Source organism: Streptomyces sp. NPDC102462, assembly GCF_044765425.1.
Classification (GTDB): domain Bacteria; phylum Actinomycetota; class Actinomycetes; order Streptomycetales; family Streptomycetaceae; genus Streptomyces.
Genome location: NZ_JBIWKB010000014.1, coordinates 30,076 through 144,541, shown reverse-complemented (window position 1 = coordinate 144,541; position 114,466 = coordinate 30,076). Strand labels below are relative to the sequence as shown.

Below are 114,466 nucleotides of genomic sequence, written 5' to 3'. Positions count from 1 at the left end.
AGGTCACCAGGGCCACCGCGACGATCGACAGCGAACCGCCGAGGGCTTCCTGGGCCTCGAACGTCAGCTCCTGGGAGCCGAATTCGAGCGCGCACCCGAAGCCCATGGCGATGGCGACCGCGATGCCGATGCCGATCCAGATCGGTTTCAGCGCGTCCCGGCGCCCGGTCTTGACCAGATAGGCGATCAGGATGCACACGACGAGGCTGGCCTCCAGCCCCTCGCGCAGACCGATCAGATAGTTGGAGAACACGGGCTACGCCTCCTCGGTCAGCAGCGTCCGGCCCCACCAGTCGTCCGCGTCGCGGACGCCGGGCGGGATCGCGAAGACAGCAGAACCCACATGCTGGATGTACTCGTTGAGCGCGTCCGACGCCGCCAGCCGGCGCTGGAGCGGAATGAACCCCTTGCGGGGGTCGCGCTGGTAGGCCAGGAAGAACAGGCCGGCGTCCAGCCGGCCGAGTCCGTCGGTGCCGTCGGTGAAGGAGTAGCCCCGGCGCAGGATCGTGATGCCGCCGTTGGCGTCGGGGTGGGCGAGCCGGACGTGCGCGGTCGGTTTCATCGCCTTCAGGAACGGCTCGTCGTGCTCGTTGGGCTTGCCGACCGGGGCGCCCTCGCCCTTGTCCCGGCCGAAGACGTCCTCCTGCTCCTGGAGCGAGGTCCGGTCCCAGGTCTCGATGTTCATGCGGATGCGCCGTGCGACCAGATACGACCCGCCGGTCATCCACGCCGGCCCGTCCTGGCCGCCGACCCAGACGTGCTGGTCCAGCCGGTCCTTCTCGGTGCCCGCGATGTTGCGGGTGCCGTCCTTGAAGCCGAACAGGTTGCGCGGGGTCTGGGCGTGCGGGGTCGTGGACGACGTCTTGCCGAAGCCGAGCTGTGACCAGCGGACGGCGACCTTGCCGAAGCCGATGCGGGCCAGGTTGCGGATGGCGTGCACGGCGACCTGCGGATCGTCGGCGCAGGCCTGGATGCACAGGTCGCCGCCGGTGCGTGTGGCGTCGAGGTTGTCGCCGGGGAACTTGGGCAGGTCGACGAGGGCGGCGGGCCGCCGGTCCGCGAGCCCGAACCGGTCGAACAGGGACGGCCCGAACCCGAGGGTGAGGGTGAGCCGGGAGGGCTTCAGCCCCAGCGCCTCGCCGGTGTCGTCGGGCGGCGCCTCGGCCAGTCCGCCGTAGGCGCCCTCGCCGACGGTGCGGCCCGCGGTCATCCGGCGGGCGGCGGCCGTCCAGTCCTTGAGGAGCTGGACGAACGCGGCGCGGTCGTCGGTCTTCACGTCGAACGCGGCGAAGTGCAGCCGGTCCTGCACGGGCGTGGCGATGCCCGCCTGGTGGTCGCCGTGGAAGCCGACCGCGGTGCCCGCATCGGCGGCGGCCGGGTCGGCGTCCTGGCCGGTGCGGGTCATCGCGACGGCGCCGCCGGCCGTGGCGGCGCCGAGCGCGAGCCCGGCGCCGCCCCAGCCGATCAGCGCGCGCCGTGAGGGGCTGCCGCCCCGCTGGTTCTGCGTCATCTCCGCCTCCGCCTACTTCACGACCGCGGCGGCGAGCTTGGACAGCGGCTCGGCGAGCGCGTTCACCGCGTCCGACAGCTCCTTGCGCTGCTTCTCGGTGACCTTGTCGTAGGAGACGAACTCGTAGGAGGTCTTGTCAGCGCTGTTGGAGCGATACTTGTCGAGCAGCGTGTCGAGCGCCGCGAACTGCTTGTCCAGCTCACCGGTCAGCGCCGCGTCGTTGGCCGAGGCGACCGGCTTGAGCAGGTCGTACGCCTTCTGCGCACCCTCGACGTTGCCCTTGAAGTCGACGAGGTCGGTGTGCGCGTAGCGGTCCTCCTCGCCGGTGACCTTGCCGGTCGCGACCTCGTCGAGCAGTTCCTTGGCGCCGTTGGCCATGGAGGTCGGGGTGATCTCCGCGGTGCCGACCCGCTTCTGCCAGTCCTTCAGATCGGTGACGAGCTGGTCGGCGAGGGTCTTCTCCTCGGCGCCGATCTTCTTGTCGTGCCAGAGGGACTTCTCCAGGCGGTGCCAGCCGGTCCACTTCTGACCCTCTTCGAGCCCGTCCTCGCGGACGTCGACCTTGGGGTCGATGTCGCCGAAGGACTCGGCGACCGGTTCGGTGCGTTCCCAGCCGAGCCGGGAGGGTGCGTAGGCCTTCTTCGCGCCCTCCAGGTCGCCGTCCTTGATCGCCTGGACGAAGGTCTCGACCCTCGGCAGCGTCTCGTCGGCCTGGTCCTGCGCGTACTGGCGGTAGTCGGCGACCGCCTTGTCCAGCTTGGGGTCCCGCTTGGCGGTGCTGCCGCCGGTGACCGTCAGCTTCTGGCGTACGCCGTGGCCCTTCATGCCCGGGCGGCAGGCGATCTCGTACGAGCCGGCCTTCACCTCTGCGGTCAGCGTGTACTTGGTGCCCGGGCCGATGTTCTCCTTCTCGGAGACGATCCGGTCGTCCGGGAAGAGGATTTCGACCTCGGTGGCCCGGGAGCCCTTGTTCTCTATCTGGAGGGTGACCTGGCCGGCCGGGACCGAGGTGGCCGAGGTGTCGCACGTGGTGTCGGCGGCGGTCACCTGGATCGCGTTGCCGTCCTTGGCGTCGCTCTTCGCGGTGCAGGCCGTGAGGGCGGTCAGGGCGGCCACGGCGGTGGCCGCGGTGACGGTGAGGCGGGCGGCACGCATGCGGGCTCCAAGCGGGAAGCAGTCTGGTGAGGCTGGCCTAACTTATCTGAGGCTTCCCTCACCCATACCCCTCCTTGCGGTGATTCAGCTCTCACTGGAAGATCACAGACACGGCTTGATCTCGGCGGCTCAAAATCGCCGCCAAGGGCGGGTAATGGGGAGGTCAAGCGCTGCGTCGCGGGGTGATCAGGACGGCCCCGGTGCGAGGGTGCGGGAACACCTCGACCGGCTGCTCATAGACGTCCGACAGCAGCCGCTCGTCGAACACCTGCGCCGGCGGGCCCTCGGCCGCGACGCGCCCCGCGCACAGGATCGCGACCCGGTGCGCGTAGGCCGCCGCCAGGGCCAGGTCGTGCAGCACCACGACCACCGCGTCACCGGCGCGCGCCCGCTCCCGGCACAGCCGCAGCACCGACTCCTGATGCTTCAGGTCGAGCGCGGCGGTCGGCTCGTCCAGCAGGAGCAGCGGCGCGTGCTGGGCGAGCACCCGGGCGAGCGCGACCCGGGCCCGTTCCCCGCCGCTGAGCGCGGAGAACGGCCGCAGCGCGAAGCCGGTGACCTCCGTCGCCGCCATCGCCCGGGCCACCGCGCGGTCGTCGTCCGCTGGGGAGGAGGCGTGCGGCGCGCGGCCCATCCGGACCACCTCCTCCACCGTGAAGGGGAAGGACAGCGCCCTCGACTGGGGGAGCACGGCCCGGCGCAGGGCGAGTTCGGCCGCGGACCACTGCGGGGCGGGGCGGCCGTGGATGCGTACGACGCCTGCGGCCGGGGTGAGGTCGGCCGCGAGGGCGCTCAACAGGGTCGACTTACCGGCGCCGTTGGGGCCGACGAGGGCGAGCAGTTCACCGGCGCGTGCGGACAGGTCGACGCCGTCCAGCACGGTACGGCCACCCCGGCGGACACACACCCCCTCCGCCTCGGCGAGCACGGTCCCGGGCCCGACCGGCACGGGGGCGACGGGCCTGCCACGCAACAGCCTCACAAGCGAACCCTTTCGATCGGACCCCAGGGGGCCGTGACTGCGATGCGGACGGGCGGCGTCATGCCCAGCCCCCTCCGGGCGGCATGGCGGCGGCACCCGGTCGCCGCGGTCGCCGCGGCGGCGCCGGTCGGCCCGGCCGCGGTGGGGGTGCGGGCCCGGGTGCCGTCCGGTGTGGTCGTGGCAGGGGCTCCGGCGGGCGTGGTCGCGGCGGGGCCCCGGCGGGTGCGCACGCGACAGGGGGGCGGGTCGGTGTGCCGATCGGCGGGTGTCATGCCCAACCGCCTTGTCTGCGGCGGGTTCTGCGCAGGAGCCAGAAGAAGAACGGGCTGCCGAGCAGCGCGGTCAGCACGCCGAGCGGGAGTTCGGCGGGCGCGGCCACCGTACGGGCCGTCAGATCCGCGCCGAGCAGCACCAGCGCGCCGAGCAGCGCGCTCGCCGGGATGAGGAACCGGTGCCCCGGCCCGGCCGCCATCCGCAGCAGATGCGGTACGACGAGGCCGACGAAGGAGATGATCCCGGCGACGCTCACCGCCGCCGCGGTCAGCAGGGCGATGACCAGCACCAGCACAAGCCGCAGCCGCTCCACGTCCACGCCCAGGTGCCGCGCGGGCCGCTCGCCCAGCGCCAGCAGGTCGAGCCGGCGGGCATGGCCCGGGGCCAGCGCGAGCCCCAGCACCGCACAGGGCAGCACGGCCAGCACCTTGGGCCAGGTCGCCTGGGACAGCGAACCGAGCTGCCAGAAGGTGATCTGGTTGACGGCGGCGGTGTCCGCGAAGAACAGGAACAGCCCGATCAGCGCGCCCGCGAAGGCGTTCACCGCGATCCCGGTGAGGATCAGCGTCACCACCTCGGTGCGCCCGCCGGAGCGCGACATCCCGTACACCAGCAGGACCGTGCCGAGGCCCGCCGCGAACGCGAACGCCGACACCGTCCAGTCGCCGAGGAAGTCGAGGCCGAACGCGATCGCCGCGACCGCGCCGACCGCGGCGCCCGAGGAGACGCCGATGACGCCGGGCTCGGCGAGCGGATTGCCGAAGACGCCCTGCATCAGCGCCCCGGCGCAGCCCAGCGAGGCGCCGACGAGCAGCGCCAGTACGATCCGCGGGAAGCGGACGTTCCACAGCACCGACTCGGCCACCCGGTCCAGCGCGGAGCCGCCGAGGCCCGCCCGGTGCAGCACGGAGCCGAGCACGTCGCCGGTCGGGATCGGATAGGCGCCGAGGCCCGCGGCCACCGGGACAAGCACCAGCAGGGCGGCGAGCAGCCCGGCGGTGAGCAGCCAGGCCGTGGAGTGCCCGCGGCGCGCGGGGGTCTCGGCGGTCTCGGCGGTCTCGGCGGTCCGCCCGGCCGGTTCGTCGAGCACGGTCACTCGGCACCGTCCCGGTACAGCTGCGCCACCACCGTGGCGAGCACCTGGTCGGTGCGCGGCCCGTAGTTCAGCAGCACCCCGTCCTCGACGGACACGATCCGCCGGTTCATCCCGGCCGGCGTCTGCGCGACACCGGGGATCTTCACCAGTCCTTCCGTCCCACCCACCGACTCGAGTCCCTTGGCCATCACGAGGATCGCGTCGGGCGCGGCCTCGGCCAGCGCCTCGGTGGTGATCGCGGTGAAGTCCTTCGTCAGGCCCGACTCGACCCCGGCGTCGACCGCCCCGGCGGCCTCCAGCAGGGAGGTCGCGCCCGAGCCCCGGCCGCCGATGAGATAGACGGAGGCGGAGCCGCGCAGATAGAGGAAGGCGACCCGGGGCCGCTCGGCGTGCTCCGGAACCTTCTTGCGTACGGCGGCGATCCGCCGCTCCGTGCGCCGGGTCAGCTCCGTGCCGGCGGCCGGGACGCCGAGCGCGCCGGCCACCGCCCGGGTGCGCGGGCCCACGTCGTCCAGGTCCCGGGCCGCGGCGACCACGAGGACCGGCACTCCGGCGGCGCGGATCTGGTCCATGGCCTCCTTGGGGCCGGTGGTCTGCTCGGCGAGGACCAGATCGGGCCGCAGGGAGAGCACGCTCTCCGCGGACACGTCGTGGTTGCGGGTCACCACCGGGAGCCGTGCCGCCTGCGCGAAGGTGGCGGTGACATCGCGGGCGACGACCCGGTCGCCGAGCCCGAGGGTGAACACGATCTCGCTGAGGCTGCCGGAGAGCGGCACGATGCGCCGCGCCTGGCGCACCGTCACCGTGCCGCCGTCGGCCGAGGCGACGGTGACGGGCAGCTTCGGTGCGGGGGTGGCGGTCAGCGGCTCGACGCGGTCGGCCGTGCCGGTTGTCGGGGTGCCGTCGGTTCTGCCCGGTTTCCCGGTCGGTTCCGCGGCTTCGGGGGAGCCGCCGCAGCCGGTCGCGGCCATGGTGAGGGCGAGCACGGAGACCAGTGCTCCCGCCAGTCGGGTGCGCAAGCGTCGCACGGTCCTGTCCCGTTCCCTTCGATTGCTTCCAGAGACTGCCAGGTTGAGCTTAGGTTAGCCTTACCTTCGTTCGCTACCGGTCGTCGTATCCGGAGGACCACCCATGCCCACGCCCCCGCGGCATCCGATCGCCGTGCTGTGCGCGGCCCTTCTGGGCGCCCTGCTGCTCCCGGTCACCGCCGCGCACGCCGAGAGCCGCACCGTCCAGGGCGGCCGCCTCGACTGGGGCGTCAAGTCGTCGTTCCAGAGCTATGTCACCGGGCCGGTCGCCCAGGGCGGTTACTCGCTCACCGGCGGCGCGGCCACCGTGGGCAGCAGCCAGTTCCGCTTCCCCTCGGCGACCGGCACCTACGACGGGGACACCGGGGCGTTCGCCGCGTCCTTCGCGGGCGGTGTGCACTTCGTCGGACACCGCGAGAGCGACGGCACGTACCAGCTCGACCTCACGCTCAGCCGCCCCACCGTCCGGATCTCCGGCGCCACCGGCACCCTCTACCTGGACGTCAGAGGCAAGGCGAAGGACACCGGGAAGGTCACGACCTCCGCGCAGGTGCCCTTCGCCACGCTCGCCCTGGGCGGCATCGACATGCGCGGCGGCGGCACGGCCGTCGTCCTGAACAACGTGCCCGCCACGCTGACCGCCCAGGGCGCCACGTCCTTCGCCGGCTACTACCCGGCCGGCACCCCCCTGGACCCGGTCAGCCTGGCCGCCGACGTCAAGGCGGCCGCACGGCCCACGCCCACGCCGACGCCCACCGTGAGCGAACCGGCCCGTACCAAGGCGCCGTCGAAGGGCGGCGCGATCGCGGACGGCGCCGTCGACTGGGGCGTGCGCCGCACCTTCCGGGAGTACGTCACCGGCGACATCGCCCGCGGCGAGTGGACCCTGAGCGACGGCGCCCGGGACGGCGGGGCCCTCTTCCGCTTCCCGGCGGGCAGCGGCAGCTACCGCGGCGGCGAGCTGACCGCGAGCTTCGACGGCGCGGTCGCCTTCACCGGCGACCACGGCCTCGACCTGCGGCTGAGCGGCGTCCGGGTCACCGTCGCGGACGGCCGGGGCACCCTGTACGCCGACGTGGGCGGCGCCGACTTCACCGGGAGGAAGGTCCCCCTGGTGGCCTTCGCCGCACCGGACTTCACCGCCCGCGACGGACTGGCCTTGCTCACCGAGGCCCCGGCGAAGCTCACCGCGGAGGGCGCGCGGGCCTTCGGCGGACGGTACCCGAAGGGCACCGAGATGGACCCGGTCTCGCTGGCCGTCGCCCTCACCGACGACGCCGCGCTGCCCGCGCTGCCCGACCTGGGCAGCGCGGCCGGCCCGACGCCGTCGGCCACGCCGTCCCCCACCCGCAAGACCGCGGCGGAGCCGGTCGCGGCCGGTTCCGCGGACGACGGCGCCCCCGTCCTGCCCCTCACCCTCGCGGCGGCCGGCCTGCTGCTGGCCGGCGCGGGCACGGCGGTCGCCGTCCGCAGACGCCGCACCCGCCCGGCGGCCGACGAGAACTGAACCCGCCCCAACCGATCCCAACCCAACAAACCCCAGCCGATCCGACCCGATCCGCACCCCGACCAAGGAGACGGAACCACCCATGCCTGCCACCACCCCGAGACGCCTCGCCCTCGCCGCCGCCGTCGCGGTCGCCCTGGGCGTCGGCGCCTTCCCCGCGACCAGCGCCTCCGCCGCCGAAGTCCCGCTCAGCGGCTACGAGTTGACCTGGGGCATCAAGCAGTCGTACCGCACGTACGTGACCGGATTCGCGGCCGGCACCTTCACACCCGCGGACGGCGCCTCCCAGGCGGCCGGCAACGGCGCCTTCACCTTCGTCCGGGGCACGGGCGGCTACGACTCCGACGCGCACACCGTGTCCCTCGGCTTCGAGGGCAGCCTGAAGATCAAGTCCGAGCTGCACGGCTTCGAACTGACCCTCAGCGACGTCAGGTTCGACAGCAAGGACGCCGAGATCACCGCGGACGTCACCCGCGCGGGCAGCACCACGCAGGACGTACCGCTCGCGACGGTCGCGGTCACCCGACAGATGACGGACATGGGGACCACGCTCACCAAGGAGGCCGCGGACGTCTTCGGCAGCGCGGGCTACGAGGGCGCGGCCGGCGACCCGCTGACCGTGGTCCAGACGACGTCCCCGTCCCCGTCCCCGTCGGCGCCGGAGACGACCTCACCGACACCCACGCCCACTCCGCCCCCCACCGCGAGCGAGAGCCCCGCGCCGTCCTCCCCGTCGGCGACCGCGAGCACCACGCCCTCCCCGACGGCCACGCCCGGCGCGTCCGCCTCCGAACCGGCCCCCGCCCAGGGCGAGATAGCCGACGGCACGCTCACCTGGGGCGTGAAGGAGTCCTTCCGCGGCTACGTCGTCGACGGGGCGGCCCAGGGCGCCATCACGGTGTCCGACGGCGCCACCCAGGCCACCGGCAACGGGGCGTTCACCTTCCCCGACGCGACCGGCGACTACGACACCGACACCCTCGACGCCGCCTTCGAGGGCGCGGTCACCTTCAAGGGCCACGAGAACAACGGGAGTTACGGCCTCGACCTGACCCTCAGCGGCATCCGGGCGCGGCTCGACGGCGGCTCGGGCGAACTGACCGCCGACGTCACAAGCCTCGGCGAGCGGACCGCTGACGTGGTCCTGGCCGACCTGACGGCGCCCTCGGCGGACCTCACCGTGAAGGACGACGTCATCACCGTGAAGGGCGTCACCGCGACGCTCACCGAGGCCGGCGCGAAGGCGTTCGGCGGCTTCTACCGGGCGGGCACCGCACTCGACCCGGTCGACCTGACCGTGGCCCTGAGCGACGGCGCCCAACTCCCCTCCGGGGATGGCGGTTCGGGCACCGCAGGCGGCACGGGCACCTCAGGCGGTACCGGCACCTCAGGCGGGACCGGCACGGCGAGCGGCGGTGTGACCGGCGCCACGACCGGCGGCGTGACCGGCAGCCTCGCCACGACCGGCTCGGACGTGCCGGCGGGCGCGCTGGGCGCCGCTGCAGCGCTGGCGGTGGCCGCAGGAGCCGGAACGGTCCTCGCGATCCGCAGGCGCCAGGCGGCGGCACCCGGCGACGCCCGCCCCTGACGATGCTTGAATGCCCGGGTGACTGACTACGACGTGCTGCGCGTCTTCTGCGCGCCGAACGGCGGCTACGGCAACGAACTCGGCGTGGTCCGCGACGGCTCGGTACTGCCGGAACGGAGCGACCGGCAGGCGTTCGCCGCCAAACTCGGCTTCAGCGAGACCGTGTTCGTGGACGACCCGGAGCGCGGCGTCGTCGACATCTACACCCCCACCCTGCGCCTGCCCTTCGCGGGCCACCCCTGCGTCGGCACGGCCTGGCTGCTGGACGTGCCCGAACTGGTCACGCCCGCGGGGGTGATGGGCGCCCGGCTGGACGGCGAGTTCAGCTGGATCGAGGCACGCCCGGAGTGGGCGCCGCCGCGCACCCTGCGCCAGTACGCCACGGCCGCCGAGGTCGACGCCCTGCCGGTGCCCGAGCCGGGCACCTGGATCTACGCCTGGGCCTGGGAGGACGAGGCGGCGGGCCGCATACGCGCCCGCGGGTTCCCTGGCCGGATCGATGAGCGCGGCGTCAGCCGCTCCAGTGGAGCCGGGGCTTGCACCGGGGGCATAGAGGAGGACGAGGCGACCGGCGCGGCGGCCCTCCTCCTCACAGCCCACCTCAACCGAGCCCTGAACATAACCCAGGGCAAAGGCTCCCAACTCCTGACAGCCCCCCAACCCCAAGGCTGGATAGAACTAGGAGGCCGAGTAACCCTAGAAAACTGACCCAGACATCCGCGCCCCCAAAGGGGCGCGAGGAACTGCGCGAAAAGCCCCCACGCACCCGCACCCAACAACGCACAGGTCACCCCCCCAGGGGCGCGGGGAACTGCGCGAAAGGCCCCCACGCACCCGCACCCAACAACAAACCCCCCGTGGCAGACGCAGTTTTCACCGCGCCCCAGTGGACCTAAGCACTGAGGGAGAACTCCACCCCCAACGCCCCGAACACCGCGCTATTCAAAGCGAAAGCGCCCCGGCATTCGGCCACAATCCGCTGCTTCTCCAGCTCATCCACACGCACCGCGTCCAGCAACTTCCGGTACCCCCGCTTGAACGCGGCCGGATTGTTGATGCCGTCGAAGACATAGAACCGCACCCCGTCGCCCTTCTTGGCGAACCCCCACGTCCGCTCCGCCTTGTCGCGGATGATCTGCCCGCCGGAGAGGTCACCGAGATACCGGGTGTAGTGGTGGGCGATGTACCCGCCGGGCCACTGCTCGGCGCACTCCCGCACCCGCTCCGCGTACTCCCGTGTCGCGGGCAGCGCGGAGAGCCCCGCGCGCCAGGCGGGCCCGCGCAGATGGGCCAGGTCCCGCTCCAGCGCGGGCAGCCTGAACAGCTCCGGGCGGATGAAGGGGCCGGCCAGGGCGTCGGACGCCAGCCGCTCAGCCCCGGACTCCAGCGCGTCGTACACGAACCACAGTTGCTCGGTGTAGCGGGCGTACGCGTCGACGCCGAGCCTGCCGCCGAGCAGGGCGCTCATGAACGTCGAGGTCTCCGCCTCCTGGTGCTGGGCACGGGACGCGGTGCGGATGACTGTCGAGAAGGACTCCATGGCACGAATCATCTAAGGTTAGCCTTACCTAAGTCAATGCTTTCCCGACATCCTGTCGGTAAAAGCGTACAAGAAAAAGCCCGCCCCAGCAGGGCGGGCCTCTCGGGACTCGCGGGTGCCCCCGGCGGCTACGGCAGGGTCAGGATCTCCGCCCCCGAGTCCGTGACCACCAGCGTGTGCTCGAACTGCGCGGTCCGCTTGCGGTCCTTGGTGACCACCGTCCAGCCGTCGTCCCACATGTCGTACTCGTACGTGCCCAGCGTCAGCATCGGCTCGATGGTGAACGTCATCCCCGGCCGCATGACCGTCGTCGCGTGCGGACTGTCGTAGTGCGGGACGATCAGCCCGGAGTGGAAGGACGAGTTGATGCCGTGGCCGGTGAAGTCCCGCACCACCCCGTACCCGAAGCGCTTGGCGTACGACTCGATGACCCGGCCGATGACATTGAGCTGCCGGCCCGGCCGTACCGCCCTGATGGCGCGGTCGAGGGCTTCCCGGGTCCGCTCCACCAGCAGCCGCGACTCCTCGTCGACGTCCCCGACCAGGTACGTCGCGTTGTTGTCGCCGTGCACCCCGCCGATGTACGCCGTCACGTCCAGGTTGACGATGTCGCCGTCGCGCAGCACCGTCGAGTCCGGAATGCCGTGGCAGATGACCTCGTTGACGCTGGTGCACAGCGACTTGGGGAAGCCGCGGTAGCCGAGCGTCGACGGGTAGGCGCCGTGGTCGCACATGTAGGCGTGCGCCACCGCGTCCAGCTCGTCCGTGGTCACCCCGGGCGCGATGATCTTCGCGGCCTCCGCCATCGCCCGGGCGGCGATCCGGCCCGCGACGCGCATCGCCTCGATCGTCTCGGGGGTCTGCACCTCCGACCCGGTGTACGGGGTCGGCGCGGGCTTGCCGACGTACTCGGGGCGGCGGATGTTTCCGGGTACCGAACGGGTGGGAGACAGCTCCCCTGGTACGAGCAGCGACTGGCCAGACATGCCAGCGAGTCTAACCAGCGGGCATGGGGGACCATGTCCCTGGCGAAAGGAGCCGGTCATGGCCCTGTTCAAGAAGCGGACGGTCGGAAAGCCGGGGGAGTGGTACTACTGCCTCGAACACAAGAAGGTCGAGGAGGGGCCGGAGTGCCCGGCCAAGGACCGCTTCGGCCCGTATCCCAACCGCACGGAGGCCGAGCACGCCATGGCGACCGCCCGCGAGCGCAACCTGGAGTGGGAAACCGACCCCCGCTGGCACGACAGCGCTGGCCGCTCCACAGACGACGACTGACCCTGGCCGGGGCTTGGGCGCCTTTGGGGGTGCCTTGGTATGTCGTGTGGCGGGTGCGGGGGCGTTGTGGTTTGGCGCGCAGTTCCCCGCGCCCCTTTGGGGCGTTGGCCGAGCTGCGCCAGGGAGCGAGATCGGGAAGAAGGCCACGCGTCACGAGGGGCCATGCTCGAACCCCCGCGCCCACCAGGGCAACCGCTTTTCCTCCCGCCCCGAGCGCCCCGGAGGCCGGTCACGGCGGAGGCGGGCGGGTGGTCACCAGGAGGCGGGGGGCGGGGCCGTCAGGGTTTCGGTCAGCCTTGTCAGGCGGTCGCGCAGGGTGCGGCGGCCCCGTGGGGAGGGGACCGCGTTCTCGCCGGCCGCCGCGCTCACCAGATGCTGCACCGTGTCCAGGTCCAGCTCGCCGTCCTCGGGCACCGTCAGCGTCTCGTGCGCCATCGCGGCCAGCTCGCCCGCGCCCGAGCCCAGGGCCAGCACCGTCACCCCGGCCCGCCGCGCGTCGTGCACCCGCTCCAGCAGCGGCGCGGGCTCACCGGGCGCCACGACGAGCAGCGTCTCGCCCCGCCGCGCCGCCGCGATCCGCCCGGGACCGACGGCCAGCTGCGCGGGATCCGTGGGCCGCGCGTCGTGCCGTACCAGCGTCGGGGCCAGCTCCGGCGTGCCCGACCAGGCGGCCTCGTCCACCAGATGCGCCGCCAGATGCCACGGCTCGTACTCCGGCGTGCCCACCAGCAGCAGTCCGCCGCCGTGCGCCACCACCGAGCCGCGCAGCGCCCCCGCGAACCGCCGCGTGGCCCCCAACCACTCGGTCCCGGCGAGCACTTCGCGCAACAGCGCCACCCGTACGGCATCCATGTCACCGCATCCTGCCGCAACCGGTCACTCGTGACGTGGAGTTCACCGCGGATTCGCCCGACCCGGGGAGGGTGCCCAGTCCCCGAGACCGATGAGGAGCCGGCCCATGACCGATGTCAGTGTCCCCTTCCGCGCGGGCCACGAAGGCTACGCCAGCTACCGGATCCCGGCCCTGGTCGTCACCGGCCCCGGCACCGTGCTGGCCTTCTGCGAGGGCCGCCGCGACTTCGCGCACGACCACGGCCGGATCGACATCGTGCTGAAACGCTCCACGGACGGCGGCCGCACCTGGGGCCCGCTCCAGGTCGCCGCGCCGGGCGGCGGCGACCTGGCCGGCAACCCCGCCCCCGTCGTCCTCGGCACCGGCCGGATCCTGCTCGTCCACGTCCGTGCCGCCGCCCACGCCACCGAGGACGCCGTGCGGCGCGGCGAGGTCACGGCCGCCGACGGCCGCCGGGTCTGGCTGCGGCACAGCGACGACGACGGCGCGACCTGGTCCGGGCCCACGGAGATCACCGCGTCGGTGAAGCTGCCCGGCTGGCGCTGGTACGCCACCACCCCAGGCCACGCCCTCCGGCTGAGCACCGGCCGGATCGTCGTGCCCGCCAACCACTCCCTGCCGCCCGCGGACGGCGACACCGGCACGGAGCCCCACTACTACGGCGGCCACTGCCTGCTCAGCGACGACGACGGCGCGAGCTGGTACCTCGGCTACGTCGACGACGACACCGACGGCTACATCAACGCCAACGAGACCAGCGCCGCCGAACTCCCCGACGGACGCGTCTACTTCAACACCCGTACCGCCTCCCGCTCGCCCGGCACCCGCGCCGACGCCCACTCCGCCGACGGCGGCCGCACGCTGGTCAAGCCGTTCCGTCCGCAGCCGGGCCTGACCGGACCCGTCTGCCAGGCCGCGGTCCTCCAGTTGCGCGACCCCGATCTGCTGCTCTGCTCCGGTCCCGCCGCCCCCGGCGCCCGCGCCCTGATGACCCTGCGCGTCTCGACCGACGGCGGCACCACCTGGCGCCCGGCGCACACGGTCGACGGGCTGCCCGCCGCCTACTCCGACCTGGCCCGGATCGACACCGCGGCCGTCGGACTCCTCTACGAGACCGGCGACCGCGGCGCCTACGAGACGATCACTTTCCGCCGGGTCCCCGTCACGGCGCTCGCCTGACCGGGTGGGCGGACGGCCGTGGACGTAGAGTCGGCCGCATGACCTCTACCGACAGCGCACAGCAGCCCACCGGAACCCCCGCAGGAAAGCCCGCCAAGGACCCCTGGGACCTGCCCGACGTCTCCGGTCTCGTGGTCGGCGTGCTCGGCGGCACCGGACCGCAGGGCAAGGGCCTCGCCTACCGGCTCGCCCGGGCCGGCCAGAAGGTGATCATCGGTTCCCGGGCCGCCGAACGCGCCCGGGCCGCCGCCGACGAACTCGGGCACGGCGTCGAGGGCTTCGACAATGCCGAGGCCGCCCGCCGCAGCGATGTGGTGATCGTCGCCGTGCCCTGGGAAGGCCACGGCAAGACGCTGGAGTCACTGCGCGCGGAACTGGCCGGCAAGCTGGTCGTGGACTGCGTCAACCCGCTCGGCTTCGACAAGAAGGGCGCCTACGCGATCAGGCCCGAGGAGGGCAGCGCCGCCGAGCAGGCCGCCGCCCTGCTGCCGGACTCCAGGGTCGCCGCCGCCTTCCACCATCTGTCCGCCGTGCTGCTCCAGGACCCGGAGATCGCCGAGATCGACACCGATGTGATGGTCCTCGGCGAGGAGCGGGCCGACGTGGAGATCGTGCAGGCGCTGGCCGGGCGGATCCCAGGCATGCGCGGCATCTTCGCCGGCCGGCTGCGCAACGCCCACCAGGTGGAGTCCCTGGTCGCGAACCTGATCTCCGTCAACCGCCGGTACAAGGCGCACGCGGGGCTGCGGGTCACCGACGTGTGAGACGCGCCGGCCCATGGTGGACACTGGTGGTGTCCGACAGATCCACCGGGTCCGACGGTCCGAGAGGTCCCACCCGGTCCAGCAGTGTCCCCGACAGGAGCCGATCCGATGCCCGCCCTGCTCCCGCCCGGCCCGACCCGGCGCCTGGCCCTCTACACCCTCGTCGTCTGCGTCCTCGCCGTGGCCGCGGCCGTCGTCTCGTTCGTCCAGGGCAGCTGGCTGGGCATCGTCTGGGTGCTGCTGGCCGGGCTGTCCAGCAACATGTGCTGGTACTACATGAAGCGGGGCAGGGCCGGCCGCCGGCCGCCCGTCACGGGCTGACGGCGCAGTACGGGTTGCCGTCCCGCCAGAACCGGTACAGCTCGTGGCCGCAGTACTGACCGACGGCGTCGATCCCGAGGCCGCGCAGGATCGCGTCGACCAGGTCGAAGAACGCGCCGTTGAGCGACGGGATCCACAGCAGCGCGAACACGAACAGCAGCCCGAACGGAGCGAACGGCTCCACCTGGCGCTTGACGCCGTACGACAGCCACGGCTCGATCACGCCGTAGCCGTCCAGTCCCGGCACCGGCAGGAAGTTCAGGATCGCGGCCGTGACCTGGAGCAGCGCCAGGAAGGCCAGCGCGTACCGGAAGTCCCGGGGCACCCCGTCCAGGGCGTCCAGCCAGAACGGCGCCGTGCACACCGCCGCGAACAGCACGTTCGTCAGCGGGCCCGCCGCCGAGACCAGGCTGTGCCGCCAGCGGCCCCGGATCCGGCCGCGTTCGATGAACACGGCACCGCCCGGCAGCCCGATCCCGCCCATGATCAGGAAGACCACCGGCAGCACGATGCTCAGCAGCGCATGCGTGTACTTCAGCGGGTTCAGCGTCAGATAGCCCTTGGCGCCCACCGTGATGTCGCCGCTGTGCAGCGCGGTGCGCGCGTGCGCGTACTCGTGCAGGCACAGGGAGACGATCCAGGCCGCCGTCACGAACAGGAACACGGCGACACCCGGCTGGTGGGCGAACCCGGTCCAGGTGGCCCAGCCGGTGACCGCGGTGACGGCCAGCAGCCCGAGGAAGACCGGACTGATCCTCCGTTCGCTGCGGCGGGTGGTGGCGGTGGTCATACGGCGGGCTCCTGCCAGATGGGTCGGACGAACCGGGGTCGACCGTACCGGTGACGGGGGGAGAACGTCCTGCGCCCCGGCACGGGTTCCTGGCAGTCGATGTCCTCGCGGCCTCGTGGACGCTGCTGACCCAGCCGGCGGACGGCGGCTGCCAGTGCTCGCAGTCCGGACCGTTCGGCAAGGAGATCGAGATCCCCGTGGCGGACCGGACGCTCGTCCTGGACTTCTCGCAGTTCACGCGGGTCTGAAACCCGCAGGCGGGGCATCGGCGTCTGTGCGGACAATGGACCCCGTGCGCTATCGCATTCTCGGCACCACCCAGGCGCTCCGCACCGACGGCACCCCCGTCCCGGTCGGCGGGGCGCGGCTGCGTGCCCTGCTGACGGTGCTGGCGCTGCGGCCGGGCCGCACCGCGCCGGTGGGCCTGCTGGTCGACGAGGTGTGGGGCACGGAGCCGCCCGCCGACGCCACCGGGGCGTTGCAGGCGCTGGTGGGCCGGCTGCGGCGGGCGCTGGGCGCCGAGGCCGTCGCCTCGGCCGAGGGCGGTTACCGGCTGGCCGCCACGGCCGACGACATCGACCTGTACCGCTTCGAACGGCTGACCGGCGACGGCCTGCGCGCCCTCGCCGACGGCGACCCGCACAAGGCGGCCGGTGTCCTCGACGACGCCCTCGTCCTGTGGCAGGGGCCGCCCCTCGCCGACCTGCCCGACCGCACCGCCGAGGCGGCCCGCCTTGACGCCCGGCGCCTGGACGCGCTGCGCGCCCGGCACACCGCGGCCCTCGCGCTCGGCCACGCCGAACAGGCGCTGCCCGAGCTGACCGCGCTGTGCGACGGCCACCCCCTGGACGAGCCCCTGCAGGCGCTGCGGCTGCGCGCGCTGCGCGACGCGGGCCGCGGCGCCGAGGCACTGGCCGCCTACGAGGACGTACGACGGCTGCTCGCGGACCGCCTCGGCTCGGACCCAGGACCCGAACTGCGCGCCCTGCACGCGGAACTGCTGCGGCCCCCGGAACACACCGGCCGCACGACCGGACCCGCCCCGCAGGGCACCGCGGGCGACGGGGCCGCGCCCGGCGCACGGCACCCGGACGGCGGGGGGCCGCGGGCCGCGGAGCCCGACGGGGGCGGCGGCCCGCCGGCCCCCGGGAACCTGCCCGCCCGGCTCACCTCCTTCGTCGGGCGGGAGGTCGACATCGAGGCGATCCGCGGCGACCTCGCGACGGCCCGGCTCGTGACCCTGCTCGGGCCCGGCGGGGCCGGCAAGACCCGGCTGTCGCTGGAGGCCGCCGAGAGCATGCGGCACACCGCCCCGGACGGGGTGTGGCTGGCCGAACTGGCGCCCGTCGACGACCCGGCCGCCGTACCGGAGGCCGTGCTCACCGCGATCGGCGCCCGCGAGACCGTGCTGCACGGCGCCGGCGCCGAGGGCATGCGGGCCGTCGGCGACCGACATGACGACCCGATCGGCCGGCTGGTCGAACACTGCGGCAGGCGCCGCATGCTGATCGTCCTCGACAACTGCGAGCACGTCGTGGACGCGGCGGCCCGGCTGGCGGCCCGGCTCCTGGAGCGCTGCCCCCAGCTGACCGTGCTGGCCACCAGCCGCGAACCCCTCGGCGTGCCCGGCGAGTTGGTGCGCCCCGTGCAGCCGCTGTCCGAGCCGGCCGCGCTGCGGCTGCTCGCCGACCGGGGCGCCGCGGCCCGGCCCGGCTTCCGCGTCGAGGCCGACGAGGAGACCGCGGCGGCCTGCGCCGAGATATGCCGGCGCCTGGACGGGCTGCCCCTCGCCATCGAGCTGGCCGCCGCCCGGCTGCGCCTGATGACACCGCGGCAGATCGCGGACCGGCTCGACGACCGCTTCCGGCTGCTGACCTCCGGCAGCCGCACCGTGCGGCCCCGCCAGCAGACCCTGCGGGCCGTGGTCGACTGGTCCTGGGACCTGCTGGACGAGGACGAACGGGACGTGCTGCGTCGCCTTTCGGTGTTCGCGGGCGGCTGCGACCTCGCCGCCGCCGAGGCCGTCTGCGGCCCCACCGCCCTCGACGCGCTCGGCTCGCTCGTCGACAAGTCCCTGGTGGTGGCGGCCCCGGCGCCCGACGGCGCGATGCGCTACCGGCTCCTGGAGACCGTCGCCGACTACGCCGGCGAACGCCTGGAGCAGGCCGGACAGGGTGCGCGTGCCGAACGCGACCATCTGACGTACTACCGCGAACTCGCCCGCACCACCGACCCGTTGCTGCGCGGCCCGGGCCAGCGCGAGGCCATCGAACGGCTGGAGCTGGAGTACGAGAACCTGCGCACGGCCCTGCGCCACGCGGTCGCCGCCCGCGACGAGCAGGAGGGCCTGAGCCTGGTCCTTTCCCTGCTCTGGTACTGGCAGATGCGCGACCTGCGCGGCGAGACCCGGCACTGGTGCGGCGAGGTCATGGCCCTCGGCCCCGACCCGTTCGCCGAACCCGTCCGCCCGGCCCTGCCGGTGTGGCAGCGCTGCACCGACACCCCGCCCCCGCTGACCGGGGAACTGCTCGCCGAGGCCCGGCGCGGTGTCCATCTCGCCCATCTGGCCTGCCTGGACAGCGAGATGGACGCCCTGCAGACCCCCGAGGCCATGGCGAAGCTGCGCGTCATCACCCGCACCTACGAGCCCGGCCTGCCGCAGACCTGCCAGGCCCCCGGGATGATCTGGTTCTACGCCGTGGTCCTGACCGGCGACATCGAGCGGCTGTACACGATCCTGGACGCCTGTGTGCGCACCTGCCGGGAGACCCCGGGCTACGACTGGAACCTCGCCAGCACCCTCCAGTTGCGCGCCGGCATGCTCGCCAACCGCACCGCCTGGGCGGGCGACGCGGTGCGCGACGCCGACGAGGCCCTGGAGATCTACCGGCGGCTCGGGGACGCCTGGGGCGCCGCCGAGGCGCTGTCCGCGCGCGGCGAGGCCCATGAACGCAAGGGCGAGTTCGGCGCCGCCGCGGCCGACTTCGAGGCCGCCATCGAGCACGCCGAACTCCTCGGCGCCCGCGCCCAGAGGGCGATCCTCACCGCCCGGCTCGGCGGCGTGCTCCTCGAAGCGGGCGAGACGGAACGCGGCGAGCGGCTGCTGCGCGAGGTGCTGGCCCGCAAGGACGGCGTCGGCGACGAGGCGATGCCCGCCGCCCGGCTCTTCCTCGCCGGATGGTTCGCCGCGGACGGCCGCACCGCCGAGGCGCGCGAACAACTCCGGCTGGTGCGCGAGGAGTTCAAGGTGGCGCACTTCCTGGTCTTCGACACCCTGCTGCTGGGCCAGGAAGCCTGGGTGGACGCCGCCGACGGCCGGCACGAGGAGGCCCTTGGCAAGATCCGCACATCGCTGGGGCGGTGCACCGATCCGCTGGCCCAGGCGATCGTCCCGCAGCTGCCGTCCATCAATCTGAGCGTCGCCGCGGTGTCCCTGGCCCGTATCGACGGCGGCAGCCGTGCCGCGGACGCCGCCCGCTGCCTAGGTGCCGCCGACGCGCTGCTGCCGGCCGGTCACTTCCCGGCCGGCATGGAGCGCGCGGTGCGCGGGCGGGCCCTGGACGGCATCCGTGCGGTGCTGGACGAGGCGGCCTACGAGGCCGCGTACCGGCAGGGCGGTGGCCTCTCCCTCGCGGAGGCCACCGCCCTGATCTGAACCGCGCCCCACCGGAGCCGGCAACGTCAGCTCTTCGTACGGAACTTGTGGATCGCGACCGGCGCCATCACCGCCGTGATGGCCACCGACCAGGCCAGCGTGACCCACAGATCGTGGGCGACGGGACCGCCCACCATCAGCCCGCGGGCCGCGTCCGCCAGCGTGGACAGCGGGTTGTAGTCGGTGAAGGCCTGGAGCCAGCCCGGCATCGACTTGGTCGGCGCGAAGATGGACGAGCCGAACTGCAGCGGGAACAGCACCAGGAAGCCCATCGCCTGCACGGACTGCGCGTTCTTCAGGACCACGCCCAGGGTGAGGAACACCCACATGATCGACGAGGCGAACGCCGCGGACAGCCCCACGGCCGCGAACAGCCCGGCCCAGTGCTCGATGTCAAAACCGACCAGGACGGCCACGACCATCAGCACGGCGGTCGCGAACAGCATCCGTGCCAGCTCCACCGAGATCTTCGCGAACAGCACCGAGCCGCGCCCGATGGGCAGCGACCGGAAGCGGTCCATGACACCGGAGTTGAAGTCCTGGCTGAAGCCGGTGCCGACGCCCTGGGACAGCGTCATGCTCATCATCGCGATCATGCCGGGGATCACGTACTGCACATACCCGTCCTGGCCGCCGCCCAGGGCCTGCCCGATCGAGCCGCCGAAGACGTACACGAACAGCAGCGTGAAGACGATCGGCATCAGCAGGGCGTCGAACATCGACTCCGGGTCCTGCCGGATCCACAGCAGATTGCGGCGGATCAGGGCGCCGGTGTGCCGCAGGTGGCCGCGCAGCGGGATACGGGCGTCGGAAGCGGTGGCGGTGGCGGTGGTCATACGGCGACCTCCTGGCGGGTGTCGGCGGGCGCGGGGTCCTGCGGGGCACTGGCACGGTGGCCGGTCAGCGACAGGAACACCTCGTCCAGGCTGGGCAGTTCGGTGGTGATCGAGGAGACGGTGATGCCGCGCGCGGCGACCGTGCCGACCACCGCGGTCAGCTGCTCGTCGCTGAGGATCGGCACCAGCAGGCTGCCGGCCTCGCTGTCCACGGTCGTCGCGGCGAGCCCGGTGATGCCCAGTTCGTCCAGCATCCCGGCGAGCGGGCGCAGCTCCAGCGGGTCGGTGGGCCGGATCCGCAGCGTGCGGCCGCCGACCTTCGCCTTCAGCTCCTCGATGCCGCCGTTCGCGATGACCTTCCCGCGGTCCACGACGGTCAGCTCGGAGGCGAGCTGTTCGGCCTCCTCCATGTACTGGGTGGTCAGCAGGACGGTGACCCCGTCTCCGACCATGGCCTTGACCTCGTCCCACACCTCGTTGCGGGTCCGGGGGTCGAGACCGGTCGTCGGCTCGTCCAGGTACAGCACCTCGGGCCTGCCGATCATGGAGGCGGCCAGGTCGAGCCGGCGCCGCATGCCGCCGGAGTAGGTGGCCGCGGGCCGCTTCGCGGCATCCGTCAGCGAGAACCGCTCCAGCAGTTCGTCGGCGCGGGCGCGGGCCTCCTTGCGGGGCAGGTCGAGCAGCCGCCCGATCATGTACAGGTTCTCCCAGCCCGGCAGCTTCTCGTCCACGGAGGCGTACTGCCCGGTCAGGCCGATCACCCGGCGCAGCTGGCGGGGCTGGCGTACGACGTCGTAGCCGGCGACGGTCGCCTGGCCGGCGTCCGGTGCCAGCAGGGTGGACAGGATCCGTACGAGGGTGGTCTTGCCGGCCCCGTTCGGACCGAGCACCCCCATCACGGTGCCCTCGCGCACGTCCAGGTCCACGCCGTCCAGCGCCTTGGTCTCGCCGTAGTGCTTGACCAGCCCCCGCACGGTCACGGCGTCCCCACGCCCGCTGGGCTTGTTGTCGGTTCGTGTCATGCCGAACACGCTCCCACCCCCCACCGACAATCCACCGACAGCCCACCGACAGCCCCGCGCACAGCTTCTGACGAAACCGCAACCACCGACCCGCCCCCCGAATGAGCAACCACTCATTGAGCGACCCCGACGGCGAGCAACCACATCCGCGAGAGCGGCGCCGGTTCAGGCGGAAAGAGGGGACGGCCCGCCGACGGGGGAAGATCGGCGGGCCGTCCTTGGTGTTTCCGAATTGGCCTTGAGGTCAGCGCCCCGAAGGGGGCCGAAGCGGACCCACGCCTAATGAACCGAGTGTTCCTCCTGAGGGAACGTGCCGCCGATGACATCCTCGGCGAAAGCCTTCGCCGCGTCACCCATCACCGCACGCAGATCCGCGTACTTCTTCACGAACTTCGGGACCCGCCCACCGGTCAGCCCCAGCATGTCGGTCCACACCAGCACCTGCGCGTCCGTCTCGGGCCCCGCGCCGATCCCGACGGTCGGGATGTGCAGCACCCGGGTCACCTCGGCCGCCAGCTCCGCCGGCACCAGCTCCAGCACCACCGCGAACGCGCCCGCGTCCTGCACGGCCTTCGCGTCGCGCAGCAACTGCTGGGCCGCCTCCTCGCCGCGCCCCTGCACCCGGTAGCCCATGGAGTGCACGGACTGCGGGGTCAGACCGATGTGCGCCATGACCGGGATGCCGGAGTCCACCAGCAGCCGGATCTGCTCGTGCGAGCGTTCGCCGCCCTCCAGCTTGACGGCGCCGACGCCGGCCTCCTTCACCAGCCGGGTCGCCGAGCGCAGCGCCTGCACCGGGCCCTCCTGGTAGGAGCCGAAGGGCAGGTCGCCGACGATCAGGGCGCGCTGGGTGCCGCGTACGACGGCGGCCGACAGCATGGTCATCTCGTCGAGGGTGACGGGCACGGTCGTCTCGTACCCGAGGTGGCAGTTGCCCGCCGAGTCGCCGACCAGCATCACCGGGATGCCGGCCTCGTCGAAGACGGACGCGGTCATGGCGTCGTAGGCCGTGAGCATGGGCCACTTCTCGCCCCGCTCCTTGGCGAGGGCGATGTCGCGGACGGTGATGCGGCGCGTGCCCTTGCCCCCGTACAGCGCCTTGCTGCCGTCGGAGGGCTTGGTCTGGGCAGCCGAAAGCTGCGTCATTGCAACGGCTCCTTCAGGTCATCTCGAAGCGCCCTGACGGCGTCTCCGGATCCCCTCCATGGTGGCACCTCGTGCCAGTGACGGCCAGGGGACCTCCGTGTGATCCGCTCGGCATCGGGCTGCCCGGCGTCCGGTGACCGGCTCTCCCGGTAAGGTCTGAGCAAAGAAATAAGATACGAGACGGTTCCGTATCGGAATGGTCCTAGGCTCGTTGCCATGACAACTCCCGCTGCAGCCGCCTCCCGGATACCCGAAGAGGTGCACCGGCGCCGTTGGGCCATCCTCGGCGTCCTCATGCTGAGCCTGCTGATCGTGGTGCTGGACAACTCGATCCTGAACGTCGCGGTCAAGACGATCTCCATGCCCGCGCCCACCGGGCTCGGTGCCACCCAGAGCGAGATCGAGTGGGCCATCAACTCCTACACCCTCGTCTTCGCCGGCCTGCTGTTCACCGCGGGCCTCGTCGGTGACCGGCTCGGCCGCAAGAAGGTCCTGCTCGGCGGGCTCGTCGTGTTCGGCATCGGCTCGGCCCTGGCCGCCGAGTCCGGCTCCCCGGGCCAACTCATCGCCTACCGCGCCCTCATGGCGCTCGGTGCCGCCTTCGTCATGCCCGCCACCCTGGCCGTGCTCATGAACGTCTTCGAGCGCGAGGAACAGCCCAAGGCCATCGGCATCTGGGCGGGCGGCGTCGGACTCGCCATCGCCATCGGCCCGATCACCGGCGGCGCGCTCCTCGACCACTTCTGGTGGGGCTCCGTCTTCCTCGTCAACGTGCCGATCGTGATCCTCGCGGTGGCCCTGATGATCTGGCTCGTGCCCGACTCGCGCGACCCCAGGCCCGGCCGCGTCGACCCCGTCGGCGTCGTCCTCTCCGTCGTCGGCCTGGTCCTGCTCGTCTACGGCATCATCAAGGGCGGCGAACTCGCCGACTTCACCGACCCGGCCGTGCTCGCCACCATCGCCGCCGGACTCGTCGTGCTCGTCGCCTTCGTGCTCTTCGAGAAGCGCAGCGACCATCCGTCCCTCGACGTCACCTACTTCAAGAACAAGGTCTTCTCGGCCGCCATGAGCGCCATCGCGCTGGTCTTCTTCGCGCTGATGGGCGTGACGTTCTTCGGCGTCTTCTACACCCAGAGCGTGCGCGGCTACTCGCCGCTGGAGTCCGGGGTGCTGATGCTGCCGCTTGCCGCCGCGCAGATGATCTTCGCGCCGCGCGCCCGGCTGGTCGTCGACCGGTTCGGCAACCGGGCCACCACCACGGCCGGACTGCTGCTGATCGCCGCGACCCTGGCCGTCTTCGCCACCTTCGAGGCGGACACCCCCATCTGGCTGCTGGAACTGGTCTTCTTCCTGATGGGCACCGGCATGGCGCACATCATGACGCCGACCTCCGTGGTCATCATGCAGGCCCTGCCGCGCGAGAAGGCCGGCTCCGCGTCCGCGCTGAGCAACACCTTCCGCCAGGTCGGCGGCGCTCTCGGCATCGCCGTGCTGGGCTCGGTCCTGTCCGCCGCGTACCGCAACGGCATCGAGGGCAAGCTCGGGGCGGTGCCGGCCGGACTGCGGGACACCGCGGCCGAGTCCATCGAAGCCACCCTCGGCGTCGCCGCCAAGCTCGGCCCGCAGGGCAAGGCACTGGTCGACCCGGCCAACGACGCGTTCCTGCACGCCATGCATGTGACCGCGCTGTGCGGGACCGGTGTCGCGCTGCTCGGCGCGCTGGTGGTGGCGCTGTTCCTGCCGGGCCGGCCGCCGGCCGCCCAGGAGGGCGAACGGGAAACGGAACTGGTCGCCGCCGCGGACTGAGCGGTCCGCGCACGCGTCCGGAGAGTCAGTACGGGGGAAGGAGGGCCCTGCGGGACAATTCCCGCAGCACCGCGAAAGGACGGAGTGACGTGAGCCTTGCCGACAGTCGCCCGCAGCCGTACGGTCCCGTCCGGGGCCGTCCGCGCAGCGAAGCCGTGGAACGCGCCATCCTGGAAGGCGTGATGAAGCTCCTGGAGGAGGGCGTGCCCCTCGCCGAGCTGTCCATCGAGCGGATCGCCCGCACGGCCGGCGTCGGCAAGGCCACCATCTACCGCCGCTGGAGCGGCAAGGAGGAACTGTTCGTCGACGTGATGCGCGCCGCCGAGCCCCCCGACCCCGAACTCCCCGGCACCTCCATGCGCGACGACCTGGTCGTGCTGCTCGAAGCACTGCGCCTGCGCGGCCTGGCCAGCCGCACCTCGGCCATCCTGCACAACGTGCACGTGCAGATGAAGAGCAGCCCCAAGATCTGGGCCGCCTACCACACCAGCGTGATAGCGCCCCGGCGCAGGCAGGGCCTGGAGATCCTGCGCCGCGGGCAGCGCAACGGCGAACTCCGGCCGGACGTCGACCTCGAACTGGCCAACGACATGTTCGTCGGCCCCATGCTCGTACGCTCCGTGATGCGCCCCGACATGGAACTCCCCGACGGTCTCGCGGAACAGATCGTCGACACCGCGCTGGCCGGGCTACGGCCCGTCAGCACGCCTGGCGCATAGCCCGAATGTGCGCGTTTCGTCACAGTCCACCCCACCCCCTCCGTCTCAGGAACTCCGCGCACCCGCCTGTTCGTCCTCGACTTCCGTACGGCCGTCATGGGACGGCGGGCAGGGAGCCGATCATCCCCTAGGGTCGTGACCCAGGGGGACGACGGTGTGCACGGCAGGTTGTGAGGCGACGGTATGGCGCAGCAGGCGTACATCACGGAGACGGACGACGGCGGCCCGGGACCCGGGCCGCGGGGCTCCCGGTTCCGGCGCCTGGCGCTCCGCCTGCGCGACGTCTGGCGCGACCCGGGCATCTGGCGCCGCGGCATCGTGCTCGCCGCGCTCGCCCTGCTCCTCGCCCTGGTGATGCTGCTGCACTCGCACATCCCCAACACCGTGGGCAACCTCGGCAGTCTCACCGAGACCTTCCTGCCCTGGCTGGGCCTGCTCATTCCGGTCCTGCTGGTCCTCGGCGCCGTCCGCCGGTCCGCGACCGCGCTGATCCTGGTGGTGCTGCCGTCCGTGGTGTGGCTGAACCTCTTCGGCGGACTGCTCACCGACCGCACGGCCGGCGGGGGCGACCTGGTGGTCGCGACGCACAACGTCAACGCCGACAACCCGGACCCGTCCGGCACCGCCCGCGAGGTGGCCGCCTCCGGCGCCGACGTGCTGGCGCTCGAGGAACTGAAGGCGTCGGCCGTCCCGGTGTACGAGAAGGCGTTGGCGTCGACGTACAAGCACCACGCGGTCGTCGGCACCGTCGGGCTGTGGAGCAAGTACCCGATGACCGCGGTCCGCTCCGTCGACATCCGGCTGGGCTGGCAGCGCGCCATGCGGGCCACGGTCGCCGCGCCCGACGGCCGGGTCGCGGTGTACGTCGCCCATCTGCCCTCGGTACGGGTGAAGGTGGCGTCCGGGTTCACCGCACGCCAGCGCGACAAGAGCGCCGACGCGCTGGGCGAGGCGATCGCCGACGAGACGCTGCAACGGGTCGTGCTCCTCGGCGACCTGAACGGCACGATGAACGACCGCTCGCTCAACGCCGTCACCTCCCAGATGCGCTCCACGCAGGGCGCGGCGGGCAGCGGGTTCGGGTTCAGCTGGCCGGCGTCGTTCCCGATGGCCCGGATCGACCAGATCATGGTGAAGGGGGTCGAGCCGGAGAGTTCGTGGACGCTGCCGAGGACGGGCAGCGACCACCTTCCGGTGGCGGCCCGTGTGAAGGTGGACACGTCTGCGTAACCCGCAGGAATACTGAGCCTGAGATGCTTTGTTCCGAGGCTGAACATAAGCTGCTCCGTCCCCTTCTCCGAAAGGCACAGGCTCCTTCATGCCCCTGGCCCTGCTCGCCCTCGCCGTGGGCGCCTTCGGCATCGGCACCACCGAGTTCGTGATGATGGGCCTGCTGCCCGACGTCGCGGACGATCTGCACGTCTCCCTGCCGACCGCCGGGCATCTGGTCTCCGCGTACGCGCTGGGCGTCGTCATCGGCGCGCCGCTGCTCGCCGCGGTCACCGCGCGGATGTCCCGCCGCACCGTCCTCATCGGCCTCATGGTCCTGTTCGTGGTGGGCAACGCGCTGTCCGCCCTCGCCCCCGGCCATGAATCCCTGCTGGCCGCCCGGTTCCTCAGCGGCCTGCCGCACGGCGCGTTCTTCGGCGTCGGCGCCGTCGTCGCGACGACCATGGCCGCCCCCGAGCGCCGGGCCCGCTCGGTCTCCCTGATGTTCCTCGGCCTGACCGTCGCCAACGTCGCGGGCGTCCCCGCGGCGACCCTGGCCGGCCAGCACTTCGGCTGGCGGGCCACCTTCCTCGGGGTGAGCGTGATCGGTCTCGCGGCGATCGCCTCCCTCGCCCTGCTGATCCCGCGCGACCACACCCACGGCCCCGCCACCGGGCTGCGCGGCGAACTGGCCGCCCTGCGCTCGGTGCCGGTGTGGCTGGCCCTCGGTACGACCGTGGCGGGCTTCGGCGCGCTGTTCGCCGCCTACAGCTACGTCACGCCGATGCTCACGGACTCCGCCGGGTTCGCCGAGTCCGGGGTGACGCTGCTGCTCGCCCTGTTCGGCGTGGGCGCGACGGTGGGCAACCTGCTCGGCGGCCGGCTGGCCGACCACGCCACGCGCGGCACCCTGTTCGGCGGACTCGCCTCGCTGGCGCTGGTCCTGGCCCTGTTCCCGGTGCTGATGCGGGCCGAGTGGAGCGCGGCGCTCGCGGTGACCCTGCTCGGCACGGCCGCGTTCGTCACGGGCTCGCCGCTGCAGCTCATGGTCATGGAGAAGGCCGCGTCAGCGCCCTCCCTGGCGTCCTCCGCCAACCAGGCCGCCTTCAATCTGGCGAACGCCGGGGGAGCGTGGGTCGGTGGCCTCGCCCTGGCCGCGGGGTTCGGCGTGACGTCACCTGCGGTGGCCGGGGCGGTGCTTGCGGTGCTGGGGCTTGGGGTGGCGGGGGTGGCTTACGCGGTGGACCGTCGTGCCGTGCCGGCGGGTCGGCAGCGGCTGGTTGTGGCGCATGTGCCTGAGCACCAGGAGACGGTACGGTCCTGATTCGGCCGTGGGGTTCCCTTTTCGGCGCGGGGGGTTGCAGCGGGGGTGTTGCAGCGGGGGTGTTGTGGCTGGGCGGCGGTGGGTGGCTGCGGGCGCGTCGTGGCTGGTCGCGCAGTTCCTCGCGCCCCTTTGGGGTGGTGCCGGTTGTGGGTTGGCTGCGGGTGCGTTGTGGCTGGTCGCGCAGTTCCCCGCGTGTGCCTGCGGCGCGGGGGCGGTAGTGGGTGCGTTGTGGTTGGGCGGCGGTGGGTGGCTGCGGGTGCGTTGTGGCTGGTCGCGCAGTTCCTCGCGCCCCTTTCGGGGCGCCAGTGGTCGTGGGTTGGCTGCGGGTTCGTTGTGGTTGAGCGCGCAGTTCCCCGCGCCCCTTTCGGGGGCGGGGAACTGCGCACCCGACCACAACGTCGCCGCATCCGAAGGACGGGGCGAAACTCCGGCGCAACCGTTCCAGCTGCTTGGCCGGCGCAGCGCTACTCTCGCCAGGCGTTGGTGATGGGGAGGCGGCGGTCCTTGCCGAAGCCCTTTGGGGAGATCTTTGTGCCCGGAGGGTACTGGCGGCGCTTGTACTCCGCCGTGTCCACCATCCGCAGCGTCCTGGTGACCAGGGCCGGGTCGAAACCGGCGGCGACGATCGTGTCCGCGCCCTTGTCGTGGTCGACGTACAGGTCGAGGATCGCGTCCAGGACCGGGTAGTCCGGCAGCGAGTCGGTGTCGACCTGGCCGGGGCGCAGCTCGGCGCTCGGCGGCTTGGTGAGGGAGTTCTCCGGGATCGGCGGGGTCAGGCCGCGCTCGGCCGCCGCACGGTTGCGCCACTCGGCCAGCCGGAAGACCGACGTCTTGTACACGTCCTTGATGGGCCCGTACGCGCCCACCGAGTCGCCGTACAGCGTCGAATAGCCCACCGCCAGCTCCGACTTGTTGCCGGGGGCGAGGACGATGTGACCCTCCTGGTTGGAGATCGCCATCAGCAGCGTGCCGCGCAGCCGCGACTGGAGGTTCTCCTCGGCCAGCCCGGTCAGCTCCGTCGACGCCATGTACGCGTCGAACATGGGGGCGATCGGGACGGTCCGGAAGTTGAGGCCGGTGCGCCGGGCCAGCTCGGCCGCGTCGTCCTTGGAGTGCTCCGAGGAGTACTTCGACGGCATGGACACGCCGTACACATGCTCCGCGCCCACCGCGTCGCAGGCGATCGCCGCGACCAGCGCCGAGTCGATGCCGCCGGACAGCCCGATCAGCACGGACCGGAAGCCGTTCTTGCGCACATAGGCGCGCAGGCCGGTCACCAGCGCCGAGTAGACCTCCTCGTCGTCGTCGAGCCGGTCCGCGTAGCCGCCGGTCAGCTCCGGCGGGTAGGCGGGCAGCGGGTCCTCGGAGAGGATCACCCGGTCGATGCGCAGCCCGTCGTCCACCACTCCGGTGGGCGGCTGCGCCGAGGCCGCGGGCAGGTCCAGGTCCAGCACCACACAGTCCTCGGCGAACTGCGGCGCCCGCGCGATCACCTCGCCGTCGGCGTCGACGACGATCGAGTCGCCGTCGAAGACCAGCTCGTCCTGGCCGCCCATCATGGCGAGGTAGGCGGTCGTGCAGCCCGCCTCCTGGGCGCGCTTGCGCACCAGGTCGAGCCGGGTGTCGTCCTTGTTGCGCTCGTACGGGGAGGCGTTGACGGACAGCAGCAGGCCCGCGCCCGCCGAGCGCGCGGCGGGCACCCGGCCGCCGTCCTGCCACAGGTCCTCGCAGATGGCCAGGGCGATGTCGACGCCGTGCACCCGCACCACCGGCATGGTGTCGCCGGGCACGAAGTAGCGGAACTCGTCGAAGACGCCGTAGTTCGGCAGGTGGTGCTTGGCGAAGGCCAGGGCGATCGTGCCGCGGTGCAGCACCGCCGCCGCGTTCTGCGGGGCGCCGGCCGGCTGGCCGTACCGCGGCTGGGCGGTCTCGCTGCGGTCCAGATAGCCGACGATCACCGGCAGCTCCCCGAAGCCCTCCTCGGCGAGCCGGGCGGCGAGCGAGCGCAGCGCGGCGCGGGACGCCTCCACGAAGGACGATCTGAGGGCCAGGTCCTCGACGGGATACCCGGTCAGCGCCATCTCCGGGAACGCGACGAGATGCGCTCCCCGCTCGGCGGAGTGCCGGGTCCAGCGGAGGATCGTCTCGGTGTTTCCGGCGAGGTCGCCGACGCGCGAGTCGATCTGGTTGAGGGCGAGACGAAGTTGAGGCACGCGCCCAGTGTAATCGTCACTGCGACGCGATGGGGGTGGCGCGGAGTGTGGTGCACCCCACGCCACCCCCGTCCCGCGCCGCGGGATCAGCGACGGCGGTACGACTGGACGTAGCCGCCGGCGGGCGTGCCCACGCCGGTCACGTCGTCGTAGCCCTTCACGGCCTTGAGCGAGCTGTCCTTGCCGAGGCTGCGGACCGAAGTGAGCAGGCCGTCGGCGGCGTCGTAGCCGTTGGCGAAGTCGACGCGGGCGACCGCGAGGCCGGAGCCCGTCGGGTCGTCCGTGACGTCGTGGTACGCCTTGGAGCCGTACTTGGCGTAGATCACCGGGTTGGCGAAGCCGATGGCCTTGCCGCCGCGCGCCTCCTGGGCGAGCGCCTGCACGGCCGCGATCACCGGCGCGGCCAGCGAGGTGCCGCCGATGCGGTACTCGCTGTAGCGCGCGGACCCGTCCGGGAAGGTCTGGGTCTGGCCGACGAGGAAGCCGGTGTTCGGGTCGGCGACCGCCGCGATGTCGGGGACGACCCGGTTGCCGGCCGCGCTGTTCGCCCTGGCGAGCGAGTGCGGGACGACACCCCGCTGGTAGAACGGCTCGGGCACGGTCCGGCTGGTGCCGCCGCCCGCGCCGGAGGTGAACGCGCCGGGGAAGTCGGTCCAGCTGCCGCCGTCCGCGGACAGGTTCGCCTTCTCGGTGCCCCAGCCGGTCTCCCACAGATACGTCTCGCCCTTGCCGACGGCCAGCGAGGTGCCGCCGACCGCGGTCACCCACGCCGAGTTGGCGGGGGTGTCGACCTGCTTGGTGCCGGTGTTCGCGACCTCGTCGCCGTTGTCGCCGGAGGAGAAGTAGAAGCCGATGCCCTGGACCGCGCCGAGCTGGAAGACCTGGTCGTAGGCGGCCTGCACGTCCGGCGTCTCGTTGGCCTCGATGTCGCCCCAGGAGTTGGAGACGATGTCGGCCAGATGGCTGTCGACGATCTTGCCGAGCGAGTCGAGCAGATCGTCGTCGTAGCAGGACGAGGCGCCCACGTAGGTGACGGAGGCGTCCGGCGCGACCGCGTGCACGGCCTCCACGTCCAGGGTCTCCTCGCCGTACCAGCCGGCCGCCCCGCACTCCTCGGTCTTCGTGTAGTTCTTGGGCAGCACCTGGCGCAGCCCGCCGGACTTCCAGGCCGGGTCGCCGTTCTTGCGCGCGTAGGCGGCGGCGTCGGAGGCGATGGTCGGCGAGGCGTAGGCGTCGGTGATGGCGACGCGGACGCCCTTGCCGGTGTACCGGCCGGCGCCGTAGGCGGCCCGCAGTTGCTTGCCGGTGTAGCCCTTGACGGCGTACGGGATCTTCTGGCCGTACGCGCTCGGCAGGGTCGTCGCGGTGTTCGAGCCGTAGTACGAGGAGAACGGCCCGGCGTTCTTGAACACGGCGTCCGGCGGCGGCAGTTGGTCTTGGTGGTGGGCCTTGTGCGGCGCGTTGTCCAGGCCCGTCACGGTCAGCACGGCGCCGCCGAGGCCGCGTGGCACGGAGGCGGTGCGGGCGGGCGCCCGGTAGGTCTTCGAGCCCTTGGCGAAGTCGTGCAGCCGGGTGCCGAAGGCCCGCTCGGCGGCCGCCGCGTCACCGGAGACGGCGATGTAGCGCCGGGTGACCCCGGTGACCTTCAGGCCGGCCGAGGACAGCCAGGACGTCACGGCCTTCACCTGGGCCCTGGTCGCGCCGAAGCGCGCCTGCGCCTGCGCGGCGCTCAGATACCTGCCGTACAGCGGCGAGGACGGGTCGGAGACCGCCCTCGCGTACGCCGCGAGGCCGGACGCGTCCCGGCCGGCCAGATACACCCGGGCCGTGACCCGGGCGCCGTCCGGGGTGGCGCCCCGGTCCGCCTCGGCCGTGGCCCACGCGGGTCTGGTACCCGCGAGCGTGTCCCGGCCCGGGCCGTCCGCGGCGTGCGCCGCGGGTATGCCGAGCACCAGTGCGCCGGCGAGCATCGGCAGTGTCGCCGCCATGCTCACACCGGCGCGCGCCGTGGCGCGGTTGGATCTCATAGAACCCCCTGCGATGCGGTTCGCATCCACGTAGTGGTCGCGGTCGTCGCCGATCGCACCGGGGCCCGCGGCGGTCAGGGGCCCGCGAGTGGATCACACGATGGGGGTCACTCTTACGGATGAACCGTTCATGCCAGGGGAACGCGGGGGTCAAGAGAAGCTCAAGGAACCTTCAGCCGGGGCGAATTGGGGTATTTGCCCGCCCGGAGGTCAGGAACGGGGCGCCGCTCCCCGCTTCTTGAGCATGTCGGCCATCAGCGCGATCTCGGACTGCTGCGCCTCGACCATGCCCTGCGCGAGCCGCTTCTCCACCCCGACCGTGCACCGCGCGACGCACCCCTCGGCCATGTGCACACCGCCCTGGTGATGGGCCGTCATCAGCTGGAGGTAGAAGACCTCCGCGCGCTCGCCCGACAGCGTGCCCAGCTTCTTCAGCTCGGCGTTGGTCGCCATGCCCGGCATCAGCGCGCCGTCCTTGCCCGCGGGCATGCCGCCCATGCCCATCCAGGTCATCGGCGGCTCGGCCGACACCTTCGGCAGCCCCCACAGGTCCAGCCAGCCGAGCAGCATGCCCCGCTGGTTGGCCTGCGTCTGCGCGATGTCGTAGGCGAGCCGCCTGACCTCCTCGTCGTCCGTGCGGTCGCGCACGATGTACGACATCTCGACGGCCTGCTGATGGTGGACCGCCATGTCCCGGGCGAACCCGGCGTCCGCCGACTCGGCGCCCGGCGCCGCCGCGCCGGAGCCCCCGTCCTCGGCGACCGCGTAGGTGATCGCGCCGGCCGCGACCAGCGCGGCGGCCGCGGTCCCGGCGACCCAGCCGATGTGCCGCTTCACCGCGCCGCCCTCACTTCATCGTCCCGCCGGTGCACGAGGCACCCGGTTCGGGCGTCTGCTTGCCCTGCACATACGTCGAGAAGAACGTGTTCACCGCCGGGTCGTCCGCGCTCTTCACGGTCACCTGGTGGCCCCAGGCCGACAGCATCAGCGGGGCCGCCTGGTCCTCGTACGGGCTCATCAGCGAGTACGGGGTCTGCTTCACCTTGGCCGCGAGCGCGTCCACGTCCGCCTTCTTCGCCGCCGCGGTGTACGTCACCCAGACCGCGCCGTGCTCCAGCGAGTGCACCGCGTTCTCGTTCTTCACCGCCGAGGTGTAGACGTCGCCGTTGCAGTTCAGCCACACCGGGTTGTGGTTGCCGCCCACCGGCGGCTGCATCGGGTACGACACACTCGTCTGGACGTGGTTGCGTGCCAGGTCGCCCTTCCAGGTGCGCACGCCGTCCTCGCCCGTCACGAAGCGCCCCGAGTCGCCGGCGCCCTTGGAGTCGTCCGACGCGCTGTCCGTGGAATCGGACCGCGTGTTCACGAGGACGACACCGCCGACGACCAGACCGGCGACGACCACCACGCTCGCGGCGATGGTGAGCAGCCGGTTGCGGCGCTCGCGGGCCCGCTCGGCCCGCTGCATCTCCGCTATGCGGGCCTTGCGTGCCGCGCTGCTGTTGTTCTTCGCGGAAGCCATGAGGCGTGTCCTTCTGGGGGGAATGAGGCGAAAGGGCCGGAGGCGTGGTGCGGGGGCGTGGTACGGGGTGGCGCTCGCTGATCGTAATGGGCGGGGGACCGCGTTTCGTAGGGAGGGCGCAGGAATCGGGGTGACGGGAGTGAAGTGAAGCGCGGGGACGTGCCGCCTCGGCGACGCGCATCAAAACGGGCGGGAACGATCGGGATCGGCCATTACGGATGGCGGTCCGGGCAGGCAAGATGGGCGGCAGAGCAGTACACCTGCCGGACCCTGCGCGTTCCGTGCGAGGTCGGCCGGGCGATCAAGGTCCGCAACGCGCATGAAATGGTGTTGTGGTGGGATGCTCAGGTGCCCGACCGCCTCCGGTGGCACCGGGGAAAGGCGGCCTGACCAGCAAGGATGGGGAAGCGGAAGATGGACAAGCAGCAGGAGTTCGTGCTCCGGACCTTGGAGGAGCGCGACATCCGGTTCGTACGCCTGTGGTTCACGGACGTGCTGGGCTTCCTCAAGTCCGTCGCCGTGGCCCCCGCGGAGCTGGAACAGGCCTTCGACGAGGGCATCGGCTTCGACGGCTCCGCCATCGAGGGCTTCGCCCGGGTCTACGAGTCCGACATGATCGCCAAGCCCGATCCGGCCACCTTCCAGGTCCTGCCCTGGCGCGCCGAGACCCCCGGCACGGCCCGCATGTTCTGCGACATCCTCATGCCGGACGGCTCCCCGTCCTTCGCCGACCCCCGCTATGTGCTCAAGCGCGCCCTGGCCCGCACCTCCGACCTGGGCTTCACCTTCTACACCCACCCGGAGATCGAGTTCTTCCTGCTGAAGGACCGCCCGCTCGACGGCTCCCGCCCCACCCCCGCCGACAACTCCGGCTACTTCGACCACACCCCGACCAACATCGGCATGGACTTCCGCCGCCAGGCGATCACCATGCTGGAGTCGATGGGCATCTCCGTCGAGTTCTCCCACCACGAGGGCGCCCCCGGCCAGCAGGAGATCGACCTGCGCTACGCCGACGCGCTCTCCACGGCCGACAACGTCATGACGTTCCGGCTGGTCATGAAGCAGGTCGCGCTGGAACAGGGGGTGCAGGCGACCTTCATGCCGAAGCCGTTCAGCGAGCACCCCGGCTCCGGCATGCACACCCACCTCTCGCTGTTCGAGGGCGACCGGAACGCGTTCTACGAGTCCGGCGCCGAGTACCAGCTCTCCAAGGTCGGCCGCTCCTTCATCGCCGGACTGCTCCGGCACGCGGCGGAGATCTCGGCCGTCACCAACCAGTGGGTCAACTCCTACAAGCGCATCTGGGGCGGCTCCGAGCGCACCGCGGGCGCCGGCGGCGAGGCGCCCTCGTACATCTGCTGGGGCCACAACAACCGCTCCGCCCTGGTCCGGGTGCCGATGTACAAGCCGGGCAAGACGGGCTCCGCGCGTGTGGAGGTCCGCTCCCTCGACTCGGGCGCGAACCCCTACCTGTCCTACGCCGTCCTGCTCGCCGCCGGCCTCAAGGGCATCGAGGAGGGCTACGAGCTGCCGCCCGGCGCCGAGGACGACGTCTGGGCCCTGTCCGACGCGGAGCGCCGGGCCATGGGCATCGAGCCGCTGCCGCAGAACCTCGGCGAGGCCCTGACCCTGATGGAGCGCAGCGACCTGGTCGCCGAAACCCTCGGCGAACACGTCTTCGACTTCTTCCTGCGCAACAAGCGTGCCGAGTGGCACGAGTACCGCTCGGAGGTCACGGCCTTCGAACTCCGCAAGAACCTCCCGGTGCTTTAGCGCAGGTCAGAGCGGCTTTCCCGCTGATGCGCCGGGCAGGGTGCGCTTCGCGGCGGAGGCGATGTGGTGGCGGGTCACCTTGGCGATCTCGTCCCAGAACGGTTTGGCGGTGAGGTAGGTGCCGAGCGCGGCGAGGACGCCGAGGGAGACATCGACGCTGAGGCGCCCTTGCTTGGCCCAGTAGACGTCCTGAAGGTCGAGCAGCAAGGCGAACTCGTCGGTGATCAGGGCGGTGCCGGCGCCGTAGGCGGCGGCGACCGCGGGGTGACCGACGGCCCGTTCGTCACCGCGTACGGCGATCAGCCCGATGCCGGCCAGCGTGGCGATGCCGAGGTTGTAGTGGTGCAGGTGCTCGCCGCCGGCGGAGATGTTGCCCCAGGGCAGCCAGCCGCCCCGGATGCCGTGCGTGATCAGCCGCACCGTGCCCCATGTCGTACCGAAGGACGCCCACGTGACGATGAGCGACCGTTTGGTCGGGGTGAGATTCCGTTCCGCGGCCTCCCGCCACCGCTCGACCAGCCGCGGCCGGCCGCCCGCCCGTCGTTCGGCGCGTATGTCGTCCATCGGCCACCTCGCACGCATGCGGTTGTGGGTCACCAACCATGAGACAACCCCTTCGCGCGAACCGGCGAGCCCAACCCGCCGAACGGGTGAATCGCCGGTCCGCGGCGCCCCGCACCCATACACAGGGTGCGGGGGCGCGGCGCCTTCCCTTCGGGGCGGCCTGCCTTTGCGGTGCCTTGGGGTTTCCTTACTGGCGTGGGGCGGGGTTGCGCCACATGGGCAGCATCTCGGGGCCGCCATCGGGCAACTGGATCCCGGGCCCCATCAGCTCGAAGCCGTGCCGCCCGTAGAGTCGCGCGCTGCGCCGGCTGCTGGCTTCGAGGTAGGCGCCCAGCCCTTCCCTGTCGCATGTGTCCAGGACGTGGCGGAGCAGCGCGCTGCCGACGCCGTGCGAGCGGTGTGCGGGTTGGACGCCGATGTAGCCGAGGTACCAGTGCGGCTGGTCGACGGGGTGCCGGTGGGCCGTGGCGTGGTCATAGGTGACGGCCCGCGCCGCATGCGGCCCACAGGCCGCGCGCAGCGCGGCTTCGTGCGCGGCATCGGCCTCCAGCCGTTGCCACTGATCCGAGGGGAGCCAGGCGGCCGCGCCCACGTGGTCGAGGTCGGCGAGCAGTTGCCCGTGCTTGGCCGCGGCGGTGGCCTGATGGGTGAAGTAGCGGACGCTGTAGTCGAGATGGGTGGCCGGGTCGGGGAAGATCCACTGCAGCAGCGGATCGTCTGCGAAGCCTTCGGCGAGGGTCCGCGCGGCGCTGCTGATGTCGGCCGTGCCGACTTCCTGCGTGTGCTGGGTCATGCCTGTGGTCCCTTCTTACGGCAGGAGCTCGCGGTGGGCCGCTGTCAGCGCGGCGGCGGCGCGTTGGACGTCTTCTTCGGTGGTGGCCCAGTTGGCCACGGAGATCCGCAGCACGACCCGGTCCTGCCAGCGGCTCACCGCGGCCCAGGCTTCGCCCTGCTGCTGGAGCACCGCGGCGACCTGGCGGGTGTGGGTGTCGGGGTGCTCGTGCGGGTGCTCGAAGACGGCCAGGACCTGGTTGTAGGCGACATCGTTGACGATCTTGATGCCCGGCTCCTGAGCGAGCAGGTCGGCGAAGCGGCGGGCGTGGCCGCAGAGCCGGTCGATGAGCTCGCCGACGCCGTCCTTGCCCAGGGTGCGCAAGGCCGCCCAGAGGGGGAAGACCCGGGCGCGACGGGAGACTTCGATGCCCCATTGCACGGGGTGGCGCTGGCTGGGGTCGAGGTGGAGGTAGTCGGCGGAGAGCGGGAAGGCGGCCTGGTGGGCCTGCTTGTCGGCGATGAAGGCGATGCCGCAGTCGTACGGGACGTTGAGGGCCTTGTGGGCGTCGGTGCCGATGGAGTCGGCCAGCTCGATGCCGTCGGCGAGGGTGTGCCGCAGCCTGGGTGAGGCCGCAGCCCACATGCCGAAGGCGGCGTCCAGGTGCAGCCAGCCGCCGGCGGCATGTGTCTTGTCGGCAAGGACACGCAGCCGGTCCGCGCCGCCGGTGTTGATTTCGCCGATATGGCCGCAGACGATCAGTGGCCCGCCGGCGGCCGCCGCGATGGCCTCGTCCAGGGCGTCCTCACGGATCCGCCCCTCACTGTCCACCGGCAGCGTACGGATGCTGCCGCCCAGGCCCAGCAGTTGCAGGGGGCGGACCACGGCGGCGTGGATGGACTCGTTGATCAGGACGGTGACCGGGGGAGCCCCGGCGAGGCCGCGTTCGGCGACGTCCCAGCCGGCCCGGGCCAGCACGGAGTGCCGCGCGACGGTCAGGCCGAGCAGGTCGGCGTGGGTGCACGCGGGGGTGAACGCGACGGAGGTGCCGGGCCGCAACTGGCACAGGTCCACCAGCCACTCGCCGCAGATCTCCTCGACCACGGCAGTGGCCGGGGAGCCGTCGTGCACGATGCAGTTCTGGTCCCACGCGGCCGTCAGCCAGTCCGCGGCCATCGCCACGGGCAGCGTGCCGCCGACGACGTAACCGAAGTAACGGCCGTTGCCGGAGGGCACCAGACCGGCATCGACACCGGCGACGAGGTCGCCGAGGACGAGCTTGCCGTCGCTCGGCCGTTGCGGCAGCGGCCCGCCCAGCAGCTTACGGAGTTCGGCGTCGGTGGCACGGATCGAGACCGGGCGTTCCGGCAGGCCTTCGAGATAGCGAAACGCCTCCGCAGCGGCCAGTTCGAGCAGGCCGACGTCGACGCGTAAAGACGAAACAGACGTTCCCATATGAATCGTTGTCCCTTTCCGGACCGGTCCCATGGCGAAGAAGCAGGTAGCAGAGGGTGAGGGGGGTGCAGTCGTGAGCTGCGGCCTACACAGTGCATCACCGGCGGGCGGGCCGCGTAGGTGCGGAAGACCGGGGACCACGGGCACTGGCTGCACTTTCGTGCACTTGTGAATCTTGCGGCCCGGCAGCAAACCCGACGACATGTGACCGAGGTCGTGTGGCTTGACTTGGCCTTGATCTTCACGGACGGCACGGATGAGGATCGGCTCACCGACCGTTCGATCACGGAGGCGCACACCATGAGACCGACGCGTGCCGTTCTGCTCGTCGCGGCCACCGCCCTGACCCCGGCCCTGCTGTTCACCGCCCCGGCCTTCGCCACCGGCTCACCGGCCCCGACCGCCACCGTCGAAGCGACCGGCTCCCGGCTCGACCAGCCCGACGACGACCGGGTCGCCATCGCCCACATCCTGTTCCTGGCGACGCAGAACGGCGACAAGCGGGTCATCCGTGAGGCCAACGAACTCCTTGACGACGGCACCCCGGACGAGATGCGCGCCTGGCTGGAAACCGGCTACCGGCTCGCCCAGGCCGAGGACGACGCCGTCTACACGGCCCGCCTGCTGGCGGACCCGACCATCAGCCCCGCACTCCGCGCCGCCGCCAACGCAGCCCTGGACGACGGCACCCCAGAGGCCCTGCGTCACTTCCGAGAAACGACCCAGTACGAAGCAGCCAACTAACAAAGCAGACCGCGCCCCGAAGGGGCGCGGGGCTGTATCAATGTGCGGCTCCGCCGCGCGGGCGCGATCAGCCACGACGGACCCGCAGCCGCTCCACAGCCATGACGCGTTCCTGCGTGGCGCCCCCGTGGGGGCGCGGGGAACTGCGCGACCAGCCACGATGGACCCGCAGCCGCTCCACAGCCGTGACGCGTTCCTGCGTGGCGCCCGTAGGGGCGCGGGGCTGTGTCCATGTGCGGCTCCGCCGCGCGGGCGCGACCAGCCACGACGGAGCCGCAGTTGATCGACGGCGTATCGCGGCCCCCGCGGAGTGGTCAGGGGAGGTATGCCGGGGACACCGCTGCAGGGCTGACCCGCCGGGAGGCACCCGTGCCGTCGGCCCGGACCTGGTACAGGTCGGCCCCGTAGTCGCCGGGCAGCGCGTACACGAGGGTGTGCGCGTCCCGCCACACCACCTGGTCGTCCACGCTGCGCCGCTCCGCGAGCGGGGTCTCGCGCAGGGTGCGCAGATCGAGGACGTACAGCCGCCAGGGGGCGTCCGCGGGCAGGCCCGCCACGCGCTTCTTGTAGGCGACACGGGTGCCGTCGGGCGACAGGGAGGGGCACTCCACGTTCTGGTGCAGCGTCGTCACCGTCTCGGCCCTCAGATCGCCGCGGACCAGATATGTGGTCCCCTTCGTCGCCAGGGTCGCGTAGAAGGTGCGGTCGTCCGCGGCGAACGTCACCCCCCAGAAGTTGACGTCCGGCGAGGTGTACACGCGGCCGTCGTGGACGATGCGGAACCGCTCAAGCGAGGGGATCAGCCGGCCGGTGCGGGTGTCCACGACGGCGGTACGGGTGGAGAAGTCCGTGCCCGCGTACGAGTCGCCGCCCACGAACGCCGTCCAGGCGGCGAGGCGGCCACTGGGCGAGACCCGGGCCCGGGAGGGGATGCCGGGCACGTCGTAGCGGGCCGTGGTGCGCAGCCGGGCGTCCAGGATCAGGGCGCGGTAGCTGTCGGAGACCGGGCCGTGCTCCGCCCGGAGGCACACACCGGTGCCCGCGGCGGCGTGGAAGCGCAGGCACGTGACGCCGGAGGCGGTGCGCGGTCCGGCCGGGTCCGCCGCCGGGACCGCGGTCAGCTCGTCGCGGTGCGGACCCCAGGCCATGTTGCGGAACACCAGCCGGCCGGGGTCCGTGAGCGTGACCCGGCCCGGCGCGACCGGTGGGCCGCCCGCCTGGGTGTGGTCGGGGCGCTCGGCCCGCGCCGACGCGTGCAGGACGGCCGCCAGCGCGACCGCCGTCAAGGCGACGACGGCCGCCACCAGGACAAGCAGCCGGGACCGCAGGGTCATGAGACGGGCTCCAGGGTCGTCGGGCGGAGGGAGTACGAGACGGCGGCGCAGAGCGCGAGCGCCACGGTGGCCGCCGCCAGCGCGGTGCGGTCGCCCCAGACCGTCCATGCGGCGCCGAACAGCAGCGAGCAGGCGAACCGGGCCATGGCCTGCCCGGTCTGCACGACGGCCAGCCCGGACGAGCGCAGCGCCTCGGGCACACCGTCCGAGGCCGCCGCCATCAGCACGCCGTCGGTGGCCGCGTAGAAGCCGCCGTGCAGCGCGAGGACCGCGTACGGCAGGGCGGTGCCGTGCCAGGAGGTGAGCAGCAGGCCGTACGCCAGCAGCAGGGCTCCGTGTCCGGCCAGGAAGATCCGCCAGCGGCCCACCCGGTCGGCCAGCCGGCCCAGCGGCACCGCGAGCACCAGGAAGGCGGCGGCCGTGCCGAGCGGCAGCAGCGCGAACCAGCGGTCGGGGACGCCGAGGCGGCGTTGCAGCAGCAGGTAGACGAAGGAGTCGCTGACCGTGGCCAGGCCCAGCAGCAGGGCGCAGACCGTGATCCGGCGCAGCGCGCGGCGGCGCAGCAGGCCGAGGGCGGCGCGCAGCGTGGGCCGCGGCTCACCGCCGGCCGGTGCCCGGTGTGGTGGGTCCGTGGCGTCCGGTGCGGCCGGGCGGCCCGTGGTGCCCGACGGTACGAACAGGACCAGGACCAGCACCCCGGTCACGGCCACGCAGAAACTCACCGTGAACACGGCGTCGTAGCCGTCGACCGTGGCCCGCAGGATCAGGAACGCGAGGAGCGGGCCGAGCAGGGCGCCCGCCGTGTCCATCGCGCGGTGTACGCCGAAGGCCCGGCCGCGCGTCTCGGACGTACTGGAGAGCGAGATCAGGGCGTCGCGCGGGGCGGTGCGCAGGCCCTTGCCGGTGCGGTCGGCGGCCAGGATCAGACCGATCGGGGTCAGGGTGTGCGCGAGCAGCAGCAGCGGCTTGCACAGCGCCGAGACGCCGTAGCCGAGCCCGGCCACCCACTTGTGCCGGCCGCCGCCGCGGTCGGCGAGGTGGCCTCCGGCGAGCCGGACGAGCGCGGAGAAACCGTTGTAGATGCCGTCGAGCAGCCCGAAGCCCAGCGGTGACAGGCCGAGCCCGGCCACCAGGTACAGCGGCAGTACGGCCGTGACCATCTCCGAGGAGACGTCGGTGACCAGGCTGACCGTGCCGAGCGCGAGGACGGTGGGCGCGACCGCGTGGCGGCGCCGTCCGGCAGGGGCCTGCCGGACGGCGCCTTGCGCGGACGGCGTGCTCGCGCGGCTGTCCGCGACGTACACGTCAGGACGCCCAGATGCCGGTGATGTCCTTCGCGGAGGCCGCGTTGCCCGCGTGCTTCGTCAGGCTCTGCGAGTCCTCCAGGGTGCGCAGCAGGTCGTAGTGGTTGTACGTGGTCGAGGAGCTGGAGCCCGCGGTGACCGGCTGGCCGTACAGGACCGTCGGGATCCGGTTGCCGGCGAGCCGGTTGTCCTCGTCGAAGGTGACGACGAGGAGGCTGTTGTGCGTCTTGGCCCAGGTGGCGTAGGCGCCCAGGTTGTTCTTCAGCCAGGTGTCACCGGTGGACACCGAGCAGTCGTGCATGTCGCTGCACAGGTTCGGGACCACGAAGGACAGCTGGGGCAGCGTCGTGTAGTCGGTCGGGAACTGTGCGAACGTCTTCGCGGTCGAGGTCGGTACGTTGCTGAAGCCGAACCACGGGTTGTGCTTGCGGGCGTAGCTGCCGCTGCTGCACGTGGTCGAGCCCTGGCTGGGCAGGGTCTCGTTGTAGCTGGCCCAGGTGCGGCCCGCGGCCAGTTGCTCGGAGGCCAGGTTGGCGGCCGAGGAGAAGCCGGGGGTGTAGCAGCTGTCGTCGGTGATGCCCTGGGTGGAGCCGGAGAACAGGGCGAAGTAGTTGGGCTGGCTCGGGTGGGTCTCGGCGTAGAACTGGCTGAGGTTGGCGCCGCCGGAGACCAGCGAGTTGATGTACGGGGCGCTGGAGGAGCCGATGACCTGGCTGTACGCGTGGTTCTCGAAGACCACGACGACCACGTGGTCCGGGGTCGGTACGGCGCCCGCGGCGTGCGCGGACTCGCCGCCGAGACCGGTCCACAGCCCGAGGCCGGCCGCGGCGAGGGCCGCTGCGGACGCCACGACGGTACGGGCACGGCGGAGCACGGAACTGCCGGACACATCAACCTCCGGTGGGGGGAAGGAAGCCAACGGTGCACGCGAGATCATGCACACGCCAACGTGCCCTGGCCTCACATCAGGCGGCCCACGGGATGAAAACCACATGAACACGGGGCCCTCCGGGGGCCGGCGGGGCGCTCGGTCGTGTGGGCCGGAGTCACGTGCCACGATGCGCTGTCGGTTGTCTGCGGCACCATTGCGGCTGGTCGCGCCCGCGCGGCGGAGCCGCATATCGATACAGCCCCGCGCCCCTTCGGGGCGCTGCCTTAGGGGAAGGGCCATTTCGTCTGGCTGAAGAGGGTTCCCTTGGCGAAGCCGAAGACCGTGCGTGGGGGTACCGCGAAGACCCGCGCCCGCCCCGGGCCGTGTTCGAAGTGGCCGTCCCGCACCTCGAAGTGCCAGAACGCCCCGTACTTCGCCTCCCAGACCGCGGCCAGCTCCCGCAGCCGCCCGTCGTCGGTGACCCGCACCGCCGTGCCCTCCACCACCAGGTCGAAGCCCTTGTCCCAGGTGTTGGTGCCGGTGGTCAGCACCACCTCGGGGTTGCGGTCGAGGTTGCGCGCCTTGCGCTCCTCCGGGCCGGTGCAGAAGTGCAGCGCCCCCTCCGCCCACACGGCGGGCAGCGGCGTCACGTGCGGGCGCCCGTCCGGCCGTACGGTCGAGATCCAGAACAACTCGGCCGCGCGCAGCAACGCCTCGGCCTCGGACCAGGCGGGCGCGCTCGCGCCCGCGCTGGAGTAGCGGCGGTCCAGTTCGCCCTCGGGCTCCCGCATGACGCCTCCCTCTGATCGGCTGATTGACGGTCCCCGCCCAGTACAGACCTGGCGGGCGCCCGGAACTCATCGCCGTCCGCCCCGGCGCTTCACCGCGCCTCTCCGGTTAGGCTCTCGCCAGGACGACCTTGATCCGACCCGACCCGAGGGGAGGCCGCGGATGACGCCGGGGCGCAGGAGCAGTACCTTCACGCGACTGCTGCGGCACGGCTTCACCGACCCCTCCGGCGCCGAGCGGCTGCTCGACGGCGCCGAGCTGGCCCCCGTGCGCAGCGACCCGGTCCTGCTGGAGGCGCTGGGCGCCACCGCCGACCCGGACCTCGCGCTGGCCGGCCTGGTACGCCTGCTTGAGGCCCAGCCCGACCCCACCGCCCACCGCGAACTGCTCGACACGCTGATAGCGGCCAAGCCGCTGCGCGACCGCCTGCTCGGCGTGCTCGGCGCCTCCGCGGCCCTGGCCGACCACCTGGCCCGGCACCCCCGGGACTGGGCGGAGCTGGTCACCTACGAGCCGCACGACCTGCACCCCGGCGTGGCGGAGTTCGAGCGTGGCCTGTCCGAGGCCATCGACCCGGTCTCGCTGCGCGTCGCCTACCGCCGCTGTCTGCTGTCCATCGCCGCCCGCGACGTGTGCGGCACCACCGACGTCGCCCAGACCGCCGCGGAACTCGCCGACCTCGCCACCGCCACCCTGCGCGCGGCCCTCGCCATCGCCCGCGCCGCCGCCCCCGACGACGCCGCGCTGTGCCGGCTCGCGGTGATCGCGATGGGCAAGTGCGGCGGCCACGAGCTGAACTACGTCTCCGACGTGGACGTGATCTTCGTCGGGGAGGCCGCGAACGGCGCCGACGAGGCCAAGGCGCTCAGGGCCGCCGCGAAGCTCGCCGCGCACATGATGCGGATCTGCTCCGAGACCACCGTCGAGGGCTCCATCTGGCCGGTGGACGCCAATCTGCGCCCCGAGGGCCGCAACGGCCCGCTGGTGCGCACCCTCAGCAGCCATCTCGCCTACTACCAGCGCTGGGCGAAGACCTGGGAGTTCCAGGCGCTGCTCAAGGCCCGCCCGGTGGCCGGGGACATCGAACTGGGGGAGGAGTACATCAGCGCCGTCGAACCCCTGGTCTGGACGGCCGCCGAGCGCGAGAACTTCGTACCCGACGTGCAGAAGATGCGCAGGCGCGTCGTCGAGAACATCCCCGCCGCCGAGGTCGAACGCGAGCTGAAGCTCGGCCCCGGCGGCCTGCGCGACGTCGAATTCGCCGTACAGCTCCTGCAGTTGGTGCACGGCCGGTCCGACCCCGCGCTGCGCAGCGGCACCACCCTGGACGCGCTTGCCGCCCTGGCCGCCGGCGGCTACGTCGGCCGCGCCGACGCCGCCCGGCTCGACGAGGCGTACCGGTTCCTGCGCTGCCTGGAACACCGCATCCAGCTCTACCGGCTGCGCCGCACCCATCTCGTCCCGGACGACGAGGCCGACCTGCGCCGCCTCGGCCGCTCCCTCGGTCTGCGCACCGACCCGGTGGACGGGCTGCTGCGCGAGTGGCGGCGGCACACCGGCGTGGTCCGCCGCCTGCACGAGAAACTGTTCTACCGTCCGCTGCTCGACGCCGTCGCCCAACTCGCCCCGGGCGAGGCCCGGCTGAGCCCCGAGGCGGCCCGGGAACGGCTGGTCGCCCTCGGCTATTCCGACCCGGCCGCCGCGCTGCGCCACCTGGAGGCGCTGGCCGCGGGCGTCACCCGCAAGGCGGCCATCCAACGCACCCTGCTGCCCGTCCTGTTGGGCTGGTTCGCGGACTCCGCCGACCCGGACGCCGGCCTGCTCAACTTCCGCAAGGTGTCCGACGCGCTCGGCAAGACCCCCTGGTACCTGCGGCTGCTGCGGGACGAGGGCGCGGCTGCCGAGAACCTGGCCCGCGTGCTGTCGGCGGGACGGCTCGCCCCCGACCTGCTGATGCGCGCCCCCGAAGCGGTGGCCCTGCTCGGCGACGGCGACGGGGCCGGCCTCGAACCGCGCGGACGCGCGGGCCTGGAAGCAGAGATCCTGGCCGCCGTGGGCCGCGCGGAGAACGCCGAACAGGGGGTCACCGCGGCCCGCGGGGTTCGCCGCCGTGAGCTGTTCCGCACCGCCGCCGCCGACATCGTCGACTCCTACGGCACCGAGGCCAACCCCGTCGAGGCCGACCAGGGCGCGCTGGTGGACCGGGTGGGCGCCGCCGTCTCCGACCTGACCGCGGCGACCCTCGCGGGCACGCTGCGCGCCGTGGTCAGGGGCGGCTGGGGCGACACCCTGCCGACCCGCTTCGCGATCATCGGCATGGGCCGCTTCGGCGGCCACGAACTGGGCTACGGCTCCGACGCCGACGTGGTCTTCGTGCACGAACCGCAGGACGGCGTGGGCGACCACGAGGCGGCGGCCGCGGCCGGCAAGGTCGTCTCCGAGATGCGCCGGCTGCTCCAGCTGCCCAGCGCGGATCCGCCGCTGCTGATCGACGCCGACCTGCGCCCGGAGGGCAAGTCGGGCCCCCTGGTGCGCACCCTCAAGTCGTACGCGGCCTACTACCGCCGGTGGTCCCTGGTGTGGGAGTCACAGGCGCTGCTGCGGGCCGAACCGGTCGCCGGGGACGCGGAGCTGGGCCGCCGGTTCATCGAACTGATCGACCCGCTGCGCTACCCGGCCGAGGGCCTGGGCGACGACGCGGTCCGCGAGATCCGCCGGCTGAAGGCCCGCATGGAGTCCGAACGCCTGCCGCGCGGCGCCGATCCGAAGCTGCACACCAAGCTCGGCCCCGGCGGGCTCTCCGACGTCGAGTGGACGGTGCAGCTGCTCCAGCTCCGGCACGCCTGGGCCGAGCCGGGACTGCGCACCACCCGCACCCGCGAGGCGCTTGCCGCCGCCCGCGCGGCCGGGCTGATCTCCGCGGAGGACGCCGCGACCCTGGATGAGGCGTGGGTGCTCGCGACCCGGGTGCGCAACGCGGTCATGCTGGTGCGCGGCCGGGCCGGCGACACGTTCCCCACCGACTCCCGCGAACTCGCCGCCGTGGGCCGCTACCTCGGCTACACCTCCGGCCACGCCGGCGACATGCTGGACGCCTACCGCCGCACCACCCGCCGCGCCCGCACGGTCGCGGAGGAGCTGTTCTACGACGCCTGAGCCCACGACGGGGAGTGCCGGCCCGGTGGCTGTGCCGGTACCAGGCGGGGCAGTGCGTAGGGCAGGGAGCCGTACCACAGGCCGGCCAGGGTGTAGCCGAACGACAGGCACAGTACGCCGCCGACCGCGTCGAGCCAGAAGTGGTTGGCGGTGGCGACGATGACCACCAGGGTCGCCGCCGGGTACAGCAGGCCGAGTACCCGCACCCAGGGCACCTTGGCCAGCGCGAAGACCGTCAGCCCGCACCACAGCGACCAGCCGATGTGCATCGAGGGCATCGCGGCGTACTGGTTGGACATGTGCTTCAGATCGCCCGAGGCCATCGAGCCCCATGTCTGGTGGACCATCACCGTGTCCACGAAACGGCTGCCGTCCATCAACCGGGGCGGGGCGAGCGGATACAGGTAGTAGCCGACCAGGGCCACGCCCGTCGTCGCGAACAGCACCAGGCGCGTCGCCGCGTAACGCCCGGGGTGGCTGCGGTACAGCCACACCAGCACCGTCAGTGTCACCACGAAGTGCAGTGTCGCGTAGTAGTAGTTCATCCCCACGATCAGCCAAGTCACCGAGTTGACGGCGTGGTTGACCGATTCCTCGACGGCGATCCCCAGCCGGTGCTCGGTCTGCCAGATCCAGTCGGCGTTGCGCAGTGCCTTGCCCCGTTGCTCCGGGACCGCGTTGCGGATCAGGGAGTACGTCCAGTAACTCACCGCGATGAGCAGGATCTCGAACCACAGGCGGGGTCGTCGCGGGGTGCGCAGCCGGCCGAGGAAACGCTGCTCGCCCTCGCCCGTGACGGTCTGCGGAACGGCCCCCTCCTCGCGACCTTCCGGCTGTGTCACGGTCGAGTCACTCATAGGCACAGAGTCTGCCAGAAAAGCTATCTCCGGCAGATCATCCCAAGGTCGGGTCCGCAACGCATGTTCTACGCCACAGGTACCCCCCACCCGCCGCCCCCTCCACCCTCCGGACGAGGCCCGTGAGTGGGTGGGTCAGGGGCGGGGGCGGTCGGTGGGGGCGGAGGCTGTCGAACCGCGTACCACCAGTTCCGGCATGAAGACGAACTCGCTGTGCGGAGCGGGAGTTCCGCCGATCTCCTCCAGGAGCGTCCGCACCGCCGCCTGCCCCATCGCCGGTACCGGCTTGCGGATCGTGGTCAACGGCGGGTCGGTGAAGGCGATCAGCGGGGAGTCGTCGAAGCCGACCACCGAGACGTCCCGCGGGACGTCCAGGCCGCGCTGCCGTACCGCCCGTATCGCGCCGAGCGCCATCATGTCGCTGGCGCAGACCACGGCCGTACAGTCCCGGTCGATCAGCGCGCCGGCCGCAGCCTGGCCGCCCTCCAGCGTGTACAGCGAGTGCTGGACCAGCTCAGCCTCGACCACCTCCGCGGCGAGCCCCAACTGGTCCCGCACCGCCCGCACAAAGCCCTCGATCTTGCGCTGCACCGGCACGAACCGCTTGGGCCCGAGGGCCAGCCCGATCCGGGTGTGCCCCAGCGACACCAGATGGGTCACCGCCAGCGTCATCGCCGCCCGGTCGTCGGGCGAGATGAACGGCGCCTGCACCTTCGGCGAGAAGCCGTCGACGAGCACGTACGGCACGCCCTGCGCGCGCAGCCGCTCGTAGCGCTGCATGTCGGCGGTGGTGTCCGCGTGCAGCCCCGAGACGTAGATGATCCCGGCGACCCCGCGGTCCACCAGCATCTCGGTCAGCTCGTCCTCCGTCGACCCGCCGGGGGTCTGCGTGGCGAGCACCGGCGTGTAGCCCTGGCGGGTCAGGGCCTGCCCGATGACCTGCGCCAGGGCGGGGAATATCGGGTTCTCCAGCTCCGGGGTGATCAGCCCGACCAGGCCCTCGCTGCGCTGCCGCAGCCGTACCGGCCGCTCGTAGCCGAGCACGTCGAGCGCGGCGAGCACGGACTGGCGGGTGGTGGCGGCGACGCCCGGCTTCCCGTTGAGGACGCGGCTGACGGTCGCTTCGCTCACCCCCGCTTGCGCAGCGATGTCCGCAAGCCGTGTGGTCACGCCACCGGACTGTACCGGTCGGCTCGCTCCCTGCCCACCGATCGGACGCCGGGCACGACCCGTCGCACGGCTCGGTGCGGGTTGCTGCGTCATCGCGGTCCCTCGTCCCTCTGGTCGGCCTCGGATGGCAAGAGCTTGCAGAGTCTTGCACAAGTTGCCCCGTGCCCGCTGATCGGCCGTGTCATCGGGTCGCGAAGGGGTCGAGACCCGATAACGACAGGGTAACCCCGGAGATCTCTTGCACTTTTTTTCTGCAAAGTCTTTCGAAACGCTTACAACGCTGTTACGTTCACGTCGCCCGGCGGACGCAACGGCGCAGTCGGCAAGTCGCGGGGACGGCGGACGGGACCGCTCCCCGCACCACTCGGGCTTTTCACCCTCAAGGAGAACTCATGCGGCGTGGCATAGCGGCCTCCGCGCTGGTGGCGTCCCTCGCCCTCACGGCGACGGCGTGCGGCGGAAGCGACAACGGCGACAGCGCCGGCGGCCCGGTCACCATCACCTGGTGGGACACCTCCAACGCCACCAATGAGGCGCCGACGTACAAGGCCCTGGCCAAGGAGTTCGAGGCCGCCAACAAGGACATCAAGGTCAAGTACGTCAACGTCCCCTTCGACCAGGCGCAGAACAAGTTCGACACCGCCGCCGGCGCCAAGGGCGCCCCGGACGTGCTGCGCTCCGAGGTCGGCTGGACCCCGGCGTTCGCCAAGAAGGGCTACTTCCTGCCGCTGGACGGCACCGCCGCCCTCGCGGACCAGGCCAAGTTCCAGCCCAGCCTGATCACCCAGGCGCAGTACGAGGGCAAGACGTACGGCGTGCCGCTGGTCACCGACACCCTCGCGCTCGTCTACAACAAGGCCCTGTTCGAGAAGGCCGGCATCACCGAGGCGCCCAAGACCTGGGACGAGCTGAAGTCCGCCGCCGCGAAGATCAAGGACAAGACCGGCGTCGACGGCTACTGGGGCTCCACCCAGGCGTACTACGCCCAGTCCTTCCTGTACGGCGAGGGCACCGACACCGTCGACGCCGCCGCCAAGAAGATCACCGTGAAGTCGGCCGCCGCGAAGAAGGCCTACGGCACCTGGCTGAGCCTGTACTCCGGCAAGGGCCTGCACAAGGCCGACACCACCGCCGACGCCTACGCCCACATCCAGGACGCGTTCGTCAACGGCAAGGTCGCCGCGATCATCCAGGGCCCGTGGGAGATCACGAACTTCTACCAGGGCTCCGCCTTCAAGGACAAGGCCAACCTGGGCATCGCCACCGTTCCGGCCGGCTCCACCGGCAAGGCGGGCGCCCCGACGGGCGGCCACAACCTCTCGGTGTACGCCGGCTCCGACAAGGCGCACCAGGAAGCGGCCCTGAAGTTCGTCAACTTCATGACCTCGGCGAAGTCCCAGGAGACCGTCGCCCTGAAGAACTCCACGCTGCCCACCCGCGACGACGCCTACACGGCCCAGGTGAAGGCCGACCCCGGCATCGCCGGCTTCCAGGGCGTGCTCGCCGCCGCCCAGCCGCGTCCCGCGCTGCCCGAGTACAGCTCCCTGTGGGGCCCGCTGGACACCGAACTGCCGAAGATCGCGGGCGGCAAGGAGTCCCTGGACGCGGGTCTGGGCAACGCCGAGGTCGCGATCGAGAAGCTGGTCCCGGACTTCAGCAAGTAAGGCCCGCGTGGCCGCCGGCTCCGCCCCCGAGCGCGCGACGTCGCTCGAACAGGGGAACCCCGCGCCCAGGGGAGGGAACCGGCGGCCACCGGCCCGCGCCCGCCCCACCCCCGAACCGCAGACCTGCGAGAAGGTTGTCGAACCATGACAGTCGCCATCGACCGCGCGACCGGCAAGCGCCACGGTGACCGCGCGCCTCGGCCCGGGCTGGGGCAGCGCCTGAAGCACGGCTACCAGAGACACTGGTACGCCTACGCCATGATCGCCCCCGTGGCCGTGGTGCTCGGCGTCCTCGTGCTCTACCCCCTGGTGTACGGCCTCTACCTCACCCTCACCGACGCCAACAGCCTCAACACGGCGCGCACGATCGGCGTCAACCACATCGAGGCGACCTACGAGTTCATCGGCCTGGACAACTACAAGGACGTGCTGTTCGGCCCGACGGCCTACGACCGCTTCTGGTCGCACTTCATCTGGACGATCGTGTGGACCGCGCTGTGCGTCGCGCTGCACTACTGCATCGGCCTCGGCCTCGCCCTGCTGCTCAACCAGCGGCTGCGCGGCCGCACCGTCTACCGGCTGATCCTGGTCCTGCCGTGGGCCGTGCCCACCTTCGTCACCGTCTTCGGCTGGCGCTTCATGCTCGCCGACGGGGGCATCATCAACTCCGCCCTCGACACGCTGCACCTGCCGACGCCCCTGTGGCTCGAGGACACCTTCTGGCAGCGGTTCGCCGCCGTCATGGTCAACACCTGGTGCGGGGTGCCCTTCATGATGGTCTCGCTCCTCGGCGGCCTGCAGTCCATCGACACCGCCCTCTACGAGGCCGCCGAGATGGACGGCGCGAACGCCTGGCAGCGGTTCCGCTACGTCACCCTGCCGGGCCTGAGATCCGTCAGCTCCACCGTCGTACTCCTCGGCATCATCTGGACCTTCAACCAGTTCGCCGTCATCTTCCTGCTGTTCGGCAACACCGCACCCGACGCACAGATCCTCGTGACCTGGGCCTACTACCTGGGCTTCGGACAGCAGCCGCGTGACTTCGCGCAGTCGGCCACCTACGGCATCCTGCTGCTGGCCATCCTGATCGTCTTCACCTCGTTCTACCGCCGCTGGCTGAACCGCAATGAGCAGCAGCTCGCGATCTGAGGCAGGAGTTCCCATGAGCACGACCACCGTCGAGACCTCCGCCACGGTGACCGAGGACCGCCCGGCGCCCGCCGGCCACAAGCACCGCCCTCGCGGCGAACGCGGCCTCGCGGCGTCCCTCGCCTCGCACGGCATCCTGGTCGCCGGGAGCATCGTGGCGCTCTTCCCGGTCGCCTGGCTGGTGTTCCTGTCCCTCGGCCCGGACAAGGACGACTATCTGCACCCGGGCGGCATCTGGCGGAAGATGACGTTCGACAACTACACGTTCGTCCTCCAGCACACGAACTTCTTCGACTGGCTGAAGAGTTCCCTGATCGTCTCGCTCGGCACCACGGTGCTCGGCGTGCTGGTCGCCGCCACCACCGGATACGCGGTCTCCCGCATGCGCTTCCCCGGCTACCGGAAGTTCATGTGGGTGCTCCTGGTCACCCAGATGTTCCCGGTGGCCGTCCTCATGGTGCCGATGTACCAGATCCTGGCCGACCTCCAGCTCATCGACAGCTACTTCGGGCTGATCCTCGTGTACTGCTCGACGGCGGTGCCGTACTGCGCCTGGCTGCTGAAGGGCTACTTCGACACCATCCCGTTCGAGATCGACGAGGCGGGACGCGTCGACGGGCTGACCCCCTTCGGCACGTTCGCCCGCCTCATCCTGCCGCTCGCCAAGCCGGGACTCGCGGTCGCCGCCTTCTACAGCTTCATCACCGCGTTCGGTGAGGTCGCCTTCGCCACCACCTTCCTGCTGGACGACCAGAAGTACACGCTCGCCGTCGGCCTGCAGAGCTTCGTCAGCGAGCACGACGCCCAGCGCAACCTCATGGCCGCCACCGCGGTGCTGATCGCGATACCCGTCTCCGCGTTCTTCTACCTCGTGCAGAAGAACCTGGTGACCGGCCTCACCGCCGGCGGCACGAAGGGCTGACGCCCGCCGCCGCACCACCCCTCCATGACCCGAACTCCTTTACGTACCAAGGACGCCATGAGCCAGCACTCCGCCGACCCGGCCCCGAACACCGCCCTCGCCACCGTCGCGGGCCACCGCGACTGGTGGCGGGACGCGGTGATCTACCAGGTCTATCCGCGCAGCTTCGCCGACAGCAACGGCGACGGCATGGGCGACCTGGAGGGCATCCGTTCCCGACTTCCCTATCTGCGCTCCCTCGGCGTGGACGCCGTGTGGCTCAGCCCCTTCTACGCCTCGCCGCAGGCCGACGCGGGGTACGACGTCGCCGACTACCGGGCCGTGGACCCCATGTTCGGCAATCTGCTGGACGCCGACGCGCTGATCCGCGACGCCCACGCGGAGGGCCTGCGGATCATCGTCGACCTGGTGCCCAACCACTCCTCCGACCAGCACGAGTGGTTCAAGCGCGCGCTCGCCGAGGGCCCCGGCTCGCCGCTGCGGGACCGCTACCACTTCCGCCCCGGCAAGGGCGCCGACGGTGAACTCCCGCCCAACGACTGGGAGTCCATCTTCGGCGGGTCGGCCTGGACGCGGCTGCCCGACGGCGAGTGGTACCTGCATCTGTTCGCCCCCGAACAGCCCGACTTCAACTGGGAACACCCGGCCGTCGGCGACGAGTTCCGCTCCATCCTGCGGTTCTGGCTGGACATGGGCGTGGACGGCTTCCGCATCGACGTGGCGCACGGTCTGGTCAAGGCGGCGGGGCTGCCCGACCTCGGCGGGCACGACCAGCTCAAGCTGCTGGGCAACGATGTCATGCCGTTCTTCGACCAGGACGGTGTGCACGCCGTCTACCGCGAGTGGCGCAAGGTCCTCGACGAATACGCCGGCGATCGGATCTTCGTCGCGGAGGCGTGGACCCCGACCGTCGAGCGCACCGCGAACTACGTCCGCCCCGACGAGCTGCACCAGGCGTTCAACTTCCAGTATCTGAGCACCGACTGGGACGCGGTGGAACTGCGCCGGGTCATCGACCGCACCCTGGACGCCATGCGGCCGGTCGGCGCGCCCGCCACCTGGGTGCTGTCCAACCACGACGTCACCCGGCACGCCACCCGCTTCGCCAACCCGCCCGGCCTCGGCACCCAGATCCGCACCGCCGGGGACCGCGAGCTGGGCCTGCGCCGGGCCCGCGCCGCCACCCTGCTGATGCTGGCGCTGCCCGGCTCGGCCTATCTCTACCAGGGCGAGGAGCTGGGCCTGCCCGACGTGGTGGACCTGCCGGACGAGGTCCGCCAGGACCCGGCGTACTTCCGCGGCGCGGGACAGGACGGCTTCCGCGACGGCTGCCGGGTCCCGATCCCGTGGACCCGCGAGGGCTCCTCCTACGGCTTCGGGCCGGGCGGCAGCTGGCTGCCGCAGCCGTCGGTCTGGGGCGAGCTGAGCGTGCAGGCGCAGGAGGGCGTGCCCGGCTCGACGCTGGAACTGTACCGCTCGGCGCTGGCCGTACGGCGCGCGCAGCCGGACCTCGGCGCGGGCGACGGCGTGCAGTGGCTGCGCGCCCCCGAGGGCGTACTGGCCTTCCGCCGCGGGGAGTTCGTGTGCGTCACGAACACGACGAGCGAGTCGGTGACGACCCCGGCATACGGCCGCGTACTCCTCACCAGCGAAGAGGTGACCGACACGCCCGGCGAAACAAAGATCCCGTCCGACACCACGGTGTGGTGGACAACAACCTGACGAACAACACCCCCCGCGCCCCTTAGGGGCGCGGGGAACTGCGCGACCAACCACGACGGCGCGACAGCCGAACGACGCCCGTCGGGTGGTGTGTTGCCACAGGCGCGCTCGGGTGGCGCCCCATAGGGGCGCGGGGAACTGCGCGCCCAACCACGATGGCGCCGCACCCGAACGACGACCTGCCGGGCCCCCGGAGGGGGGCGCGGGGAACTGCGCGACAAGCCACGACGGCGCCGCACCCGAACGAGGACCTGCCAAGCCCCCGGAGGGAGACGTCAGCCAGAAAACTTGCTGCAACTTTCCTCCGCCCCGCTGCCCTTTCGACCCGCAGGCTCTAACATCTGCGCCACCGCAAGTTTCAGCAAGAGCCTTCAATGACGAAGGGACCCCCATGGCCCGCAGCTCCCTCATCGGCGCCCTAGCCCTCGCAACCGCCGCCCTTGTCATGACCCCGACCGCCGCAGAAGCGTCACCACCCGGCACCAAGGACGTCACCGCAGTCCTCTTCGAGTGGAAGTACGCCTCGGTGGCCCGCGAGTGCACCACCACCCTCGGCCCCGCCGGCTACGGCTACGTCCAGGTCTCCCCGCCCGCCGAGCACATACAGGGCGGCCAGTGGTGGACGTCGTACCAGCCGGTCAGCTACCGGATCGCCGGCCGCCTGGGCGACCGCACGGCGTTCCAGAACATGGTGAACACCTGCCACGCGGCCGGCGTCAAGGTCGTCGTGGACACGGTGATCAACCACATGTCGGCCGGCTCCGGCACCGGCACCGGCGGCTCGTCGTACACGAAGTACGACTACCCCGGCCTGTACTCGGTCTACGACTTCGACGACTGCACCGCGCAGATCTCCAACTACCAGGACCGCTGGAACGTCCAGCACTGCGAACTGGTCGGCCTCGCCGATCTCGACACCGGCGAGGAGTACGTCCGCAGGACCATCGCGGGGTATGTGAACGACCTGATCGGCCTCGGCGTGGACGGCTTCCGCATCGACGCCGCCAAGCACATCCCCGCCTCGGACCTGGCCGACATCAAGTCCCGCCTGACCAACCCCTCCGCCTACTGGAAGCAGGAGGTCATCTACGGCGCGGGCGAGGCCGTCCAGCCCACCGAGTACACGGGCACCGGCGACGTCCAGGAGTTCCGCTACGCCTACGACCTCAAGCGCGTCTTCACCAGCGAGAAGCTCGCCTACCTGAAGAACTACGGCGAGGGCTGGGGCTATCTGAACAGCTCCGTCGCCGGTGTCTTCGTCGACAACCACGACACCGAACGCAACGGCAGCACCCTCAACTACAAGAGCGGTGCCAACTACACCCTGGCCAACGTCTTCATGCTCGCCCTCCCGTACGGCGCCCCCGACATCAACTCCGGCTACGAGTGGTCGGACGCGGACGCGGGACCGCCCAACGGCGGCACCGTCAACGCCTGCTGGCAGGACGGCTGGAAGTGCCAGCACGCCTGGCCGGAGATCAAGTCGATGGTCGCCTTCCGCAACGCCACGCGGGGCCAGTCGATGACCGACTGGTGGGACAACGGCAACAACGCGATCGGCTTCGGCCGCGGCGCCAAGGGCTACGTCGCCATCAACCACGAGTCGTCGTCCCTGACCCGCACCTACCAGACCTCGCTGCCCGCGGGCACGTACTGCAACGTGCAGAACAACACGACGGTGAGCGTGAACTCCTCGGGGCAGTTCACCGCCACCCTGGGCGGCAACACGGCCCTGGCCGTCTACGCGGGCAAGTCGTCCTGCTGAGCCATCGGGCGGCACCCGCCCGATGAAAGTTCTTACCGTGAATTGCACGGCTCTTGCTGTAAGGGTTTCGGCGGCCATACGGTCGCGCGGGCGCCCGCCGGCGGAGCCGTGCCGCGCGTCGCAACCGCGTCGCAACCGCGCCGCGCACGTCGGAGCCGGGCCCCGAAAGAGCCGTAGCACGCTAGGAGTTCACGCCCGTGATACCGAGATGGCAGGCGCCACGCACGCGCCGCGCCCCCCACGTCAGACGGGTCGCGGCCATCGTCGCCGCCGCCCTGGCCGCCGCACTCGTACCACCCCTCGCCGCCCACGCGGCCACCCCGCCCGCACCACCCTCCGACGCCCGGCTCGCCGCGGAACCGGCCCGGCACGACGCGACCCGCGAACAGTTCTACTTCGTCCTGCCGGACCGGTTCGCCAACGGCGACACCGGCAACGACCGCGGCGGGCTGACCGGTTCCCGGCTCAGCACCGGCTACGACCCCACCGACAAGGGCTTCTACCAGGGCGGCGACCTCAAGGGCCTGACCGACCGGCTCGACTACATCAAGGGCCTGGGCACCACCGCCATCTGGCTGGCCCCGATCTTCAAGAACCGGCCCGTGCAGGGCACCGGCGACGAGGCGTCGGCCGGCTACCACGGCTACTGGATCACCGACTTCACCCGCGTCGACCCGCACTTCGGCACCGACAAGGACCTCACGACCCTCATCTCCAAGGCGCACGCCAAGGGCATGAAGGTCTACTTCGACGTCATCACCAACCACACCGCCGACGTCGTCGACTACGCCGAGAAGTCCTACGACTATCTCTCCAAGGGCGCCTTCCCCTACCTCACCGAGGACGGCAAGCCCTTCGACGACGCCGACTACGCCGACGGCAGCAGGCCGTTCCCGGCCGTCGGCACCGGCTCGTTCCCGCGCACACCGCGGCCGACCAGCCAGTCCAAGGTCCCGGCCTGGCTCAACGACCCGACGATGTACCACAACCGCGGGGACTCGACATACACCGGCGAGTCCACCACCTACGGCGACTTCTCCGGCCTTGACGACCTGTGGACCGAACGGCCCGAGGTCGTCCGGGGCATGGAGCGGATCTACCAGCGCTGGGTGCGGGACTTCGGCGTGGACGGCTTTAGGATCGACACCGTCAAGCACGTGAACATGGAGTTCTGGACGCAGTGGGCCACGGCCCTTGACGCGTACGCGGCCCGGCACGGCCGCGAGGACTTCTTCATGTTCGGCGAGGTCTACTCCGCCGACACCTCCGTCACCTCCCCGTACGTCACCCAGGGCCGGCTCGACGCCACCCTCGACTTCCCCTTCCAGGACGCGGTGCGCGGCTATGTGGCCCAGGGCGGCAGCGCCCGGAAACTCGCGGGCGTCTTCGCCGACGACTACAAGTACACGACCGACAAGGCCAACGCGTACGAGCAGGTCACCTTCCTCGGCAACCACGACATGGGCCGCATCGGGACCTTCCTGAAACAGGACAACCCGGGTGCCGGCGACGCCGAACTGCTCGCCAAGGACCGGCTCGCCAACGAGCTGATGTTCCTCAGCCGGGGCAATCCCGTCGTCTACTACGGCGACGAGCAGGGCTTCACCGGCGCCGGCGGCGACAAGGACGCCCGCCAGACGATGTTCGCCTCCCGGGTCGCCGACTACCTCGACGACGACGAGATTGGCACCGACCGCACCCACGCGAGCGACGCCTACGACACCAGAGCCCCGCTGTACCGGCAGATCAGCGCCCTGGCCAAGCTCCGCAAGGCCAACCCGGCACTCACCGACGGAGTGCAGACCGAGCGGTACGCGGCCGACGGCGCCGGGATCTACGCCTTCACCCGCACCGACGCCAGGACCGGCCAGGAGTACGTCGTCGCGTTCAACAACGCGGAGCAGGCCGAGGCCGCCACCTTCGCGACCGGCTCGGCCGGCATGACCTACCGGGGCGTCTACGGCAGCACCGACTCCGTGCGGTCCGGCACCGACCGCCGAATCACCGTCACCGTCCCGGCCGGCACCGCCGTGGTGTACAAGGCCGCAGGACCCCTCGCCAGGCCCGCCGCCAAGCCGGCGATCACCCTCACCGCCCCGGCCGCCGGTGCCACCGGGACCGTCGAACTGTCGGCCGGCGTCGACGGCGGACAGCTCAACCGGGTCGTGTTCGCCGCCCAGGTCGGCAACGGCCCCTGGCGGACCCTCGGCTCCGCCGACCACGCCCCGTACCGGGTCACCCAGACCCTCGGCGGCGACGTCCCGGCCGGCACCGCCCTGCGCTACAAGGCCGTCGTGATCGACTCGGCCGGGCGCACCGCGAGCGCCACCGCCACCGGCAGCACCGGCACCCCGCCCGCCGAGGACGTCCCCACGGCCGCCTCCCGGGACTACGCGATCGTCCACTACAAGCGCGCGGACGGCGACTACACCGACTGGGGCCTGTACGCCTGGGGCGACCTCGCCGACGGCGAGTCCACCACCTGGCCGGACAGCCACCCCTTCGTCGGCCGGGACGCCTACGGCGCCTTCGCCTACGTCAAGCTCAGGCCCGGCGCCTCGAACGTCGGCTTCCTGGTCATCGACAAGAACGGCACCAAGGACGTCGCCGCCGACCGCAGCATCGACGTCACCAGGACGGGCGAGGTGTGGATCGAGCAGGGCAAGGCCGACGTCCTGACCGAGAACCCCGCCCCGCCCGCCCAGGACACCGGCAAGGCGGTCCTGCACTACCACCGCGCCGACGGGAACTACGACGGCTGGGGCCTGCACGTCTGGACGGGCGCCGCGCACCCCACCGACTGGTCGAAGCCGCTGCCGCCGGCGAGGACCGACGCCTATGGCGCGGTCTTCGAGGTACCGCTGACCGAGGGCGCCACCAGCCTCGGCTACATCCTCCACAAGGGCGACGAGAAGGACCTGCCCGCCGACCAGTCCATCGACCTCAAGGCCGAAGGACACGAGGTGTGGCTGCTGAACGGCCAGGACAAGCACCTGCTGCCGCAGCCCGCGGGCGGCACCACCGCGCTCGACCTGACCACCGCCAAGGCCATCTGGATCGACCGGGACACCGTCGCCTGGAACGGCGTCGAGGGCGCCGCCTCCACCCAGCTGCTCGCCTCCCCCGACGGCTCGATCGCCGTCAAGGACGGGACGCTGACCAGCGACGACGAGCGCTGGCTGCGGCTGCGGAAGACCACACTCACCGACGCCCAGAAGGCGAAGTACCCCCATCTGAAGGACTACACCGCCTGGTCCGTCGACCCGCGCGACCGGACCCGCGTCCCGGACGCGCTCGACGGGCAGCTCGTCGCCTCCCAGCGGGCCGCGAACGGCGCGGTGCTCGCCGCGACCGGCGTCCAGATCGCGGGTGTCCTGGACGATGTGTACGACGCGACCGGGGCCGACCTCGGACCGACGTTCCGTGGCGGCCGTCCCACCCTGGCGGTGTGGGCGCCCACGGCACAGCGCGTCTCCCTGGAACTGGACGGCTCCACGGTGGCCATGCGGCGCGACGACACCACCGGCGTGTGGTCCGTCACCGGCCCCGCGTCCTGGAAGAACAAGCCCTACCGGTACGTCGTGAAGGTGTGGGCGCCCGCCGTCGGCCGGATCGTCACCAACAGGGTCACCGACCCCTACTCGCTCGCCCTCACCGCCGACTCCCGGCGCAGCCTCGTCGTCGACCTGGACGACCGGTCCCTGACGCCGGACGGCTGGTCGACGCTGCGCAAGCCGCGGGCCGTGCCGCTCAGGGACGCCCAGATCCAGGAGCTGCACATCCGTGACTTCTCCGTCGCGGACGAGACGGTACCGGCCGGGCACCGGGGCACCTACCGGGCCTTCACCGACAAGAACGGCGACGGCTCCCGGCACCTGCGGGAACTGGCCCGGTCCGGCACCTCCTACGTCCACCTGCTGCCCGCGTTCGACATCGCCACCGTCCCCGAGAAGAAGACCGACCAGGCGAGCCCCGACTGCGACCTCGCCGCCCTCCCGGCCGACTCCGGCACCCAGCAGGCGTGCGTGGCGAAGACCGCCGCGAAGGACGCCTACAACTGGGGCTACGACCCGTACCACTACACGGTCCCCGAGGGCTCGTACGCCACCGACCCGGACGGCACCGCCCGCACGCTCCAGTTCCGCGAGATGGTCAAGGCGCTGGGCGAGGACGGCCTGCGGGTCGTCATGGACGTCGTCTACAACCACACGGCAGCCAGCGGCCAGGCCGACACCAGCGTCCTCGACCGGATCGTGCCGGGCTACTACCAGCGGCTGCTCGCCGACGGCAGCGTGGCCACCAGCACCTGCTGCGCCAACACCGCGCCCGAGAACGCCATGATGGGCAAGCTCGTGGTCGACTCCATCGTCACCTGGGCCAAGGAGTACAAGGTCGACGGGTTCCGCTTCGACCTCATGGGCCACCACCCGAAGGCCAACATCCTCGCCGTGCGCAAGGCACTCGACGCGCTGACCCCGCAGAAGGACGGCGTCGACGGCAAGAAGATCATCCTGTACGGCGAGGGCTGGAACTTCGGCGAGGTCGCCGACGACGCCCGCTTCGTCCAGGCCACCCAGAAGAACATGGCCGGCACCGGCATCGCCACCTTCTCCGACCGGGCCCGGGACGCGGTGCGCGGCGGCGGCCCCTTCGACGACGACCCGGGCGTCCAGGGCTTCGCGTCCGGCCTGTACACCGACCCCAACCCCGCCGCCGCCAACGGCACCCCGGCCGAGCAGCGGGCCCGGCTCCTGCACTACCAGGACCTGATCAAGGTCGGTCTGACCGGGAACCTCGCCCGGTACCGCTTCACCGGCACCGACGGCAAGGAGGTCACCGGCGCCGAGGTCGACTACAACGGCGCACCCGCCGGCTACGCGGACGCACCCGGAGACGCGCTCGCCTACGCGGACGCGCACGACAACGAGTCGCTGTTCGACGCGCTCGCCTACAAGCTGCCCAAGGACACCACCGCCGACGACCGCGCCCGGATGCAGGTCCTGGCGATGGCCACGGCCGCGCTCTCCCAGGGCCCGGCCCTCTCCCAGGCCGGCACCGACCTGCTGCGCTCGAAGTCCCTGGACCGCAACTCCTACGACAGCGGCGACTGGTTCAACGCCGTCCACTGGAACTGCGCGGACGGCAACGGCTTCGGCCGCGGGCTGCCCATGGCCGCCGACAACTCCGCCAAGTGGCCCTACGCCAAACCCCTGTTGGCCTCCGTGCGGGTCGGCTGCCCGCAGATCCGCGGCGCGTCGGCCGCCTACCAGGACCTGCTGAAGATCCGTACGACGGAACCGGCGTTCTCCCTCGGCACGACCGAGCGGGTGCAGGCGCGGCTCGCCTTCCCGCTGTCCGGGAAGGACGAGACACCCGGCGTGATCACCATGCGGCTCGGCGACCTGGTCGTGGTGTTCAACGCGACGCCCACGCGGCAGGAGCAGCGGATCGGCGGGCTCGCCCAGGACCGCTACCGGCTGCACCCGGCGCAGTCCGCGGGCGCCGACCCGGTGGTGAAGACGTCCTCGTACGCCGCTGCCTCGGGCACCTTCACCGTCCCGGCCCGTACCGTGGCGGTGTTCACCCGGGCCGCGAACTAGGGTGAGGGCGTTGCCGTAGAACAGGAGCGCAGATGCCGCAGATCACCGTCGACTACTCCCGCACCCTGGAGCCCGCGTTCGACCGCGCGGGCTTCGCGCGGGCGCTGCACGAGGCGACCGTCGAGATCGCGGCGGCCAAGCCGGAGGCGTGCAAGACGCAGTTCCGCCCCAGCGCGGTCACCGCGTTCGGCTACGCCGACCCGGCCGGGCAGGAGCATGCCGTCGTGCACGTCACCATCGGGTTGCTCGCCGGCCGCAGCGACGAGACGAAGGCGCGGCTGACGGAGACCGTGCTGGACCTGCTGCGCACGCACATCACGGACGGGGGCGCGACCCTGCACGCCTCGGCCGAGGTCCGCGACCTCGCCCCGTCCTACCGCAAGTTCGACCGCTAGGAGGCCAGGGCCACGAGCCGGCCGATCAGGTCCGCGAACGGGCCGTCGGCCGGCTCGTCCTTGAGCATGCCGCGCAGCAGTTCGGCCATCTCCTCGTCGTAGGCGGCGCTCACCGCCGCCAGCGCGGCGAAGTCGTACACGAGCTGGGCCTCCAACTCCGCGCGCGGGATGCGCCGTCCGTCCAGCCAGATCAAGGCCGTCGACTCGGCGAGCGAGATCCAGGAGCGGACGACCAGTTCCAGCCGCGGGGGTGCGGACACGATCCCCAGATGCGACAGAATCTGGTCGTACGCGGCCTGCCGTACGGAGTCGATGAGCGCGTTCGTCGTGGAGGAACCGACCGCGGGACCGCCGCGCATCAACGCCGAGAAGCCACGGCCGTGTTCTTCCACGAAGTCGAAGAACCGGCGCATCACTCGCAGCAGCCGCTTCCCGAGCGGGCCCTCCTGCGGTTCCGTGAACCGGCTCGCGAGATCCTCCGCCGCCCGCTTCAACGCGGCCTCGTACAGGCTGAGTTTGCCCGGGAAGTAGTGGTAGACGAGGGGACGTGAGATGCCGGCGGCCGCCGCTATCTCATCGATGGAGATCTCATCGGGCGAGCGACGGCTGAACAGTTCGAGGGCCACACCGATCAACTGCTGCCGCCGCTCCTCCACTCCCATCCTGCGGCGAACCCCGGTACTCATACGAACACCTTACCGACCGTTTCCGGCCCACCCACCCCGCCCCCACCAAACCCCCCATTTCCCCACCCCGCACTAGACGGCAGGGCTCAGCTCAGCCAACCAAGGGGCGCGGGGAACTGCGCGACAAGCCACAACGCATCAACCGGCGGAGCCAAACGCTACCGCAGTGCAGAAACCCCACTCCCATCAGCCAACGTTCCGCTCAGCTGGGCGCGAGCCCCTCGCTCGGCCCGCGCAACAAGCACCTGTCCCCGCGCCGACGCGGTGACCCCACCGGTCGTACGGATCGACGCCACGTCCTTGCTGCCCGCGGCCAGCAGATACCAGGACCCGCCCTCCGACTTCCACAGCACCCCTGCCAGCACATGCGGATCGCGCGGACCGCACGCGGCCACGTCGGTGGCCTTGGCGGCGACCGCCCCGTATCGGCCGCCCGGCGTGTGGAACTGGGCCAGCACCGCCGTGCCCTCACCCCGCCAGGTCTCCGCCCGCGTGCACACCCAGTCCCCGGTCCCGGCATCCTCGGGCAGCGCCTGGTCGGCGTACGCCCAGGCGTTCACGCTGCGCACACCCCCCGCGCGCTGCGCGGCCAGCGAGCAGGCGAACGGCGCCCACGTGGCCAGCGTCTCCGCCCCGGCCGGCTGGGCGGCACCGGGACGGCCGCTGGTGAGCCGGGCCGGCACCAGTTCGCCGAGGTCGGTGGACAGGTATGTGCCGGACGCGTCGGTCAGTTGCAGCACGTTCCATGACGTACAGGCGTCGGGCTGCCGCACCGGACTGGCCAGCGGCGCCGTGACCCCGTCGGTCAGGTCGAGGTCCATCGCGCCCCCGCTCGGCTTCCGCAGATCCCGCTCGGCGGCCTTCGTCACCCAAGGCGCCGTCAGATAGCGGACGTTGCCGTCGGCGCGGCCCAGCACGAGCGCGCTCGCCTCGGGTCCGGTCGCCCCGTCCACGCGGGCCAGGTCGAGCGCGGCGCCCTCCGCGCCGTCCTTCGGTTCGGCGTACCGGGCGATACGCAGACCGTCGTAGAGGATCACCACATGGGCGTTGTCGACCTCGCCTGCGTACAGCAGTTGGGGCGGGCCCGCCGGGCCGCCCGTCTGGGTGCCGGGGGTCGCCGAGACGCGGACGGACTCACCGGGGCGGGCCCAGACGGCGAGCGCGCGGCGCAGCAGCGCGGTGTCCTGGGCGAGGGCGCCGCGGGCCGGCCACACGGAGAAGTCGGTGCGCGCCGACGACTTCCAGGCCGCCGGGACGACCCGGACCAGCCGGCCCGGGTCCAGGGCGGCCTCCGCCGCCGGGTTCTGCGCGTACTCGGGCGCCGCCGCGCCGTCCGGGCCCCAGCCGCCGCCCGGCAGCGCGACGAGGGCGCCGCACACCGCGATCGCGGCCGCGGCGGCGATCGCGGCCTTGGTGTGCTGCCTGCGCCGCATCAGGTCGGTGGGCCGGGCCTGGAGCGAGCAGGGGTCGAACTCGGGGGAGTCGAGCAGCGCGTGCTGCGCGGGGACGCCGTTCGCCTCCGCGAGCGCCGCGTCGGGGTCCGCCACCTTGGCGGCGGCCAGTACCCGGCGCACGTCGGCGTCCGGCAGTTTCTCCAGACCGCGCAGGACATAGGCGGCGCGGGCCGGTCCGCTCAGCGTCGCGAGGCGCTGGTCCAGGGCGAGTTCGTCGGCGCCGCCGGACCGCGGGAACAGCCGCAGGCCCCACACCTGGGGGAGCAGCGGGGGCAGCTGGGACCGCTTGGGCCACGCCCGGCGCCTGAGCGGGAGCCCCGCCTCCAGGGCCGTACGCACCACCCTGAGGCGTACGAAGGCGTACCCGGGGTCGCCGTCGCGTCCCGTCGACTGCGACGGGATCACCGAAGCGGACGTACGGCCCCGCGGCAGCGCCCGCTGGACCAGGGCGTGCGCGGTCAGGACCCGCCGGCTGCGGCCCATCCCGGGCGGCAGCACCAGATAGCCGAGCCGGACCAGCCGCGGATAGTGCTCGACGAGCGCGGCCTCGGCCTGCTCGACATCGACGACCGAGTCGTCGGCTGCGGTGGAGGTGGGTGCGTGACGCGGGGCTACATCCTGTGGCTGCACGTCCGGGAGAACGATCAGAACGGCGGTTGGTCACCGTGGTGACCCGCTCTCCTTCAGCTCGCCTACGGCGCCGTTGTGGCTTGGCGGCGGTCTTCGTCTGCGGGTGCGTCGTGGCTGGTCGCGCAGTTCCCCGCGCCCCCTGCGGGGCTTGGCGGCGGTGTTTGTCTGCGGGTGCGTCGTGGCTGGTCGCGCAGTTCCCCGCGCCCCCTGCGGGGCTTGGCGTCAGTCTTCGTCTGCGGCGCCGTCGTGGCTGGTCGCGCAGTTCCCCGCGCCCCTTGTGGGGGCTGGTGTCGGGTTTTGGCTGCGGGTCTGTTGTGGCTGGTCGCGCCGTTCCTCGCGCCCCTTGTGGGGGCTGGTGTGGGTTTTTGGGTGGCGTGGTTCCTCGCGGTTCTGTGCGTGGCGTGAGGCAGGTGTGTGGGGGATTGAGTGGGGGGCCGGTGGGGGCCGTATCGATGGTGGGGTCCCGTGGCGGGGCCTTCTGCGGCATGCTGTCGCCGATCGGGACCGGAGGAACACATGAGGGTGACGCGACCGATGCTCGCCGTGACGGGTGTCGCGGCCGTACTGGCGCTGGCGGGCTGCGGGTCCGGCGGCGACGCGGGGGCGGTGCCGCCCACGGCCACGGGCAGCCTGGAGAGCCTGGCCGCCGAGGTGAAGTGCGCGCCGGACATCCAGACCGACGCCGACGAGATCCGCCAGGCACTCTGCAAGAACCGGGACGGCAAGTTCGTCCTCGCCACCTTCGCCACCGACCGCGGCCAGCGCGAGTGGATCAACGACGCGAAGGACTACGGCGGTTACTACCTGGTGGGCCGCAAGTGGGTGGCCGTCGGCGAGGACGGGGTGGTCAGGGCGCTGCGCGGCAGGCTCGGCGGCGACCTGGAGGCCGGCACGGACCACAGCGCCCACACCGGCTGACGCGCCGGTCCTGGCATGACGAAGGCCGGTGGCGGGAGGGACCCGCCACCGGCCTTCCACCGGTACCCGCCTCAGCGGATCACTGGCACCGCTGCCCGCGGTTGACACAGTTCGCGATCTTGTTCGCCAGGCCGCCGGTCGTGACGCTGATGAAGTCGTCGTGGTCGGTGGCCGGCTTGTGCAGCTGTTCCGGGAAGCCGTCCACCGCGTAGGCGTTCTTCACCACGCCGTTCTGGATGCTCGGCCGCGGAACGCTGTACACCAGGCGCATCGTCAGCTGCGGGATCGCCTTGAACCCGTTCTGGCAGTTGCCGTTGGCGTCGGCGAAGGCCACGTGCGTGCGGTGGTTCGCGCTGTCGACGTTCTGGCCGTCCCAGCAGCTCTGGAAGGCGAAGGTGCGGACCACCTGGCTGCCCTGCGGGCAGATCGGGTACTGCTCGGTCAGCTGCACCTTGTTCTCGAAGCCGGTGCAGCTCCAGTGCGCGTTGGCGTTGGCCAGGCCGTTGGTGGTGGTCTTGGCGTCACCGGTGATGATGCGCAGGAACTGGGGCATCGCGACGACCTTGGAGGTCGGGCTGCCGACGTACTTGATCTCCGCCTGCCGGGGGACCAGGATGCGGCCGACGTTGCCCTCCTTGCCGCCGCCGTCGGCGTTCTGGTCGAAGTCCTGCGTGCCGTCCTGGACGCGGACCACCGGCCAGTAGTACGACGACAGGTCGTTCTTGTTCTGGCAGCTGGTGCCGCCCTGCAGGAACGTGTCGTTGCTGGAGAACGCGTTGACCTTCTGGTTGCCGACGTAGTCGTGCAGGTGGTGCGCGCCGTTGGCCACGCCGGGCGCCACGATCACGTTGTCGGTGTTGTGGTTCTTGTTGGCGTTCACACCGCAGCGGGTGGTGAACGTGCCGGTCGACGCGCCCCGGGTCTTGCGCGGCTTGGCCTTGACGTTCGGCTGCACCTTGGTGATGTCGACGAAGTCGGCGGCGACCGGGCCGTTGCCCGCCTGCCCGCCGATGCCGCCCTGCTGCTGGCCGTCACCGCCGTTCTGGCCGCCGTTCTGCTGACCACCGCCGTTCTGCTGGCCGCCGCCGTTCTGCTGGCTATCGCCCTGCTGCTGGCCGCCGCCGTTCTGCTGGCCGCCGCCTTGCTGCTGGCCGTTGCCGCCGTTCTGGCCGCCGGCGTTGGTCTGGTTGGCGCTCTGCGTGGTGCAGGCGGACAACTGGGCCAGCGAGGTGTCGAAGGAACCGCCGACCCGCTGGATGCCGATCCTGATCCGGTCGATCGTCGCGGCCCGCTTCTCCTTGAGGGGGCCGACGATCGCGTTCTGCACGAAGTTCGTGTCGTTCTGCTGCGCCTGGCGGGTGGAGGCGAGCCGGGCGTAGGCCTCGGTGATCTGCTTGTCGAGGTTCGCCAGTTCCGTCGCCACCCCGGGGCGGGCCGCGTTCGGCACATTCGTCAGCTTCTGGCCGACGTCCGGGCAGGAGATCGTCGCCACCTGCGCGGCGGCGGCCTTCGTCTGGTTCTGCGCCGAGTTGTTGGATTCATGCGCAGAGGCATAGAAGTTCGCCCAGATCAGCCCGCCCCCACCGAGCGCTAGGGCCGCCGATGCGGCTATGGCCTTGGTGGCCAGCGGCGTACGGCGTTTTCGTGTGTTGCGTCCCATGGAACTCCTCTGACTTCCTTGCGGGGCAGCATCGAGGCGCCCGACAGGAGTGAAGCGGCGCCCTTTCATACGGACCCGGTCCCACGGGTGTTCAGCCGTCCCACGAATTACTCACAGGTTCGATGTTTCAGCGGCGCTCAACCGCCCCTTGAGCAGCGGGAGTTGCCGAACAAGTCGGAGGAGGGGAGCGAGGCGTCAGCGGTCCCGGTCGAGGTAGGCGAGCACCGCCAGGACGCGTCGATTGTCGTCGTCCGACACCTCAAGTCCGAGTTTGGCGAAGATATTGGAGGTGTGCTTGGCGATCGCCCGTTCCGTGACGACGAGTTGCCCGGCGATCGCCGCGTTCGACCGGCCCTGCGCCATCAGTTCCAGCACCTCGAGCTCCCGGGGGGTCAGCCCGCCGAGCGGCCGGTCGCCGGCGGCCCGCCGGGACAGCAGCTGCTGGATCACCTGCGGGTCCATCGCCGTGCCGCCCGCCGCGACCCGGCGCACGGCGTCCACGAACTGCTCCGCGTCGAAGACCCGGTCCTTCAGCAGATACCCGACCCCGCCGGTGCCGTCGGCGAGCAGTTCACGCGCGTACAACTGCTCCACGTGCTGCGACAGGACCAGCACCGGCAGCCCCGGCCGTTCCCGGCGGGCCGCGAGCGCGCACTGCAACCCCTCGTCGGTGTGCGTCGGCGGCAGACGTACGTCGACCACCGCGACGTCCGGCCGCAGCTCGGCCAGCGCACGGGCCAGCTCCGGGCCCGACTCGACGGCCGCGGCGATCTCGAAGTCGTGGGCCACCAGCAGCCGGACCAGCCCGTCGCGCAGCAGGAACAGGTCTTCGGCTAGGACAACGCGCACGGAATCTCCATGGTCACCATGGTGGGACCGCCCGCGGGACTGCTGACGGCCAGGATGCCGTCGAATGTACCCAGTCGCCGCTCGATCCCGGGCAGCCCGGAGCCGCCCGTGAGCACGGCGCCGCCCCGGCCGTTGTCGGTGACCGCGATCCGCAGCAGGCCGCCCTCCTGCGGCACATGGTGCAGATCGACCCAGATCCGGTCGGCACCGGAGTGCTTGACCGCATTGGTCAGCACCTCGCTGATCGCGAAGTAGGCGGCCGACTCCACCGGCGCGGCCGGCCGCCCGGCCAGCTCCACGGTCACCTCGGTGGCCACCGGCAGCCGCAGCGCCAACGCCCGTACGGCGTCCCCGAGTCCGCGTTCGGCCAGCACCGGTGGATGGATGCCGCGCACCAGGTCGCGCAGTTCGCCGAGCGCCTCGGCGGAGGCGCGGCGGGCCTGCGCGAGCAGTTCCCGCGCCTTCGCCGGGTCCTTGTCCAGCAAAGTCTCGACGGTCCCCAGGTCCATGCCCATCGCGACGAGCCGGGCCTGCGCGCCGTCGTGCAGGTCACGCTCGATGCGGCGCAGCTCGGCCGCGGAGGTGTCCACCGCGTCCCGCCGGGTCTCGGTCAGCACCCGTACCCGTTCGGTGAGTTCACCCTGGCCCGTGGCGAGCACCGAACGGGTCAGCAGGAAGTGGAAGCGCAGCAGCGGCGGCGCGAGGACGTACGCGGCGGCGAGCAGCGCCGCGCCGAGCAGCCCGGCGAGCAGCGCGCTGCCCTGCCCCGAGACCGGCACGAAGCCGTACCACCAGCCGACCCGGCTGCCGTCCGTGAAAACCCGCCACAACCCGGCGGCCAGCGCGAAACCCTCCACCGGGTAGATCAGCAGGGCGGCGGGCAGCAGCGCGGTGACGAACCCGGCCGTCATGTCCACCAGGAGCCAGCCGAGGTCCCGCCAGGTCGCCGGGTCACCGAGCATGCCGAAGGTGCGCGCCCACGGGTTGGCCCCCTCGGCGAGCGGCCGGTAGGCGGGCGGGATCCGCACCCCGCACCACTGCGCGGCCACCAGCCGCCGCCAGTTCGCGAAGGCCCGCACACCGGTCAGCACCCAGGGCGTCGTGACGATCCCGAACCCCAGCGGGACGAGCGCGATCGACACGACGGACAGCACGAACAGGGTGATCGAACCGGCGAGCGCGACGACCGCGAGGGCGAGCCCCCGCGCCCCGGCGGTCACGGCGGCGCGCGTCCGGCCGCCGACGGTCCTGGTGTCCCTGCTCCCTGTGTCCATGCCGTCAGTCTCGCCGAACCGGGTGCGGCGGTCACTGGGCCAAGCCCCCGGCCGGCAGGTGGTGCCGGCTACACCCCCCGGCGCACCCCCGCTGCGGCGAGCACCGCGGCCTCCACCTCCGGGTCGAGGCCCTTGCTCGTCCGGTCCGGGCGCTGCGGCGCCGCGCCGCCGATCTCCCGCAGCCACGCCCAGGTGTCGGCGACGGTCTCGCCGACCGGACGGCACACAAGTCCCGTGGCCAGCGCGCGTGAGACGTCGGCGTGGTGCAGGGCCTCGTACAGGTCGCCGCCGGGCGGCACCCACACCGGCAGCTCCACCCATGGCTCGATGCCGGCGTCCACGACGGTCTGCGGATCGATCCAGCACAGCCGCGCGTCCGCGCCGGTGGCCTCGGCGCACGCGGCCAGGAACGCGCCCATGGTGGTGTGTCCTGGCGGGCTGACCAGGTTGTACGGGCCGCCGATGCCCCGCTCCAGCGCCCCGAGCGTCCAGTCGGCCAGGTCGCGCACGTCGATGTACTGCAGGGGCAGGTCGCGCGGTCCCGGCGCCAGGACCTGGCCGCCCCGGGCGATCCGGGTCAGCCACCAGGGCAGCCGGCCGACGTTCTCGTAGGGGCCGAGGATCAGCCCGGCCCGCACCAGCAGCGAGTCGTCCGCGCCGAACGCCTCGACGGCGGCCAGCTCGCCGCCCCGCTTGTCCCGCGCGTACTCGGTCTGTCCGGCGTCGGCCGCGGCGCCCTCGACCAGCGGCGCGTCCTCGTCCCTCAGGCCCGTAGGGGGATAGGCGTACACCGACCGGCTGGACACATACGCGTACCGGGCGGCCCGGTCCCGCAGCAGCCGGGCCGCCTCCCGCACGGCGCGGGGCGCCGCCGACCAGGTGTCGACGACGGCGTCCCAGGGGCCGCCGGCGGCGAGCGCGGCGAGCCCGCCGGCGGCGGTGCGGTCGCCGTGCAGCGACCGCACGCCCGGCGGGGCCGCATGCCGCCCCCGGTGGAAGACCGTCACCTCCCAGCCGCGCCGGAGCGCCGCCTCGACGACGGCCCGCCCCACGAACTCGGTTCCGCCCAGCACCAGAAGTCTCATGCGGTGACTGTGCCCGGTGCGACCGCGCCGGGTAACCGGATCTGCCGAGGGCAGACGGGGGACGCCGGCGCGGACGGCGCGGTCAGCGCCCGGTCGGCGGCGTGTACTTGTAGCCGACGCGGCGCACCGTCTGGATCGTCCGGCGGTGCTCGGCGCCCAGCTTGCGGCGCAGCCGGGCGATGTGGACGTCGACGGTGCGTCCGTCGCCCACGTGGCCGTAGCCCCAGACCGTGGTGACCAGTTGGTCGCGGGTGTGCACCCGGTGCGGGTGCGCCACGAGGTGGGCCAGCAGCTCGAACTCCAGATAGGTGAGGTCGAGGTCGCGGCCGGCCACCTGAGCGGTGCGCCGTACGGTGTCGATGCGGACCAGCGGATCGCCGTCGTCGGTGTCCCCGGCCGGCCCGGTCTGCGGCCGGTCCGGCACCGCGACCGGCGGGAACGGCGGCTGCCGGTCGGCCGGGACCAGCACCAGGTAGCCGACCATCGGCGGCTGTCCGGGCAGGCTGGGCAGGGTGTGCTGGGGAGCCGGCAGCCAGGTGGCGCCCGGCGGCAGCAGGTCAGCGACGTGCTGTGGGCCCTCGACCGGGTCGGGGTGGGGGAGTGCCCATTCCTCGTCCCGGTCGACGGCGCGCAGCCGGTGCCGGGCGCCGGATGCCGGGGTCGGGGTGGGAGGGGCGGCGGTGGTGAGAGGACGAGTGGTCGCCATGAGAGGTCAGCTCTTTCGCGCGAGAAGTTCGTCGGGCGGATCGACGGCCGCGATTCGTGGTCGGGCGCGCCGGGACGTTCGTCGTTTCGCGCTGGCCGAAGGCCGGGGTGTGCGGCTTTAGAGGGCCCGCGCGTTCCACGCGCGGCAACACACCCGGTCGAAGTCGTGGTGCTGACGGGAAGGCCAGAAGGGCTCAAGGTCATGGCGACCCGTCGCGGTGTACTCCTGGATGCTGGCCATGCGCCCATTGAAGCAGACACCGGCCCGTAACAGGACCCTTCTCTCACTGCTCGGACGCTTCCTTGGCGGGAAGCTGACGTTGCCCGCCGCCCCGTGTCGGGTGTCCGCCCCAGGTCAGGGGTCTGGTCCCGGCTGTACTGTCCGGTTCGCCGTCCCACATGCCGGACAGCCGGACGGCTCCCCGTGTCCGCGCGGGGATGCGGCGGCAACGCGGAAGGGGCGCCCTGGAAACCGCCGTCGCGGTGGGCGCCCCTTCGAAGCGGTGGCGGGGATCAGACCTGGCCGGCCTTCTCCAGCGCGGAGCAGCAGGTGTCGACCAGGAGGCGGGTCACCACGTACGGGTCGACGTTGGCGTTCGGACGGCGGTCCTCGATGTAGCCCTTGCCGTCCTTCTCGACCTGCCACGGGATGCGCACCGAGGCGCCGCGGTCGGAGACGCCGTAGGAGAACTTGTCCCACGGGGCGGTCTCGTGCAGACCGGTCAGCCGGTCGTCGATGCCGGCGCCGTAGTGCTTGACGTGGTCGAGCGGCTTGGAGCCCTCGCCCAGCGCCTCGCACGCGGTGATGATCGCCTCGTAGCCCTCGCGCATGGCCTTGGTGGAGAAGTTGGTGTGCGCGCCGGCGCCGTTCCAGTCGCCCTTGACCGGCTTGGGGTCGAGGGTGGCGGAGATGCCGAAGTCCTCGGCGGTGCGGTACAGCAGCCAGCGGGCCACCCACAGCTGGTCGGAGACCTCCAGCGGGGACAGCGGGCCGACCTGGAACTCCCACTGGCCGGGCATGACCTCGGCGTTGATGCCGGACAGGCCCAGGCCGGCCTTCAGACAGTTCTCCAGGTGGGCCTCGACGATCTCGCGGCCGAAGATCTCGTCGGCGCCGACACCGCAGTAGTAGCCGCCCTGCGGGGCCGGGAAGCCGCCCTCGGGGAAGCCGAGCGGACGGGCGCCGTCGAAGAAGGTGTACTCCTGCTCGATGCCGAAGACCGGCTCCTGCGCGGCGAACTTCTCCGCGACCTCGGTCAGCGCGGCACGCGTGTTGGAGGCGTGCGGGGTGAAGTCGATGTTCAGGACCTCGCACAGCACGAGGACGTCGTCGCCGCCGCGTATCGGGTCCGGGCAGCTGAAGACCGGCTTGAGCACGCAGTCCGAGGCGTGGCCCTCGGCCTGGTTGGTGGAGGACCCGTCGAAGCCCCAGATCGGCAGCTCGGCGCCCTTCGCGTCGTCGCCAAGAATCTTCGTCTTGGAACGCAGCTTGGCCGTCGGCTCGGTGCCGTCGATCCAGATGTACTCAGCCTTGAAGCTCACGGGCCACATCCTTCGAGGTGGGTCTGGGCGCACTTGCGGGTGCTGCGGCGGCGGCGCTGCGGCACTGGGCGCCGCGGGATACTGCCCGGCAGCCTGTCAACAGGCGATTTCCCGGCCATTGCCCGGATGTGAACCCCGTGTTACCCACCGGTTCCGTGCGGTAACACGCGTTGTGAGCGGGCTCGTTCGAGGGTGGGGCCGCGGTGCGGGGCCCGCACGTGTCGGGCCTGCCACTCCCGGAGGGGAGCGGCAGGCCCGGGACACACACCTCAGCGATCCGGTAGGGGCCCGGCGCTCACCCCACCTTCTCGATCAGCGCGCGACGGATCAGGAACTTGCCCGGCTCCCGGACCTGTTCGAAGGCCGCGTCGTTCAGCAGGACACAGCTGCCGGACACGGACGTCACCTGCACGGTCGTGGACTTGTTGTTGTCCAGGTTGGTGACCTTCAGCGTGGTGCCCGCAGGGAACTGGTTGCTGGACGCCGCCGGGGCGCCGCCCTCACCGGAGAGCGTGACGGTGGAGCCGTTGCACACCTGCTGCCCGGAGGCCGCGCCTCCCGTGCCTGCACCTCCCGTACCGGCGTTCCCCGCGTCGGCGGTGGGCGTGGGCTGCCCGCCGCCCTGCTGCCCGTTCTGGGCCGGCGGTGTCGACTGGGAGTCCTGAGCCGACTCCCCGACGACGCAACCCGACGCCTTCTGCTGGACCCTGATCTGCTCGATGACCGCCTCGCGGTTGGCGATCCGCGCCGCCGACTGGGCGTCCGGAGCGGCCCGTTGACCCGCGATGAACCGCTCGTTGTTGCCGAGCGCGGTGGCCAGCCCCTGGCAGACCGTCGAGTCCGCGGCGGACAGGGTCCGCGGGCTCTGCGCGGCGTTCGACGTGGCGGCCATGGCGAAGGCCCCGCCGCCGGCCACCGCGGCGGCGCCCACGAGCAGCGCGATCTTCTTCTTGGTGCTGAGCGTTCTCCTGCGCGACATGCGCGCCTCCTGAACAGCTAGGGGAGCGTACGCCGCTAGGTACGAGATACCGAACGACGTTGCTCAGCGGTCACGGAAGTCGCCGAAGTGACCTGCGCCACAGGGCGGGGGGTCGCGAACGGGATCCCTGCGCGCTCTCTGTTCGAATTCCCCAGCGCCCCTGCCGTCCCTCGCCGCACACCCATGACATACCGTCAATTCCGCGTTCTACCTGGCGCTTTGGCGGAGTCTCCGGGCCCCTCGATTGTCAGTGCCGGGCGGTAGACTGGAGTCAGTGTTCGAGAACGCGACAGGAGGATGCCCGTGCCCGCTGCCGCACTGAAGCCGAAGCCGTTGCCGACCCAGTCCACCGTGAAGCGCCCCGTCCAACTCGACCTGCCCTACGCCCCCCTGACCAAGCGTCCGCTGCCGCCCGGACGTCCGCGCGAGTGGTACATCACGCACAACCGCCGCCTCAAGGCGATGCGGCTCGCCATAGCCCTGCTCGACTCGGGCGTCTACGTCCCCAACCAGGCCCGCAACGAGACGATCCGCAGCACGGCCGAGCGGATCGGCGTCCACCCGCCGTCGGACACGACGTGCCACATGGTGCGGGCGTTCATGCGCTACAACCGCTGACGCCCGGCGCCACACCCCGGGCACGGCGGGCACCCCGGAGCGGGGTGCCCGCCGTGCCCGTCAGGCCGACAGCTCCCGCTCCAACGGCGTACGGAAACGCGGCGTCACCCGGGTCGGGCCCAGCCAGCCCCGCAGCCGCTCCGCCTCCCGTGCGATCGCCGCCTCGGTCGCGCGCCCCACACCCGCGTCCGCGCCCGCCCCGTCGGCCAGGACCCGCCAGACGATCTCCCCGTCCGGGCGCTGCGCCCAGCCGCCCACCACCCGGCCGTTCCACCACACCGTCGGACCCACGTTCCCGCTGCCGTCGAACAGCGCCGGCCGCAGCTCAGGGGCGAGATACCAGTCCCGGTGCTGCCAGGCCATCGCCGTCGGATCCAGGCCGGGCAGCAGCGCCGCCCAGGGCTCCTCCGGATCCGCCACCGGCGCCACGTCGTCCTTCACCACGTACCCCGTGCCCTCGTCCAGGGTCACCGGCTCCGCACCGATCGCGGACAGCGCCCGGCGCACCTCCGTCACCCGCCACCCCGTCCACCACTTGAGGTCCGCCTCCGTCGCCGGACCGCAGGCCGCCAGCCAGTGCCGCAGCAGATCGGCCTGGGCCGCCGCCCCGTCCAGCTCCGGGTGCTCGGGCGCCACCGCCCAGCGGAACTGGCTCGACGTCCAGGAGCCCAGCGGACGGCCGCGGACCACCTTGCCCTCCACGCCCAGCACCCTCAGCAGACGCGTCGAGACCGTGTGAACGCCCTCGTAGCTCTTGCCGGCCGCGTACACGAACTGCTCGCGCAGCCGCGGCTCGTCGGTCGCCAGCTGCGCCGCCGTCGCCTGGCCGCGCCGGGCCAGCGCGGCCAGCGCCGACGCCTCGACCTCCGCCAGCCAGGCAGCGTCGGGAGCGCCGGCCTTCGCCATGTCCTTCACCAGGGAGGCCCGTGCGCGCGCGGCCACGGCGAGACCCGTCGACGCGTGCACCACGGCCGTCAGATCCGTCGGGAACACGAACACCGTGTGCCGCATGCCGTGCATCCGCACCAGCGTCCGGTCCTCGTACAGCGCACGCTCGGTCTCCGGCACCGTACGCGCCGGGTCGGTCAGCCGGGCGCCCGCCGCCAGGTACACCGTCGCCGGGTCGGTGCCGTGCAGCGCCACCAGCGAGGCGGCGATCTCCTCGGGGCGGTCCGCACGCGCCGGGCCCGCCAGACGGTGCCGGAGGGCCAGCCGGGCCCGCCGCTCCGCCGCGCCGATGTGCCGCTGCCGCCCGTTCCCGCCCATGCCGGCCTCCACCCCTCGGATACACCCCGCGTCCACCGCGTACCGGAGCATCCTCGCCCATGGCACCGGCAACCGGCACCGCCCGCGGCACAGGCACACGACAGGACCGCCCGTCCATGCGTCCCCCGGCGGCAGCGGGGCACCGGGTCACAGCCCGGGGGCGCCCCACACCGGGAACCAGCGGCTCAGATCCTGCTCGATCCGCAGATCGTTCCCGAGGGCCGCCTTCACCTGGAGCTCCAGCGCGTTGTCACGGCGCTGGGCGGTACCGGGCAGCGGCGCGAAGGGGTAGAAGGTGCCCCGCTTGTAGAGGTAGACGAGGGCCAGCCGCCGGCCGCGGCCGGCCGCGGCCGTGTTCTCTGCGGTCCCTGCGGTCGTGGCTGCCTCGGTGTTCTCGAACCCGACCAGAGAACACAGCAGCTGCGGGCCGAAGCCGTTGACCTCCATCGAGCTGTTCACCGCGTGCAGATCGTTCACCAGGTCCGGCAACTGGTCCGGGGGGCGCTGCGAGACCAGCCAGGAGTAGCCGTAGTCGTCCTGCCGCAGCTCCACCGGCGGGGCACCCACGGACTCCGCGCCCGGCTCGCGCGAGCCCGCATGCCGGCGCTCGGCGTCCGCGTCCAGCAGGGCCCGCACCTCGCGCTGCGTCTGCTCGAAGGCCGCGCCCTCCACCGACGCGAAACACACCGCGCCGCCGCCGGTCGGCGTGAACCCGGCAGCGGCCTCCAGCGTCACCGCCGCCGAGGGCAGCGCGAACAGCTGGTCGAGATCGGGTGCGACGGGTTTCGTACGGCCGAGCAGGATGTCCAGGAGCCCCATGCTCAGCCCGCCTTCCCCGGCATCGCCGCCTCACCCAGCTCGGCGGAGATCCGGCCCAGCTGCTCCAGCCGCTGCTCCAGGCTGGGATGGGTGGAGAAGAACCGGGACAGGCCGGGCTCGGCGCCCAGCGCCGGGGTGAAGTAGAAGGCGTTGAAGGCCTGTGCCGTCCGCAGATCCTTCGTCGGGATCCGGGCGATGTCACCCGAGACCTTGGTCAGCGCGGACGCCAGTGCCGAGGGCCGCCCGGTCAGATGGGCCGCGGCCCGGTCCGCGGCCAGCTCGCGATACCGGGACAGCGCCCGGATCAGCAGGAAGCTGATCGCGTACACGGCCGCGGAGACACCCATGATCGCGGCGAAGACGGCGAGGGTGTTCTGGTCCCTGCGACCGCGGAACAGCTGCGAGTAGAAGGCGAACCGCACCATCAGACCGGCGAGGACGCCGAGGAACGAGGCGACCGTGATCACGGCGACGTCCTTGTGCGCCACGTGCGACAGCTCGTGCGCCAGCACGCCCTCCAGCTCCGCGGGCTCCAGCCGGCGCAGCAGACCCGTGGTCACGCAGATCACCGCGTGGTCCGGGTTGCGGCCGGTCGCGAACGCGTTCGGCATGTCGATGTCCGACACGGCGACCACGGGCTTCGGCATGTCCGCCTGGGCGCACAGCCGGTCGATGACCCCGTGCAGGTCCGGATACTCCTCACGTTCCACGACCCGGCCGTGCATGGCGTACAGCGCGACCCGGTCCGAGAACCAGTACTGCGCGACGAGCAGCGCCGCCGCGAGCACCACGACCAGCACCCAGGACTTCAACAACGTGATCAACGCGGCCACGAAGGCCACGTACAGCAGCCCGAGCAGGAACAGCGTGACCACCATGCGCACGGTCAGCCGTCGGTCGCTCTGGAAGCGGCTCTGCATCTGCATCACCTCGCAGTCAGGCACTCGTCCCGCTGTCCAGTGTGCACCTGGCGACGCCCATGGCGAGGTCGGCGGCCGCCCCGGGCCGGGCAAAGATTCGGCCCGGGCCGGGCCTAGTAGGTCGAGCGCATCTGGGCCCAGCCCAGCAGCAGGATCACCGCGGCGACGCAGCCGAGCACGATCACGGTCGACACCCATGACGAGCGGCGCGGCACGACCGGCTCCGGGGCGGCGCGGAACGGGGCCGGGTCCGGCGGGTTCTCCTTCCACCGGGCGGCGAGCATGCGCGCCCGCGCGGACGGCTCCTTGTGCTCGGCGTCGTCCGCCCACTTCAGATCGAACTCGCGCTCGCCGTCGTCCTGTACCGGCATCCCCGTGTCTCCCCGTCACCCTGTCGAACAGCCGTACCATCATACGTGGGGCCTCCGGCGGTTCGGGGGCATCCGTCGTTTGTCGGCTGGCCCGTCGTTGTGGCTGATCGCGCAGTTCCCCGCGCCCCCCTCCGGGGGCCTCCGCCGTCTGTCTGCTGGCCCGCCGTTGTGGTTGTTTGCGCAGTTCCCCGCGCCCCCCTGCGGGGGCTTCTGCTGTCTGTCGGCTGGCCCGTCGTTGTGGTTGTTCGCGCAGTTCCCCGCGCCCCTATGGGCGGTGCCGGTCGTTTGTCGGCTGGCCCGCCGTGGTGGCTTGTCGCGCAGTTCCCCGCGCCCCTTCGGGGCGCCAGCTGGGGTCGTATGGCTTGAGGCCCGTCGCCCCCGTGTTGCAGGGGGTGACGGGCCTCAAGGGGGCGCTGGGCGCGTTTTGGTGCGCCGTGCGCTTCTTAGACGTCGAAGTACAGCTCGAACTCGTGCACGGCGGACGCGCTGTCACGAAAGGTTCGAAGTAGAAGTGGAACTTCGACAGGCTAAGCGTGGAACCTGTTTGGCTCTGGCCTATAAGCGGCTGGAAGAACGGGCCATCAAGGACAACACCTATCGGTCCTATCTCCAGACTCTCAGGGCTTTGGAGATTGAAGACCTTCCGGTCAAGGAAGCCACCACACGAGAGCTTGGTAGGCGACTCTCCACAATCATCACGCAGAGCACGCGTAGGAAGCACGCGGTTAACCTCCAAGCCTGCCTTGGAGTAAAGGTGCCTACCCCCGCACCTAAGCAGAAGGTGTACGTCCTTCCCTCCGTCCAGGACGTCAAGGACGCGTTCGCTGACTCCAAGTACCGTCCGCACGTCTACGGCATGACTTTTGCCGGGATGCGGATTGGTGAGTCTCTGGTGAATCAGCCCACTATGGGCAACGTCCTCAACATCGACCGACAGAGGACACCACAGAACGCAATCACCCCCGCTAAGACAACCGGGCCCGTCATCATCCCGGATTGGTTCGTGGATGAGTACGCGACCTATGAGCTTGGCTCCATCAATCACGCCACGGTCTATCGGGGAGTGAAGCGTCGGGCCAAAAAGGAGTTGGGCATTGAGCTGAACCCTCACGCGCTCCGCCATCTATTCGCCACGAACCTTGTGCAGCTTGGAGCGCCGCCGGAAGTGCTCCGCCGACAGATGCGCCACCACGACGTAGCCGTAAGCCTGCGGTACTACGTCCAGACCACAGAGGCAGACATCACCGCAGTCATGGCTAAGTTTGCCTGAGAGCCCCTAGGAGCTTTCCGGGGCACCGAGACACCTAGGCAAGGCTCCTAGGTTCTTAGCGGGCAACACAGAGGCCCGGTTACCAAGATTCAGGTAACCGGGCCTCTTGTAGTGTCTGGCTAGCGACTTAGTTCGAACCAGACGTATTTGCCGGGAACGAATCCCTCTCCCTTGGGATGAAGAAACGTCCTGTGCTCATACCCCCAACTGTTCGCAATCAAGTGAACAATGAGGATTCCCCTACCTTCCTCAGCCCATGGACCGGGGTCCTGTACCCACGGAGCCTCAGCAGACCAATCCATGACTTCAACCCTCAGCTTGTTGGGGTAGAGAAGCCACCGACTAAGCGTCAGACCATCGGGGGATGGAATCTTGATTGCGTTGGTCAGTATCTCGCTGAAGAGAAGTGTTGCCTCTTCCTTGAGATAGAAGACTCCCTGTTTGGAGAGCCACTTAGTGAAGATGTGCCGTGACAAGGGAAGGCACCCCGGCTGTTGAGCCCAGCTCCACTCTTCAACCTCGGGGGTTTCCTGGCCCCCATGCGTCGTCATGGTCACAGGCACCCCCCGGCACGCTCGGTATGCTGCATCTGTCCGCGCTCCTATCAGCGTTGACCAGGGTCGGGGCCGCGTCGGGCGGTGCCCGGCCCGCCTTCTACAACAGCCAACTGCATTTATGCGCACGGGTGTTGTTGACCAGCGTTGATACGATGTTGACTAAAACAGTCAACAGCACAGGGGTTGACATGAGCGACTTCTCAAAACAGGTGCAGGCGGAGATTTCCTCAAGAGGTCTGACTCTTAGGGGTCTCGCCAAGAAAGTTCATTACGACGCTGCCTATATCTCCCGTGTGCTTAGTGGCAGGCAAAAGCCGTCAATAGAGTTGGCTGTGACACTCGACAGGCTTTGGGGAACAGAGCTTGTCCAACTACTCAAAGAACCCATCCGGATTGAGCAACCGTCCCCAAATAACTATGTACGCACGGCAGTTGCCCACTTTCTAGAGCATGACAACCGGCATGGTGGTGACCACGTTGCCGACGCTGCCAAGCAAGTATGGAAAGCAGAGGCACGGAAGCCGGAAACATATGAGAGCAAGAAACGGCTAGCTGACGTTGCCGAGATTGCAGAGGTAGCCGGTTGGCTGCTGTTCGATGCCGACAGGCAAGAGGAAGCTAGACAAGCCTTCATGGAATCCCGGCATCTGGCCGAGTTGGCAGGCGACAAGCCAATGCGTTGGTTCGCTCTCGACATGCTTGCCATGCAGGACGTACAGGAAGGCAATCCGGCAGAGGCTCTGAGCATCAGTGAGGAGTTGATGACCAACCCCCGCGTACCGGGCCGTGTGGCTCTCCTAGGCCGTGTGAGGCACGCACGGGCTCTTGCCCTCACAGGAGACCGGACACGCACCCTCAAGGCCGTAGAGAGGGCACAGGGAGCCCTACAGGACTCCATCGGCCCCCGTGACCCTCAGTGGGCATGGTGGGTAGACGAGATGGAAGTCATTGGTCACAGAGGAGAGGCCCTTATGTCTCTCGGAGACTTCAAGGAAGCCTTGCCGCATGTGCAGAGGGCCAATGAGCTAGTCAAGCCGGGCGGTAGGGGAGCGCTGTACTACTCGGTTGCTGAGCTAACCGCTTTGGCGAATCTTGGAGCATGGCGGGAAAGCGAAACGACGCTCACCAGGATTGGGAGCATCCTGGAAAGCGTCGCATCTTCCCGGAACACGTCACGGCTCAAGAGGACTCTGAGAATCATCGAGCGGGACGCGCCGGATTGGCTCAGGGAGCACGCTAGGGAGATTGTCTAGCTCTCAGGCTCAGCCATAGCACGCTCATACTGAGCAATGACGCTGTGGGGAACACGTCCCTTGGCATTCACCTCAATGCCGTTCTCCTGAGCCCAAGCACGCACCTTGGCGGGGTCGGGACCGGTGCTCTGAGTCGGAATGGTCGCCTGCACGGCCGTGGTGGCTTCCTCGGCAACGTCAAGGTACGGAGAGAGCACCTTGGCGAACTCCTCCTTCTCAGCCTCTGTCAGGTCAACGGTGTAGCTCTTGCCATCAAAGGCAAAAGAGACTGTAGAAGCGTCCGGCTCACCGGACAGGTCACTCTCAACGATTACGCGCTTTGCCACTTGCTCTCTCCCGTTGCTCGATGGGAGCAGTAGGTTACCAGAGCCACCCCCGAGAGCAGCCCAAGAAAAACGTCTGAGCGCTTTGGAAATTCTTCCGATAACCCGAGGCCGGCTGATAATTCCAGGGTTATTCAATAAGGCCCTGGCAACCGTTACTAAAGCGTGACACAAAGGCTGATACTAAACCCCGGCTTTGTCAGTCACCCGTGTTACCATTAAAGACGTAAGAACAAATCGTTCCAACGGTGTGGACTAGACGCCAAGGAGGAATCTTTTAAGCTACTACATTTGGATATCTGTAGTGTGTATAAGGCCCTCGGTTTCAGCTAGTCCCTGAAACCGAGGGCCTTTTTGGTTTTTTACCCAAACACACACAGATATCGGAGTAGAACAAAATGACTAACAAGGTACAGAAGGAAAATATGAGCACTCAGGCAATCTGGAATATCCGAGATGCTAGAGGGCTAAGCCACGAGGAAAAGGTATTCCTTTTTGTTGTGGCATCACGAGGGGTCATGTACTCAGAGTGGCAGAAGGCAGCAGAGGATATGGGAATGAAGAAGACCCGTTACTTCAAGGTCCGGAAATCTCTCATTGAGAAGGACCTAGTTGAAGAGGGCAGGCGAATGGACGACACCACGGTCTACCGAGTCAAGGAAGACGTACTAGCCACTTACGTACCGGTCAAGGAGAAGGCTGACAACTCCATCGTCTGGACTGATTCCGTATCTCAGACTGGCCATTCCGTATTTGGGAATGGGGAGTCCGCATCTGAGACTGACCATTCCGGCGGGCCGGAAACTAAGGTAACCATGAAGGTAACCGAGAAGGAGACCTCTAAGGTAACTAATGAGACGGTCGCTAACGCTCCCGTCTCACCTGATGTTGATAACAAGGATGAGGCAAAGGGGGAAGAGGGAACTAAGGATGTTGACTCCTCTTCTTTGTCCTCTGTAGTTACTGACTCCCCTTTGCCCTCTAAGAAGAATTCCGCCGGAACGGCGGGCGCTGTTGAGGAGACCCGCCCGGTTAGGTCTCTCTTTGCCGAGAAGAAGGCGGAATTGCTGGCAAAGCGTGCGACAGAGACAGACGAAATAGAGGAAGTTCTAAGTGCCGCAGAGCACAAGGAAGAGGCCCGTACATTGTTCCTTGACCCATCTTTCCGCCCGAATGATGACCAGGACGTAAGGGCTCGATGGGCCGCGTTCACGGCCACACCTGTAACCGCTACCGCATAAGGAGACAGAAGCATGTACGGAGACTGTGCCCACGACAGAGGTTGCCCGCACGGCATTGCCTGTGAGAGCTGCGACCAGTGGCTACCAAAGGACCGCACGGCGTTCCCCTGGGGTTCGAAGAAGCCAAAGGTCTGCGGTACTTGCATCAACAAAACCTTCAAAGCCCAGCTAATCAGCATCGACTTTGCGACGGTAGTCGAGAAGGTAGAGAGCGGTAAGCAGACCTAACAGCCTGGGAAGGGCCTAGAAAACCCTTCTCAGGCTGTATTAAATCGGCCGGGTGTCCAAGGATGCCCGGAAGCTCAGAAGCCAACACAGGCCCTAGGAGAGCCAATGACCCTAACCATCATTATCCTTATCCTTGCCGCCTACTTATACGGCAAGTCCAAAGGCATTAGAAAGCAGAAGGAGAAGGGTTCAGAGTACGTCATTGAGATTCACAAGAAGTAACTCGATAAGACCCAACCGGCTGAGCCTTCCAATTTTGAATTCAGAGGCATTCTTGGTAGAATGGAGGTATCGGAAACAGTTCTACTCATTCTGTTTGTGATAACACCTCGGGGAATCCCACTGGAAAAACAGGGCTAGGCCCTTCCTCTCTTCTAACTCTAGTGGGGTTCCCCTTCCTTGTATTGCAATAATGCAGTGACGCAACAGCTAGCTGAAATCAACGAAAAACGGCGGGTTGAGGGGAGGAACCATGGAGCTACAAGAAGCAGCTAGACAACTCTCAGAGGACTTGAGAAAAAGACTCAAGCGTCTAGAGAAGGAGATAGAACGATGGCAGTTGAGAAACCGAGGCGTAAGACAGACGGACCAGTAAGGTTTCAGCGCAATGGAAAGACCTATGAGATTCCAAGAGATATGACAGCCTTGGAATGGCTATACCTAATCGAGAGAAAGGAAGACGAACTAGCGCAGTACAGGGTGAGGACCAGGAAGACCGATATTGAGAAAGATAAGTCTGAGAGGTAGTACCCCCCGTCGCATGGATTCGTAAATAGAAAAATGCCAGGACCGAAATACACAGATAAGGAAAAGCAGGCTTATCTAGAGATTGCCGCAGAACTCGGACATTCACGGGCAATGCGTGAAATGGGATATCCAAAGTCATGGAATACCGCTAACCAGTGGGCACAGGACTTTGGGGTTGATGTATCCCTTGATGAACTAAAGAGTAGGGCAGCGGCACATAGAGACTTCTACGAGAAGGAAGAACTACTAACCGCCGCACAGGTTGCCATTGACCGCGCTATGGACTTCTTGGATAAGCAGCACGACATGACAGCAGATGACTTTAAGAAGGTCATGGACGGACTAGGTAAGGCAATCGACAAGCATCTACTCATCTCGGGCAAGGCGACCACTCGCACGGGCCACGAGAAGGACCAGGGCGACGCCGACCCGTTCGCAGAGGCTCTAGACGCTTTTCTAACGGCCGAACAAAGCCAGGATGACCAGGAACACCAGGGAACTTCTGAGAGGCCCTGAGACGCCTACACAGAGCCTTTCCCCTTGTCGGCAAGGCTCTTGATTTTGTACCACTATTTGTAGCAACACCCAGAGGCCGGCACATTTGTACCACTCTTTGTATTACCTCTGAACCCTTGCCGACGCAGGTCGGGCGGGTTGTCGAAGTTGGCTGGCAACTCATGCGCACGGCCTCTGACCAGCACGAATGAAAGGAACGGACATAACAGAACAGACATGGATATTCAGACATACATCAACCGATACCCAAAGGAGTTGCTAACCAGGACAGAAGGTCGAGTAGCCCTAACCCGCAATGACCCTCTTCTCTTTGCTTGGCTCTATCTCCCGCATCATCTGACTACCGACTCAGGCAGTCAGACTCTCTCTGCGTTTCACCTTGACTTGATTGAGTACGCCAAGACATGGACTCAGCCAGTCACCAAGCCAAGGGAATACCGAGACTGCTTCATCGCTCCGAGGAACGCGGGAAAGTCAACTTGGCTATTCCTCATCCTGCCTATGTGGGCGGCGGCTCACGGACACATCAAGTTCGTTGCTGCCTTCTCCGATTCAGCGGGTCAGGCAGAGGACCACCTACAGACGTTCAAGACTGAGCTAGACAGCAACGAGCGTCTGACCAGCGACTATCCCGAGCTGTGTACCCCTCTGATGGGGCAGAAGGTCAAGCGCCACATTGCCCAGTCATCAGACCAAATCATGCAGGCTAACGGCTTTGTCTTTATGGCTAAGGGCATTGATGCAAAGACCCTCGGCATGAAGGTTGGTAGGCAGAGGCCAGACCTAATCCTTATGGATGATATTGAACCACCTGAGGCAACTTATTCAGAGCTAGAGGCAGGCAGACGGCTAACCACTGTCCTTGATGCTGCCTTTCCTCTGAACATTTATGCGCGGGTAGCCATTGTTGGAACAACAACAATGCCCGGTTCAATCATTGACCAGCTAAGAACGGCAGGAGAAGCCAAGAGGGATTGGGATTCAAAAACTGGTGAGAATTACACAGGTCTTCATAATATCTCTCCACTTGACACATACCAGGAGGTACAGGATGAAGAGGAGGTAGTGGAGGAATATGGACATAGAGGGGTGGATAGGAAAAGCGGTACTAAAGATACATTTTCAAATCAGGCCATATCTACACCCTTCAAAAATGCACCACTCCTGGAAAACCTGGCCGATGCGGGCATAGAGGCAACAGGCTCAGGAGAGCCCCTAGAAGGCTCTGAGACAGCCTCAACCCCCGTCCCTAGGCCCCTCAGTTGAGTGCACCTCTCCTAGGCCCTCTGAGACTGCTTCAAGCGGGTCAGGTTCGGCCGTTGCCGACACAGGCTCTCCGGCCGGTACCGAGCTGGAGGACCAGGAGGACGAACGGGCCTTCTATGAGTCCCTTGCCCCTGAGTTGCGTTGGGTCGTTGATTCCAACATCACCGTTCATTACTTCCCGGCTCTTGTGACGAACCCTGATGGCTCAGAGGAATCTCTCTGGCCTGAGTTCTGGTCTCTGGACTTCCTGAACTCCATCAGGCACACCAGGGACTTTCACAAGAACTACATGAATAAGCCGGTATCGCTGAACGCCGACTACTGGACAGACGCCGATATCTCCATCAGGACCCCTGAGGAGTACGGCAACACCCTTCTTTGCATTGACCCTGCTGTCACGACTAAGAAGACCTCTGACTACACAGGTTTTGCCGTTGTGTCCCGTGGCTCTGACGGGAACCTGTACGTGCGCTATGCCGAACAGTTCAAGATGCCTGGTCCTGAGCTACGCGAGAAGGCCCTAGAACTCTGCGAACGGTTCGGTGCTCAGGTGCTCTACATCGAAGTGAACCAAGGTGGTCAGCTATGGGAGTCGGTCTTTGATGGAGTGCCAGCCAAGTACCGCAGCATGAGGAGTACGGAGAAGAAGGAGATTCGGGCCGCTAGGGCTCTCGACTTCTACCGGAAGAAGAAGGTGTTCCACACAGGGCACTTCGACGTTCTACAGACGCAGATGTACGCCTTCCCCAAGGTTGCCCATGATGACGTCCTGGACGCGGTTGTCTCGGGTGTTCTGTACTTCCTTGGAAAGCCTCAGGGTAAGACGATGGTTAAGCGTCAGAGTTACATCTAGAAGGGCTTATGCCGAGCCTCCGAAAAGGAATTACTAATCGGAGGCCGGCTGGCCCTTCCCATTTTGAATTGGAAGGGAATTCCTATATACTTATAACCAAGGAGATAACTACAACCAAACATGTCAGACCTAACCGCAGCGGTTCTCGAAATCCTTGATAGGAGAGACGATTACACAACCGCAGAAGAGTATTACGAAGGACTAGCCGACGAGGTATTTACCTCGATGGCTCTAAAGCGTGCCCTAAGGCACACTAGCGACCGTTTCCGCCTTAACTTTGCGGCTACTCCGGTTAACGCGGTGAATAACCGTCTTGAGATTACCTCTGTGTCCGCTATCTCCGATGAGGCCGGACAGTATCTCGACAGGGTTTGGGCCTCCAATGAGCTAGAGCTAGAAGTTGGAGAGATTCACAAGAAGGCCCTGATTTACGGTGACGCCTATCTGATGGTGTGGCCTGAGGGCGACTCCCTTGAGATTTACTACAACAGCCCTAAGACAACGGTTGTCCTGTACGAGGAAGAGAACCCCCGTCTAAAGCGCTGTGCTGCCAAGGTGTGGGAAACCACGATTGATGGCAAGGACCGTACTCGCGTGAACCTGTACTACCAGGACCGCATCGAGAAGTACGTGAGTCGCGCGGAGAGGCTTCCTCAGACTCCCAAGGATTCGGACTTTGTGCCGTTCCTGGATGACTTCACGGATAGCGATGGACACATGCCGAATCCGTTCGGCCGCATTCCTGTGTTCCACTTCCGCACGGAGCGGCCTAAGGGCAAGCCTGAGCACAGAAGCGCTTTCGAACCTCAGGACATGATTAACAAGCTGGCAGTTACGCAGATGGCTGCCAACGATTACCAGGGCTTCCCGTGGCGTTATGCGCTTACCGAGGACGCTTCCTCAGAGGCCGCTGACTTTGATGAGGGCTCCGAGAGCACGCTAACCGGCTCGACCCCTGGTGAGCTAACCATCTTCAACAACGTCAAGGAAATCGGGCAGCTAGACCCTGCTAAGCCTGAGTCATTCCTTGAGCCAATGCGCGTCTACATTCGCGCTCTGGCAACCATCACAGAGACTCCTTTGCACTACTTCGAGCCTACGGGAAACATTCCGTCCGGAGAGGCCCTGAGGACAGCAGAGGCACCACTAGTCAAGAAGGTACGGACACGCCAACTGTCCTTCGGCGCTACGTGGCGAGAGGTTTTCACCTTCATCCTTGAAACCGCCGGATTCAAGGAAGACGTACAGGTTCATTGGAAGCCTGTGGAAACCTTCGACACCAAGGAAGCAATGGAAATTGCTTACAAGAAGATTCAGATTGGTATTCCACTCAAGCAGGTTGCAGCGGAGTTGGGTTACGACGCTGCGGTTATTGGTCAGTGGATTATCGAAATGGATTCTACGAATACCCTGAATATCCAGGCCGGCTCGGGCATTCCGGGTAATTCTGATTCGCAAGAACTAAACCCCGATGCCGAGGCAACCGCCGCCATTCCTGATGGCTCTTTTGCCAAGGCTGCTTAACCCAGACAGAACCATTACCGAACGGGTCGCGATGACCCCCCGACTAATCCGAGATGGAGGCATGACAAGTAATGGATGAGAATGAGATTGAGGCTATCCGAGAGGCTTTGAAGAAGGCCAACGAGGAAGCCAAGACTTACCGACTTGAGAGTAAGGCTCTAAAGGAACAGATTGAGACTATGACTTCTGAGACTCAGACACTCAAGACGAACTACGTACAGACAAAGGCTCAGGATGCGCTTAGAGACGCGGGATTGACGAATGCCAAGGCTTCTAAGTTCATCGACTACTCAAAGGTTTCCGTCACGGAGACCGGAGAGCTAGAGGGCCTTACGGAACAGTTGGACGCTTTGAAGGAGGACCTTCCTGAGTTGTTCAACACTCAGCAGAGGGTTTCCGGTGGAGCAGACGCCGCAGATAAGCGGGAAGCACGTCCACAGAAGAGTTCCGCAGATATCCTCGCTGCAAAACTTCTCAAGGGCTAACCCTTGAGGCACAACTGAATACACAACAGAACAACAACTAAATATCCGGGGGTCTACGGACCCCCGATAACTAAATACATAACAGGAGAATAAAAGAAAATGGCACGTGTTAATGCTGATGCTTGGGTACCCGAGGAGTACGGCTCTGAGGTTCTGACCCGAGTTCTACAGAATTCGGCGATTGAGGCTACGGCCCGTCGCTATTCAATGCAGAGCAACGTTATGAACGTTCCTCGCATTGGTGCGGCTACCACTCAGGTAACCGCCAAGGGTGGCGCCTATGTCGATGACAACCCAACCCTTGACGATGTAACGCTTACCGCTCGCAAGTTCACCAACGCTATTACGATGGCTGAGGAAGACCTTGAGGACGCTCTAGCGAATATCGTTGGTGCGCATCAGTCAGAGTGGGCGGTTTCTTACGCTACCCACCTTGACAATGCGGCCCTTGGTGCCACTGGTGCCGAGAATGGCGGAACTGTTCCGTTCACCTCGGTTTACAAGTCTGCGCCTGCTGGCAACAAGATTTCCACTGCCGGTGCGGTTACCTACACTGACCTTTCCGACGTGTTCGGCAAGGTTGAGGCTGGTTCCTACTGGAATGACGCGGACGCGGTTGTAATCGCTCACCCTAAGTTCAAGTCTGTATTCCGTGGAATCCTGGACAACAACAACCGTCCAATCTTCGTTGAGGGCCTTAACGGCACTCCTTCGACTCTGTTCGGTTACGCCGTGAACTTCTCATACGGTGCGGTTGTTTCTGCCACTGCTTCTAGCGCTCCTAGTGGCGCTGGTGGTGTCGCTGGAACTGCTGGTAACCCGCTTCTAGTTGTTGGTAACCGCCAGCACCTGCTTTTGGGTGTCCGTTCCGGCCCTGAGAGCGTCCTCTCTTACGAGGTTGGCGCTCGCACTGATGAGCCGCTTCTCAAGATGCGTGCACGTCGTGCCTTTGCCGTTGGTCGCCCTGAGGCGTTCGGAATCCTTGAGGTAACGGCTTCCTAATCACTGATTAGGTTCGACTGAGGGGCAGGGTTTCGGCTCTGCCCCTCTTTCTGTGAAAGGACTAATACTAATGCCACTATCTACGTACTTCTATGGTTCGTTGTTCGCCAAGGCGTTCAATGGGCAAATCAACTTCACAAGCGACACCATCAAGATTGCTCTTGTTGGTTCGGGCTATACACCTAACCGCAACACTCAGGGTGCCTGGTCAACCGTGAGCGCTTACGAGGTTTCCGGCGCAGGTTATACGGCGGGCGGAAAGGTTCTAACGGGCAAGGCTCTTAGCTATGCGTCTTACGTCTTCAAGATTGATGCTGACGACGCAACATGGTCCGGCCTTACCGCTAATGTGCGTTGGGCGGTTGTCTATGACGACACAGCAACCGGTAAGCCTCTCTTTGGCTATGTGGATTTGGGTGAGACCCTGAGCCTTACCAATGAGGACTTCACCCTTGAGTTCTCATTCTTTGAGAGTGACCCGGATTCGGGTTCTGTCGTTACCGGCTCCGGTCTCTTTGAGATTGGCGTCTCATGAACGTAAGCAGCTCGGTCGGTACGGCAATGGCAAGGGGAGGCGGCTGGACCGTAAGCCGTGCCCCAGGAACGGCCCCCAGTGCCCCTGTAAGCGTCTCGTTGGCGTCCGGTAAGGCAGCGGGCCGGGGCGTGGGCTGGAGCGTCACACGGACGGCTGTAGAAGTTCCGACGTTCATTGAGCTAGCTCTAACGCTCGTTCATCAAAGGGGAGTCCTCACCCTTGGCTGTAATGCCGTGGCTCTAGAGCTACCGAGGAAGAAACTACGAATGGAGATTGAAGGATGACACTTGAGTTTGTCGCGGGCAGTGTTCCAGTAGAGGCGCTTGTTCTGACCGTCAAGGATGCGAACGGCAACGCTAGGTCTCTCTCTGCGTACACCGGTGCGTCTGTTCTTGTATCCGGTCCCGATGGTGTTTTGCGTACCGGTGGAACAGCATCCATCACGAATGCCGCCTCTGGAGAGGTCACGTTCAATTGGCCGACCACGACTCTGTTTGACGTTCCAGGCGATTACCGCCTAGCTCTCAAGCTGACGAATGGTCCGGCCGCAGATTACACAGCACCACAGCGAATCGTTGTGGTGCGAGGATTGGAGGGTTAAGGATGTACGCAACGATTACAGACGTTGCAGATATCGCCGGGGTATCCGTCGATGATGCGACGATTAAGAAGGCACAGGCGATTATTGAGACAGCATCCGGCAGGCCACAGGAACTAGTATTGAATGCTACTGACCTTGTATGGCTTAGGAAGGCTGTCGCGTATCAGTGTGCATACATGGAGGATGACGCAACATCCGTATACGAACAGCCGAACATGGAATCCGTGACACAGGGCGAATCCAAGTTGGTGTTCGGCGACAAGGATGTATGGCTATCGCCTCTTGCGCAGAAGGCGATTGCGAATCTGTCATGGCGCAAGAGTCGAACGATTCGCATGAATCCATTCGACTACCGTTACGAGCTAAGGCGACAGAATCGCGAAGCGCGTCGAATCAGCGTAAGGCTGTGGTCGTGGTGAGACTGCTTGCAATGAAGCGCTACGAACTGCGCGCAGAGTTCTATACGGCAACATGGGAACAGAACCCCGACTCCGGAGCATTCGAGTACGTATACCACTATGACGAGCCGCAATACATTCGCTGTACGGGCGGTTCTGTTCGTCCCTGGGGTTCTATCCAAGACTTCTCGGAGCAGTACCAGTACAAGGACTATCTACAGCTCTATACGCCAACGGAACTGCCGTTGGTCGGAAGGGTCGGCAAGGTACGCAACAAGAACGGAGACGTTCTCTGGAAGGAGGATGACGGCAGTGCAACGCTGTTCGACGTATTTGGATGCTTCCCTGTGAATGACGCGAACGGCCGAACGGTGGACTTCCGCATCCTTCTCGCACGTACAGAGGTTGCGTAAGGCTTCCCTGAGCCCTTGGGCTAATTCGCACAGGGATGGAAGGGAGGCCGGTTGTTCAAGATGACCAAAACGCCGTTGGCACTGACTGCGGCGGGAGGACTTCTTATCTTTGCCAGTACCGTTGGCAAGGAACAGAAGGATGTTGCGTTCGCAGCAATCCTCTTCGCAGCGTTCATCCTTGGTGCTTGGGTAGCTCTGTTCGACAACACATTGGGTGACCATGAAGACGACGAACGAGAAGGCTAGTCAGCCTTTCCCCACATAAATAGAGGAACCCCCGGCCTAATCGGCTAGGGGTCCCTCTATTTTGCCTCATACGCGGCTGGTATTCCGGGCCATACTTGACAGGGGTTGTATCATCTTCCCCTGTAAGCGTGCATGAGTAGAACTGCTACTAAGACACTAATGGCTTAGATGTCGAAGTACAGCTCGAACTCGTGCGGGTGGGGGCGGAGCTGGAGGGGGGCGATCTCGTTGGTGCGCTTGAAGTCGATCCACGTTTCGATCAGGTCGGACGTGAAGACATCGCCCGCGAGCAGGAACTCGTGGTCGCCCTCCAGGGAGTCCAGGACCGCCGGGAGCGAGGTCGGGACCTGCGGGACGCCGGCGTGCTCCTCGGGAGCCAGCTCGTACAGGTCCTTGTCGATCGGCTCGGCCGGCTCGATCTTGTTCTTGATGCCGTCCAGGCCCGCGAGGAGCAGCGCCGAGAAGGCGAGGTACGGGTTGCCGGAGGAGTCGGGCGCGCGGAACTCGACGCGCTTGGCCTTCGGGTTGGACCCCGTGATCGGGATGCGCATGGCCGCGGAGCGGTTGCGCTGCGAGTAGACCAGGTTGACCGGCGCCTCGAAGCCGGGCACCAGACGGTGGTACGAGTTCACCGTCGGGTTGGTGAAGGCCAGCAGCGACGGGGCGTGCCTGAGGATGCCGCCGATGTAGTAGCGGGCGGTGTCCGACAGGCCGGCGTAGCCCTGCTCGTCGTAGAACAGCGGGTCGCCGCCGCTCCACAGCGACTGGTGGACGTGCATGCCCGAACCGTTGTCACCGAAGATCGGCTTCGGCATGAAGGTCGCGGTCTTGCCGTTGCGCCAGGCGACGTTCTTCACGATGTACTTGAAGAGCTGGAGGTCGTCGGCGGCGGCGAGCAGCGTGTTGAACTTGTAGTTGATCTCGGCCTGGCCCGCGGTGCCCACCTCGTGGTGCTGGCGCTCGACCTTCAGACCGGCCCGCTCCAGCTCCAGGGAGATCTCGGCACGCAGGTCGGCGAAGTGGTCGACCGGCGGGACCGGGAAGTAGCCGCCCTTGTAGCGGACCTTGTAACCGCGGTTGTCCTCCAGCGCACCGGTGTTCCAGGCGCCCGCCTCGGAGTCGATGTGGTAGAAGGACTCGTTCGCGCTGGTGGCGAAGCGGACGGAGTCGAAGACATAGAACTCGGCCTCGGGACCGAAGTACGCGGTGTCCGCGATCCCGGTGGAGGCGAGGTAGGCCTCGGCCTTCTTCGCCACGTTCCGCGGGTCACGGGAGTACTGCTCGCCCGTGATCGGGTCGTGGATGAAGAAGTTGATGTTGAGGGTCTTGTCCCGGCGGAACGGGTCCACCCGGGCGGTCGACAGGTCGGCGCGCAGCGCCATGTCGGACTCGTGAATGGCCTGGAAACCACGGATCGAGGACCCGTCGAAGGCGAGCTCGTCGTCCGGGTCGAACGCCTCGACCGGCACCGTGAAGTGCTGCATCACGCCCGGCAGGTCGCAGAACCGGACGTCGATGAACTTGACGTCCTCGTCCGCGATGAACTTCTTGGCCTCGTCGGCGTTCTGGAACATCCAGCTCCTCCTACTCCCGACCGTCCTGTCGCCGGGGTGGTAGTTCGTTCGTGCGGCCAGTGCGGTGGCACACGCTGGCTCGACACTAAGTACGGGTGATTTCTCAGGCGTGACCCATTTGTTTCGCAGAAGTTAACCGGTCCGGCTTCCACGGTAGCCCCGACGGACCCCGCCGTCTCCCGGCCATTCCCGGGCGCAGTACCGTGGACGGGTGGACAACAGGCAAGCAGTGGGATCGTGGCTCTCCGGGCCGCGCGCGGCCATGGAAGAGGCCGGTGCCGACTTCGGATACCGGGGTGAACAGCTCGGTCTGCCGGAGCAGGGACCGGGCTCGATCGCCCGCCCCGGACGGCGGCTGGGCGCGCTGGCCGTGGACTGGGGGCTGTGCCTCTTGATCGCATACGGCCTGATCACGGACAGCTACAACCGTGCGGCCCAGGTCTGGGCCCCGCTCATCCTGTTCGCGCTGATCCTGCTCACCGTCGGTACGGTCGGCTTCACCCCGGGCAAGCGGCTCTTCGGCCTCCGGGTGGTCGCGCTCGACACCGGCCGTGCCAACCCGCTGCGCGTCCTGCTGCGCACGGTCCTGCTGTTCCTCGCCCTGCCGGCGCTCATCTGGGACCGCGACGGCCGGGGCCTGCACGACCGCCTCGCCCGCACGGTGGAGGTCCGCATCTGAGGCATCCGAGGGCGTGCTCGGGGGCGTGCAGAGCCCGGGAGCACGCCCTGCGAGTACGACGAAGGGGGCGCCCGGAATCACTCCGGGCGCCCCCTTCGTCGCAGGCGGTCAGCGGGCCTTCGGGCCGCCCTTCGGCATCCGCATCCCCTTGGGCATCGGGCCCTTCGGCAGCGGCATGTTGGTCATCAGGTCGCCCAGGGCGCGCAGCCGGTCGTTGGTGGCGGTCACCTGCGGGCCGGTCAGCACGCGCGGGAACTTCAGCATGGTCGTACGCAGCTTCTTCAGCGCGACCTGGTCCTCGCCCGTGCCGACGATCAGGTCGTGCACCGGCACGTCCGCCACGATGCGGTTCATCTTCTTCTTCTCGGCGGCCAGCAGGCTCTTCACGCGGTTCGGGTTGCCCTCCGCCACGAGCACGATGCCGGCCTTGCCGACGGCCCGGTGCACCACGTCCTGGCTGCGGTTCATCGCCACCGCTGGGGTCGTCGTCCAGCCCCGGCCGATGTTGTCGAGGACGGCCGCGGCGGCGCCCGGCTGCCCCTCCATCTGCCCGAACGCGGCCCGCTCGGCACGGCGGCCGAAGACGATCGCCGTCGCGAGGAAGGCGAGCAGCAGGCCCAGGATGCCGAGATAGACCGGGTGACCGATCAGAAAGCCGATCGCGAGGAAGACACCGAAGGTGGCGATGCCGACAGCCGCGAGTACAAGACCGATCTTCTTGTCGGCCTTGCGGGTCATCTTGTACGTCAGGGCGATCTGCTTCAGTCGCCCGGGGTTCGCAGCGTCCGCTGCGGTTTCCTTCCTCGCCATGTCACGAAGTCTACGTGGCCCCGGAAGCGCCTTCGACGGCAGTGTCCCGACGGTGGCGCCCGGACGGCGCGGGCGTCAGGAACGGGTGGCGGCCCGGTCCAGGACGCGCTGCGCCTCGACCCGGTCCTGGGCGCGGCGGCGGTCCTCCAGGACGGAGGTCCAGGCATTGCGACGTGCGGTGCGCTGGCCGCCGCTCATCAGCAGGGACTCGACGGCGCGGAGCGCGTCGGTGAAGCTCGGGATGGCGGTGGCGCGAACGGGTGCTGCCTGCATGGAGGTCCCCCCTCGGTACTGCTCCGGGAACGGGTGCGCATGGCGTGAGTCCAGGGTCACTGTTTGGTGTTACCAGGGCGTGACCGACCGGTCAAACACCGATGAAGCCTTGATTCGCGGACCCGAAACGGTGACGCGGCCCCGACGCGCGCCTCTCATCTGCGAGGACGGTCGGGGCCGCGGAACACCCGGACTCTACCGGCGGGTAACGGGGTGTGCGCGAACTCATACGAGCCCGTATCCCCGTTCCCCGCACGGGAGGTGACGGTGTCTCAGACCGCCTGGGCGGCGACGAACGCGCCGCGCTTCTCGACGGCCATCTGGTACAGCCGTCCGGCACGGTAGGAGGACCGTACCAGCGGCCCCGACATCACGCCCGAGAAGCCGATCTGCTCGGCCTCCTCCTTCAGCTCGACGAACTCCTGCGGCTTGACCCAGCGCTCCACCGGGTGGTGGCGCACGGAAGGACGCAGATACTGCGTGATGGTGACCAGCTCGCAGCCCGCCTCGTGCAGCTGCCGGAGCGCGTCGCTGATCTCCTCGCGGGTCTCGCCCATGCCGAGGATCAGGTTGGACTTGGTGACCAGGCCGTAGTCGCGGGCGTCGGTGATGACCTTCAGGGAACGCTCGTAGCGGAAGCCGGGACGGATCCGCCTGAAGATCCGGGGCACGGTCTCGACGTTGTGCGCGAAGACCTCGGGGCGCGAGGAGAAGACCTCGGCCAGCTGCTCCGGGACGGCGTTGAAGTCGGGGGCCAGCAGCTCCACCTTCGTACGGCCGCCCTCGCGGTCCGCCGTCTGCTGGTGGATCTGGCGCACGGTCTCGGCGTACAGCCAGGCGCCGCCGTCCGCCAGGTCGTCGCGGGCGACGCCGGTGATCGTGGCGTAGTTCAGGTCCATGGTGACCACGGACTCGCCCACCCGGCGCGGCTCGTCGCGGTCGAGCGCCGCGGGCCTGCCGGTGTCGATCTGGCAGAAGTCGCAGCGCCGGGTGCACTGGTCGCCGCCGATGAGGAACGTCGCCTCGCGGTCCTCCCAGCACTCGTAGATGTTCGGGCAGCCGGCTTCCTGGCAGACCGTGTGCAGACCCTCGCTCTTGACCAGGTTCTGCATCTTCGTGTACTCGGGGCCCATTTTCGCCCGGGTCTTGATCCACTCGGGCTTGCGCTCGATGGGGGTCTGGCTGTTGCGGACCTCCAGGCGCAGCATCTTGCGTCCGTCTGGTGCGACTGCGGACACGACCGGCTCCCTAGCGATTGATTCTTCGGCGACTTTAAGGGTACGCCCGTTGATTTGAATGCCCGGCGGTGGTGCCGGACCGGCGGGGGCTGCCGCCCCCGGGCCCCCGCTTCGCCCCGGACGGCCTCGTCCTCAAACGCCGGACGGGCTGTTCGGGCCTTGCCTTGTCTGTCAAGTGCCGGGGGGAGTGTTTTATGCCTTCGTGCGGTCGGTGTGGTGCGGGCCCTGCGGGGGCTGCCGCCCCTGGACCCTCGCTTCGGCCCGGACGGCCTCGTCCTCAAACGCCGGACGGGCTGGTCGAGCCGGACCATGTCGCCGAGGGGCGGCCGGGCTGTGGGTGCCGCCTTGTCGTGCAGAGGGGCTGTCCTATGCCGCCGGCCGTCGTTCGATTTCGCGGGGCTTGAGGTCCGCGTTCTCCAGGATGTCCCTCAGGTGGCGCTCGACCGTCGGCAGGACCTCGTGGACCGTGATGTCGCGGCCCAGCTCAGCGGCGAGCGAGGTGACGCCCGCGTCGCGGATGCCGCACGGGATGATCCGGTCGAACCAGGCGTTGTCCGGGTTCACGTTGAAGGAGAAGCCGTGCATCGTGACGCCCTTGGCGACGCGGATGCCGATCGCGGCGATCTTGCGGTCCTCGCGCCGCTGGCCCGCGTTGGACGGGGCGTACTCGGGGCCGTTGAGGCGGGGGTCGAACTCCTCGTCCTGCAGACGCGGGTCGAAGTCCAGGGACAGCCCGCCGATCGCCGGGCGCCGTTCGACCGGGTCGCCGAGGACCCACACCCCGCTGCGGCCCTCGACCCGGGTGGTCTCCAGGCCGTACTCCGCGCAGGTGCGGATCAGCGCCTCCTCCAGGCGCCGCACGTGTGCGACGACGTCGACCGGGCGCGGGAGCTTCTGGATCGGGTAGCCGACGAGCTGGCCGGGGCCGTGCCAGGTGATCTTGCCGCCGCGGTCCACGTCGACGACCGGCGTGCCGTCGAGCGGCCGTTCGCTGTCCTCGGTGCGCCGGCCCGCGGTGTAGACGGGCGGGTGCTCCAGCAGCAGAACGGTGTCGGGGACCTCGTCGGCGAACCGCGCCGCGTGCACCCGGCGCTGCTCGTCCCACGCCTCCTGGTACTCGACGGCATCCGCGCCGAACCCCATGCGGACGAACCGCAACTCACTCACGGCAAGCGCCTCCCTAGGGCGAAGGGTGTGTCAGGCACGTAACGCGCCCAAGCCACTGTACGTCCGGCCGTCACGCGTCAGCTTCGCGGTCCCTCCTCACACGATGGAATGAATGAGCGTCGAGATGTGCGAGTCGCTGCTCACTCTCCGCTACATTCGCGCCGTTCATGAGGCCATAAGGGCTGCTCACAGGCAATCCGGGCATGTCGGCCCGGGAGGCAGGAGACCGTACCGCATATGACGGAACGACCCGCGCAGCGCACTCCCAACCGCCAGCTCGCCGCGCTCATCGCGGAAGCGGGGTTCTCCAACGCGGGTCTGGCCCGCCGCGTCGACCAGCTCGGTCTGGAGCACGGACTGGACCTCAGATACGACAAGACGTCGGTGACCAGATGGCTTCGGGGGCAGCAGCCGCGCGGCACCACGCCCGCCCTGATCGCGGAGGTCTTCACCCGCCGGCTCGGCCGCCGGCTCACCGCCCAGGACCTCGGCCTGGACGCCTGTGCCCCGGTCTACGCCGGGCTGGAGTTCGCGGCCAGCCCCGAGGAGGCCGTCGACATCGTCAGCGGGCTGTGGCGCAAGGACTCCGGCAGCCACGCCGAGCTGCGCAAGATCGCGTTCACCGCGGCGGGGCTCGTGGTGCCCAGCCGGGACTGGCTGATCGGCCGGGCCGACGACAGGGTGGCCCGCAGCGAGCCAGCCCCCCGGGTGCCCGCGCAGGGCGGCCCCCTGTCGTCGGCCCGGCCCGCGGCCCCCGTCCCGCGGCCGGCGCATGTCCCGCCGCGTCCGCGCGGCCAGGCCGACCGCGGGATCCCGCACAAGGTCACCGGCGGCGACATCGCCGCGCTGCGCTCCGTCTGCGACCTGTTCCGGGCCCTCGACCACCAGTACGGCGGCGGCCACGCCCGGCAGGCCCTGGTGCGCTACCTGGAGCACGAGTGCGAGCCGATGCTGCGCGGCGTCTACGGCGAGCAGACCGGCCGTCGGCTGTTCGCCGCCGCGGCCGATCTCACCCGGCTCGTCGGCTGGACGTCGTACGACATCGCCGCGCACGGACTGGCCCAGCGCTACTTCGTGCAGGCGCTGCGGCTCGCCCAGGTGGCGGGGGACCGGGCGTACGGCTCGTATGTGCTGATCACCATGAGCCGCCAGGCCGTCTACCTCGGGCACGGGCGGGAGGCCGTCCAGCTGGCGCGGGTGGCCCAGCAGGGGGTCGGGACCGGCGCCCCACCCGTGGTGCAGGCCCTGCTGCACGCCGTCGAGGCACGTGCGCACGGCGTGCTCGGCGAGGTGCGGGCGTGCACCGGCGCACTGGTGCGCGCCGAACGCGCCCTGGAGGCGGCCCGGCCCGGTGACGAGGTGCCGCACTGGGCGCGGTTCTTCGACGAGGCGCAGCTCGCCGACGAGTTCGGGCACTGCCACCGGGACCTCCAGCAGTACCGGGCCGCCGCCCAGCACGCCGAACGCTCCCTGCATCTGCGCGCCCCGGCGTACGCCCGCAGCCGGCTGTTCTGCCGGGTCGTCCTCGCCACCGCCCGCCTCGGCCTGGGCGAACTCGACCAGGCGTGCGCGCTGGGCGCGGAGGCGGCCGGGCAGGCCACGGAGATGCGTTCGGTGCGCGCGCTGGAGTACGTCAGGGACTTCGAGCGGCGGCTGGAGCCGTACCGGGACGCCGCGCCGGTGCGTGGGTACCGCGACAAGGTCGCGGCGCTCGGTTGAGCCTGCCTGCGCCCAAGGGCTCGGGTGGTTCGGCGGGTGCGGGTTCGTTGTGGTTGGTCGCGCCGTTCCCCGCGCCCCTTTGGGGCGCCTGGGCGTGCCGTTTCCTGCGCCCCTTTGGGGGTCAGGCGGCTTTCCGCGTGGCGGGGAGTGGGTCTGCGCGGTGCATTGAGCCGGTCGCGCCCAGGTCGGCCAGGATCGCCGAGGCGGCGCGGCCCGCGGAGTGCAGCGCGCCCTGGACGGTGCTGGTGTCGCGGTGGTCGCCGCACACATACAGGCCCGCCAGCAGCCGCACCGGGCGGCGCAGATCGTGCGGCGGGCGCATCGCGGGCACCGCCTCGGGACTGTGGTGCACGGCCAGGGTCTCCCAGCGGTGCGTCGAGATGCCGTAGAGCCGGGACAGATGCATGCGTACGGCCGTGTCGACGCCCTCCGGCGGATCGCCCAGGACCGTCGAGGAGACCAGGGCCCGGCCCGCGGGCGCGCGGCTCGGGTCGACCTCGCTGACGACCGCGGTGTGCGCGACCGGGCCGCCGCGGTCGGCGTCGAGCAGCAGCGAGGCGCCCGTCGCCGGGGGCTCGTCCGTCGTGTGGTGCACCACGGTCACCGGGTGGAAGTCCGGCACCCGCAGGCCCGGCAGCAGCTCGGCGGCGGCGCGCGCGTCGGTCGCCAGCAGGACCGCACGGCAGCGGATCTCGCCGTGCTCGGCGGTGGTCACCGAGGTCGTGGAGACGGAGGTGACCCGGACCCCGGTGTGCACGGTGCCCGGCGGCAGCGCGCCGGCCAGCAGCTCCGGCAGCGCCTCGGCCCCGCCCTCCGGCACGCACAGCCGGCCGCCCGCGAACGAGCGCAGCGCGAGGTCGGCGCACCGGCTGGACGTGGTCAGCTCCGGGTCGCAGAGCAGGGCGGCGAGCAGCGGACGCAGAAAGCCGTCGACCGTGCGGGCGGGCGTGCCGCGGGCCACGAGGGCCTGGGCTGCGGGGAGTTCGGGGCGGGCCAGCAGACGCCCGACGGGGGTCGTGGCGATCCGGCCGAGCAGGGCGCGCAGCCGCAGGGGCGCGCCGATGTCGAGGGAGCGGGCGCCCGGGCGTGCGGAGGGCGCGGCCGAGCCCCTGGGGGCGCCCGCCAAGGCGCGCACGGCATGGAGTGCGCCCCTTGCGCTCCCCGCGCCCGCCGGGGCGCCCGCGCGTTGCCGGCGCCCGTCGTGGTGCAGCAGTACGCCCGGCGCGAAGGTGCGCAGGACGAGGGCGTCCAGCCCGGGCGTCAGGCGCAGTTCGGGATACGACGTGGACAGGAGCCGTCCGATCCGGTCGAGCCGGAAACCGTCGACCTTCTCCGTCGACATGCGGCCGCCGACCCAAGGGGCGGCTTCCAGGACCGCGGTCGTCACACCTGCGCTGGTGAGGCGATGGGCCGCCGACAGACCGGCGATCCCGGCTCCCACGACGACGACGTCCGCCTGGTACACGGGCTCAAGCACGAGGCTCCTCCTCGACGTTGCGCGGCCGGTGGGGGCCTCGTGCCCCCGACAGGCAGCAGGAATACCCGAGTTCGGGTCGAGGGTAGGGCCGTGACTGGTCAAGGACAGTCGCGCATCGACAGGGCACGGTCGCACGACGGTCGCATGCGGTCACAGAAGTTCGTCACGCGGCACGGATCGCGTCTTCGATCCCGGGGAACGCAAAGGCGAACCCCGACTCCAACAGCCGCTCGGGCACCACCCGCTGACTGCCCAGCACATCCCCGGCGAGCTCGCCCAGCACCGCCCGCAGCACGGGAGCCGGCACCGCGAACAGCGCCGGCCGGTGCAGCACCCGGCCCATGGCCGCGGTGATCTCACGGTTCGTCAGCGGCCGCGGTGCGGTCAGATTCACCGGGCCCGACAACTCATCGGTGTCGATGAGATGACGCAGCGCGGCGACCGTGTCGTGCAGCGCGATGAACGACCAGTACTGCCGCCCGTCGCCGAGCCGCCCCCCGAGCCCGGCCCGGAACAGCGGGAACAGCCGACCGAAGGCACCGCCCCGGCGGCTCACCACCAGCCCGGTGCGCGCCAGCACCGTCCGGATCCCGGCCGCCTGCGCGGGCCCCGTCGCCGCCTCCCACGCCACGCACAGGGACGGCAGGAAACCGTCACCCGGCGGCGCCCCCTCGTCCACGACCCGGCTCCCGGTCGTGCCGTAGTAGCCGATCGCGCTGCCGTTCACGAACACCCGCGGCGGCTCATCCAGCGCCGCCACGGCCCGCGCCAGCGTCTCAGTGCCCAGCACCCGGCTGTCCCGGATCCGCCGCTTGTAGGCGTCCGTCCACCGGTGGTCGCCCACTCCGGCGCCCGCCAGGTTGACCACGGCGGCGCAGCCGGCCAGCCCGGCCGCGTCCACGGACCGCCGCTCCGGGTCCCAGCGGACCTCGCCGGGACCGGCGGGCGCGCGCCGCACCAGCCGCGCCACCTCGTACCCGTCCGCCGTCAGGGACCGCACCAGGGCACCGCCGATGAGACCGGACGCGCCGGCCACCGCGATTCGCGAACGCTCCATGCGCCCATACTGCCCGGCGCCCGCCGCAAAACCCGGGCGACGTTCCGCCCGCCCGGCCTACAGTGACCGCCATGCCCGAACCGCACATACGCCGCGCCACCCCCGAGGACGAGGAGGCGCTCAGCCTCCTCGACCGGGCCACTTGGTCACCGCTGCACGCCGTGCAGCCGCGGCCCCAGCCGCCCTACCCGCCGTTCTTCACCGAGCGCTGCGGACCCGAGGACCATCTGGTCGCGGAACTCGACGGCGTCCTCGTCGGCTACATCCGGCTCGCCCTGCCCACCTCGCTGGCCTGCAACGCGCACGTCCGCCAGATCCAGGGGCTGGCCGTCGCCGACGCGGCACGCGGCGCCGGCGTCGGCCGGGCGCTGCTGCGGGCCGTGCAGGACGAGGCGCGGCGGCGCGGCGCCCGCCGCATCACCCTGCGCGTCCTCGGGCACAACACGCCCGCCCGGCGGCTCTACGAGTCCGAGGGCTTCGCCGTCGAAGGGGTGCTGCCCGCGGAGTTCCTGCTGGCCGGCGAGTACGTCGACGACGTACTCATGGGCCGCCCGCTGTGAGCCGCGCGAGCCGACCGGGCCGCCCGCGCCCCCGGCGTCGCCGCAGCCTCACGAGCTGACCAGAGCGCCCGTGCTCACCGGCGTCGTCGCGGTCGCCGCGCGCCGGGCGTCGCCCGCCACCTCGCCCGCCGTCAGGACGTAGCCCGTCTCGGCGTCCGAGGTGGAGCGCGCGAAGACCACACCGAAGACCTTGCCGTCGGTGGTCAGCAGCGGACCGCCGGAGTTGCCGGGGCGCACCGTCGAGCGGATCGAGTAGATCTCACGGGTGACCGTGGCGTCGTTGTAGATGTTCTGGCCCGTCGCCCGGATCCGGTTCGCCACCGTGGCCGCCTGGAGGTCGAGGCCGCCGTCCTGCGGATAGCCCGCGACCACCGCCGGCTCGCCGCGCCGCGCGCCGTCGTCGAAGTTCAGCGCGGGCGCGCTCAGCCGCGGCACGTACAGCACCGCCACGTCCTTCTGCGGGTCGAACAGCACCACCCGGGACGTGTACACCCGCCCGACGCCGCCCACCCGCACGCTCGGACTGTCGATGCCCGCCACCACGTGCGCGTTCGTCATCACATGCCGCGGCGCGTACACGAATCCGCTGCCCTCGCGGCCCTGGCTGCCCGAGACGCCCTCGATCTTCACCGTGCTCGTCCGCGCGGCGTTCAGGGCGCCCGCCGTGACGCTGTCGCCGGACGGCCGGGCGACCTCGGCCGTCGACTCGTTCTCGAACGGGTTGAACACCTGCGGGAAGCCCGCCTCGGTGAGCGCGGACGTGGCCCGTGAGAACCATGCGGGCGTGGTGTCCGGCATCTGGTTCTGCACCGCGCCCAGCACCGCCGAGTTCCGGATCGCGGACGTCACCAGCGGCGACGACGACGCGCCCAGCACGCTCGCCGCCACCCACGCCACGATCAGCACGGCCGCCGCGTTGGCCGCGGCGCCGCCCAGCCCGTCGGCCGCCCGCAGCGGCCCCCGGTCCAGCTCGCGCCGCAGCCGCAGCGCCAGCCGGCCCGCCAGTTCGTGCCCCACCGCCGCCGGAACGAGCACCGTCAGCACGGCGGTCACCGTCGCCGCGGTCGTCCCGCGCGTGACCAGGTCCATCACCCACGGCAGGATCCACACCCCGACGATCGCGCCGCCCACGAAACCGGCCAGCGAGACGCAGCCCGCCACCAGACCGCGCCGGTAGCCGGACGCCGCGTACAGGAGAACCACCAGCACAAGCAGCACATCGAGCAGGTCCACGGAGCCGCCTTTCTCTCGGACCCCTTATACGGGCGGCACGCTCCCGGTGATCAGTCCCGCGCCGGGGACGGACCGGAACCCGCCACGTCCGCGTGTACCCACAAAAACGCCGCGGACCGGGATGATGGTTCCACCGGGTGGCACAGCACACATCGCGGACGTGCCATAAGCAACCCACAGTGAGGAACATGTGGGTCATCACAAGAACGCGGTGGCGGACCCGGCGACGACGCGTGCCCCGGACCGTCCTGGGGCTCGCCGCCTGTCTGCCCGGCCTCGCCGCCGGCCTCACCCTGCTGCTGTGCGCCCGCGGCGTGCAGAGCCCCGTGGTGCTGCCACGGCCCGCGGCGCCGCGCAGCGCGCCGCCCTACCAGGCCGCCCAGCCCCCCATCCGCCCGCGCTCCGCCTGGCTGGACGCCACCGTGGGCCGCACCCAGCCGCCCCCGCGCTACGACGACGCGGTCGTCGCCGTCTTCGTCCACCACACCGACTCGCCCAACGACTACACCTGCGCCAAGACGCCCGAGGTGATCCGCCGCCTGTACGCGGGGCAGACCACCGGCCGCCACTGGGACGACATCGGCTACAACTTCCTCGTCGACCGCTGCGGCACCATCTACGAGGGCCGCGCGGGCGGCATCGAACGCGCCGTCACCGGCGCCCACGCCCAGGGCTTCAACCACCGCACCGCCGGCATCGCCGCCATCGGCACCTTCACCGCCGGGATCCCCGTGCCGCGCGCCATGACCGACGCGATCGCCGCCCTGACCGCCTGGAAGCTGGGCCTGGCCGGCGTCGATCCGCGGGCCGTCACCCGCCTGGTGTCCAGCAACGCCCGCAGCCGCTACCCGGTCGGCGCCGTCGCCACCCTGCCGGCCGTCTCCGGCCACGACGCCGGCTTCCAGACCAACTGCCCCGGCGCAGCCCTGACCGCCAAGCTCCCCACCATCAGAACCACAGCAGCACACCTACAAGGCCGCAGATGACACCAGACAGCGGGTCAGGCGCCCCGAAGGGGCGCGGGGAACGGCGCGCTCAGCCACCACAGCGGATCAGCCGACAACTAACGGGCACCCCCACAGGGGCGCGGGGAACGGCGCGCTCAGCCACAACGGCGGATCAGCCGACAACTAACGGGCACCCCCCCAGGGGCGCGGGGAACGGCGCGCTCAGCCACAACGGCGGATCAGCCGACAACTGACGGGCACCCCCACAGGGGCGCGGGGAACTGCGCGATCAACCACCACGGCGGGCCAGTCGACAACCGGCAGAGGCCCCCCGCAGGGGACGGCGGGCCAGCCGACAACCGGCAGAGGCCCCCCGCAGGGGGACGGCGGGCCAGCCAACAACCGCCAGACGCCCCGCAGGGAACCGCGGGCCAGCCAACAACCGCCAGACGCCCCGCAGGGAACCGCTAGGTCCGGAAGCGGCTCCACAACTTGGGATACCGCTGCGCAAGCACCCGCTCGTTCTCGAAGTCGACCGGTGTGCCCTCCGGCTCGGCGGGGGCGGGTGCCACCCCCAGATCCGGGGCCACGGTACCGGTGAGCTGCTCGTACGCCTCGTCCGCCGCGTAACCCAGCTCCTCGCCGTCGCCGTCGATCTCCTCGTCGAAGTCCTCCAGCAGATCGGCCAGCGAGTCCGGGTCGTGCAGGGCGCCCTCGAAGACGTCCCGTCCCTGCCCGATCAGCCAGCAGCGGAAGAAGTCGAACGCGTCGTCGCTCGCCCCGTCCAGCAGCACCCAGGCCGCGCCCCACAAATCCCAGCGGTAGGCACGGTTGTAGCGGGACTCGAAGTGACGGGCGAAGTCCAGCACCGCCTCCGGGTCGAGCCGGCCAAGCCGCTCCACGAGCAGGTCGGCCTGGTCCTCCGGGTCGCCCTCGGCGGCCTCGCGGGCGGCGTCCACCAGCTCCCAGAACTCCATCTCGTCCATCACGGGTCCAGCATCGGGCCTGCGCGGTCGGGACGCACGCGGAGTGCGGGCGGGACCGTCAGCTCCGGTACAGCAGGGCCAGCCGGGCGGCGTCCCGCGTGAACCGCTCCCGCAGCGCCGCGGGCGCCAGCACCTCGACCTCCGGGCCGAGCGCGGTGAGCTGCGCGTAGGCGACCTCCTCGGACTCCACCGGCAGGGTCGCCGTCACCCAGCCCGCAGCGTCCGCCTCGCCCGCGGACCGCAGCCCCTCCCGCGCGGAGAGCGGATCGACGGCGTACCCGAGCCGCCGCACCCCCTGCGCGGACAGCCGTACGACGACCTCGGTGCGCAGCAGCGACCGGGCGAAGCGCTCCGCCTGGGCCGCCCAGAAGCCGGGCAGATCGAACTCCTCGTCCCGGGCGAACCGGGGGCCGGGCCCGCCGACGGCCGTGAACCGGTCCACCCGGTACGTCCGGAACGCGTCCGCGTCCGGCACCCGCGCGCACAGATACCAGGCGCCGGCCTTCAACACCAGCCCGTACGGCTCCAGCGTGCGCTCCACCTCGGCCTCGCCGCGGCGGTAGCGGGCCGTGAGACAGCGGTCGTCCCAGACCGCCTCGGCGACCGCGGGCAGCAGTTCGGGCGTCTCCGGCTCCCGGAACCAGCCGGGCGCGTCCAGATGGAACCGCTGCGCGGCCGTCCGCGGGGCGTCCCGCACAGAGGGCAGCAGCGCGGCGGACACCTTCAGCCGCGCCGCCGAGGCCGCGTCCTCGAGCCCCATGTCGCGCAGCGCCCCCGGCACCCCGCTCAGGAACAGCGCCTCGGCCTCGCCGCGCGCCAGCCCCGTCAGCCGCGTCCGGTACCCGCCGATCAGCCGGTACCCGCCGGCCCGCCCCCGGTCCGCGTACACCGGAATCCCCGCCTCCGACAGGGCCTGCGCGTCGCGGGTGACGGTCCGCTCCGACACCTCCAGTTCCTTGGCGAGTTCGGCGGCGGTCATCGAGGGCCGGGACTGCAGCAGCAGCACCATCTTGATCAGCCGGGCAGCACGCATCCCCCCATGATGCCGCCCCCCTCCGACAACGGGCCCCGCCGTCCCGTACGGCCGCGCCCCCGGTGACGGCCCCCGGTGCGGCGGGGGCCGTCACCGGGGGCACGGTGACCGGTGTTCCTACAGCCCGTACCGCTCGCGGGCCTCCTTCACCGAGGTGGTCTTCACCTCGCCGCGCCGGGCGAGATGGGCGAGCGCCGCGACGACGATCGACTCCGCGTCGACGCCGAAGTGACGGCGGGCGGCCGGCCGGGTGTCCGACAGACCGAAGCCGTCGGTGCCCAGCGAGGAGTAGTCCTGCTCCACCCACTGCGCGATCTGGTCCGGCACCTGACGCATGTAGTCGGAGACCGCGAGCACCGGGCCCTCGGCGCCCTGCAGCGCCCGACGGACGTACGGCACCCGGTCCTCGCCGCGCAGCAGCGCCGCGTCGGCCTCCATCGCGTCCCGCCGCAGCTCCGTCCAGGACGTCGCCGACCAGACGTCGGCCGCGACCCCCCACTCCTCGGCGAGCAGCTTCTGCGCGGCCAGCGCCCAGTGGATGGCCGTACCGGAACCCAGCAGCTGGATCCGCGGGGCGTTGGCGGTCGGGGCGAGGCCCGCCGACTCCGCCGTGTTGAAGCGGTACAGGCCCTTGACGATGCCCTCGTCGACGCCGGCCGCGGACGGCTTGGCCGGCTGCGGCAGCGGCTCGTTGTAGACGGTCAGGTAGTAGAAGACGTTCGGGTCCTCGCCCGGCGCGGCCTGGCCGTACATCCGGCGCAGACCGTCCTTGACGATCGTCGCGATCTCGTATGCGAACGCCGGGTCGTACGTCAGCGCCGCCGGGTTGGTCGCGGCGATGACGGGGGAGTGGCCGTCGGCGTGCTGCAGGCCCTCACCGGTCAGCGTGGTCCGGCCGGCCGTGGCGCCGACCAGGAAGCCGCGGCCGAGCTGGTCGCCGAGCTGCCACATCTGGTCGGCCGTGCGCTGCCAGCCGAACATCGAGTAGAAGATGTAGAAGGGGATCATCGCCTCGCCGTGCGTCGCGTACGACGTCGAAGCGGCGATGAAGTCGGCCATCGAACCGGCCTCGGTGATCCCCTCGTTGAGGATCTGGCCGTTCTTGGCCTCCTTGTAGTACATCAGCTGGTCACGGTCGACCGGCTCGTACGTCTGCCCCTTGGGCGAGTAGATGCCGAGCGACGGGAACAGCGACTCCATGCCGAAGGTGCGCGCCTCGTCCGGCACGATCGGCACCCAGCGCCTGCCGGTCTCCTTGTCCCGGACCAGGTCCTTGACCAGCCGGACGAACGCCATGGTGGTCGCCACGCTCTGCGTACCGGAGCCCTTGTCGAAGGAGGCGAAGGACTTGTCGGCGGGCGCGGGCAGCGGGGCGAGCGGGTGCACACGGCGGGCCGGGGCCGGGCCGCCGAGCGCCGCGCGCCGCTCCTGGAGGTAGCGCACCTCGGGGGAGTCGGCGCCCGGGTGGCCGTAGGGCACCTGGCCGTCGGCGAAGGCGCTGTCCGGGATCGGCAGCTCCAGCAGGTCGCGCATCGTCTTGAACTCGTCCACCGTCAGCTTCTTCATCTGGTGGTTGGCGTTCTTCGACGCGAAGCCCTCGCCGAGGGTGAAGCCCTTGACGGTCTGGGCCAGGATGACGGTCGGAGCGCCCTTGTGCGCGAGGGCCGCCCGGTAGGCCGCGTAGACCTTGCGGGCCTCGTGACCGCCGCGGGAGAGGTGGAAGCACTCCGTGATCTTGTCGTCGCTCAGCAGCTTCGCCATCTCGACGAGCGCCGGGTCCTTGCCGAAGAAGTCCTCGCGGATGTAGGCGGCGTCCCGGGTCTGGTACGTCTGGACCTGCGCGTCCGGTACCTCACGCAGCCGGCGTACCAGCGCGCCGGTGGTGTCGAGCGCGAACAGCTCGTCCCAGGCCGAACCCCACAGCGTCTTGACGACGTTCCAGCCGGCGCCGCGGAACTGGGCCTCCAGCTCCTGCACGATCTTGAAGTTGGCGCGCACCGGGCCGTCCAGGCGCTGCAGGTTGCAGTTGATGACGAAGGTGAGGTTGTCCAGCTCCTCACGCGCCGCCAGCGCGATCGCGGCCGTCGACTCGGGCTCGTCCATCTCGCCGTCGCCGAGGAACGCCCACACGTGCGAGGCGGAGACGTCCTTGATGCCGCGCGCCGTCAGATACCGGTTGAAGCGCGCCTGGTAGATCGCGGACAGCGGGCCCAGGCCCATCGACACCGTCGGGAACTCCCACAGCCAGGGCAGGCGGCGCGGGTGCGGGTAGGACGGCAGGCCGTTGCCGCCGGCCTCCTGGCGGAAGTTGTCGAGATGCGTCTCGTCGAGCCGGCCGTCGAGGAAGGCGCGGGCGTAGATGCCGGGGGAGGCGTGGCCCTGGACGTACAGCTGGTCGCCGGAGCCGTCGCCCTCCTTGCCGTGGAAGAAGTGGTTGAAGCCGGTCTCGTACAGCCAGGCGGCGGAGGCGAAGGTGGCGATGTGGCCGCCGACGCCGTGCTTGCTGCCCCGGGTCACCATCGCCGCCGCGTTCCAGCGGTTCCAGGCGGTGATCCGCGCCTCCATGGCCTCGTCGCCGGGTACGGCCGGCTCGGCGGAGGTGGGGATGGTGTTGACGTAGTCGGTTTCGAGGAGCTTCGGCAGCGCGACACCGGCCGCCTCGGCGCGCTCCAGCGTGCGGCGCATCAGGTACGCGGCGCGGTGCGGCCCGGCCTCCCTGGCGACGGCGTCGAGTGAGGCCCGCCATTCGGCGGTCTCCTCGGGGTCGCGGTCCGGGAGCTGGTCGAGCGCGCTCGGCTGGATGGCGTTGGGGTCGGTCATGTCGCCGCCTTCCTCAGTCGAAGGGGGTTCCCTCATCGGTAAGGGTTCAGGGGTGCCCTTGGTCTTTGGCAGGACAGGGCTTGGACTCGGGTGGTAGTCCGTCGGCGACTGTAACTCGCTGATCGATGATCGATCAAAGGGTTGACGGGCAAAACCTCTCGATTCCGAGAAACTAGGCACGGGGTGCCTCCGGCGGTGGCACCGGGTGACGGGGGTTGGCCGGTGTTGTCGCAGGTGAGCGGCGTTTCTGGGAGGGGTTTCGGTGAGGCTACCGGATGGGACGGTTGCCGGTGTGGATGTGGTGCCGTTCAGGCGGCGCGGGCCGCGGCTCAGGGCCTCGGGGCGCAGCCCAGTACGTGGGCCTTCACCAGCTCCGCGATGAGCGGGTCCCGTCTCTTGAACGCGGCCACCAGATCCTCGTGTTCCTCGGCGTACGACTGCTGCACGGTGCCCAGCCAGCGGATCGACAGCGCCGTGAACACCTCGATGCCCAGGCCCTCCCACGTGTGCAGGAGCACCGAGTTGCCCGCCGCGCGCACCAGCTCGCGGTGGAAGGCCACGGTGTGCCGCACCTGGGCCGTGCCGTCGGACCTGCGGTCGGCCTCGTACAGGGCGGCGACGTGCGGCTCCAGCGCCGAGCAGTCCCGGGCCAGGCGCTCGGCCGCCAGCTCCGCCGCGATCGCCTCAAGACCGGCCCGCACCGGGTAGCTCTCCTCCAGGTCGGCGGCCGTCAGATTGCGCACGCGTACGCCCTTGTTCGGCGCCGACTCGATCAGCCGCAGTGACTCCAGCTCCCGCAGGGCCTCCCGTACGGGGGTCTGGCTGACCTCCAGCTCGGTCGCGATCCGCCGCTCCACGATCCGCTCGCCCGGCTTCCAGCGCCCGCTGACGATTCCCTCCACGATGTGCTCGCGGATCTGTTCGCGCAGCGAGTGGACGACGGGCGCGGTCATGACGGCTCCTTAAGGAGGGGCCGCCCATCGGCCCCCTGGGGCATTGACGTTTAGACAATACGGCCGGTTCGCTCCGCGGGTAGGGCGTGTGGGGGCGCTTTCGTGCAGGTGAGACGAGACTTACAGTCAGGTTTTGGCCGGGGGGTCTGGGGGGTTCGGCCGGTTGCCTGTAGGGGTGGTGCGGGTGCGGGTGCGGGTGCGGGTGCGGGTGCGGGTGCGGGTGCGGGTGCGTTTGTCGGGTGCGGGTCGGTTGTGGCTTTTCGCGCAGTTCCCCGCGCCCCTGGGGGGTGGGTGGTGCTGTGGGTTGTCCGGTGCGGGTCGGTCGCGGCTTGTCGCGCAGTTCCCCGCGCCCCTGGAGGGTGGCGGGGGTGTGCTGTTGGGTGCGGGTTCCTGAGAGCGGATGAGCCGGAGACTCCGCCGTACCTACCCACAAACGGCACCACACCCAGAACCCGCACCCTGGAACCCCCGCCCGCATCGATCGATCCGCATCCCACCCCACACCTCCCCGCGCCCCGCTGCGCCGCGCACCCGCACCTCGCCGCCGCCCCGCACTCCGGAGCCCCGGCCCGCATCGATCCGTGCTCCGCCGCGACTTGTACCCCGCCCCGTGCTCCGCCGCGGCCCGTCCCTGCCCCGCGGCCCCGCCCCGACCCGCTCCTCTCCGCGACCCGCACCCGCCGCGTGACCCCGTACCCCGCTGCGACGCGCACCCTGCTGCGCACCGCGCCCCGCCGCGCCCCGCCGCGCGACCCCGCACCCCCGCGGGACCCCGTACCCCGCGCCGGCCCGCATTCCGCCTGCCGGCCCGCATCTCGCCGCCGCCCCGCTCCTCGGAACCCGCACCCGGGAGCCCCGGGCCCGCATCGATCCGTGCTCCGCCGCGACCTGTACCCCGCCCCGTGCTCCGCCGTGGCCCGCATCCCGCCGCGGGATCCCGTACCCCGCGCCGACCTGCCCCCCGCTGCGACCGCACGCCGTCGCGACCCGCCCGCGCCGACCCGCATCCCCGCTGCGACGCGCACCCCGCACCGGCCCGCATCTCGCCGCGATCCGGACCCCGGAACCCGCAGCCGGGAGCCCCCGCCCGCATCGATCCGGGCTCCGCCGCGACCTGTTCCCCGCCCCGTGCTCCGCCGCGGCCCGCACCCCGCGCCGACCTGAACCCCGTCGCGACGCGCATCCCGCACTGACCTCGCCCCCCGCACCTCGCCGCGTGACCCGGCACCCGCACCGCCCCGCACGCCGTCGCGACCCGTTCCCCGCACGGACCCGCATCCCGCCGCCCCGCACCCCGGAGCCCCCGCCCGCATCGATCCGCACCCGGGAACCCCCCCGCCCGCATCGATCCGCGCCCCGCCGCACGGCCCCGCCCGCTGCGATGCGCACCCCGCACCGACCCGCACGCCGTCGCGCCCCGCTCCCCGCTCCCCGCGCCGACCCGCACCCGCCGCGCGGCCTCGTACCCCGTGCCGGGCCGCTGCCTGCCGCGGTTCGCGCCCGGGGCCCCCGCCCGCAGCCATCCGTATTCCGGCCCACACCCCGTCGCGAACCGTGCCCGGTGTCTCCGGATATGACGGTGCCCCCGCCCGGGGGTCGGGCGGGGGCGGGGGGTGGGGGAGTTACAGGCCGAGTTCTACCTCGAACTCGCCCGCTTCCAGGATGGCCTTGACCGTCGTGAGGTAGCGGGCCGCGTCGGCGCCGTCCACCAGGCGGTGGTCGTAGGAGAGGGTCAGGTACGTCATGTCGCGGACGCCGATGACCGTGCCCTCCTCCGTCTCGATGACGGCCGGCCGCTTGACCGTGGCGCCGATACCGAGGATCGCGACCTGGCCCGGCGGCACGATGATCGTGTCGAACAGCGCCCCGCGGGAACCGGTGTTGCTGATGGTGAACGTCGCACCGGCCAGCTCGTCCGGCGTGATCTTGTTGCCGCGGACCTTGCCCGCCAGGTCGGCCGTGGCCTTGGCGATGCCCGCGATGTTGAGGTCGCCGGCGTTCTTGATGACCGGGGTCATCAGGCCCTTCTCGGAGTCCACCGCGATACCGATGTTCTCGGTGTCGAAGTAGGTGATGGTCCCCTCGGCCTCGTTGATCTTGGCGTTGATGACCGGGTGGGCCTTCAGCGCCTGCGCGGCGGCCTTGACGAAGAACGGCATCGGGGAGAGCTTGACGCCCTCGCGCGCCGCGAAGGAGCCCTTCGCCTGGGCACGCAGCCGCATCAGACGGGTGACGTCGACCTCGACGACCGACGACAGCTGCGCCTGCTCGTGCAGCGCCTTGACCATGTTGTCGCCGATGACCTTGCGGATGCGGGGCATCTTGACGGTCTGGCCGCGGAGGGGGGAGACCTCCAGCTTCGGCCCGGCCTTCTGGGCGGCGGGGGCCACGGCAGGGGCCGGGGCAGCGGCGGCGGCCTTCGCGGCCTCGGCGGCGGCGATGACGTCCTGCTTGCGGATACGGCCGCCGACGCCGGTGCCCTTGACGGTGGCCAGGTCGACGCCGTTCTCGGCGGCGAGCTTGCGCACCAGCGGGGTCACGTAGGCGCCCTCGTCACCGGTGATCGCGGCGGGAGCGGGAGCGGCCGGGGCGACCGGAGCCGGGGCGGCCGGTGCCGGTGCCGGGGCCGCGGGCTGACCCGCAGCCGGGGCCGGAGCCGGGGCAGCGGGCTGGACCAGGGCCGGAGCCGGGGGAGCCGGCGGGGCGGCGGGAGCCGGGGCCGGAGCCGCGGGGGCGGCCTGCGCGGGCGCCGGAGCGGCGGCCGGGGCAGGGGCGGCCGGTGCGGGGGCGGCGCCCGCGGCGCCGATGACGGCGAGCTTGGCGCCGACCTCGGCGGTCTCGTCCTCGCCCACCACGATCTCCAGCAGCACGCCCGCGGCGGGCGCCGGGATCTCGGTGTCCACCTTGTCCGTGGAGACCTCGAGCAGCGGCTCGTCGGCCTCGACGCTGTCGCCGACCGACTTCAGCCAGCGGGTGACGGTGCCCTCGGTGACGGACTCACCGAGCGCGGGCAGGACCACGTCCGTGCCCTCGGCACCACCGGCCGGAGCGGCGGCGGGGGCCGCGGCCGGAGCCGGGGCGGCAGGGGCCGGGGCTGCCGGGGCCTCGGCGACCGGTGCCGGTGCCGGCTCGGCGGCCGGGGCGGGCGCCGCGGCGGCAGCGGGTGCCGGTGCGGCGGCGGGCGCGCCGGTGCCGTCGTCGATCACGGCCAGTTCGGCGCCGACCTCGACGGTCTCGTCCTCGGCGACCTTGATGGAGGCGAGCACGCCCGCGGCGGGCGAGGGGATCTCGGTGTCCACCTTGTCGGTCGAGACCTCGAGCAATGGCTCGTCGGCCTCGACGCGTTCGCCCTCGGCCTTCAGCCAGCGGGTGACAGTGCCCTCGGTGACGCTCTCGCCGAGCGCCGGAAGGGTTACGGAAACCGCCATGGTTTCGGTTGCTCCTAACGAATTGCGGAAGTCTGTGTCGTCGCGCCCGTGGACCGAAGGCTCAGTCGTGGGAGTGGAGGGGCTTGCCGGCCAGGGCCAGGTGGGCCTCGCCGAGCGCCTCGTTCTGCGTCGGGTGGGCGTGGATGAGCTGGGCCACCTCGGCGGGCAGCGCCTCCCAGTTGTAGATCAGCTGGGCCTCGCCGACCTGCTCGCCCATGCGGTCGCCGACCATGTGGACGCCGACCACGGCACCGTCCTTGACCTGGACGAGCTTGATCTCGCCCGCGGTGTTCAGGATCTTGCTCTTGCCGTTGCCCGCCAGGTTGTACTTCAGAGCGACGACCTTGTCCGCGCCGTAGATCTCCTTGGCCTTGGCCTCGGTGATGCCGACGGAGGCGACCTCCGGGTGGCAGTACGTCACGCGCGGCACACCGTCGTAGTCGATCGGAACGGCCTTCAGACCGGCCAGCCGCTCCGCCACCAGGATGCCCTCGGCGAAACCGACGTGCGCGAGCTGGAGGGTCGGGACGAGGTCACCGACGGCGGAGATGGTGGGGACGTTGGTGCGCATGTACTCGTCGACCAGGACGTAGCCGCGGTCCATGGCGACACCCTGCTCCTCGTAGCCGAGGCCCTGGGAGACCGGGCCGCGGCCGACGGCGACGAGCAGGACCTCGGCCTCGAACTCCTTGCCGTCGGCGAGGGTGACCTTGACCCCGTTCTGGGTGTACTCGGCCTTCTCGAAGAAGGTGCCGAGGTTGAACTTGATGCCGCGCTTGCGGAAGGCGCGCTCAAGGAGCTTGGAGGAGTTCTCGTCCTCGACCGGCACGAGGTGCTTGAGGCCCTCGATGACCGTGACGTCCGAACCGAAAGACTTCCACGCCGAGGCGAACTCGACGCCGATGACCCCGCCGCCCAGGATGATCGCGGACTGCGGCACGCGGTCCAGGACGAGGGCGTGGTCGGAGGAGATGATGCGGTTGCCGTCGATCACCAGGCCCGGCAGGGACTTCGGCACGGAACCGGTCGCGAGCAGGACGTGCCGGCCCTGGACGCGCCGGCCGTTCACGTCGACGGAGGTCGGGGAGGACAGTCGGCCCTCACCCTCGATGTAGGTCACCTTGCGGGAGGCGATCAGGCCCTGCAGACCCTTGTACAGACCGGCGATCACGCCGTCCTTGTACTTGTGGACGGCCGGTACGTCGATGCCCTCGAAGGTGGTCTTGACACCGAACTGCTCGCTCTCGCGGGCCTGGTCGGCGATCTCGCCCGCGTGCAGCAGGGCCTTGGTGGGGATGCAACCCCGGTGCAGGCAGGTGCCGCCGACCTTGTCCTTCTCGATCAGGGCGACGTCCAGGCCCAGCTGAGCCCCGCGCAGCGCCGCGGCGTAACCACCGCTGCCACCGCCGAGGATCACTAGGTCGAAAACGGTGCTGGCGTCGTTCGCCACGTCACGTCCTCCATGCATGTGCGCCGTACGCCGGGCCCCTTGGTCCCATCCGGGGGGTTGACCGGTCGGTCGGCTGGTGTCCGGCCGCTCTTTCTTCGGCCCTGTGGTGGGGGCCCTGTCCTGCCGGGCTCCATCTTCGCACCTGCCAGGGCCAGACGGGACGCGGGGCCGCGGTGTGAGACACCCCACGCCCCCAAGCCCCACGGCGAACACCCCCACAAGCCACGCCACCCCGCACCCGACAGACGACCTACACGCGCCCCAAGGGGCGCGGAGAACTGCGCGCCAAGCCACGACGGCCCCGCACCCGACAGACGACCGGAACCGCATCGTAGGGGCGCGGGGAACTGCGCAAAACCGACGACGACCCGCACCCGACAGATGACCGGAACCGCATCGTAGGGGCGCGGGGAACTGCGCAAAACCGACGACGACCCGCACCCGACAGATGACCGGAACCGCATCGTAGGGGCGCGGGG

At 70.0% G+C, this 114,466-nt stretch carries 98 protein-coding genes (1 of these 98 cut by a window edge); 43 read left to right on the top strand and 55 right to left on the bottom strand.

What is annotated here, in order from left to right:
• The 6 genes from efeU to ACIRFL_RS15160 form a co-directional block, all read right to left on the bottom strand.
• A protein-coding gene (gene efeU, locus ACIRFL_RS15185; protein WP_404028268.1) for an iron uptake transporter permease EfeU crosses the window boundary here: on the bottom strand, positions 1-253 show its 5' portion. Its footprint begins 605 nt before the window's first position; only the first 253 of its 858 coding nucleotides appear in the window; its start codon is at positions 251-253; its stop codon lies beyond the left edge, outside the window.
• 3 nt (positions 254-256) lie between these two features.
• A complete protein-coding gene (efeB, locus tag ACIRFL_RS15180) occupies positions 257-1,510 on the bottom strand; it encodes an iron uptake transporter deferrochelatase/peroxidase subunit (RefSeq protein ID WP_404028265.1) in 1,254 nt (417 codons plus the stop codon).
• Positions 1,511-1,522: 12 nt separating this feature from the next.
• Entirely contained in the window at positions 1,523-2,665 is a 1,143-nt protein-coding gene (gene efeO / locus ACIRFL_RS15175) for an iron uptake system protein EfeO (protein WP_404028262.1), read from the bottom strand.
• A gap of 163 nt (positions 2,666-2,828) precedes the next feature.
• Complete coding sequence (locus ACIRFL_RS15170; protein ID WP_404028260.1) at positions 2,829-3,647, bottom strand: heme ABC transporter ATP-binding protein; 819 nt, start codon at positions 3,645-3,647, stop codon at positions 2,829-2,831.
• Positions 3,648-3,915: 268 nt separating this feature from the next.
• A complete protein-coding gene (locus ACIRFL_RS15165) occupies positions 3,916-5,016 on the bottom strand; it encodes a FecCD family ABC transporter permease (protein WP_404028258.1) in 1,101 nt (366 codons plus the stop codon).
• The gene (locus ACIRFL_RS15160) at positions 5,013-6,035 is read right to left on the bottom strand and encodes a hemin ABC transporter substrate-binding protein (protein WP_404028255.1); all 1,023 of its coding nucleotides are present in this window, start codon (positions 6,033-6,035) and stop codon (positions 5,013-5,015) included. The genes ACIRFL_RS15165 and ACIRFL_RS15160 overlap by 4 nt, the downstream gene beginning before the upstream one ends.
• Before the next feature lie 112 nt (positions 6,036-6,147).
• Here ACIRFL_RS15160 and ACIRFL_RS15155 point away from each other — a divergent pair, with 112 nt between their 5' ends.
• The 3 genes from ACIRFL_RS15155 to ACIRFL_RS15145 all read left to right on the top strand — a co-directional run bounded on the left by ACIRFL_RS15155 (position 6,148) and on the right by ACIRFL_RS15145 (position 9,847).
• The gene (locus ACIRFL_RS15155; RefSeq protein WP_404028252.1) at positions 6,148-7,551 is read left to right on the top strand and encodes an HtaA domain-containing protein; all 1,404 of its coding nucleotides are present in this window, start codon (positions 6,148-6,150) and stop codon (positions 7,549-7,551) included.
• Between the two features lie 82 nt (positions 7,552-7,633).
• Positions 7,634-9,139: an HtaA domain-containing protein gene (locus ACIRFL_RS15150; protein WP_404028250.1), complete on the top strand. Its 1,506-nt coding sequence runs from the start codon at positions 7,634-7,636 to the stop codon at positions 9,137-9,139.
• A gap of 18 nt (positions 9,140-9,157) precedes the next feature.
• Complete coding sequence (locus ACIRFL_RS15145; protein WP_404028248.1) at positions 9,158-9,847, top strand: PhzF family phenazine biosynthesis protein; 690 nt, start codon at positions 9,158-9,160, stop codon at positions 9,845-9,847.
• Between the two features lie 184 nt (positions 9,848-10,031).
• On the opposite strand, the gene ACIRFL_RS15140 is transcribed toward ACIRFL_RS15145, so the two are convergent.
• Positions 10,032-10,679 (bottom strand): heme oxygenase (biliverdin-producing), encoded by a 648-nt coding sequence (locus ACIRFL_RS15140; protein ID WP_404028245.1) that lies wholly within the window; start codon positions 10,677-10,679, stop codon positions 10,032-10,034.
• A gap of 128 nt (positions 10,680-10,807) precedes the next feature.
• Entirely contained in the window at positions 10,808-11,665 is an 858-nt protein-coding gene (gene map / locus ACIRFL_RS15135; protein WP_404028242.1) for a type I methionyl aminopeptidase, read from the bottom strand.
• Positions 11,666-11,723: 58 nt separating this feature from the next.
• Here map and ACIRFL_RS15130 point away from each other — a divergent pair, with 58 nt between their 5' ends.
• Entirely contained in the window at positions 11,724-11,954 is a 231-nt protein-coding gene (locus ACIRFL_RS15130) for a hypothetical protein (RefSeq protein ID WP_404028239.1), read from the top strand.
• A 252-nt stretch (positions 11,955-12,206) separates the two neighbouring features.
• On the opposite strand, the gene ACIRFL_RS15125 is transcribed toward ACIRFL_RS15130, so the two are convergent.
• Positions 12,207-12,806: a hypothetical protein gene (locus ACIRFL_RS15125; RefSeq protein WP_404028236.1), complete on the bottom strand. Its 600-nt coding sequence runs from the start codon at positions 12,804-12,806 to the stop codon at positions 12,207-12,209.
• 106 nt (positions 12,807-12,912) lie between these two features.
• Here ACIRFL_RS15125 and ACIRFL_RS15120 point away from each other — a divergent pair, with 106 nt between their 5' ends.
• From ACIRFL_RS15120 to ACIRFL_RS15110, 3 genes are all read left to right on the top strand, one after another.
• Positions 12,913-13,986 carry an exo-alpha-sialidase gene (locus ACIRFL_RS15120; protein ID WP_404028234.1) on the top strand — a complete coding sequence of 358 codons (1,074 nt, stop codon included), beginning with the start codon at positions 12,913-12,915 and terminating at the stop codon, positions 13,984-13,986.
• Positions 13,987-14,024: 38 nt separating this feature from the next.
• Positions 14,025-14,750: an NADPH-dependent F420 reductase gene (gene npdG, locus ACIRFL_RS15115; RefSeq protein WP_404028231.1), complete on the top strand. Its 726-nt coding sequence runs from the start codon at positions 14,025-14,027 to the stop codon at positions 14,748-14,750.
• Positions 14,751-14,858: 108 nt separating this feature from the next.
• A complete protein-coding gene (locus ACIRFL_RS15110; protein WP_404028228.1) occupies positions 14,859-15,071 on the top strand; it encodes a hypothetical protein in 213 nt (70 codons plus the stop codon).
• Here the strand turns inward: ACIRFL_RS15110 and ACIRFL_RS15105 are convergent.
• A complete protein-coding gene (locus tag ACIRFL_RS15105; protein ID WP_404028225.1) occupies positions 15,061-15,861 on the bottom strand; it encodes a site-2 protease family protein in 801 nt (266 codons plus the stop codon). The genes ACIRFL_RS15110 and ACIRFL_RS15105 overlap by 11 nt on opposite strands.
• 50 nt (positions 15,862-15,911) lie before the next feature.
• On the opposite strand from ACIRFL_RS15105, the gene ACIRFL_RS15100 reads away from it, so the two are divergent.
• Both ACIRFL_RS15100 and ACIRFL_RS15095 read left to right on the top strand, forming a co-directional pair.
• Positions 15,912-16,109, top strand: a complete 198-nt coding sequence (locus ACIRFL_RS15100) for a hypothetical protein (protein WP_404028222.1) — start codon at positions 15,912-15,914, stop codon at positions 16,107-16,109.
• Positions 16,110-16,144: 35 nt separating this feature from the next.
• Positions 16,145-19,516 carry an AfsR/SARP family transcriptional regulator gene (locus ACIRFL_RS15095; RefSeq protein ID WP_404028221.1) on the top strand — a complete coding sequence of 1,124 codons (3,372 nt, stop codon included), beginning with the start codon at positions 16,145-16,147 and terminating at the stop codon, positions 19,514-19,516.
• 26 nt (positions 19,517-19,542) lie between these two features.
• Here the strand turns inward: ACIRFL_RS15095 and ACIRFL_RS15090 are convergent, their stop codons facing one another.
• The 3 genes from ACIRFL_RS15090 to panB all read right to left on the bottom strand — a co-directional run bounded on the left by ACIRFL_RS15090 (position 19,543) and on the right by panB (position 22,520).
• The gene (locus ACIRFL_RS15090) at positions 19,543-20,352 is read right to left on the bottom strand and encodes an ABC transporter permease (RefSeq protein WP_404028218.1); all 810 of its coding nucleotides are present in this window, start codon (positions 20,350-20,352) and stop codon (positions 19,543-19,545) included.
• The gene (locus ACIRFL_RS15085) at positions 20,349-21,374 is read right to left on the bottom strand and encodes an ATP-binding cassette domain-containing protein (RefSeq protein ID WP_404028216.1); all 1,026 of its coding nucleotides are present in this window, start codon (positions 21,372-21,374) and stop codon (positions 20,349-20,351) included. Before ACIRFL_RS15085 ends, ACIRFL_RS15090 begins: the two co-directional genes overlap by 4 nt.
• 279 nt (positions 21,375-21,653) lie before the next feature.
• Positions 21,654-22,520: a 3-methyl-2-oxobutanoate hydroxymethyltransferase gene (gene panB, locus ACIRFL_RS15080; RefSeq protein WP_404028214.1), complete on the bottom strand. Its 867-nt coding sequence runs from the start codon at positions 22,518-22,520 to the stop codon at positions 21,654-21,656.
• 216 nt (positions 22,521-22,736) lie between these two features.
• Between panB and ACIRFL_RS15075 the strand changes: the two genes are divergently transcribed.
• From ACIRFL_RS15075 to ACIRFL_RS15060, 4 genes are all read left to right on the top strand, one after another.
• A complete protein-coding gene (locus ACIRFL_RS15075) occupies positions 22,737-24,326 on the top strand; it encodes an MFS transporter (RefSeq protein WP_404028211.1) in 1,590 nt (529 codons plus the stop codon).
• 89 nt (positions 24,327-24,415) lie between these two features.
• Positions 24,416-25,045, top strand: a complete 630-nt coding sequence (locus tag ACIRFL_RS15070) for a TetR/AcrR family transcriptional regulator (RefSeq protein WP_404028209.1) — start codon at positions 24,416-24,418, stop codon at positions 25,043-25,045.
• A 183-nt stretch (positions 25,046-25,228) separates the two neighbouring features.
• Positions 25,229-26,275: an endonuclease/exonuclease/phosphatase family protein gene (locus ACIRFL_RS15065; RefSeq protein WP_404028206.1), complete on the top strand. Its 1,047-nt coding sequence runs from the start codon at positions 25,229-25,231 to the stop codon at positions 26,273-26,275.
• Positions 26,276-26,363: 88 nt separating this feature from the next.
• Positions 26,364-27,578, top strand: coding sequence for an MFS transporter (locus ACIRFL_RS15060; RefSeq protein ID WP_404028204.1), 1,215 nt, complete (start codon positions 26,364-26,366; stop codon positions 27,576-27,578).
• Between the two features lie 464 nt (positions 27,579-28,042).
• Here the strand turns inward: ACIRFL_RS15060 and ACIRFL_RS15055 are convergent, their stop codons facing one another.
• The 4 genes from ACIRFL_RS15055 to ACIRFL_RS15040 form a co-directional block, all read right to left on the bottom strand.
• On the bottom strand, positions 28,043-29,791 hold the full coding sequence (locus ACIRFL_RS15055) for an NAD+ synthase (protein ID WP_404028202.1): 1,749 nt from the start codon (positions 29,789-29,791) through the stop codon (positions 28,043-28,045).
• 86 nt (positions 29,792-29,877) lie between these two features.
• Positions 29,878-31,818: a protease pro-enzyme activation domain-containing protein gene (locus ACIRFL_RS15050; RefSeq protein WP_404028200.1), complete on the bottom strand. Its 1,941-nt coding sequence runs from the start codon at positions 31,816-31,818 to the stop codon at positions 29,878-29,880.
• Between the two features lie 210 nt (positions 31,819-32,028).
• Positions 32,029-32,655 carry a DUF305 domain-containing protein gene (locus ACIRFL_RS15045; protein WP_404028197.1) on the bottom strand — a complete coding sequence of 209 codons (627 nt, stop codon included), beginning with the start codon at positions 32,653-32,655 and terminating at the stop codon, positions 32,029-32,031.
• Positions 32,656-32,665: 10 nt separating this feature from the next.
• Complete coding sequence (locus tag ACIRFL_RS15040; protein WP_404028195.1) at positions 32,666-33,340, bottom strand: DUF3105 domain-containing protein; 675 nt, start codon at positions 33,338-33,340, stop codon at positions 32,666-32,668.
• A 414-nt stretch (positions 33,341-33,754) separates the two neighbouring features.
• Between ACIRFL_RS15040 and glnA (ACIRFL_RS15035) the strand changes: the two genes are divergently transcribed.
• The gene (glnA, locus tag ACIRFL_RS15035; protein WP_404028193.1) at positions 33,755-35,116 is read left to right on the top strand and encodes a type I glutamate--ammonia ligase; all 1,362 of its coding nucleotides are present in this window, start codon (positions 33,755-33,757) and stop codon (positions 35,114-35,116) included.
• Positions 35,117-35,122: 6 nt separating this feature from the next.
• Here glnA (ACIRFL_RS15035) and ACIRFL_RS15030 read toward each other — a convergent pair whose 3' ends face one another.
• The 3 genes from ACIRFL_RS15030 to ACIRFL_RS15020 form a co-directional block, all read right to left on the bottom strand.
• Entirely contained in the window at positions 35,123-35,680 is a 558-nt protein-coding gene (locus ACIRFL_RS15030; RefSeq protein ID WP_404028190.1) for a hypothetical protein, read from the bottom strand.
• 187 nt (positions 35,681-35,867) lie between these two features.
• Positions 35,868-36,473: a GNAT family N-acetyltransferase gene (locus ACIRFL_RS15025; protein ID WP_404028188.1), complete on the bottom strand. Its 606-nt coding sequence runs from the start codon at positions 36,471-36,473 to the stop codon at positions 35,868-35,870.
• Between the two features lie 15 nt (positions 36,474-36,488).
• A complete protein-coding gene (locus ACIRFL_RS15020) occupies positions 36,489-37,907 on the bottom strand; it encodes a pyridoxal phosphate-dependent decarboxylase family protein (RefSeq protein WP_404028186.1) in 1,419 nt (472 codons plus the stop codon).
• A gap of 300 nt (positions 37,908-38,207) precedes the next feature.
• On the opposite strand from ACIRFL_RS15020, the gene ACIRFL_RS15015 reads away from it, so the two are divergent.
• The gene (locus ACIRFL_RS15015) at positions 38,208-38,651 is read left to right on the top strand and encodes a hypothetical protein (protein ID WP_404028184.1); all 444 of its coding nucleotides are present in this window, start codon (positions 38,208-38,210) and stop codon (positions 38,649-38,651) included.
• Positions 38,652-38,965: 314 nt separating this feature from the next.
• On the opposite strand, the gene ACIRFL_RS15010 is transcribed toward ACIRFL_RS15015, so the two are convergent.
• From ACIRFL_RS15010 to ACIRFL_RS14995, 4 genes are all read right to left on the bottom strand, one after another.
• On the bottom strand, positions 38,966-39,985 hold the full coding sequence (locus tag ACIRFL_RS15010; RefSeq protein ID WP_404028182.1) for a TolB family protein: 1,020 nt from the start codon (positions 39,983-39,985) through the stop codon (positions 38,966-38,968).
• On the bottom strand, positions 39,982-41,289 hold the full coding sequence (locus ACIRFL_RS15005) for an MFS transporter (RefSeq protein ID WP_404028180.1): 1,308 nt from the start codon (positions 41,287-41,289) through the stop codon (positions 39,982-39,984). Before ACIRFL_RS15005 ends, ACIRFL_RS15010 begins: the two co-directional genes overlap by 4 nt.
• A 1-nt stretch (position 41,290) precedes the next feature.
• Positions 41,291-42,178 (bottom strand): alkaline phosphatase family protein, encoded by an 888-nt coding sequence (locus tag ACIRFL_RS15000; RefSeq protein ID WP_404028178.1) that lies wholly within the window; start codon positions 42,176-42,178, stop codon positions 41,291-41,293.
• Between the two features lie 266 nt (positions 42,179-42,444).
• Positions 42,445-42,951, bottom strand: a complete 507-nt coding sequence (locus tag ACIRFL_RS14995; RefSeq protein WP_404028177.1) for a pyridoxamine 5'-phosphate oxidase family protein — start codon at positions 42,949-42,951, stop codon at positions 42,445-42,447.
• A gap of 160 nt (positions 42,952-43,111) precedes the next feature.
• Between ACIRFL_RS14995 and ACIRFL_RS14990 the strand changes: the two genes are divergently transcribed.
• Positions 43,112-46,105, top strand: coding sequence for a bifunctional [glutamine synthetase] adenylyltransferase/[glutamine synthetase]-adenylyl-L-tyrosine phosphorylase (locus ACIRFL_RS14990; RefSeq protein ID WP_404028175.1), 2,994 nt, complete (start codon positions 43,112-43,114; stop codon positions 46,103-46,105).
• Here the strand turns inward: ACIRFL_RS14990 and ACIRFL_RS14985 are convergent.
• Positions 46,093-46,962, bottom strand: a complete 870-nt coding sequence (locus ACIRFL_RS14985) for a phosphatase PAP2 family protein (RefSeq protein WP_404028172.1) — start codon at positions 46,960-46,962, stop codon at positions 46,093-46,095. The two genes, ACIRFL_RS14990 and ACIRFL_RS14985, sit on opposite strands and share 13 nt — an antisense overlap.
• A gap of 135 nt (positions 46,963-47,097) precedes the next feature.
• On the bottom strand, positions 47,098-48,132 hold the full coding sequence (locus ACIRFL_RS14980) for a LacI family DNA-binding transcriptional regulator (protein ID WP_404028169.1): 1,035 nt from the start codon (positions 48,130-48,132) through the stop codon (positions 47,098-47,100).
• Positions 48,133-48,524: 392 nt separating this feature from the next.
• On the opposite strand from ACIRFL_RS14980, the gene ACIRFL_RS14975 reads away from it, so the two are divergent.
• From ACIRFL_RS14975 to ACIRFL_RS14945, 7 genes are all read left to right on the top strand, one after another.
• Positions 48,525-49,796 carry an extracellular solute-binding protein gene (locus tag ACIRFL_RS14975; protein ID WP_404028166.1) on the top strand — a complete coding sequence of 424 codons (1,272 nt, stop codon included), beginning with the start codon at positions 48,525-48,527 and terminating at the stop codon, positions 49,794-49,796.
• A gap of 144 nt (positions 49,797-49,940) precedes the next feature.
• Positions 49,941-50,945, top strand: coding sequence for a carbohydrate ABC transporter permease (locus tag ACIRFL_RS14970; RefSeq protein ID WP_404028163.1), 1,005 nt, complete (start codon positions 49,941-49,943; stop codon positions 50,943-50,945).
• Positions 50,946-50,958: 13 nt separating this feature from the next.
• The gene (locus ACIRFL_RS14965) at positions 50,959-51,867 is read left to right on the top strand and encodes a sugar ABC transporter permease (RefSeq protein WP_404028160.1); all 909 of its coding nucleotides are present in this window, start codon (positions 50,959-50,961) and stop codon (positions 51,865-51,867) included.
• A gap of 57 nt (positions 51,868-51,924) precedes the next feature.
• Positions 51,925-53,589 carry a glycoside hydrolase family 13 protein gene (locus tag ACIRFL_RS14960; protein WP_404028158.1) on the top strand — a complete coding sequence of 555 codons (1,665 nt, stop codon included), beginning with the start codon at positions 51,925-51,927 and terminating at the stop codon, positions 53,587-53,589.
• A gap of 391 nt (positions 53,590-53,980) precedes the next feature.
• Positions 53,981-55,354: an alpha-amylase family protein gene (locus tag ACIRFL_RS14955; protein ID WP_404028155.1), complete on the top strand. Its 1,374-nt coding sequence runs from the start codon at positions 53,981-53,983 to the stop codon at positions 55,352-55,354.
• 197 nt (positions 55,355-55,551) lie between these two features.
• Entirely contained in the window at positions 55,552-60,954 is a 5,403-nt protein-coding gene (pulA, locus tag ACIRFL_RS14950) for a pullulanase-type alpha-1,6-glucosidase (protein WP_404028152.1), read from the top strand.
• A gap of 32 nt (positions 60,955-60,986) precedes the next feature.
• Entirely contained in the window at positions 60,987-61,349 is a 363-nt protein-coding gene (locus ACIRFL_RS14945) for a 5-carboxymethyl-2-hydroxymuconate Delta-isomerase (protein WP_404028149.1), read from the top strand.
• Here ACIRFL_RS14945 and ACIRFL_RS14940 read toward each other — a convergent pair.
• Complete coding sequence (locus ACIRFL_RS14940) at positions 61,346-62,035, bottom strand: TetR/AcrR family transcriptional regulator (protein ID WP_404028146.1); 690 nt, start codon at positions 62,033-62,035, stop codon at positions 61,346-61,348. The genes ACIRFL_RS14945 and ACIRFL_RS14940 overlap by 4 nt on opposite strands.
• A gap of 158 nt (positions 62,036-62,193) precedes the next feature.
• Positions 62,194-64,119 (bottom strand): hypothetical protein, encoded by a 1,926-nt coding sequence (locus tag ACIRFL_RS14935; protein WP_404028143.1) that lies wholly within the window; start codon positions 64,117-64,119, stop codon positions 62,194-62,196.
• Positions 64,120-64,635: 516 nt separating this feature from the next.
• Here ACIRFL_RS14935 and ACIRFL_RS14930 point away from each other — a divergent pair.
• Positions 64,636-65,037 carry a hypothetical protein gene (locus ACIRFL_RS14930; protein WP_404028141.1) on the top strand — a complete coding sequence of 134 codons (402 nt, stop codon included), beginning with the start codon at positions 64,636-64,638 and terminating at the stop codon, positions 65,035-65,037.
• 79 nt (positions 65,038-65,116) lie between these two features.
• Here the strand turns inward: ACIRFL_RS14930 and ACIRFL_RS14925 are convergent, their stop codons facing one another.
• From ACIRFL_RS14925 to ACIRFL_RS14895, 7 genes are all read right to left on the bottom strand, one after another.
• On the bottom strand, positions 65,117-66,697 hold the full coding sequence (locus tag ACIRFL_RS14925; RefSeq protein ID WP_404028139.1) for a DUF1996 domain-containing protein: 1,581 nt from the start codon (positions 66,695-66,697) through the stop codon (positions 65,117-65,119).
• 195 nt (positions 66,698-66,892) lie between these two features.
• Positions 66,893-67,546 carry a LuxR C-terminal-related transcriptional regulator gene (locus ACIRFL_RS14920; protein WP_404028136.1) on the bottom strand — a complete coding sequence of 218 codons (654 nt, stop codon included), beginning with the start codon at positions 67,544-67,546 and terminating at the stop codon, positions 66,893-66,895.
• Entirely contained in the window at positions 67,531-68,820 is a 1,290-nt protein-coding gene (locus ACIRFL_RS14915; protein WP_404028134.1) for a sensor histidine kinase, read from the bottom strand. Before ACIRFL_RS14915 ends, ACIRFL_RS14920 begins: the two co-directional genes overlap by 16 nt.
• 68 nt (positions 68,821-68,888) lie before the next feature.
• Positions 68,889-69,905 (bottom strand): NAD-dependent epimerase/dehydratase family protein, encoded by a 1,017-nt coding sequence (locus ACIRFL_RS14910; RefSeq protein ID WP_404028132.1) that lies wholly within the window; start codon positions 69,903-69,905, stop codon positions 68,889-68,891.
• A gap of 82 nt (positions 69,906-69,987) precedes the next feature.
• A complete protein-coding gene (locus tag ACIRFL_RS14905) occupies positions 69,988-70,611 on the bottom strand; it encodes a winged helix-turn-helix domain-containing protein (protein ID WP_404028129.1) in 624 nt (207 codons plus the stop codon).
• A gap of 512 nt (positions 70,612-71,123) precedes the next feature.
• Positions 71,124-72,152, bottom strand: a complete 1,029-nt coding sequence (gene glnII, locus ACIRFL_RS14900; protein WP_404028126.1) for a glutamine synthetase — start codon at positions 72,150-72,152, stop codon at positions 71,124-71,126.
• Positions 72,153-72,447: 295 nt separating this feature from the next.
• Complete coding sequence (locus ACIRFL_RS14895; RefSeq protein ID WP_404028124.1) at positions 72,448-73,131, bottom strand: hypothetical protein; 684 nt, start codon at positions 73,129-73,131, stop codon at positions 72,448-72,450.
• Positions 73,132-73,434: 303 nt separating this feature from the next.
• On the opposite strand from ACIRFL_RS14895, the gene ACIRFL_RS14890 reads away from it, so the two are divergent.
• Positions 73,435-73,749: a hypothetical protein gene (locus ACIRFL_RS14890; protein WP_404028121.1), complete on the top strand. Its 315-nt coding sequence runs from the start codon at positions 73,435-73,437 to the stop codon at positions 73,747-73,749.
• Positions 73,750-73,809: 60 nt separating this feature from the next.
• On the opposite strand, the gene ACIRFL_RS14885 is transcribed toward ACIRFL_RS14890, so the two are convergent.
• From ACIRFL_RS14885 to ACIRFL_RS14870, 4 genes are all read right to left on the bottom strand, one after another.
• On the bottom strand, positions 73,810-75,015 hold the full coding sequence (locus ACIRFL_RS14885; RefSeq protein WP_404028118.1) for a winged helix DNA-binding domain-containing protein: 1,206 nt from the start codon (positions 75,013-75,015) through the stop codon (positions 73,810-73,812).
• A gap of 147 nt (positions 75,016-75,162) precedes the next feature.
• Entirely contained in the window at positions 75,163-75,834 is a 672-nt protein-coding gene (locus tag ACIRFL_RS14880; protein ID WP_404028116.1) for a hypothetical protein, read from the bottom strand.
• Between the two features lie 2 nt (positions 75,835-75,836).
• Entirely contained in the window at positions 75,837-76,754 is a 918-nt protein-coding gene (gene htpX, locus ACIRFL_RS14875; protein WP_404028114.1) for a zinc metalloprotease HtpX, read from the bottom strand.
• Positions 76,755-76,867: 113 nt separating this feature from the next.
• Positions 76,868-77,125, bottom strand: a complete 258-nt coding sequence (locus ACIRFL_RS14870) for a hypothetical protein (RefSeq protein ID WP_404028112.1) — start codon at positions 77,123-77,125, stop codon at positions 76,868-76,870.
• A 544-nt stretch (positions 77,126-77,669) separates the two neighbouring features.
• Between ACIRFL_RS14870 and ACIRFL_RS14865 the strand changes: the two genes are divergently transcribed.
• Positions 77,670-78,395 (top strand): tyrosine-type recombinase/integrase, encoded by a 726-nt coding sequence (locus ACIRFL_RS14865; protein ID WP_404028109.1) that lies wholly within the window; start codon positions 77,670-77,672, stop codon positions 78,393-78,395.
• A gap of 119 nt (positions 78,396-78,514) precedes the next feature.
• Here ACIRFL_RS14865 and ACIRFL_RS14860 read toward each other — a convergent pair whose 3' ends face one another.
• On the bottom strand, positions 78,515-78,946 hold the full coding sequence (locus ACIRFL_RS14860) for an ATP-binding protein (RefSeq protein WP_404028106.1): 432 nt from the start codon (positions 78,944-78,946) through the stop codon (positions 78,515-78,517).
• Positions 78,947-79,140: 194 nt separating this feature from the next.
• Between ACIRFL_RS14860 and ACIRFL_RS14855 the strand changes: the two genes are divergently transcribed.
• The gene (locus tag ACIRFL_RS14855) at positions 79,141-80,205 is read left to right on the top strand and encodes a helix-turn-helix domain-containing protein (protein WP_404028104.1); all 1,065 of its coding nucleotides are present in this window, start codon (positions 79,141-79,143) and stop codon (positions 80,203-80,205) included.
• Here ACIRFL_RS14855 and ACIRFL_RS14850 read toward each other — a convergent pair.
• Positions 80,202-80,531, bottom strand: a complete 330-nt coding sequence (locus ACIRFL_RS14850; RefSeq protein ID WP_404028102.1) for an Lsr2 family protein — start codon at positions 80,529-80,531, stop codon at positions 80,202-80,204. The two genes, ACIRFL_RS14855 and ACIRFL_RS14850, sit on opposite strands and share 4 nt — an antisense overlap.
• Positions 80,532-80,926: 395 nt before the next feature.
• Here ACIRFL_RS14850 and ACIRFL_RS14845 point away from each other — a divergent pair, with 395 nt between their 5' ends.
• The 12 genes from ACIRFL_RS14845 (at position 80,927) to ACIRFL_RS14790 (ending at position 90,583) form a co-directional block, all read left to right on the top strand.
• Positions 80,927-81,769, top strand: coding sequence for a hypothetical protein (locus ACIRFL_RS14845; RefSeq protein ID WP_404028099.1), 843 nt, complete (start codon positions 80,927-80,929; stop codon positions 81,767-81,769).
• Positions 81,770-82,549: 780 nt separating this feature from the next.
• Positions 82,550-82,744: a hypothetical protein gene (locus ACIRFL_RS14840; RefSeq protein WP_404028098.1), complete on the top strand. Its 195-nt coding sequence runs from the start codon at positions 82,550-82,552 to the stop codon at positions 82,742-82,744.
• A 33-nt stretch (positions 82,745-82,777) separates the two neighbouring features.
• Positions 82,778-83,260 carry a hypothetical protein gene (locus ACIRFL_RS14835; RefSeq protein ID WP_404028095.1) on the top strand — a complete coding sequence of 161 codons (483 nt, stop codon included), beginning with the start codon at positions 82,778-82,780 and terminating at the stop codon, positions 83,258-83,260.
• Positions 83,261-83,476: 216 nt separating this feature from the next.
• Positions 83,477-84,526, top strand: a complete 1,050-nt coding sequence (locus ACIRFL_RS14830; RefSeq protein ID WP_404028093.1) for a hypothetical protein — start codon at positions 83,477-83,479, stop codon at positions 84,524-84,526.
• 187 nt (positions 84,527-84,713) lie between these two features.
• The gene (locus ACIRFL_RS14825; protein WP_404028090.1) at positions 84,714-85,379 is read left to right on the top strand and encodes a hypothetical protein; all 666 of its coding nucleotides are present in this window, start codon (positions 84,714-84,716) and stop codon (positions 85,377-85,379) included.
• Between the two features lie 120 nt (positions 85,380-85,499).
• Positions 85,500-86,903 carry a phage portal protein gene (locus ACIRFL_RS14820; RefSeq protein WP_404028087.1) on the top strand — a complete coding sequence of 468 codons (1,404 nt, stop codon included), beginning with the start codon at positions 85,500-85,502 and terminating at the stop codon, positions 86,901-86,903.
• A gap of 71 nt (positions 86,904-86,974) precedes the next feature.
• Positions 86,975-87,388 (top strand): phage scaffolding protein, encoded by a 414-nt coding sequence (locus ACIRFL_RS14815; RefSeq protein WP_404028085.1) that lies wholly within the window; start codon positions 86,975-86,977, stop codon positions 87,386-87,388.
• A gap of 99 nt (positions 87,389-87,487) precedes the next feature.
• Positions 87,488-88,390, top strand: a complete 903-nt coding sequence (locus ACIRFL_RS14810) for a phage major capsid protein (protein WP_404028084.1) — start codon at positions 87,488-87,490, stop codon at positions 88,388-88,390.
• Between the two features lie 100 nt (positions 88,391-88,490).
• The gene (locus ACIRFL_RS14805; RefSeq protein WP_404028081.1) at positions 88,491-88,925 is read left to right on the top strand and encodes a hypothetical protein; all 435 of its coding nucleotides are present in this window, start codon (positions 88,491-88,493) and stop codon (positions 88,923-88,925) included.
• Between the two features lie 603 nt (positions 88,926-89,528).
• Positions 89,529-89,945, top strand: a complete 417-nt coding sequence (locus ACIRFL_RS14800; RefSeq protein ID WP_404028079.1) for a hypothetical protein — start codon at positions 89,529-89,531, stop codon at positions 89,943-89,945.
• Between the two features lie 11 nt (positions 89,946-89,956).
• The gene (locus ACIRFL_RS14795) at positions 89,957-90,337 is read left to right on the top strand and encodes a hypothetical protein (RefSeq protein ID WP_404028077.1); all 381 of its coding nucleotides are present in this window, start codon (positions 89,957-89,959) and stop codon (positions 90,335-90,337) included.
• A 51-nt stretch (positions 90,338-90,388) separates the two neighbouring features.
• On the top strand, positions 90,389-90,583 hold the full coding sequence (locus ACIRFL_RS14790) for a hypothetical protein (RefSeq protein ID WP_404028076.1): 195 nt from the start codon (positions 90,389-90,391) through the stop codon (positions 90,581-90,583).
• 164 nt (positions 90,584-90,747) lie between these two features.
• On the opposite strand, the gene glnA (ACIRFL_RS14785) is transcribed toward ACIRFL_RS14790, so the two are convergent.
• The gene (gene glnA, locus ACIRFL_RS14785) at positions 90,748-92,157 is read right to left on the bottom strand and encodes a type I glutamate--ammonia ligase (RefSeq protein ID WP_404028074.1); all 1,410 of its coding nucleotides are present in this window, start codon (positions 92,155-92,157) and stop codon (positions 90,748-90,750) included.
• Positions 92,158-92,368: 211 nt separating this feature from the next.
• Between glnA (ACIRFL_RS14785) and ACIRFL_RS14780 the strand changes: the two genes are divergently transcribed.
• Complete coding sequence (locus tag ACIRFL_RS14780) at positions 92,369-92,836, top strand: RDD family protein (RefSeq protein WP_404028071.1); 468 nt, start codon at positions 92,369-92,371, stop codon at positions 92,834-92,836.
• A 108-nt stretch (positions 92,837-92,944) separates the two neighbouring features.
• Here ACIRFL_RS14780 and ACIRFL_RS14775 read toward each other — a convergent pair whose 3' ends face one another.
• From ACIRFL_RS14775 to lipB, 4 genes are all read right to left on the bottom strand, one after another.
• Positions 92,945-93,646, bottom strand: coding sequence for a DUF4191 domain-containing protein (locus tag ACIRFL_RS14775; protein WP_404028069.1), 702 nt, complete (start codon positions 93,644-93,646; stop codon positions 92,945-92,947).
• A 75-nt stretch (positions 93,647-93,721) separates the two neighbouring features.
• Complete coding sequence (locus ACIRFL_RS14770) at positions 93,722-93,919, bottom strand: hypothetical protein (RefSeq protein ID WP_404028068.1); 198 nt, start codon at positions 93,917-93,919, stop codon at positions 93,722-93,724.
• 272 nt (positions 93,920-94,191) lie between these two features.
• A complete protein-coding gene (gene lipA, locus ACIRFL_RS14765; RefSeq protein ID WP_404028066.1) occupies positions 94,192-95,157 on the bottom strand; it encodes a lipoyl synthase in 966 nt (321 codons plus the stop codon).
• A gap of 366 nt (positions 95,158-95,523) precedes the next feature.
• A complete protein-coding gene (lipB, locus tag ACIRFL_RS14760; protein ID WP_404028064.1) occupies positions 95,524-96,324 on the bottom strand; it encodes a lipoyl(octanoyl) transferase LipB in 801 nt (266 codons plus the stop codon).
• Positions 96,325-96,561: 237 nt separating this feature from the next.
• On the opposite strand from lipB, the gene ACIRFL_RS14755 reads away from it, so the two are divergent.
• On the top strand, positions 96,562-98,043 hold the full coding sequence (locus ACIRFL_RS14755; RefSeq protein WP_404028062.1) for a regulator: 1,482 nt from the start codon (positions 96,562-96,564) through the stop codon (positions 98,041-98,043).
• A 121-nt stretch (positions 98,044-98,164) separates the two neighbouring features.
• Here ACIRFL_RS14755 and ACIRFL_RS14750 read toward each other — a convergent pair whose 3' ends face one another.
• Both ACIRFL_RS14750 and ACIRFL_RS14745 read right to left on the bottom strand, forming a co-directional pair.
• Positions 98,165-99,520, bottom strand: coding sequence for an NAD(P)/FAD-dependent oxidoreductase (locus ACIRFL_RS14750; protein WP_404028060.1), 1,356 nt, complete (start codon positions 99,518-99,520; stop codon positions 98,165-98,167).
• Between the two features lie 163 nt (positions 99,521-99,683).
• Positions 99,684-100,577 carry a TIGR01777 family oxidoreductase gene (locus ACIRFL_RS14745; RefSeq protein WP_404028056.1) on the bottom strand — a complete coding sequence of 298 codons (894 nt, stop codon included), beginning with the start codon at positions 100,575-100,577 and terminating at the stop codon, positions 99,684-99,686.
• Between the two features lie 71 nt (positions 100,578-100,648).
• On the opposite strand from ACIRFL_RS14745, the gene ACIRFL_RS14740 reads away from it, so the two are divergent.
• Positions 100,649-101,137 carry a GNAT family N-acetyltransferase gene (locus ACIRFL_RS14740; RefSeq protein ID WP_404028053.1) on the top strand — a complete coding sequence of 163 codons (489 nt, stop codon included), beginning with the start codon at positions 100,649-100,651 and terminating at the stop codon, positions 101,135-101,137.
• Positions 101,138-101,185: 48 nt separating this feature from the next.
• Here the strand turns inward: ACIRFL_RS14740 and ACIRFL_RS14735 are convergent, their stop codons facing one another.
• On the bottom strand, positions 101,186-102,370 hold the full coding sequence (locus ACIRFL_RS14735) for a MarP family serine protease (RefSeq protein WP_404028051.1): 1,185 nt from the start codon (positions 102,368-102,370) through the stop codon (positions 101,186-101,188).
• Positions 102,371-102,603: 233 nt separating this feature from the next.
• Here ACIRFL_RS14735 and ACIRFL_RS14730 point away from each other — a divergent pair, with 233 nt between their 5' ends.
• Positions 102,604-103,356 (top strand): peptidoglycan recognition protein, encoded by a 753-nt coding sequence (locus ACIRFL_RS14730; protein WP_404028050.1) that lies wholly within the window; start codon positions 102,604-102,606, stop codon positions 103,354-103,356.
• Between the two features lie 428 nt (positions 103,357-103,784).
• On the opposite strand, the gene ACIRFL_RS14725 is transcribed toward ACIRFL_RS14730, so the two are convergent.
• The 6 genes from ACIRFL_RS14725 to lpdA form a co-directional block, all read right to left on the bottom strand.
• Positions 103,785-104,303, bottom strand: a complete 519-nt coding sequence (locus ACIRFL_RS14725) for a DUF4240 domain-containing protein (protein WP_404028332.1) — start codon at positions 104,301-104,303, stop codon at positions 103,785-103,787.
• 58 nt (positions 104,304-104,361) lie between these two features.
• The gene (locus tag ACIRFL_RS14720) at positions 104,362-105,336 is read right to left on the bottom strand and encodes a helix-turn-helix transcriptional regulator (protein ID WP_404028048.1); all 975 of its coding nucleotides are present in this window, start codon (positions 105,334-105,336) and stop codon (positions 104,362-104,364) included.
• A 117-nt stretch (positions 105,337-105,453) separates the two neighbouring features.
• Complete coding sequence (gene aceE, locus ACIRFL_RS14715; protein WP_404028046.1) at positions 105,454-108,156, bottom strand: pyruvate dehydrogenase (acetyl-transferring), homodimeric type; 2,703 nt, start codon at positions 108,154-108,156, stop codon at positions 105,454-105,456.
• Between the two features lie 329 nt (positions 108,157-108,485).
• Positions 108,486-109,109, bottom strand: coding sequence for a GntR family transcriptional regulator (locus tag ACIRFL_RS14710; protein WP_388715193.1), 624 nt, complete (start codon positions 109,107-109,109; stop codon positions 108,486-108,488).
• Between the two features lie 1,622 nt (positions 109,110-110,731).
• The gene (sucB, locus tag ACIRFL_RS14705; RefSeq protein WP_404028044.1) at positions 110,732-112,537 is read right to left on the bottom strand and encodes a 2-oxoglutarate dehydrogenase, E2 component, dihydrolipoamide succinyltransferase; all 1,806 of its coding nucleotides are present in this window, start codon (positions 112,535-112,537) and stop codon (positions 110,732-110,734) included.
• Positions 112,538-112,598: 61 nt separating this feature from the next.
• Entirely contained in the window at positions 112,599-113,987 is a 1,389-nt protein-coding gene (gene lpdA / locus ACIRFL_RS14700; RefSeq protein ID WP_404028042.1) for a dihydrolipoyl dehydrogenase, read from the bottom strand.
• Between the last annotated feature and the right edge of the window lie 479 nt (positions 113,988-114,466).

What these genes read in the sequence shown, in the direction of transcription:
- efeB (WP_404028265.1), bottom strand. Translation starts at nt 1,510, where the DNA reads ATGACGCAGAACCAGCGGGGCGGCAGCCCCTCACGGCGCGCGCTGATC.
- efeO (WP_404028262.1), bottom strand. Translation starts at nt 2,665, where the DNA reads ATGCGTGCCGCCCGCCTCACCGTCACCGCGGCCACCGCCGTGGCCGCC.
- ACIRFL_RS15155 (WP_404028252.1), top strand. Translation starts at nt 6,148, where the DNA reads ATGCCCACGCCCCCGCGGCATCCGATCGCCGTGCTGTGCGCGGCCCTT.
- ACIRFL_RS15150 (WP_404028250.1), top strand. Translation starts at nt 7,634, where the DNA reads ATGCCTGCCACCACCCCGAGACGCCTCGCCCTCGCCGCCGCCGTCGCG.
- ACIRFL_RS15140 (WP_404028245.1), bottom strand. Translation starts at nt 10,679, where the DNA reads ATGGAGTCCTTCTCGACAGTCATCCGCACCGCGTCCCGTGCCCAGCAC.
- map (WP_404028242.1), bottom strand. Translation starts at nt 11,665, where the DNA reads ATGTCTGGCCAGTCGCTGCTCGTACCAGGGGAGCTGTCTCCCACCCGT.
- ACIRFL_RS15130 (WP_404028239.1), top strand. Translation starts at nt 11,724, where the DNA reads ATGGCCCTGTTCAAGAAGCGGACGGTCGGAAAGCCGGGGGAGTGGTAC.
- ACIRFL_RS15125 (WP_404028236.1), bottom strand. Translation starts at nt 12,806, where the DNA reads ATGGATGCCGTACGGGTGGCGCTGTTGCGCGAAGTGCTCGCCGGGACC.
- ACIRFL_RS15120 (WP_404028234.1), top strand. Translation starts at nt 12,913, where the DNA reads ATGACCGATGTCAGTGTCCCCTTCCGCGCGGGCCACGAAGGCTACGCC.
- npdG (WP_404028231.1), top strand. Translation starts at nt 14,025, where the DNA reads ATGACCTCTACCGACAGCGCACAGCAGCCCACCGGAACCCCCGCAGGA.
- ACIRFL_RS15110 (WP_404028228.1), top strand. Translation starts at nt 14,859, where the DNA reads ATGCCCGCCCTGCTCCCGCCCGGCCCGACCCGGCGCCTGGCCCTCTAC.
- ACIRFL_RS15105 (WP_404028225.1), bottom strand. Translation starts at nt 15,861, where the DNA reads ATGACCACCGCCACCACCCGCCGCAGCGAACGGAGGATCAGTCCGGTC.
- ACIRFL_RS15095 (WP_404028221.1), top strand. Translation starts at nt 16,145, where the DNA reads ATGGACCCCGTGCGCTATCGCATTCTCGGCACCACCCAGGCGCTCCGC.
- ACIRFL_RS15090 (WP_404028218.1), bottom strand. Translation starts at nt 20,352, where the DNA reads ATGACCACCGCCACCGCCACCGCTTCCGACGCCCGTATCCCGCTGCGC.
- ACIRFL_RS15085 (WP_404028216.1), bottom strand. Translation starts at nt 21,374, where the DNA reads ATGACACGAACCGACAACAAGCCCAGCGGGCGTGGGGACGCCGTGACC.
- panB (WP_404028214.1), bottom strand. Translation starts at nt 22,520, where the DNA reads ATGACGCAGCTTTCGGCTGCCCAGACCAAGCCCTCCGACGGCAGCAAG.
- ACIRFL_RS15075 (WP_404028211.1), top strand. Translation starts at nt 22,737, where the DNA reads ATGACAACTCCCGCTGCAGCCGCCTCCCGGATACCCGAAGAGGTGCAC.
- ACIRFL_RS15065 (WP_404028206.1), top strand. Translation starts at nt 25,229, where the DNA reads ATGGCGCAGCAGGCGTACATCACGGAGACGGACGACGGCGGCCCGGGA.
- ACIRFL_RS15060 (WP_404028204.1), top strand. Translation starts at nt 26,364, where the DNA reads ATGCCCCTGGCCCTGCTCGCCCTCGCCGTGGGCGCCTTCGGCATCGGC.
- ACIRFL_RS15050 (WP_404028200.1), bottom strand. Translation starts at nt 31,818, where the DNA reads ATGAGATCCAACCGCGCCACGGCGCGCGCCGGTGTGAGCATGGCGGCG.
- ACIRFL_RS15040 (WP_404028195.1), bottom strand. Translation starts at nt 33,340, where the DNA reads ATGGCTTCCGCGAAGAACAACAGCAGCGCGGCACGCAAGGCCCGCATA.
- glnA (WP_404028193.1), top strand. Translation starts at nt 33,755, where the DNA reads ATGGACAAGCAGCAGGAGTTCGTGCTCCGGACCTTGGAGGAGCGCGAC.
- ACIRFL_RS15030 (WP_404028190.1), bottom strand. Translation starts at nt 35,680, where the DNA reads ATGGACGACATACGCGCCGAACGACGGGCGGGCGGCCGGCCGCGGCTG.
- ACIRFL_RS15025 (WP_404028188.1), bottom strand. Translation starts at nt 36,473, where the DNA reads ATGACCCAGCACACGCAGGAAGTCGGCACGGCCGACATCAGCAGCGCC.
- ACIRFL_RS15020 (WP_404028186.1), bottom strand. Translation starts at nt 37,907, where the DNA reads ATGGGAACGTCTGTTTCGTCTTTACGCGTCGACGTCGGCCTGCTCGAA.
- ACIRFL_RS15015 (WP_404028184.1), top strand. Translation starts at nt 38,208, where the DNA reads ATGAGACCGACGCGTGCCGTTCTGCTCGTCGCGGCCACCGCCCTGACC.
- ACIRFL_RS15010 (WP_404028182.1), bottom strand. Translation starts at nt 39,985, where the DNA reads ATGACCCTGCGGTCCCGGCTGCTTGTCCTGGTGGCGGCCGTCGTCGCC.
- ACIRFL_RS14995 (WP_404028177.1), bottom strand. Translation starts at nt 42,951, where the DNA reads ATGCGGGAGCCCGAGGGCGAACTGGACCGCCGCTACTCCAGCGCGGGC.
- ACIRFL_RS14990 (WP_404028175.1), top strand. Translation starts at nt 43,112, where the DNA reads ATGACGCCGGGGCGCAGGAGCAGTACCTTCACGCGACTGCTGCGGCAC.
- ACIRFL_RS14985 (WP_404028172.1), bottom strand. Translation starts at nt 46,962, where the DNA reads ATGAGTGACTCGACCGTGACACAGCCGGAAGGTCGCGAGGAGGGGGCC.
- ACIRFL_RS14975 (WP_404028166.1), top strand. Translation starts at nt 48,525, where the DNA reads ATGCGGCGTGGCATAGCGGCCTCCGCGCTGGTGGCGTCCCTCGCCCTC.
- ACIRFL_RS14970 (WP_404028163.1), top strand. Translation starts at nt 49,941, where the DNA reads ATGACAGTCGCCATCGACCGCGCGACCGGCAAGCGCCACGGTGACCGC.
- ACIRFL_RS14965 (WP_404028160.1), top strand. Translation starts at nt 50,959, where the DNA reads ATGAGCACGACCACCGTCGAGACCTCCGCCACGGTGACCGAGGACCGC.
- ACIRFL_RS14960 (WP_404028158.1), top strand. Translation starts at nt 51,925, where the DNA reads ATGAGCCAGCACTCCGCCGACCCGGCCCCGAACACCGCCCTCGCCACC.
- ACIRFL_RS14955 (WP_404028155.1), top strand. Translation starts at nt 53,981, where the DNA reads ATGGCCCGCAGCTCCCTCATCGGCGCCCTAGCCCTCGCAACCGCCGCC.
- ACIRFL_RS14945 (WP_404028149.1), top strand. Translation starts at nt 60,987, where the DNA reads ATGCCGCAGATCACCGTCGACTACTCCCGCACCCTGGAGCCCGCGTTC.
- ACIRFL_RS14940 (WP_404028146.1), bottom strand. Translation starts at nt 62,035, where the DNA reads ATGAGTACCGGGGTTCGCCGCAGGATGGGAGTGGAGGAGCGGCGGCAG.
- ACIRFL_RS14930 (WP_404028141.1), top strand. Translation starts at nt 64,636, where the DNA reads ATGAGGGTGACGCGACCGATGCTCGCCGTGACGGGTGTCGCGGCCGTA.
- ACIRFL_RS14925 (WP_404028139.1), bottom strand. Translation starts at nt 66,697, where the DNA reads ATGGGACGCAACACACGAAAACGCCGTACGCCGCTGGCCACCAAGGCC.
- ACIRFL_RS14915 (WP_404028134.1), bottom strand. Translation starts at nt 68,820, where the DNA reads ATGGACACAGGGAGCAGGGACACCAGGACCGTCGGCGGCCGGACGCGC.
- ACIRFL_RS14910 (WP_404028132.1), bottom strand. Translation starts at nt 69,905, where the DNA reads ATGAGACTTCTGGTGCTGGGCGGAACCGAGTTCGTGGGGCGGGCCGTC.
- ACIRFL_RS14905 (WP_404028129.1), bottom strand. Translation starts at nt 70,611, where the DNA reads ATGGCGACCACTCGTCCTCTCACCACCGCCGCCCCTCCCACCCCGACC.
- ACIRFL_RS14895 (WP_404028124.1), bottom strand. Translation starts at nt 73,131, where the DNA reads ATGTCGCGCAGGAGAACGCTCAGCACCAAGAAGAAGATCGCGCTGCTC.
- ACIRFL_RS14885 (WP_404028118.1), bottom strand. Translation starts at nt 75,015, where the DNA reads ATGGGCGGGAACGGGCGGCAGCGGCACATCGGCGCGGCGGAGCGGCGG.
- ACIRFL_RS14880 (WP_404028116.1), bottom strand. Translation starts at nt 75,834, where the DNA reads ATGGGGCTCCTGGACATCCTGCTCGGCCGTACGAAACCCGTCGCACCC.
- htpX (WP_404028114.1), bottom strand. Translation starts at nt 76,754, where the DNA reads ATGCAGAGCCGCTTCCAGAGCGACCGACGGCTGACCGTGCGCATGGTG.
- ACIRFL_RS14870 (WP_404028112.1), bottom strand. Translation starts at nt 77,125, where the DNA reads ATGCCGGTACAGGACGACGGCGAGCGCGAGTTCGATCTGAAGTGGGCG.
- ACIRFL_RS14860 (WP_404028106.1), bottom strand. Translation starts at nt 78,946, where the DNA reads ATGACGACGCATGGGGGCCAGGAAACCCCCGAGGTTGAAGAGTGGAGC.
- ACIRFL_RS14855 (WP_404028104.1), top strand. Translation starts at nt 79,141, where the DNA reads ATGAGCGACTTCTCAAAACAGGTGCAGGCGGAGATTTCCTCAAGAGGT.
- ACIRFL_RS14845 (WP_404028099.1), top strand. Translation starts at nt 80,927, where the DNA reads ATGACTAACAAGGTACAGAAGGAAAATATGAGCACTCAGGCAATCTGG.
- ACIRFL_RS14840 (WP_404028098.1), top strand. Translation starts at nt 82,550, where the DNA reads ATGGCAGTTGAGAAACCGAGGCGTAAGACAGACGGACCAGTAAGGTTT.
- ACIRFL_RS14835 (WP_404028095.1), top strand. Translation starts at nt 82,778, where the DNA reads ATGCCAGGACCGAAATACACAGATAAGGAAAAGCAGGCTTATCTAGAG.
- ACIRFL_RS14830 (WP_404028093.1), top strand. Translation starts at nt 83,477, where the DNA reads ATGGATATTCAGACATACATCAACCGATACCCAAAGGAGTTGCTAACC.
- ACIRFL_RS14820 (WP_404028087.1), top strand. Translation starts at nt 85,500, where the DNA reads ATGTCAGACCTAACCGCAGCGGTTCTCGAAATCCTTGATAGGAGAGAC.
- ACIRFL_RS14815 (WP_404028085.1), top strand. Translation starts at nt 86,975, where the DNA reads ATGGATGAGAATGAGATTGAGGCTATCCGAGAGGCTTTGAAGAAGGCC.
- ACIRFL_RS14810 (WP_404028084.1), top strand. Translation starts at nt 87,488, where the DNA reads ATGGCACGTGTTAATGCTGATGCTTGGGTACCCGAGGAGTACGGCTCT.
- ACIRFL_RS14800 (WP_404028079.1), top strand. Translation starts at nt 89,529, where the DNA reads ATGTACGCAACGATTACAGACGTTGCAGATATCGCCGGGGTATCCGTC.
- ACIRFL_RS14795 (WP_404028077.1), top strand. Translation starts at nt 89,957, where the DNA reads ATGAAGCGCTACGAACTGCGCGCAGAGTTCTATACGGCAACATGGGAA.
- glnA (WP_404028074.1), bottom strand. Translation starts at nt 92,157, where the DNA reads ATGTTCCAGAACGCCGACGAGGCCAAGAAGTTCATCGCGGACGAGGAC.
- ACIRFL_RS14775 (WP_404028069.1), bottom strand. Translation starts at nt 93,646, where the DNA reads ATGGCGAGGAAGGAAACCGCAGCGGACGCTGCGAACCCCGGGCGACTG.
- ACIRFL_RS14770 (WP_404028068.1), bottom strand. Translation starts at nt 93,919, where the DNA reads ATGCAGGCAGCACCCGTTCGCGCCACCGCCATCCCGAGCTTCACCGAC.
- ACIRFL_RS14755 (WP_404028062.1), top strand. Translation starts at nt 96,562, where the DNA reads ATGACGGAACGACCCGCGCAGCGCACTCCCAACCGCCAGCTCGCCGCG.
- ACIRFL_RS14745 (WP_404028056.1), bottom strand. Translation starts at nt 100,577, where the DNA reads ATGGAGCGTTCGCGAATCGCGGTGGCCGGCGCGTCCGGTCTCATCGGC.
- ACIRFL_RS14740 (WP_404028053.1), top strand. Translation starts at nt 100,649, where the DNA reads ATGCCCGAACCGCACATACGCCGCGCCACCCCCGAGGACGAGGAGGCG.
- ACIRFL_RS14725 (WP_404028332.1), bottom strand. Translation starts at nt 104,303, where the DNA reads ATGGACGAGATGGAGTTCTGGGAGCTGGTGGACGCCGCCCGCGAGGCC.
- ACIRFL_RS14720 (WP_404028048.1), bottom strand. Translation starts at nt 105,336, where the DNA reads ATGCGTGCTGCCCGGCTGATCAAGATGGTGCTGCTGCTGCAGTCCCGG.
- aceE (WP_404028046.1), bottom strand. Translation starts at nt 108,156, where the DNA reads ATGACCGACCCCAACGCCATCCAGCCGAGCGCGCTCGACCAGCTCCCG.
- ACIRFL_RS14710 (WP_388715193.1), bottom strand. Translation starts at nt 109,109, where the DNA reads ATGACCGCGCCCGTCGTCCACTCGCTGCGCGAACAGATCCGCGAGCAC.
- sucB (WP_404028044.1), bottom strand. Translation starts at nt 112,537, where the DNA reads ATGGCGGTTTCCGTAACCCTTCCGGCGCTCGGCGAGAGCGTCACCGAG.